The 115,343-nt window shown below is 63.0% G+C and carries 95 protein-coding genes and 4 pseudogenes (1 of these 99 running past the window's edge); 52 read left to right on the forward strand and 47 right to left on the reverse strand.

What is annotated here, in order from left to right; genetic code table 11:
- Positions 1–215 precede the first annotated feature (215 nt).
- From FJW06_RS16705 to FJW06_RS16745, 9 genes are all read right to left on the reverse strand, one after another.
- Entirely contained in the window at positions 216–2,402 is a 2,187-nt protein-coding gene (locus tag FJW06_RS16705) for a flotillin family protein (RefSeq protein WP_140753339.1), read from the reverse strand.
- Between the two features lie 81 nt (positions 2,403–2,483).
- On the reverse strand, positions 2,484–4,703 hold the full coding sequence (locus FJW06_RS16710; RefSeq protein WP_140753340.1) for an ABC transporter permease: 2,220 nt from the start codon (positions 4,701–4,703) through the stop codon (positions 2,484–2,486).
- Positions 4,696–5,481, reverse strand: a complete 786-nt coding sequence (locus FJW06_RS16715) for an ABC transporter ATP-binding protein (protein WP_140753341.1) — start codon at positions 5,479–5,481, stop codon at positions 4,696–4,698. The genes FJW06_RS16710 and FJW06_RS16715 overlap by 8 nt, the downstream gene beginning before the upstream one ends.
- Positions 5,482–5,505: 24 nt before the next feature.
- Positions 5,506–6,747: an ABC transporter substrate-binding protein gene (locus FJW06_RS16720; RefSeq protein WP_140753342.1), complete on the reverse strand. Its 1,242-nt coding sequence runs from the start codon at positions 6,745–6,747 to the stop codon at positions 5,506–5,508.
- A 56-nt stretch (positions 6,748–6,803) separates the two neighbouring features.
- Positions 6,804–7,832 (reverse strand): branched-chain amino acid ABC transporter permease, encoded by a 1,029-nt coding sequence (locus FJW06_RS16725; protein WP_140753343.1) that lies wholly within the window; start codon positions 7,830–7,832, stop codon positions 6,804–6,806.
- Positions 7,829–8,878, reverse strand: coding sequence for a branched-chain amino acid ABC transporter permease (locus FJW06_RS16730; RefSeq protein WP_140753344.1), 1,050 nt, complete (start codon positions 8,876–8,878; stop codon positions 7,829–7,831). The genes FJW06_RS16725 and FJW06_RS16730 overlap by 4 nt, the downstream gene beginning before the upstream one ends.
- A complete protein-coding gene (locus FJW06_RS16735) occupies positions 8,875–10,215 on the reverse strand; it encodes an amidohydrolase family protein (RefSeq protein ID WP_140753345.1) in 1,341 nt (446 codons plus the stop codon). The genes FJW06_RS16730 and FJW06_RS16735 overlap by 4 nt, the downstream gene beginning before the upstream one ends.
- Before the next feature lie 52 nt (positions 10,216–10,267).
- Positions 10,268–11,047, reverse strand: a complete 780-nt coding sequence (locus FJW06_RS16740) for an alpha/beta fold hydrolase (RefSeq protein ID WP_140753346.1) — start codon at positions 11,045–11,047, stop codon at positions 10,268–10,270.
- The gene (locus tag FJW06_RS16745; protein WP_140753347.1) at positions 11,044–11,922 is read right to left on the reverse strand and encodes a fumarylacetoacetate hydrolase family protein; all 879 of its coding nucleotides are present in this window, start codon (positions 11,920–11,922) and stop codon (positions 11,044–11,046) included. The genes FJW06_RS16740 and FJW06_RS16745 overlap by 4 nt, the downstream gene beginning before the upstream one ends.
- 221 nt (positions 11,923–12,143) lie before the next feature.
- On the opposite strand from FJW06_RS16745, the gene FJW06_RS16750 reads away from it, so the two are divergent.
- Both FJW06_RS16750 and FJW06_RS16755 read left to right on the forward strand, forming a co-directional pair.
- On the forward strand, positions 12,144–12,815 hold the full coding sequence (locus FJW06_RS16750; protein WP_140753348.1) for an FCD domain-containing protein: 672 nt from the start codon (positions 12,144–12,146) through the stop codon (positions 12,813–12,815).
- A gap of 369 nt (positions 12,816–13,184) precedes the next feature.
- A complete protein-coding gene (locus FJW06_RS16755; RefSeq protein WP_140753349.1) occupies positions 13,185–13,439 on the forward strand; it encodes a DUF768 domain-containing protein in 255 nt (84 codons plus the stop codon).
- A 111-nt stretch (positions 13,440–13,550) separates the two neighbouring features.
- Here FJW06_RS16755 and FJW06_RS16760 read toward each other — a convergent pair whose 3' ends face one another.
- The 3 genes from FJW06_RS16760 to FJW06_RS16770 form a co-directional block, all read right to left on the reverse strand.
- A complete protein-coding gene (locus FJW06_RS16760) occupies positions 13,551–14,669 on the reverse strand; it encodes a P1 family peptidase (RefSeq protein WP_140753350.1) in 1,119 nt (372 codons plus the stop codon).
- Positions 14,670–14,676: 7 nt separating this feature from the next.
- On the reverse strand, positions 14,677–16,242 hold the full coding sequence (xseA, locus tag FJW06_RS16765; RefSeq protein ID WP_140753351.1) for an exodeoxyribonuclease VII large subunit: 1,566 nt from the start codon (positions 16,240–16,242) through the stop codon (positions 14,677–14,679).
- A gap of 195 nt (positions 16,243–16,437) precedes the next feature.
- Entirely contained in the window at positions 16,438–17,394 is a 957-nt protein-coding gene (locus tag FJW06_RS16770; protein ID WP_140753352.1) for a LysR substrate-binding domain-containing protein, read from the reverse strand.
- 179 nt (positions 17,395–17,573) lie between these two features.
- On the opposite strand from FJW06_RS16770, the gene FJW06_RS16775 reads away from it, so the two are divergent.
- Positions 17,574–17,864: a DUF1127 domain-containing protein gene (locus FJW06_RS16775; protein WP_041010015.1), complete on the forward strand. Its 291-nt coding sequence runs from the start codon at positions 17,574–17,576 to the stop codon at positions 17,862–17,864.
- A gap of 349 nt (positions 17,865–18,213) precedes the next feature.
- On the opposite strand, the gene FJW06_RS16780 is transcribed toward FJW06_RS16775, so the two are convergent.
- The 4 genes from FJW06_RS16780 to FJW06_RS16795 form a co-directional block, all read right to left on the reverse strand.
- Entirely contained in the window at positions 18,214–19,242 is a 1,029-nt protein-coding gene (locus FJW06_RS16780; protein ID WP_140753353.1) for a DUF937 domain-containing protein, read from the reverse strand.
- Positions 19,243–19,341: 99 nt separating this feature from the next.
- Positions 19,342–20,715, reverse strand: coding sequence for a glutamate--cysteine ligase (locus FJW06_RS16785; RefSeq protein WP_140753354.1), 1,374 nt, complete (start codon positions 20,713–20,715; stop codon positions 19,342–19,344).
- Between the two features lie 207 nt (positions 20,716–20,922).
- A complete protein-coding gene (locus FJW06_RS16790; protein WP_140753355.1) occupies positions 20,923–21,657 on the reverse strand; it encodes a 16S rRNA (uracil(1498)-N(3))-methyltransferase in 735 nt (244 codons plus the stop codon).
- A 133-nt stretch (positions 21,658–21,790) separates the two neighbouring features.
- A complete protein-coding gene (locus tag FJW06_RS16795; protein ID WP_140753356.1) occupies positions 21,791–22,438 on the reverse strand; it encodes a hypothetical protein in 648 nt (215 codons plus the stop codon).
- 87 nt (positions 22,439–22,525) lie between these two features.
- On the opposite strand from FJW06_RS16795, the gene FJW06_RS16800 reads away from it, so the two are divergent.
- Together FJW06_RS16800 and FJW06_RS30840 are read left to right on the forward strand one after the other, a co-directional pair.
- Complete coding sequence (locus FJW06_RS16800) at positions 22,526–23,224, forward strand: type 1 glutamine amidotransferase (protein WP_140753357.1); 699 nt, start codon at positions 22,526–22,528, stop codon at positions 23,222–23,224.
- 290 nt (positions 23,225–23,514) lie between these two features.
- On the forward strand, positions 23,515–23,646 hold the full coding sequence (locus FJW06_RS30840; protein WP_263481599.1) for a hypothetical protein: 132 nt from the start codon (positions 23,515–23,517) through the stop codon (positions 23,644–23,646).
- 42 nt (positions 23,647–23,688) lie between these two features.
- Here the strand turns inward: FJW06_RS30840 and FJW06_RS16810 are convergent, their stop codons facing one another.
- The 3 genes from FJW06_RS16810 to FJW06_RS16820 all read right to left on the reverse strand — a co-directional run bounded on the left by FJW06_RS16810 (position 23,689) and on the right by FJW06_RS16820 (position 26,482).
- On the reverse strand, positions 23,689–24,459 hold the full coding sequence (locus tag FJW06_RS16810) for a metallophosphoesterase (protein ID WP_140753358.1): 771 nt from the start codon (positions 24,457–24,459) through the stop codon (positions 23,689–23,691).
- Positions 24,460–24,521: 62 nt separating this feature from the next.
- On the reverse strand, positions 24,522–25,658 hold the full coding sequence (locus FJW06_RS16815) for an alpha-hydroxy acid oxidase (protein ID WP_140753359.1): 1,137 nt from the start codon (positions 25,656–25,658) through the stop codon (positions 24,522–24,524).
- Positions 25,659–25,678: 20 nt separating this feature from the next.
- On the reverse strand, positions 25,679–26,482 hold the full coding sequence (locus FJW06_RS16820; protein WP_140753360.1) for an FCD domain-containing protein: 804 nt from the start codon (positions 26,480–26,482) through the stop codon (positions 25,679–25,681).
- Between the two features lie 206 nt (positions 26,483–26,688).
- Between FJW06_RS16820 and FJW06_RS16825 the strand changes: the two genes are divergently transcribed.
- From FJW06_RS16825 to glcF, 4 genes are all read left to right on the forward strand, one after another.
- Complete coding sequence (locus FJW06_RS16825) at positions 26,689–28,005, forward strand: DUF3422 family protein (RefSeq protein ID WP_140753361.1); 1,317 nt, start codon at positions 26,689–26,691, stop codon at positions 28,003–28,005.
- Positions 28,006–28,149: 144 nt separating this feature from the next.
- Positions 28,150–29,646: an FAD-linked oxidase C-terminal domain-containing protein gene (locus FJW06_RS16830; RefSeq protein ID WP_140753362.1), complete on the forward strand. Its 1,497-nt coding sequence runs from the start codon at positions 28,150–28,152 to the stop codon at positions 29,644–29,646.
- 273 nt (positions 29,647–29,919) lie between these two features.
- On the forward strand, positions 29,920–31,125 hold the full coding sequence (locus FJW06_RS16840; protein ID WP_140753363.1) for an FAD-binding protein: 1,206 nt from the start codon (positions 29,920–29,922) through the stop codon (positions 31,123–31,125).
- Between the two features lie 65 nt (positions 31,126–31,190).
- Positions 31,191–32,519: a glycolate oxidase subunit GlcF gene (gene glcF / locus FJW06_RS16845; RefSeq protein WP_140753364.1), complete on the forward strand. Its 1,329-nt coding sequence runs from the start codon at positions 31,191–31,193 to the stop codon at positions 32,517–32,519.
- Here the strand turns inward: glcF and FJW06_RS16850 are convergent, their stop codons facing one another.
- Complete coding sequence (locus FJW06_RS16850; RefSeq protein ID WP_140753365.1) at positions 32,520–33,440, reverse strand: bifunctional 5,10-methylenetetrahydrofolate dehydrogenase/5,10-methenyltetrahydrofolate cyclohydrolase; 921 nt, start codon at positions 33,438–33,440, stop codon at positions 32,520–32,522.
- Positions 33,441–33,807: 367 nt separating this feature from the next.
- Entirely contained in the window at positions 33,808–34,548 is a 741-nt protein-coding gene (locus tag FJW06_RS16855) for a L,D-transpeptidase (protein WP_140753366.1), read from the reverse strand.
- A 214-nt stretch (positions 34,549–34,762) separates the two neighbouring features.
- On the opposite strand from FJW06_RS16855, the gene FJW06_RS16860 reads away from it, so the two are divergent.
- Complete coding sequence (locus FJW06_RS16860) at positions 34,763–35,401, forward strand: DNA-3-methyladenine glycosylase I (RefSeq protein ID WP_140753367.1); 639 nt, start codon at positions 34,763–34,765, stop codon at positions 35,399–35,401.
- A gap of 44 nt (positions 35,402–35,445) precedes the next feature.
- On the opposite strand, the gene FJW06_RS16865 is transcribed toward FJW06_RS16860, so the two are convergent.
- The gene (locus FJW06_RS16865) at positions 35,446–35,829 is read right to left on the reverse strand and encodes a hypothetical protein (RefSeq protein ID WP_140753368.1); all 384 of its coding nucleotides are present in this window, start codon (positions 35,827–35,829) and stop codon (positions 35,446–35,448) included.
- Between the two features lie 27 nt (positions 35,830–35,856).
- On the reverse strand, positions 35,857–36,078 hold the full coding sequence (locus FJW06_RS16870; RefSeq protein ID WP_140753369.1) for a hypothetical protein: 222 nt from the start codon (positions 36,076–36,078) through the stop codon (positions 35,857–35,859).
- A 330-nt stretch (positions 36,079–36,408) separates the two neighbouring features.
- On the opposite strand from FJW06_RS16870, the gene hisS reads away from it, so the two are divergent.
- The 6 genes from hisS (at position 36,409) to FJW06_RS16900 (ending at position 43,509) form a co-directional block, all read left to right on the forward strand.
- Positions 36,409–37,905, forward strand: coding sequence for a histidine--tRNA ligase (gene hisS, locus FJW06_RS16875; RefSeq protein ID WP_140753449.1), 1,497 nt, complete (start codon positions 36,409–36,411; stop codon positions 37,903–37,905).
- A gap of 178 nt (positions 37,906–38,083) precedes the next feature.
- Positions 38,084–39,202, forward strand: a complete 1,119-nt coding sequence (locus tag FJW06_RS16880; RefSeq protein WP_140753370.1) for an ATP phosphoribosyltransferase regulatory subunit — start codon at positions 38,084–38,086, stop codon at positions 39,200–39,202.
- Positions 39,199–39,900 (forward strand): ATP phosphoribosyltransferase, encoded by a 702-nt coding sequence (gene hisG / locus FJW06_RS16885; RefSeq protein ID WP_140753371.1) that lies wholly within the window; start codon positions 39,199–39,201, stop codon positions 39,898–39,900. Before FJW06_RS16880 ends, hisG begins: the two co-directional genes overlap by 4 nt.
- A gap of 83 nt (positions 39,901–39,983) precedes the next feature.
- Positions 39,984–41,744 (forward strand): AMP-binding protein, encoded by a 1,761-nt coding sequence (locus FJW06_RS16890; protein ID WP_140753372.1) that lies wholly within the window; start codon positions 39,984–39,986, stop codon positions 41,742–41,744.
- A 10-nt stretch (positions 41,745–41,754) separates the two neighbouring features.
- On the forward strand, positions 41,755–42,378 hold the full coding sequence (locus FJW06_RS16895; RefSeq protein ID WP_140753373.1) for a poly-gamma-glutamate hydrolase family protein: 624 nt from the start codon (positions 41,755–41,757) through the stop codon (positions 42,376–42,378).
- Positions 42,379–42,447: 69 nt separating this feature from the next.
- Positions 42,448–43,509 carry an ionic transporter gene (locus tag FJW06_RS16900; protein WP_246674650.1) on the forward strand — a complete coding sequence of 354 codons (1,062 nt, stop codon included), beginning with the start codon at positions 42,448–42,450 and terminating at the stop codon, positions 43,507–43,509.
- A gap of 47 nt (positions 43,510–43,556) precedes the next feature.
- On the opposite strand, the gene FJW06_RS16905 is transcribed toward FJW06_RS16900, so the two are convergent.
- On the reverse strand, positions 43,557–44,465 hold the full coding sequence (locus FJW06_RS16905; protein WP_140753375.1) for a hydrogen peroxide-inducible genes activator: 909 nt from the start codon (positions 44,463–44,465) through the stop codon (positions 43,557–43,559).
- A gap of 174 nt (positions 44,466–44,639) precedes the next feature.
- Here FJW06_RS16905 and katG point away from each other — a divergent pair, with 174 nt between their 5' ends.
- Positions 44,640–46,847, forward strand: a complete 2,208-nt coding sequence (gene katG, locus FJW06_RS16910) for a catalase/peroxidase HPI (protein WP_140753376.1) — start codon at positions 44,640–44,642, stop codon at positions 46,845–46,847.
- A 67-nt stretch (positions 46,848–46,914) separates the two neighbouring features.
- Here the strand turns inward: katG and FJW06_RS16915 are convergent, their stop codons facing one another.
- On the reverse strand, positions 46,915–47,592 hold the full coding sequence (locus tag FJW06_RS16915; RefSeq protein ID WP_140753377.1) for an MIP family channel protein: 678 nt from the start codon (positions 47,590–47,592) through the stop codon (positions 46,915–46,917).
- Positions 47,593–47,923: 331 nt separating this feature from the next.
- Between FJW06_RS16915 and FJW06_RS16920 the strand changes: the two genes are divergently transcribed.
- From FJW06_RS16920 to guaA, 4 genes are all read left to right on the forward strand, one after another.
- Positions 47,924–49,213 (forward strand): RsmB/NOP family class I SAM-dependent RNA methyltransferase, encoded by a 1,290-nt coding sequence (locus tag FJW06_RS16920; protein ID WP_140753378.1) that lies wholly within the window; start codon positions 47,924–47,926, stop codon positions 49,211–49,213.
- A gap of 94 nt (positions 49,214–49,307) precedes the next feature.
- On the forward strand, positions 49,308–49,766 hold the full coding sequence (locus FJW06_RS16925; protein WP_040990706.1) for a PaaI family thioesterase: 459 nt from the start codon (positions 49,308–49,310) through the stop codon (positions 49,764–49,766).
- Between the two features lie 115 nt (positions 49,767–49,881).
- A complete protein-coding gene (locus FJW06_RS16930) occupies positions 49,882–50,523 on the forward strand; it encodes a 5'-methylthioadenosine/S-adenosylhomocysteine nucleosidase (RefSeq protein WP_140753379.1) in 642 nt (213 codons plus the stop codon).
- 70 nt (positions 50,524–50,593) lie between these two features.
- Positions 50,594–52,159, forward strand: coding sequence for a glutamine-hydrolyzing GMP synthase (guaA, locus tag FJW06_RS16935; protein WP_140753380.1), 1,566 nt, complete (start codon positions 50,594–50,596; stop codon positions 52,157–52,159).
- Between the two features lie 70 nt (positions 52,160–52,229).
- Here the strand turns inward: guaA and FJW06_RS30160 are convergent, their stop codons facing one another.
- Complete coding sequence (locus FJW06_RS30160) at positions 52,230–52,532, reverse strand: hypothetical protein (RefSeq protein WP_181178359.1); 303 nt, start codon at positions 52,530–52,532, stop codon at positions 52,230–52,232.
- A 1,284-nt stretch (positions 52,533–53,816) separates the two neighbouring features.
- Here FJW06_RS30160 and FJW06_RS16955 point away from each other — a divergent pair.
- The 3 genes from FJW06_RS16955 to FJW06_RS16965 all read left to right on the forward strand — a co-directional run bounded on the left by FJW06_RS16955 (position 53,817) and on the right by FJW06_RS16965 (position 65,988).
- Positions 53,817–60,638 carry an autotransporter-associated beta strand repeat-containing protein gene (locus FJW06_RS16955; RefSeq protein ID WP_181178361.1) on the forward strand — a complete coding sequence of 2,274 codons (6,822 nt, stop codon included), beginning with the start codon at positions 53,817–53,819 and terminating at the stop codon, positions 60,636–60,638.
- A 15-nt stretch (positions 60,639–60,653) separates the two neighbouring features.
- The gene (locus tag FJW06_RS16960) at positions 60,654–65,327 is read left to right on the forward strand and encodes an autotransporter outer membrane beta-barrel domain-containing protein (RefSeq protein ID WP_140753382.1); all 4,674 of its coding nucleotides are present in this window, start codon (positions 60,654–60,656) and stop codon (positions 65,325–65,327) included.
- A gap of 115 nt (positions 65,328–65,442) precedes the next feature.
- The gene (locus FJW06_RS16965; protein WP_140753383.1) at positions 65,443–65,988 is read left to right on the forward strand and encodes an invasion associated locus B family protein; all 546 of its coding nucleotides are present in this window, start codon (positions 65,443–65,445) and stop codon (positions 65,986–65,988) included.
- 6 nt (positions 65,989–65,994) lie between these two features.
- Here FJW06_RS16965 and FJW06_RS16970 read toward each other — a convergent pair whose 3' ends face one another.
- The 4 genes and pseudogenes from FJW06_RS16970 to FJW06_RS16985 all read right to left on the reverse strand — a co-directional run.
- Complete coding sequence (locus tag FJW06_RS16970) at positions 65,995–66,201, reverse strand: hypothetical protein (protein WP_140753384.1); 207 nt, start codon at positions 66,199–66,201, stop codon at positions 65,995–65,997.
- A 523-nt stretch (positions 66,202–66,724) separates the two neighbouring features.
- Positions 66,725–66,910: a hypothetical protein gene (locus FJW06_RS16975; RefSeq protein WP_140753385.1), complete on the reverse strand. Its 186-nt coding sequence runs from the start codon at positions 66,908–66,910 to the stop codon at positions 66,725–66,727.
- Between the two features lie 1,407 nt (positions 66,911–68,317).
- Positions 68,318–68,869: a phosphatase PAP2 family protein gene (locus tag FJW06_RS16980; protein ID WP_140753386.1), complete on the reverse strand. Its 552-nt coding sequence runs from the start codon at positions 68,867–68,869 to the stop codon at positions 68,318–68,320.
- A gap of 24 nt (positions 68,870–68,893) precedes the next feature.
- A pseudogene (locus FJW06_RS16985) lies at positions 68,894–69,222 on the reverse strand (ATP-binding protein); the annotation flags it as partial.
- 753 nt (positions 69,223–69,975) lie between these two features.
- Here FJW06_RS16985 and FJW06_RS16990 point away from each other — a divergent pair.
- The 4 genes from FJW06_RS16990 to FJW06_RS17005 all read left to right on the forward strand — a co-directional run bounded on the left by FJW06_RS16990 (position 69,976) and on the right by FJW06_RS17005 (position 74,920).
- Positions 69,976–72,057 (forward strand): acyltransferase family protein, encoded by a 2,082-nt coding sequence (locus FJW06_RS16990; RefSeq protein ID WP_348644052.1) that lies wholly within the window; start codon positions 69,976–69,978, stop codon positions 72,055–72,057.
- A gap of 250 nt (positions 72,058–72,307) precedes the next feature.
- Positions 72,308–72,961 carry a hypothetical protein gene (locus FJW06_RS16995; RefSeq protein WP_246674651.1) on the forward strand — a complete coding sequence of 218 codons (654 nt, stop codon included), beginning with the start codon at positions 72,308–72,310 and terminating at the stop codon, positions 72,959–72,961.
- Positions 72,958–73,671, forward strand: coding sequence for a hypothetical protein (locus tag FJW06_RS17000; RefSeq protein ID WP_140753388.1), 714 nt, complete (start codon positions 72,958–72,960; stop codon positions 73,669–73,671). The genes FJW06_RS16995 and FJW06_RS17000 overlap by 4 nt, the downstream gene beginning before the upstream one ends.
- A 148-nt stretch (positions 73,672–73,819) precedes the next feature.
- Positions 73,820–74,920, forward strand: coding sequence for a glycosyltransferase family 9 protein (locus FJW06_RS17005; RefSeq protein ID WP_140753389.1), 1,101 nt, complete (start codon positions 73,820–73,822; stop codon positions 74,918–74,920).
- Between the two features lie 61 nt (positions 74,921–74,981).
- Here the strand turns inward: FJW06_RS17005 and FJW06_RS17010 are convergent, their stop codons facing one another.
- Positions 74,982–75,470, reverse strand: coding sequence for a hypothetical protein (locus FJW06_RS17010; RefSeq protein ID WP_140753390.1), 489 nt, complete (start codon positions 75,468–75,470; stop codon positions 74,982–74,984).
- Positions 75,471–75,720: 250 nt separating this feature from the next.
- Between FJW06_RS17010 and FJW06_RS17015 the strand changes: the two are divergent.
- A pseudogene (locus FJW06_RS17015) lies at positions 75,721–75,896 on the forward strand (transposase); the annotation flags it as partial.
- A 378-nt stretch (positions 75,897–76,274) separates the two neighbouring features.
- On the opposite strand, the gene FJW06_RS17020 reads toward FJW06_RS17015, so the two are convergent.
- On the reverse strand, positions 76,275–77,336 hold the full coding sequence (locus FJW06_RS17020; protein WP_140753391.1) for an aromatic ring-hydroxylating dioxygenase subunit alpha: 1,062 nt from the start codon (positions 77,334–77,336) through the stop codon (positions 76,275–76,277).
- Between the two features lie 665 nt (positions 77,337–78,001).
- The gene (locus FJW06_RS17025; RefSeq protein WP_181178363.1) at positions 78,002–79,234 is read right to left on the reverse strand and encodes a pilus assembly protein TadG-related protein; all 1,233 of its coding nucleotides are present in this window, start codon (positions 79,232–79,234) and stop codon (positions 78,002–78,004) included.
- A 512-nt stretch (positions 79,235–79,746) separates the two neighbouring features.
- On the opposite strand from FJW06_RS17025, the gene FJW06_RS17030 reads away from it, so the two are divergent.
- Positions 79,747–80,085 carry a hypothetical protein gene (locus FJW06_RS17030; protein WP_140753392.1) on the forward strand — a complete coding sequence of 113 codons (339 nt, stop codon included), beginning with the start codon at positions 79,747–79,749 and terminating at the stop codon, positions 80,083–80,085.
- Between the two features lie 360 nt (positions 80,086–80,445).
- On the opposite strand, the pseudogene FJW06_RS17035 reads toward FJW06_RS17030, so the two are convergent.
- Positions 80,446–80,751 (reverse strand): annotated as a pseudogene (locus FJW06_RS17035) (SOS response-associated peptidase family protein); the annotation flags it as partial.
- Positions 80,752–80,918: 167 nt separating this feature from the next.
- Positions 80,919–83,006, reverse strand: a complete 2,088-nt coding sequence (locus FJW06_RS17040) for a N,N-dimethylformamidase beta subunit family domain-containing protein (RefSeq protein WP_140753394.1) — start codon at positions 83,004–83,006, stop codon at positions 80,919–80,921.
- Positions 83,007–83,482: 476 nt separating this feature from the next.
- Between FJW06_RS17040 and FJW06_RS17045 the strand changes: the two are divergent.
- A pseudogene (locus FJW06_RS17045) lies at positions 83,483–83,635 on the forward strand (2-deoxy-D-gluconate 3-dehydrogenase); the annotation flags it as partial.
- A gap of 27 nt (positions 83,636–83,662) precedes the next feature.
- Here FJW06_RS17045 and FJW06_RS17050 read toward each other — a convergent pair.
- From FJW06_RS17050 to FJW06_RS30165, 3 genes are all read right to left on the reverse strand, one after another.
- Positions 83,663–83,938 (reverse strand): hypothetical protein, encoded by a 276-nt coding sequence (locus FJW06_RS17050; RefSeq protein ID WP_140753452.1) that lies wholly within the window; start codon positions 83,936–83,938, stop codon positions 83,663–83,665.
- 165 nt (positions 83,939–84,103) lie between these two features.
- Positions 84,104–84,313 (reverse strand): cold-shock protein, encoded by a 210-nt coding sequence (locus tag FJW06_RS17055; protein WP_095769174.1) that lies wholly within the window; start codon positions 84,311–84,313, stop codon positions 84,104–84,106.
- Between the two features lie 344 nt (positions 84,314–84,657).
- Positions 84,658–84,831: a hypothetical protein gene (locus FJW06_RS30165; protein WP_181178365.1), complete on the reverse strand. Its 174-nt coding sequence runs from the start codon at positions 84,829–84,831 to the stop codon at positions 84,658–84,660.
- 287 nt (positions 84,832–85,118) lie between these two features.
- On the opposite strand from FJW06_RS30165, the gene FJW06_RS17060 reads away from it, so the two are divergent.
- Both FJW06_RS17060 and FJW06_RS17065 read left to right on the forward strand, forming a co-directional pair.
- Positions 85,119–86,366, forward strand: coding sequence for a diguanylate cyclase (locus FJW06_RS17060; RefSeq protein ID WP_181178367.1), 1,248 nt, complete (start codon positions 85,119–85,121; stop codon positions 86,364–86,366).
- Positions 86,367–86,572: 206 nt separating this feature from the next.
- Positions 86,573–86,986 carry a MucR family transcriptional regulator gene (locus FJW06_RS17065; protein ID WP_140753454.1) on the forward strand — a complete coding sequence of 138 codons (414 nt, stop codon included), beginning with the start codon at positions 86,573–86,575 and terminating at the stop codon, positions 86,984–86,986.
- 133 nt (positions 86,987–87,119) lie between these two features.
- Here the strand turns inward: FJW06_RS17065 and FJW06_RS17070 are convergent, their stop codons facing one another.
- The 7 genes from FJW06_RS17070 to FJW06_RS17100 form a co-directional block, all read right to left on the reverse strand.
- Positions 87,120–87,512, reverse strand: coding sequence for a hypothetical protein (locus FJW06_RS17070; RefSeq protein WP_140753395.1), 393 nt, complete (start codon positions 87,510–87,512; stop codon positions 87,120–87,122).
- A gap of 64 nt (positions 87,513–87,576) precedes the next feature.
- The gene (locus tag FJW06_RS17075; protein WP_140753396.1) at positions 87,577–88,515 is read right to left on the reverse strand and encodes a serine hydrolase; all 939 of its coding nucleotides are present in this window, start codon (positions 88,513–88,515) and stop codon (positions 87,577–87,579) included.
- The gene (locus FJW06_RS17080) at positions 88,515–89,543 is read right to left on the reverse strand and encodes an oligopeptide/dipeptide ABC transporter ATP-binding protein (protein WP_140753397.1); all 1,029 of its coding nucleotides are present in this window, start codon (positions 89,541–89,543) and stop codon (positions 88,515–88,517) included. Before FJW06_RS17080 ends, FJW06_RS17075 begins: the two co-directional genes overlap by 1 nt.
- A complete protein-coding gene (locus tag FJW06_RS17085; protein WP_140753398.1) occupies positions 89,540–90,523 on the reverse strand; it encodes an ABC transporter ATP-binding protein in 984 nt (327 codons plus the stop codon). Before FJW06_RS17085 ends, FJW06_RS17080 begins: the two co-directional genes overlap by 4 nt.
- Entirely contained in the window at positions 90,520–91,356 is an 837-nt protein-coding gene (locus FJW06_RS17090) for an ABC transporter permease (RefSeq protein WP_140753399.1), read from the reverse strand. The genes FJW06_RS17085 and FJW06_RS17090 overlap by 4 nt, the downstream gene beginning before the upstream one ends.
- A complete protein-coding gene (locus tag FJW06_RS17095; protein WP_140753400.1) occupies positions 91,353–92,294 on the reverse strand; it encodes an ABC transporter permease in 942 nt (313 codons plus the stop codon). Before FJW06_RS17095 ends, FJW06_RS17090 begins: the two co-directional genes overlap by 4 nt.
- A 58-nt stretch (positions 92,295–92,352) precedes the next feature.
- Complete coding sequence (locus FJW06_RS17100; protein WP_140753401.1) at positions 92,353–93,879, reverse strand: ABC transporter substrate-binding protein; 1,527 nt, start codon at positions 93,877–93,879, stop codon at positions 92,353–92,355.
- Positions 93,880–94,071: 192 nt separating this feature from the next.
- On the opposite strand from FJW06_RS17100, the gene FJW06_RS17105 reads away from it, so the two are divergent.
- Positions 94,072–94,956 (forward strand): LysR substrate-binding domain-containing protein, encoded by an 885-nt coding sequence (locus tag FJW06_RS17105; protein ID WP_181178369.1) that lies wholly within the window; start codon positions 94,072–94,074, stop codon positions 94,954–94,956.
- Between the two features lie 332 nt (positions 94,957–95,288).
- On the opposite strand, the gene FJW06_RS17115 is transcribed toward FJW06_RS17105, so the two are convergent.
- The gene (locus tag FJW06_RS17115; RefSeq protein WP_140753403.1) at positions 95,289–96,323 is read right to left on the reverse strand and encodes a LacI family DNA-binding transcriptional regulator; all 1,035 of its coding nucleotides are present in this window, start codon (positions 96,321–96,323) and stop codon (positions 95,289–95,291) included.
- Between the two features lie 182 nt (positions 96,324–96,505).
- Here FJW06_RS17115 and FJW06_RS17120 point away from each other — a divergent pair, with 182 nt between their 5' ends.
- The 11 genes from FJW06_RS17120 (at position 96,506) to FJW06_RS17170 (ending at position 106,077) form a co-directional block, all read left to right on the forward strand.
- Positions 96,506–97,552, forward strand: a complete 1,047-nt coding sequence (locus tag FJW06_RS17120; protein ID WP_140753404.1) for a sterol desaturase family protein — start codon at positions 96,506–96,508, stop codon at positions 97,550–97,552.
- A gap of 93 nt (positions 97,553–97,645) precedes the next feature.
- The gene (locus FJW06_RS17125; protein WP_140753405.1) at positions 97,646–98,611 is read left to right on the forward strand and encodes a sugar ABC transporter substrate-binding protein; all 966 of its coding nucleotides are present in this window, start codon (positions 97,646–97,648) and stop codon (positions 98,609–98,611) included.
- 100 nt (positions 98,612–98,711) lie between these two features.
- A complete protein-coding gene (locus tag FJW06_RS17130; RefSeq protein WP_140753406.1) occupies positions 98,712–99,764 on the forward strand; it encodes an ABC transporter permease in 1,053 nt (350 codons plus the stop codon).
- Positions 99,764–100,783, forward strand: a complete 1,020-nt coding sequence (locus FJW06_RS17135) for an ABC transporter permease (protein WP_140753455.1) — start codon at positions 99,764–99,766, stop codon at positions 100,781–100,783. Before FJW06_RS17130 ends, FJW06_RS17135 begins: the two co-directional genes overlap by 1 nt.
- A gap of 74 nt (positions 100,784–100,857) precedes the next feature.
- Positions 100,858–101,703, forward strand: coding sequence for an ATP-binding cassette domain-containing protein (locus tag FJW06_RS17140; protein WP_140753407.1), 846 nt, complete (start codon positions 100,858–100,860; stop codon positions 101,701–101,703).
- A 68-nt stretch (positions 101,704–101,771) separates the two neighbouring features.
- The gene (locus FJW06_RS17145; protein WP_140753408.1) at positions 101,772–102,776 is read left to right on the forward strand and encodes a Gfo/Idh/MocA family oxidoreductase; all 1,005 of its coding nucleotides are present in this window, start codon (positions 101,772–101,774) and stop codon (positions 102,774–102,776) included.
- Positions 102,773–103,732, forward strand: coding sequence for a sugar phosphate isomerase/epimerase (locus tag FJW06_RS17150; protein ID WP_140753409.1), 960 nt, complete (start codon positions 102,773–102,775; stop codon positions 103,730–103,732). Before FJW06_RS17145 ends, FJW06_RS17150 begins: the two co-directional genes overlap by 4 nt.
- A 12-nt stretch (positions 103,733–103,744) precedes the next feature.
- The gene (locus tag FJW06_RS17155) at positions 103,745–104,053 is read left to right on the forward strand and encodes a MocE family 2Fe-2S type ferredoxin (protein ID WP_140542670.1); all 309 of its coding nucleotides are present in this window, start codon (positions 103,745–103,747) and stop codon (positions 104,051–104,053) included.
- A gap of 6 nt (positions 104,054–104,059) precedes the next feature.
- Positions 104,060–104,839: a TIM barrel protein gene (locus tag FJW06_RS17160; protein WP_140753410.1), complete on the forward strand. Its 780-nt coding sequence runs from the start codon at positions 104,060–104,062 to the stop codon at positions 104,837–104,839.
- A gap of 71 nt (positions 104,840–104,910) precedes the next feature.
- Positions 104,911–105,690 (forward strand): 3-methyl-2-oxobutanoate hydroxymethyltransferase, encoded by a 780-nt coding sequence (locus FJW06_RS17165; RefSeq protein ID WP_246674652.1) that lies wholly within the window; start codon positions 104,911–104,913, stop codon positions 105,688–105,690.
- A gap of 93 nt (positions 105,691–105,783) precedes the next feature.
- Positions 105,784–106,077 carry a MurR/RpiR family transcriptional regulator gene (locus FJW06_RS17170; RefSeq protein WP_181178371.1) on the forward strand — a complete coding sequence of 98 codons (294 nt, stop codon included), beginning with the start codon at positions 105,784–105,786 and terminating at the stop codon, positions 106,075–106,077.
- Between the two features lie 378 nt (positions 106,078–106,455).
- Here FJW06_RS17170 and FJW06_RS17175 read toward each other — a convergent pair whose 3' ends face one another.
- Complete coding sequence (locus tag FJW06_RS17175; RefSeq protein WP_181178373.1) at positions 106,456–107,265, reverse strand: helix-turn-helix transcriptional regulator; 810 nt, start codon at positions 107,263–107,265, stop codon at positions 106,456–106,458.
- 105 nt (positions 107,266–107,370) lie between these two features.
- Here FJW06_RS17175 and FJW06_RS17180 point away from each other — a divergent pair, with 105 nt between their 5' ends.
- The 7 genes from FJW06_RS17180 to FJW06_RS17210 form a co-directional block, all read left to right on the forward strand.
- Positions 107,371–109,395, forward strand: a complete 2,025-nt coding sequence (locus FJW06_RS17180) for a CocE/NonD family hydrolase (RefSeq protein ID WP_140753414.1) — start codon at positions 107,371–107,373, stop codon at positions 109,393–109,395.
- A 177-nt stretch (positions 109,396–109,572) separates the two neighbouring features.
- Complete coding sequence (locus tag FJW06_RS17185) at positions 109,573–111,162, forward strand: ABC transporter substrate-binding protein (protein ID WP_140753415.1); 1,590 nt, start codon at positions 109,573–109,575, stop codon at positions 111,160–111,162.
- A gap of 18 nt (positions 111,163–111,180) precedes the next feature.
- Positions 111,181–112,119, forward strand: a complete 939-nt coding sequence (locus FJW06_RS17190; protein WP_140753416.1) for an ABC transporter permease — start codon at positions 111,181–111,183, stop codon at positions 112,117–112,119.
- Position 112,120: 1 nt separating this feature from the next.
- On the forward strand, positions 112,121–113,014 hold the full coding sequence (locus tag FJW06_RS17195; protein WP_140753417.1) for an ABC transporter permease: 894 nt from the start codon (positions 112,121–112,123) through the stop codon (positions 113,012–113,014).
- Positions 113,011–114,027, forward strand: a complete 1,017-nt coding sequence (locus tag FJW06_RS17200; RefSeq protein ID WP_140753418.1) for an ABC transporter ATP-binding protein — start codon at positions 113,011–113,013, stop codon at positions 114,025–114,027. The genes FJW06_RS17195 and FJW06_RS17200 overlap by 4 nt, the downstream gene beginning before the upstream one ends.
- Complete coding sequence (locus FJW06_RS17205) at positions 114,024–115,052, forward strand: ABC transporter ATP-binding protein (protein WP_140753419.1); 1,029 nt, start codon at positions 114,024–114,026, stop codon at positions 115,050–115,052. The genes FJW06_RS17200 and FJW06_RS17205 overlap by 4 nt, the downstream gene beginning before the upstream one ends.
- Positions 114,958–115,343: the beginning of a succinylglutamate desuccinylase/aspartoacylase family protein gene (locus FJW06_RS17210; protein ID WP_140753420.1), read on the forward strand. It continues 859 nt past the right edge of the window; the window shows 386 of its 1,245 coding nt (coding positions 1–386); it begins with the start codon at positions 114,958–114,960; its stop codon lies beyond the right edge, outside the window. Before FJW06_RS17205 ends, FJW06_RS17210 begins: the two co-directional genes overlap by 95 nt.

The following is a 115,343-nucleotide window of genomic DNA, read 5'->3' on the forward strand; positions in this document are numbered from 1 at the left end:
CTGCTTCGAGAAAGCCTCTCAAGAATCCTTCTTTTGCTGCCTGGCAATAGACATTCGACTTATCTGCGATTCCCCTACCCGATCGACGGAGGAGAGGAAAGGCGCGAACCGATTCCAACTGGCTCCTCTCCTCTCCCTCCGGAGGGGGGAGAGGTGGCGCTGCGAAGCAGCGACGGAGCGGGGGAACCACTTGGCAAGAAAACACCGCCGTTCCCTTAATGGTCGCGGTCGTCATCATCGTCCTTGGCGGCCTTGGTCTTGCTCTTCTTGTCGCGGGCGAGGTTTGAAATGTCCTTGGCGTCGCGCAGAACGTCGGTCATCCGTCCCAGCGAGCCGCCCTCGATGCCGATCTCCTTCATCAGATTGTCGATCATCGGCGCCTGCACCCGGTAGCGCAGCGCCGAATCGATCACCTCGTCGGTGACGTTGCGGTTGCCGCCCGGCCCGCCATTGATGCCGTCGACATGCAGGATCTTGATGCCGTCGATCTTCTCCATCGGCTTGACGCTCTCGCGGATGATGCCTTCCATGTGATCGAGCAACTTGCCGCGCAAGCGGCCGGCGCGCGCCTCACTGGAGAGCAGGTTCTCCGCTTCGTTGATCTGGCGATGGCCGTTCGCGTCGACCTCATAGCGCTGGGCGGCGGCAAGGGCGTGGATCTTTTCCGCTTCCGCGGCGGCGACGGCCGCGATCTTCTGCGCCTCCGCCAGGCTCTTCGCGGCTTTCATCTCGGCCTCGGCGGCGGCCGTCACGCGAAGGGCCTCGCGCTCCGCCTCGCGTTGAGCGCCGATCAGGTCGGTCAGCTTGCGGCGCTCGGCGATCTCGCGTTCGCGGGCGGTCAGTGCCTGTTCCTCGGCCTGGATGGCCTTGGCGCGAACGGCTTCCGAAGCGGCGATCGCCGAGGAACGTTCCTGCGTCTTCTTGGCGATGTCGATGGCCTTCTGGATTTCGGCGATCTCGACCTTCTGGTCGCGGTCGACGGCGAGCTGTCGCAGCTCGCGCTCCTTGACGAGCTTGGCTTCCTCGATGCCGCGCTCGGTGGTGATGCGCGCCCGCTCCACCTCCTCGGCCGCTGCGATCTCGGCTTCCTCGAAGGCCTGGCGCTTGGCGATCTGCAGCGCTTCGAGGTGGCGCTCCCTGTCGATCCGCACCTCGTCGATAGCGCGTTCCTGCTCGATGCGCGCGGTCTCGGTCGCCTGGTTCTCGACGATCTCCGCGCGGCGCTTCTCCGCCTCCGCCCTGGTCACTTCGAGCGCCTTTTCGGCGAGCGCGATCTGACGTTCGAGTTCGGCGATCTCGAGCGACTTCTTGCGTTCGATCTCAAGCCCGCTCTGCGCGCCCTCGCGCTCGATGCGCGCCTTCTCCAGCGCAAGTCCAAGCGCGATCTGCTCGCGCTCGGTCAATTCACGCATCTTCATCTCGGCTTCGTCGAGCGCGCGGCGGCGCGCGATTTCGCGGCGCTGCGTGTCCTCCTCGGTGCGGATGCGTTCCTCTGTGATGCTGCGCTCCTGGGCGAGGCGCGATTTCTCCACCGCTTCGCGCGCGGAAAGCTGCGCCTGCTCGGCCTCTTGGTCGCGCACGGCCCGTTCCCTTGCGAGCTCGGAGCGCTGCGCGGCGCGCCTTATCTCGACTTCGCGCTCCTGTTCGAGGCGCGCATATTCGGTGTCGCGCTCGATCTCAAGCACCTTGCGCTGGGTGTCGAGGTTCTGGTTGCGGATATCGACCAGGGTGCGCTGCTCGATCTCATTGCGCATGCGGCGCCTGGTCTCGATGGATTCCGTCAGCTGCGTCAGGCCTTCGGCATCGAAGGCGTTGGAGGGATCGAAATATTCGAGGCTGGTCTGGTCGAGATCGACGATGGCGACGCTTTCCAGCTCGAGCCCGTTGGCGGCCAGCGAATCCGAGGCAAGCGCCCGGACCTTGTCGGCATAGTCGCCACGCAGCTCATGCATCTCTTCCAGCGTCATCTGCGCGGCGACGGTGCGCATGGCGCCGGCGAATTTGCCCTCCAGCAATTCGCGCAGGCTGTCGGGCTGCAGCGTGCGGCGGCCGAGCGTCTGCGCCGCGGCGGCGACGAACTCGCGGCTCGCGCCGACGCGGACGAAGAACTCGGCGATGAGATCGACGCGCATGCGGTTCCTGGTGATCAGCGCCAGCGCATCCTCGCGGCGCACCTCGATGCGCAGCACGCTCATGTTGACCGGAGTGATCTCGTGCAGGACGGGGATGACGAAGGCGCCGCCGTTCACCACCACCTTCTCGCCCAGGAAGCCGGTGCGCACGAACGCCGTCTCCTTCGTCGAGCGGCGATAAAGCCATCGCAGGATATAGACGGCGATCACCACCACGACCGCGGCGACGATCAGCCACAGCAGGAAAGCGCCAAAGCTCTGCGCGTCCATGATTTATTCTCCCCTACACAATCCGGTCGGCGCCAGGCGCCAATTCAAAGATCCGTCCGCCGTCAGGTAAAGCCCAATTCGTCATGCCCGCCTCTGCAGCTTTGGGCCGATCGCGTGGAAAGAGCTGATCACCGCATCGACGAAAGCCGTGTCGTTGATGTTGGCGCGCACCCGTTCGACATGGCGCAGCGGCGTCCGGCGGACGGTCTTTTCGATCGCTTCGAACAGCGCGTTGTCGGCTTCCGGGTCGTGAAAGGGCTGGCCGGGCGCGTCGAGCATCGAGATGCCGCCTTCGGGCAGCAGGAAACGCACCGGGCCGTTCATGGCGTTGAGCCGGGCGCCGATCCATTCGCCGAAAGCGCGGTTCTCGTCGCGCGTCGTGCGCATCAGCGTGACGTTGGGATTGTGAATGACGAATTTGCGGCTGCGGAACTTCTCCGGCACGCTGTCGCGCGGACCGAAATTGACCATGTCCAGCGCTCCCGTCGATCCGACATAGGGAAGTCCGCTGCGGATCGCCGCGCCGAACCGATCCTCGGTCGCCGGGAACACGCCGCCGACGATCATGTCGGCCACTTCCGTCGTAGTCAGGTCGAGGAAGGCCGACAGCAGGCGCGAGTCGCCGAGATTTTCCATGGCGCGCCCGCCGATGCCGGTGGCGTGGAAGACGAGGCAGTCATAGTCGGCTTCAAGCCGCTTCGTCACTGCCTGCACGGCCGGCGTGGTGACGCCGAACATGGTGATGCCGACGGCCGGCCGCGCCAGCTTGCGTGTTGCTTCCCACGCTTCGGCATTGGGCAACTGCGCGACCATGCCGGCCATGGCATGCGCCGCGTTGGCAAGCACCCGCTCGGTGATGGAGTTCAGCCCCTGAACGTCGGCGACGGAATGGAACATCATGATGTCGGCGCCGCCGACATATTTGGCGACATCGCCTGCCGCCACCGTCGAGACCATCAGCTTGGGGATGCCGACCGGCAGGACCCGCATGCCGGCCGTGGCCAGCGTCGTGCCGCCGGAGCCGCCGGCCGAGATGACGCCGCCGATGCGCGGCTCCCGCTCGATCCAGCGCGCGAAGGCCTCCGCCATGGCGCTGACCGAACCGCCGCGATCGTCGGTGAACACCGCGGAGGACCCGCGGATATGCATTCCGGCCACCTGCATGGCGGGCACGTCCGCGCTCGCCGGTTTCCCTGATGTCGAGAGGTCGACCGTGCGGACCGGAACGCCGAGCGACTTCAGGCGCTCGGCGATGAAGCGCAGTTCCTTGCCCTTGGTGTCGAAGGTGCCCGCGACCAGCACCGTTCTGCCGATGCGTTCGGCGAACGGCATGGCAAAGACCTTCTTAGGGTCTTCCTGCGGCAGGTTCTTCGAGACGGCCGCCTGGCGCAGTTCGGTGACAGGGACGTTCCAGCGGTTGGGCAATTCGGTGACCGGGCGGTAGACGCCGTCACTTGCCAGCGGTTCGACCGATCCGATCGCCGCACGGTCGACGCGATAGACGGCCGCCAGTTGCTCCTTTGCCTGCGCCGCTTCCGCTGGCGTGACAGGCGCTTCCTCGGCATGACGTCCGACGCCGAGCAGCCGCTGCTGCAGATCGCGGTCGGCGGCAAGTGCTGCTGCTTCCATCAGCCGGTTGATGCGGCCGTTGACCATGATCGCGACCTGGCTGGAGACGGCGGTCGCCACGCCGATATTCTGCTCGATGACGAGCACGGCCATCTCGCCGTCCGCGGCAAGGTCGACCAGCATCTTTTCGACCTGGTCGACGATGATCGGCGCCAGGCCTTCGGTCGGTTCGTCCATCACCAGGAGCTTCGGGTCGCTGAGGAGCGCGCGCGAGATGGCGAGCATCTGCTGCTCGCCCCCCGAGAGCTGCGATCCGCCGTTGTGGCGGCGCTCCGCCAGACGCGGGAAGGTCTGGTAGACGCGCTCGACGGTCCAACTCGCATCGCGCCGATTGCCGGCAGCCAGCCGCAGATGCTCGTCGACGGTCAGGCTTGGCCAGACGCGGCGCCCTTGCGGGACATACCCGATGCCGAGGCGATGGATCTCGTGCGGTTCGAGCGCGGTGATCTCGCGGCCGTCGAAGCGGATCGAGCCTGAGCGCGCGCGCTTCAATCCGACGATGGTGTTGCACAACGTCGATTTGCCCATGCCGTTGCGGCCGACCACGGAGAGCACGCCGCTCTCCAGCGTCAGCGAAATCCCCTGCAGCGCATGGCTCTCGCCATAGAAGACCTGCAGGTCTTCTATCTTCAGCACCGCCCTGGGGCTTTTGCCGGCGGCGCGTTCAGCCATGCTTGCCTCCGAGATAGATCTGCTGGACCTCCGGATCGGCCTCGATTTCCTGCGGCGTGCCTTCCTTGAACAGATGCCCGTTATGCATCATCGACACATAGTCCGCCACGCGCAGCGCGACATCGAGATCGTGCTCGATGATGATGAAGCCGATATGCTTCGGCAGCGCGTTGAGGATGGCGACGAGATCGCGCCGCTCGGTCGGCGAAAGACCTGCCGCCGGCTCGTCGAACAGGATGAAGCGCGGCGCGCCGGCAAGCGCCAGCGCGATTTCCAGCTGACGTTGCTGGCCATGGCTCAGTGTCGCCACCAGGGCGTCGCGATGGGCTTCGAGATGGACCGCCTCGAGGATCGATTGCGCCTGCACCATGTTGACGTCGTCGGCGGCCGGCCTCAGCAGCGAGAACCGCCGGCGCGAGACGCCCCGGCAGGCGAGAAAGATGGAATCGAGGACCGACAGGCCCTTGAACAGTTGCGAGATCTGATAGGTGCGACGCAGGCCGCGCCGGATGCGCTCATGCGGCGGCAGGTCGGTGATGTCCTCGCCGAAGAAGCGGATGCGTCCGGCGGTCGGCAGGAAGTCGCCTGTCACGGCATTGAACAGCGTGGTCTTGCCCGCGCCGTTGGAGCCCAGGACCGCGCGCCGCTCGCCGGCCGCGATCCTCATGTCGATGCCCGAGAGCGCCACCAGCGCTCCGAAATGCCGTGCAACGCCATCGAGCTCCAGCGCGTAGGCGCCGGAGCTCTGCAGACGGTTCGCGGCCAGGTTTTCGGTCACCGACGATGCTCTTGGCACGTACCGTTACGGGCAGCTCGGATTGTCTCGGTTGACCGCCCCGAGCTTCATGAACTCGTCCTCGGGAATGCCGAGCGTCTGGTTGACCTGCGGCACGACCTTGACCAGCTTGTTCAGAAGGTTGCCGTCCGAACCTTCGGTGACCTCGGTCAGGAAGATGTCGGCGACGGCGTTGCGGTTCTTGTCGAGCGAGACTTTGCCGGTCGGCGTGTCGAAGGACAGTTTCGACAAGGCCTCGCGCAATTTCTTGCCGCCGTCGGAGACGTCGCCCCCGACCTGGTCGAGCGCCAGCAGCGTCGCCTTCATGTTCACATAATAGCCGTGCGCGAAGAGCGACGGCGAGGGGAAGGCGCCCGGCTGCTTGGCATAGGCCGCGACGAACGACTTCCAGGCCGGCGCGTCATTGGTGTCGGCGGTCGGGCCCGCCGAGGGCGTGCCCTTCAGCACGTCGCGCAGCTTGCCTTTCGAGGTCAGCACGGTCTGGTCGACGGTGATCGAGCCGCCGATCAGCGGAGCCGTGCCGCCGGCCTGCTGGTATTGGGTCAGGAAGTTGACGGCATCGGCGCCGCCGAGCGCCACATAGATGGCGTCGACATCCTCGGGGATCGCCGCGATGACGGAGGAGAAGTCCTTGTTGCCGATCGGCACCCAGGATTTCGAGGGCACGTGCCCGCCGGCCTTGCAGAACTCGGCCATGAAGCCGAAGACCTGCGTGTAGGGGAAGGAGTAATCCTCGGCGACGGTGGCGACCTTCTTGTAGCCCTTGTCTTTGAAGGCATAGGTGCCGAGGCCGGCCATCCACTGCGCGCCGTCGGTGGAGAAGCGGAAGAAGTTCTCGGCCGGATTGCGCAGCGTCGTGTCCTGCGCGGCGGAGGTGCCGTTGATGAACGTCACGTCGGGCTTGGTCTTGGCATAGTCCTTGACGGCGAGGCCCTCGTCGCCCGAAAGCGGGCCGACCAGCACCTTCACGCCGTCCTGCTCGACCAGCTTGCGCGCCGCGCGCACGGCGCTGTCGGGCGACGCGTCGGAGGAGCCCTTGACGATCTCGATCTTCTTGCCGGCGACGGTGCCGTTGGTCTCGGCGACCGCCGTCATGGCGCCGCGTTCGCCGTCCTCGCCAAGCACCGTGAACGGTCCTTCGAAGGTAGCGAGCAGGCCGATCTTGATCGTGTCGTCGGCGGCGAGCGCCATCGAAGGCGCGGTCAGCCCGGTGAACAGCGCCAGGGCCAGCAATGTACGTCTATGCATCCTCGGTTCCTCCCTTTGAATTGCATTGATCTGCGGTGCTTCATCCGCGTCGGCCGCTAGGGACCGGCGCGCAAGGACTCCTGGGCAAGATGTGGCTTGATCCTCCCCCACAACCCAAGAATTCCATCCGGCGAGACGAAGACGATCACCAAAAACACCAGGCCGATCAGCGTGTTGAAACGCTCGGCGCCGACGATGTCGATGGCGAAGGTCTGCATCAATATGACGACGATCGCGCCCACGAACGGCCCGATCGGATGGCGCAGGCCGCCGATAACGGCGATGATCAGGATGTCGATCGCCACGTCGACGCCGATCGTGCCGGGCGAGACGCGTCCGTTGAACCAGACCAGCAGCACGCCCGCCAGCCCGGCGAGGATGCCGGCAAGGAACCAGGCGAAGACCTTGTGAGCGGTGACGTGGTAGCCGAGCGCCCGCATCCTGCGCGGATTGTCGCGGATCGCCTGCATGGTCATGCCGAAGGTGGAGCGGGAGCCGTAGAGCACCGCCGCGTAGGAAAGCATCGCAAGGCCGAGGCAGAGGTAATAGAACGGCTTCGGGTCCCGCCAGTTGATGCCCCAGAAGACCGGCGCGTGGATGCCGGCATAGCCGGAATGGCCGTTGAAGATCGCGTAATTCTGCTGGGCGAAGTAGAAGGTCGCCGTCGCGATCGCCAGCGTGATCATGAGCGTGTAGATGCCTTCCGTGCGCACCGAGATCCAGCCGATCAGCGCCGACGACACCGCCGCCGCGGCGACCGCGAAGGGAACGACGATCCACCAGGGCCAACCGAAGCCCAGCACGTTGGAATTGTTGCTGCCGAGGATGGCGACGGCATAGGCGGCGATGCCGGCGACCGTGATCTGAGCCAGGCTCAGCATTCCGCCATAGCCGGCCAGCAGCATCAGCGACAGCGAAAGCACGCCGAAGATCATCGAATAGCCGGCGATCTGCGTCAGGAAGAAATCCGACGCCACCAGCGGATAGAGAAGCAGCGCGACGGCAAGGATGACGTGACCGGCGCCGATCTTGTCCAGCCAGTTCTGCTGCGGCGCCGCGCCCTCGGCGGCTGTGGCCAGGCTCATCGCGCCTTCCCCATGATGCCTTGCGGCCGGACCGCCAGCGTTACCACCATGATGACGAAGGTGAGCACCACGCCATAGGTCGGGAAGTAGACGAGACCGATCTGCTCGGCCAGCCCGATGAGCAGGGCGCCGATCGCAGCGCCGGTGATGGAGCCCATGCCGCCGACGATGACCACGACCAGCGAAGCAAGCAGATAGCGCACGTCCTCGCCCGGCGCGACCGAGAGCGCCGACCCGCCGACCACGCCGGCGAAGCCCGCCAGTCCGGCGCCGACCGCAAAGACGATGGCGAACACCGCATGCACGTTGACGCCCGACGCCGACAGCATGGCGCGGTCGTCGACGCCGGCGCGGATCATCATGCCGACGCGTGTCTTGTTGAGCATCAGCCAGAGCCCGACCCCGATGACGATCGCCGCCGCCAGCACCACCACCCGGTAAAGCGGATAGGTGAGGAACACCGAGGCGCCGTTCGAGCGCACCGCCGTGATGACGGGCAGGGTCAAGGCGCCGTCGAGCCATTCCGGCGTGGCGATCTGATAGGTGCCTCCGGCCCAGACCGCCAGCATCAGGTCGGCGGCGACGATCGAGATGCCGATGGTCACCAGGGTCTGTCTGAGGTCGTCGCCCTCCAGGCGGCGGAAGACGAAAACCTGCATGACGACGCCGATGATGGCGAGCACCGCGAAGCCGGCGGCGACGCCGAGCAGCCAATAGCCGGTGCGGCTGGTGACCTCGTAGCCGATATAGGCGCCGAGCAGGTAGAGCGAGCCGTGCGCCAGGTTGATGTTGCGCATCAGGCCGAAGATCAGCGTGAACCCGCTGGCGACCAGGAAATAGAGCCCGGCGAGCGTCAGGCCGTTGAGGACGGCGCTCACGAAGGCCTTCTTGGAGATCAGGATCGCGTTCAGCCAGGCGGGCCAGACTGCGAAGACCAGCCAGGCGACGATCGCCGCGGCGAGCAGGCCGACAAGGCCCCAGGCCTGGCGGCGCGTCACTCCGCCGCCCGACAGCGACGAGGACGATGGCTGGTCGAGTATGCTCATGCCTTCAGCCGCCGGCGCTGCTCGTTCATGCGCGGCGCCTTGTGGAACTTGCCGTCCTTCATGATGGCGAGGATGCGGTTCTTGTCCTGCAGTATGCGCACGTCGGAAATCGGATCGCCGTCGATCAGAAGGATGTCGGCGAGATAGCCTTCCTTTATCAGGCCGAGCTCGTCGCCCATGCCCATGATCTGGCCGCCATATTTGGTCGCGGCCTGGATCGCTTCCATCGGCGAGAAGCCGAGCATCTCGACGAAGGTCTGGATGTCCTTGGCGTTGGTGCCCTGCGGCGTCCAGGCGAAGCCGTAGTCACCGCCGATCAGGACGCGGATGCCGCGCCGGTGCATCTTCTTCATCGTGTCGATGCACATTTCCAGCTCGCGCTCATATTCGAGCGACAGCGGCGAGCCGGGCTTGATGCCCCATTGCTCTGCGTAACGCGCGGTATTGATCAGCCAGGCGATGCCGGGCGCGACGAAGTGCTTGTCCTTGACCGCCTCCAGCATGTCGAGCGCTTCCTCGTCGGCGAAGGAGGCGTGGTAGATGTTCTGGATGCCGTGGCGGACGCATTGCTTGACCGAGCCGGAGGAGCGCGCATGCGCCGACAGCACCTTGTTGCGGCAGCGCGCCTCGGAAGCGGCCATGGCGACCTCTTCCTCTGACATCGGGGTTTCCTCCGCGCCCATCCCGGTGATGCTCTCGCCGGAAAGGTTGAGCTTGATGGAATCGACGCCGTATTTGATCAGCTGGCGCACCGTGCGGCGGATTTCCTCCGGGCCGGAGACGACGATGCCGAGATTGAGGCCCTCATGCGGAATATGCGAGGGCGCGGAATCGCCGAGGCCGCCGACCGTGGTGATCTCAGGCCCGGCCGCGAGGTAACGCGGGCCTGGAAACCGGCCCTGGTTTATGAATTTCTTGGCGACGACGTCGAGCCGCGGCTTGGCGGCGGCCGCGCCCCGTCCAGCGGTGAAGCCGGCATCGAGCACCAGCTTGGCCATCTCCATGGTGACCAGCATGTGCTCCTCGACCTCCATCATCTGGATGGGATCGATGCCCGGCGCGTTGTTCCAGGACAGATGCAGATGCGCGTCGATCATGCCGGGCATCAGCGTCGCGCCCATGCCGTCGATCACGGTTGCGCCCCCTGGCGCGCCGGCGCTGTAGGAAGACGACGAGGAGGCGCCGAAGCGCGACGAGCCCTTGGTGATCTGCTTGATGCGGTTGCCCTGCACCAGCACCTCGCCGGTGTAGGGGTATTCACCCGTGGCGTCGAGCACGCGCACATTGGTGAAGAGCGTGCTTCCCGATCCGTTTCCGGCCCAGCTTTCGTCTGCCATAACAAGCCTCCCAACTTGCCGAGCGCGTAATTCTACGCCCGATGCGAAATCCTCACCTATCAACCCGTCTCAAAAAATCGGCGAGCTTCGAGCTGCTCTCGCGCGGACTTTCCACCGTGGCCCAGTGTCCGCACCGATCGAGCGAGGAGAATACGGCTCCCTTGATCCTGTCGGCAAGCGCCTGGGCGACGCCTGGCGGATTGACCGTGTCGGCATCGCCGGTGACGAGCAGGGTCGGCGCCGAAATCCGGCGCGCATCGACCGCTGTGGCTTTCGCCAGGGCCTCACAGGTGCGGGCATAGGATTCAGGGTCCTGGCGGGTGATCGATTCCCGCACGAAGGCCACTGCCGCGGGCGACGTCTCCCTGGTATGCGCCGAGATCGCGTTAGCGACGATCTGATCGGCGATGTCGGCAATGCCGCCGGAGCGCGCCAGGCGCGCCCGGTTGCCGAGCCCTTGCCGGGTTGCCTCGCCCGGTTCGGCCAGGGCCCCGAACAGCGTCAGCGATGTTACCAGCGCAGGCTGCGTCGCGGCGATCTGCTGGCACACGATGGTGCCCATCGAATGGCCGACGAAATGCGCCGACGCGACACCCATGCCGCCCATGGCGCGGATCACGGCTTCGCTCATCCCCTCGATGGTGAGCGGCTCGATCGGCCGTGGCGAGCGGCCCGAGCCGGGCAGGTCGAGCCGGATGACGCGGTAGCCGGAGAGCGCGCCCATTTGCGGCTGGAACATGTTCGAGGTTCCGCCGAGGCCGTGGATCATCACCACGGCCGCGCCTTCGCCGGTCACTTCCGCAACGACTTGGCCGACAGTCACGGTCGTCATTGCGGCCTCTCCACGAAACGGTTCTCCAGTGTGCCGATGCCGTCGATCTCGATGCGTACGACATCGCCGGGCTTGAGATATCTCGGCGGATCAAAACCGATGCCGACCCCGACGGGCGTGCCGGTGGCGATGATGTCGCCGGGCTTCAGCGTGATGCCTTGCGAGAGCGTGGCGATTATCGTCGGTATATCGAAGATGAGCAGCGATATGCGGGAGTCCTGGCGCAGGTCCTCATTGACGAAACAGCGGATGCCGGCGCTGGCAAGATCGAACTCATCCTTGCTGACGGCCCATGGGCCCATCGGACAGAATGTGTCCTGCGATTTGCCGATCAGCCACTGGCTGTATTTGCCTTGCAGGTCGCGCGCCGTGACGTCGTTGACGATCGTATAGCCCCAGACGTGGTCGAGGGCGTCCTCCTTCGAGATGCCGCGCCCGCCCTTGCCGATGATGACGGCAAGCTCCGCCTCATAATCGATCGCCGTCGAGACAGTGGAATCGATCAACACGCTGGCGTGGTTGGGGACGACCGATTCCGGCACCTTCGAGAAGATGATCGGATGCTTCGGCACTGCCCCGGCGCCGGCGCTGGAATCGAAGCCGCTGCGCGCAAACTCGTGCGCGTGCTCGTGATAGTTCTTGCCGACGCAGAAGATATTGCGGCGCGGCTGTGGAATCGGAGCTTCGATCTCCACTCCCGCCAGCGGGATCGGGGAAAGGGTGCGCGGCAGCCCGGCTCCGTTGCGCTCGATCAGCGCGAGCAACCCGGCCTCGGCGCGCTCGACGGGAAATTCGAAGGGGGCGACGGTCTGGGCGGCAAGATCGACCAGGCCGACCCGCCGTTCGCCGGCGAGCGAGAAAGTCGCGACCCGCATGAAGTTCCTCCCGTGAACCAATTTTGAGCCAATTTTACGCTCTTTCGAAACACGCTAGCGGCAATTGGCTTAGGCCGCAAGCCGAATTCTGATTGGTTTCATCAAATAATCCGACATTTACAGGGTGCAAACGCTGTGATGCTTGCGACCAGCACGATGGACGGGAGCAGGAAAAGCTGCTATAAATGGTTCACTATTGGATCAGGTAACTGCCGCCAATTATGCCCAAACTGGTTGCCAACGATATCGCCATTGCCTTGAAGAAGCGCATTTCTCTGGGCGAGTGGCTGGAGAACGGCCGCATGCCGCCGGAGCGCGACCTCGCCAGCGAGTTCGGCGTGGCGCGCAATACGGTGCGGCGCGCCGTCAGCATGCTCGAGGATGATGGCACGGTCGTTCGCCACGTGGGCCGCGGGACATTTTTGACGGCGGGCAATCCCGATTCCATGGCCGCGACCGTCGCGCGCATGGAAGGAACCAGCCCCGCAGACATGATGGAGATCAGGCAGTTGCTGGAGCCGGCGGCAGCGTCCTTCGCCGCGACCAATGCAAGCGCCGGTGAATTGAACGCAGTGCGCGAGGCGCACAAGATCGCCTGCGCGTCCCAGGACATGCCGACGTTCGAGCACTGGGACGCGGAATTCCACCACCGCATCTTCGCATGCTCGCGCAACGACTTCCTCAAGGAGATCCACAATCTCATGCGCATCCTGCGCAATCAGCGGCCATGGTTCGAGATGAAGAAGCGTTCCTTCTCCGAGGAACGCCGCGCCACCTATTGCAGCGAGCACCAGCTCGTCCTGGATGCGTTGCTGGCGCGCGACTCCGAAGGCGCCAGCGCTGCCATGCTGACGCATCTGAGGACGGTCGAGCGCAATCTTCTGGGGAGGTAGCCGCCCGGATGTCGAAGCCCGAGTCGACATCGCATGAGGATGCCACTATATAGCGCCTGCTCCGGCTGAGGCCGGGGCAGCATCGACCGGGAAGCCGCGATACGGTTTGTGATACAAATGCGCTGTCAAAGTTAGAAAAAAGCAAGCAAAAACAACAATAGCGGCCTTCTATCGATCCCGGCCAGCGATCCCATCATTCTCAATGATCTGAACGTGCACCTCGACCCCCTCCATTTCTTCGGCTTTGCGTCCCACGGGCAAGATGTCTTGCCGGCGGAGGCCGACTCGGCTCGAATGGGGCATGCCTTCTGTGCGGGCGTGCGGACGTTCATGGCTACCAACCGGCTTTGCCGCTAGGGAAAAAGCGATATGAGTGAACATGCGATCGAGTTTTTGCGCGGATGGATTGGCGAGAAAGTCCAATGCCAGCATTCGCCGATCAAGATCGACAAGCAGGCAGAGACGCTCGCCAAGGAATGCTGCGCCAAGGCCGCCGAGGCAGGCATTCTGCTCGAGGACATTCAGGAAGAGGTCGGCGACATCCAGGAATTGATCGCGTCGCGCCTCGAGGAGGCCGCCGAAGAGGGCAGCAGCGAAGCACGACCCGACAAGGCTGCGGAATAAGTACCCGCCTGGGCACAGGCCGGCGGCGGTGTTTCCAAGCAATTCCAAGTGTAACGGTTTTCCGTCCCGGATTGCGCAAAACAAAGGAGATAGAGTGTTTCAACGAACGCTCTATCCGAATTTTTCCTTCAGCCAGTCCTTCGGCAGCGCCGGCACGAAATTGCCGTCGCGTCCCGTCATATCCTCATTGGCGACCAGCGCATTGAGGATCGCTTCCTCGACGCCTTGCACGACCGCGTCGAAGAACGGGTCGATATCGACGTCCGGGATGAACTCCGCGCGTCCGATGCGCCCGGAAGCGCCAAGCGCCGCCTCCGGATTGGCGGTCGAGAACGCCAGAAAGATATCGCCCGAACTGTGATAGCCATAGCCGCCGGTCAAGGCGGTGCCGAGCGGCACCCGCCGGGCGAGCCGCTTCATCTGATGTGGCAGGAACGGCGCGTCGGTGGCGACGATGGCGATGATCGAACCCTTTTCGGCGCGGGGCGTGCCCTCGCGGATGGCCGGCTGGGCCAATTCTGGGCCAACACGCCGGCCGCGAATGGTGAAATTGTGCCTCTTGCCGAAATTCGCCTGCACGAACACGCCGAGAATGTAGCACCTGTCCTGCCATGCGACGACGCGCGAGGCGGTGCCGGATCCGGCCTTGAAGCCGAAGGTGATCATGCCGGTGCCGCCGCCGACGCTGCCCTCCTCGATGGCTCCGCCGGCAGCATTGTCGAGCGCCGCTGCAACATGCTCGACGCTCACATGATGGCCGTTGATGTCGTTGAGGAAGCCGTCATAGGTCTCGGCCGCCACCGGCAGGCCCCAGCCTGTGTCGAGAGCGACCGGCAGCATCTTGTGCATCCAGCGCAGCGTGGCGTCGCGGGTGACGCCGCAGGAATGCGTGTTGGTGATGGTGACCGGGAAGTTGAAGGCGCCGGTTTCCTCGATGATGTGCGTGCCCGTCAGCTCGCCATTGCCGTTCTGGCTGAACACACCGGCAAAGACCGGTGTCGCGAGCTGTTGAACCGGCCTTGGCAGGATGGCGGTCACACCGGTGCGCACTGGGCCGTTGCCGACCTGCAGCGGACCGTCGCCGGAAATCAGTGTCGTGTAGCCCACCGACACACCCGGCACATCGGTGATGGCGTTGAAAGGGCCCGGCGTGCCGTCGAGCGTAATGCCGAAGGCGCGCAGGCGCGGCTTGCCCAACGGGGTGCGAAGATGCGGGTCGTGGTTGCTCATGCTGACCTCAGAACAACGAGCCCTGGTTGCCCGGCTCCTTGGCCTTGGCGGGCGACTTCGTAGCCAGCTTAGGTCGCGCGCCGCCGGAGGTTGCGATGGCCTCGGCAGTGCCGTCGGCGAATTCCAGCTGCAGCGCTGCGCCCGGCGCCAGTTCCGCTACCCCTTTGACGACGGCGCCGTCGGCATCCTTGACCAGCGCGAAGCCGCGCGCCAGCACGGCCTTGTGCGACAGAGTCGACAAGAGGCGGTTGGCCTGGGTCAGCGCCGCGCGCAGCCGGTCGAGACGCCGCGCCAATGCCTGGTCTTGTCTGCGGCCCAGCCCGGTCAGCCTATCGGCCTGCAGCTTCTGCCGCCGGACGATCGGTGCCGGCGACAGGCGCGTCGAATTGCGCTGGAAGCGCGCGCGCCGCTCACGCACGATGGCGAAGAACGCCGCGCGGGCACGCGCGATGTCGCGGCCGGTCAGGGTGCGTGCTTCATTCAAGCGCCGCGACAGGGTCGCCGGCGTCAGCCTTTGCCGCTCCAGCGTCGCCCGCTTGCGCTCGATATTAACCGTCAGTCCGCGGCCGAGGCGGCTGGTTGCATCGTCGAAACGGCGGCGCGGCAGCGCCAGCAACTGGTCAGGCGAGGGGAGCGCGCGTGCCGCCGCGCGCACTGCTTGGCGCTTGCGCTCCAGGTGCCGCGAGGCGCAAGCGTTGAGCCGCGCGCCAAGGCTGGCCAAGGTGGCCTCCAGGTCCGCCCTGACCGGCACGGCGATCTCGGCCGCGCCCGTCGGTGTCGGTGCGCGCATGTCGGCGACGAAGTCGATCAGGGTCGTATCGGTCTCGTGCCCGACGGCTGAGATCACCGGGATGGCGGACGCCGCCACCGCTCGCGCCAGCCCTTCGTCGTTGAAGCCCCAGAGGTCCTCGAGGCTGCCGCCGCCGCGTGCGACGATCAGAAGATCGGGCTGGCGGATGGGTCCGTCCCATGCCAACGCGTTGAAGCCGTTGACGGCCGCGGTGACTTCCTTGGCCGTCGTCTCGCCCTGGACCCGCACCGGCCAGACCAGCACATGGAGCGGGAACCGGTCCTTGATGCGATGGATGATGTCGCGGATCACCGAGCCCGTCGGCGAGGTGACGACGCCGATGACTTTGGGCATGAATGGCAGCCGCCGCTTGCGGCCTGCATCGAACAAGCCTTCGCCCTGAAGGCGGCGCTTGCGCTCCTCCAAGAGTGCCATCAGCGCGCCGGCGCCCGCCGGCTCCAGATTGTCGATGACGATCTGGTAATTGGATTTGCCAGGATAGGTCGTCAGCCTGCCGCTGGCGATCACCTCCATGCCTTCCTCGGGGCGGAATTTCAGCCGCGCCATGGTGGTCTTCCAGACCACGGCGTCGATCCGCGCGCGGTCGTCCTTCAAGGCGAAGTAAGCGTGGCCGGAGGAATGCGGCCCGCGATAGCCGGAAATCTCGCCACGCACCCGCACATTGCCGAAAGCATCCTCGACAGTGCGCTTCAGCGCGCCGGAAATCTCGCTCACTGTGTATTCGGTGGCGTTGCTGCGTGATTCGGTTGCTGTTTCACTCATTTGGCGATTGGGGAGCGCTTATCGGCCGGCGTCAAGCTGCGACAAACATCGCTAATATTATACAGCAGCCCGTTGACGCGTCAGGTCACGCTGACGCTCGCCGCTTTGCTGTCGCCGCCGCTGGAGCGGCCAGTTGCTTGCGCTGCCGGGTGTCTCGTCGCTCGATCAGGAGCGCGCCGCCGCTCGGGCCTGACTTTACCATCCAGGCATGATCTGGTTTGCCTTGACCCGCTTCATCTTGGCGAAGGCGAGCGCGGCGAAGTCGAAGCTTCCCGCCTCCTCGCTGACCGGCACGGAAATATTGTCGAGGCTCTCGGCGATGTGGCGGGCCAAAGCGTCGACGATCTCCGGCTGCGAGGTCTGGCCGCGCATGATGCCGATGCGGCAATCCGGCAACTGCCCGAATCCGTCGGCCTCGCCGAGCACGCGCATGCCGGGCCTGAGCGCGCATTCCGGCAGCACCGAGACCGCCAGGCCGGAAAGCACGGCCGCGGTGATCACGGTGGCCGAGAAGCTGGAGAACAGCACGCGATAGTCGCGGTTCTGCCGGTCGAGCACGTCGACCGCGGCGCGCCGCCAGATGCAGTTCGGCCGTCCGAACGCCATCGGCAGGATTTCCTGCTCATGTGTGGCGTGGTTGGCCGAGGTCACCCACAAAAGCGGCTCGCGCCGCACCACTTCCGACTGGCCGCGCGTGTCGTTATGCGTCACCAGCGCCAAGTCGAGATTGCCGCGTTTGATGTGCTCGACCAGGCCCGGCGTCGGCTCGCAGACGACGGTCAGCTCGACCCGCGGGTTGGAGCGCGAGAAGCGCGCCATGATTTCGGGCAGGAAGCGGTCGGCATAGTCGTCCGGCGTGCCGATGCGGATCGTGCCTTCGAGCCGCTGGTCGTCGAAGGCGGCCAAGGTCTCGCGGTTGAGATAGATCAGTCGCCGCGCATAGGAAAGCAGCCGGTCGCCCTCTTCGGTCAGCTTGTTGGTGCGCCCGTCCTTTTCGAACAGCGGCTTGCCGATCCGCTCCTCCAGCCGCCGCATCTGCATCGACACGGCCGACTGTGTCCGGTGCACCTCCTCGGCCGCGCGTGTGAAGCTTCCTGTGTCGGCGATCGAGATGAAGGTTTGCAACTGATCGAGGTCGAGCGGCGCTTTCATCGGTCCAACCTATCATTGATGTTGATGCTACAGATTAAAAACATTCGTTGGATTAATCAATCGCGCGATGGCAAATTGGCATCGTCCACATGAAAGCATGTGAATGGAAACTGCAGCGGCGCTTCTCCCGGGACGCCGCTTGCCTAGTTCGTCCGCTCTGTCCCGTAAGAGAGACTGACATGACCACGATTGAATTCGCTTCCGAGACCCCGCGCATCACCACGCGGCCAGCCGTTGCGACACGCGTGCTCAATGCTCTCGCCAACGCCTACGTCGCCTGGAAAAACCGCCGCGCCTTCTATCGCCTGGGCGAGATGTCGGACGCCGAGCTTGCCGATATCGGCCTGACGCGCGCCGACCTCCATGTCGCCGTCGCCGTGCCCTTCGGTCGCGATCCAACGGTGAAGCTGCGCGCCATTGCCAGCGAGCGCGCCGACACGATCGAGGACCTTGCTCGTCAGGTGGCCTGAACGGCCGCGTTGCCCGGATTTCCGGTCGCGTTGAACCTTTTCACGGCTCGGCGCGACCAAGCTTCATGCAGGCTCCCACACTCCCTGCCGGTTCCCCGCCGGCCAGCCTGCACATTGCCCGGTTCTCCTCCAGGACCGGGCATTTTTCTTTTAGTTCGTCATTCTAGGGCGGAGCAAGGAGCGAAGCGACGCGCGCAGACCCTAGGATCCGTGACGTTGATGTGCTGCAACTGTGCAGAGTTCTGCTCCGCTGCACCCTTCGGCGAAGGTAGCGGCATGGATCCTCGGGTCTGCGCTCCGCTTTGCGTCGCTGCGCCCGTGGCTGACGACCTCGCCGTCGGCGCGAGACCTAACGCCGGTCCATGTCGCGCTTGAACTGGTCGAAGATCGTCTCCATGCCCTTTTGATACTCGTCGCGCTGCTGCGCGCCGGTCTCGAACATCTTGCCGAAGATGTCGTCGAACGGGTTTCGCGGCCGTCCGCTCGGGTTGGTCTGCGGCTGTTGCGGCGCGCTCTGCTGCGGCTGGCCCTGCTGCGGCGCCGGCTGTCCGCCGGGCAGGCCGAAACCGCCGCCGCCCTGGCGCAGCATCTCCTCGAAGATCTTCCCGAGCGGATTGTCGCCATAGGGGCTTTGCGTCTGCTGTGGCTGCGGCCGGCTTTGCGGCTGCTGCGCCGCGCCGCCACCGAACATGTCCTGCAGCACCTTGCCGAGTGGGTTCTCGCCGTAAGGATTGGGCGATTGCTGCGGCTGGCTCTGCGGTTGGGACTGGGACGCACCGCCGCCGAACATGTCCTGCAGCACCTTGCCGAGCGGGTTCTCGCCATAGGGATTGGGCGCAGGCTGCGGCGCCTGGCGTTGCTGCGGCGCCGGCGCCACGCCGCTTTGCCGCATCATCTCCTCGATGATCTCGCCGAGCGGATTGCCGCCGCCGCCGAAACCGCCGGCGGTCTGCATTTGGTTGTTGGTCTGCTTGAACAGGCCGCCCATCATCATCGAGGCCAAAGCCGGCAGCATCTGTTGCAGCACCTGCTGGCTCAATCCCGTTGCCTGCGCGGCCTGGGCTGCCACGGCGCGTGACAGGTCCTTCGAGCCGAACAGATGACCGAGAATGCCGTTGCCCTCATCGATGCCTTGCGGCGAAAAGGCCCGCGTGGCGTCCTCGAAATATTTGGCATGCTGGCCGCTCGCCATTGCGGTCATGAACGCGCCCAACCCGTAAGGATCGGCGGTGTTGCGCTGCAACCCTTGCGAGAAGGCCGGCAGCAGCGCCTGCACCGCGGCCTGGGTCTGCTGCATCGAAAGCCCGTATTGCTGTGCCAGTGCCTGCATGCCGGCACCGTTCTGGGCCTGGGTGAAAATGTCGAACAGGGAAGGCATCGGGTTCTCCTCCGAGAATGTCCTCCTGAGGAGCCTAGTTCCTTTCCATCACCGATTGAAGCGGCTTTTGCTGCCCAACCGCTCGACGCATCCCGGACGTTAGTAGGCATATTCCATGAACACCGGCTCGATCGAGCCGCCCCAGCGCGTGTGATAGGCCGACAGCATCTCCTCGGCGCTGGTGGTGCCGCGCGCAACCACTTCGTCGAGCGTGTTGAGGAACGACGTCTCGTCATAGCCGTCGCGGTTCTTCTTGGCCCGGTTCTTCAGGCCCATGCGCGAGATGGCGAGCACATCGCGGGCGACGTCGCGCAAGGTGGCGTTGCGGAACGGCGCGGCAATGCCGAGCTCCGGCACGGCGTTGCGCATCGCCAGCGCCTCCTCGTAGCTCCAGCTCGACGTCAGTGCCTCGGCGGCGTCCAGCGCCTGCTCGTCATAGAGCAGCCCGACCCAGAAGGCGGGCAGGGCGCAGATGCGCCGCCACGGCCCGCCATCGGCGCCGCGCATTTCCAGGAAGCGCTTCAGCCGCACGTCGGGGAACAAGGTGGAGAGATGGTTCGCCCAGTCGCCCATCGTCGGCAGGCCATCGGGAACTTCGTTGCGCGCCGCACCCGCCATGAACTGGCGGAAGGTGTAGCGCGTCATGTCGTGATAATGCCCGTCGCGGATGACGAAATACATCGGCACGTCGAGCGCCCATTCGACATAGTCGGCAAAGCCGAAATCCGGCGCGAAGCAGAATTCGAGCATGCCGGAGCGCTGGTTGTCGGTATCGCGCCAGATGTCGCCGCGCCAGCTTTGCAGCCCATTCGGCCGGCTCTCGGTAAAGGGCGAGTTGGCAAACAGCGCCGTCGACAGCGGCTGCAGCTTCAGCGACACCTGCATCTTGCGGCGCATGTCGGTCTCGCTCTCGAAGTCGAGATTCACCTGGATCGTGCAGGTGCGGTACATCATGTCGAGGCCCTTGGTGCCGACCTTCGGCATGTAGCGCGTCATGATCTCGTAGCGCGACTTCGGCATTTTGGGCGTATCGGCCAGCGACCATTTCGGGCTGCCGCCGAGGCCGAGAAAGCGGATGCCGAGCGGCTCGGCGATCTCGCGCACCTGCGCCAGATGCGCGTTGCCCTCGCGGCAGGTCTGGTGGATCGATTCCAGCGGGGCGCCGGAAAGCTCGAACTGGCCGCCCGGCTCCAGCGAGATCGCGCCCTGTCCCGTCGGCTCGACAAGGCCGATGATGCGGCCGGCATCCATGATCGGGTCCCAACCGAGCTTTTCCTGCATGCCTTCCAGGATGGCGCGGATGCCGCGCTCGCCGCCATAGGGAACAGGCGCGTTGCCGTCGACATAGAAGGGGAATTTTTCGTGCTCGGTGCCGATGCGCCATTTGTCGCGCGGCTTGTTGCCGGCGGCCAGGTAGTCGACCAGTTCGTCGATGCCTTCGATGGGCTGGGTATCGGTTGTGTCGCGCGCCATCTCGCCCCTCCGTGCGCATGAGATCCGAAAACCGGCACCGATTTCCGCTGGACGTCCTGCGCAAGTCTTTTAAGTGTTACAGCGCCCTTTGCTCCACGAAAAGGAGGCGCGGTGCTGCAGTGGCCGGACGGCCGCCGGCGCTAGATGGACGAAATGCCGGCAGCCGATCAAGCAAAAAATCCTGAGCCAGGCCTCAACAGGATTTGATCACCAGTCGCCGATCGTCGCCTGGATCACGGCCAATGCCGCCACCGCCGCGGTGTCGGCGCGCAGGATCCGCGGCCCGAGCGGGATGGCGGTGACGAAAGGCAAGGCCCTCAGCATCTTGCGCTCGTCCTCGGAAAATCCGCCTTCTGGACCGACCAGCAGCGCAAGTTTCTTCTCCTTTACCGCTTGCAGGGCCGGCAGCGGATTGTTGGTGGAGGCATCCTCGTCGCAGAAGATCAGCCGCCGCTCCTTGTCCCAATCGTCAAGAAGCCGTTCCAGCTTCTCCGCCTCGCGCATCTCCGGCACCGCCAGTATGCCGCATTGCTCGGCTGCTTCCACCACATTGGCGCGCAGCCGATCGATGCCGGGCTTTACCACCTGCGTATGCTGGGTGATGACCGGCTGCAGGGTGCCCGCCCCCATCTCGACGGCCTTTTGCACAAGGTAATCGAGCCGGCCCTGCTTGAGCGGCGCGAAGCAGTAGACGAGATCGGGCAGCGGCGGCTGCGGCCGCTGCAACTCCAGCACCTTCAGCCGGACCGCCTTCTTGGATTTCGCGGCGATCGCAGCCGACCATTCGCCGTCGCGGCCGTTGAAAAGCAGCACCTCGGCGTCTTCGCCGAGCCGCAGCACATGGGCGAGATAATGGCTCTGCTGCTGACCGGCGTCGAATTCGAGGCCCGGCCTGAGATCGTCCGGCACGAACAGGCGTTGCATTTTGTAATTGGCGCGCATGGCCCAAGCAGGTTCCGCAAAAGTGTCCTGCGGTTTTGCGATTAGAACCTGCGAAAAACAAGGGAATCCAAGCAGGTATTTGTGGGACATCCCACGAATATCTGCTTAGTGATGGGCGAGGCGTTGACTGTCGTCAAGTATCGCCGCTGGGATGCCAGACCGGGGTGAAACCATCCTTCAATACGGAAACACTGGTCGCCGGTGTCAGCATCCGCAGCTTCTGTCCCGCCAGGCGTTCGAAGGGGAGGGGAGCGGCATAGCCCGCGAACGACCATTCGAGTGCCTTGCCGGCGCGGATCGCATAGGCAGTATCGCCGCTGGCAATCATCGAGCCGTCAGGGAAGCCGTTGAGGTCTTCCAGGAGCACACCAGGCGGCTGCCCGCCTGAGGCCAGCCGCTCCTTGTGCAGCCGTTTGTCGACCATCGGGGCGCGCGGCTCATCGACGCCGAAAGCCTCGCCGAAGCGGCCGACGAAATCGGCCGCCCGCTCGCGCCGGCAGAAGAAGCAGGGCCGGTGGCCGGCGGCCAATGCCGTCACCTCGTCGAGGAAGAACAGTTCCGTCCAGCCGGCCTTGCCGCCGGGTCGATTGGGGCCCATCGGCTCGCGCCGCACGTTGCGGAACCGGCAAACGCAGATGATCCAGGCAGGCAGGGCCCAGCGTTTCTTTAAGAGCGTCTTCGTTTCTGGATCATGGATGATGCCGCGATTGCCCGTGAACAGGCCGCGTTCCGGCACGGCATGGATGGCGCCGAACGGATCGACCCGGTTCTGCAGTGGCATAGCTTTCTCTCTCCATCCGTATCTTGGCTGAAATACGGGCCCCATGATATCGCTCGCCCCTGCGTTTTCATGTCAGCAGGATTCTCGATGCGCGTGCTGGTGGTCCAGAACTACGACAATACCGGCCTCGGTCAGGTCGGTGCCGCTCTGGCCGAAGCGGGCGCGGATGTCGACCTGCGGCGTCCATACCGAGGCGATCCGTTGCCGCAGGATGCAGGCGGGCATGATGCGATGGTCTTGCTGGGCGGCGGGCAGAATGCGCTGGCCGACGAGGACTATCCCTATTTCCCGGCGCTCCTCGAGCTGACGCGCGATTTCGCCGACAGGGACCGCTCGGTGCTCGGCATCTGCCTCGGCAGCCAGCTCCTTGCCCGCGCGTTCGGCGGCGACAACCACATCGGCGGCGCCACCGAGTTCGGCTGGCATAAGGTCTCGCTGACGCCGGCCGCGAAGTCGGATCCGGTGCTGGCGGCGCTGCCCGAGAAATTCCCTATTTTCGAATGGCATGACGACACCTTCGGCCTGCCAGAAAATGCCGTGCGGCTCGCCGGCAGCCCGGTCGCGGAAAACCAGGCCTTCCGCCTCGGCCGCGCCGTCTATGGCTTCCAGTTCCACTTCGAGGCGGATACGCCGATGGTGCGCGACTGGAGCACGTCCTTCGCGGCGACGATCGCCGAGCGCCATCCCGACTGGGACGAGCGGCTCGACGATGAGATGGCCCGCAACGGCCCGGGCGCCGACGCCGCGGGGCTGGCGATTGCCCGCGCCTGGGTGGCCACCATCTGATTGTCTGGCCGGTCGAGCGCAGCGTGGCATATTTGGCACGCCGTTCCGGTTCCGTCTGGGGAAAACTCCCTTCTTTCTTGGTTTGTGTCCGGCCGCTCGCCTAAGAGGGCGCGCCTTGTATCGTCGGTGCAACCGGCATGAACCTTTGTGTGATCCAGCCGACACACCGGCGATACAGAATCTGCTTAGAAGCGCGAAATCGTCGAAACATTGAGACGCATTTTATCGTTTCAACGCATTGGTAACCGCCTCGTGCCCAGATGCAGAAAGCTTAACCAGAGATGACGTCCGTGAAAGCAGCTCTCCTGTCTTTTGTCATGCTGTCTGCCATCGTGCTCTGCGGCCTGGGCATTTATGCCGCCGACGCAGCGACCAATCACCGTGCCGTCGACGGCTACGGCGTCACCGCCTCGCTGAATTAAGCCCAATCAAAAATCGGAAGCTCGCCCGCGCTGGGACCGCGCCTAAAGCGCTTTGCCCTGGACGGTCAGGATGCGTTTGTCGCCGCCATTGACGGCGAGCGCGCTCAGCGTTCCCGCTTTCCAAGCGAGCGTGTCGACATTGACGCGGTTGGCCATCACCTCGGCTTTCGGGACGGGCGTGTGCCCGTGCACGATCACCTTGGAAAAAAGCCCTGGATGGTCGTGGAAGGCGTCGCGGATCCAGATCAGGTCCTGCTGGTTCTGACGGTCAAGCGGCACGCCCGGCCTTATCCCGGCATGGCAGAAGAAGAAGTCGCCGAAGGTCGCCGAAAACGTCAGCGAGCGCAGGAAGTCGACATGTGCTTGCGGCACAGCTTCGACCAATGCCGCGTGTCCGCGCGCCAGCGCCTCGTCCGGCCTGCCGAACCAGCTGCTGCCGGTCGAGAGCTTCACCCCGTATGACGCCGCGGTCTGGATCCCGCCATAGCTCATGAACAGCCCGTCCGGGTCCGGACTGTCGAGAAAATCGAGGAAGCCGATATCGTGGTTGCCGGCAAGCATCAGGTTGCGCGGATCGCGCGCTCGCGCCGCGATCAGGAAGTCGATGACGCTTCTGGAGTCAGGACCGCGATCCACATAGTCGCCGAGATGGATGATGCGCCAGTCGGAGGCGGGCACATATTCCAGTTCGCTCGCGATGCACCGGTGCATGGCGGCGAGCAGGTCGTGGCGGCCATGCACGTCGCCGATCGCATAGAGACGCATGCCGTCCGGACCGCACGCGTCGAGGTAATGGATGCCGGTCTCAGTCAAGCGCGTACGTCTTTCCCGTGTGGTTCACCACGGGAAAGCTAGGGCGGATCAGTGAATAAGACCTAGCGCCGCAACTGGTCCTTGCCCATGTCGGTTACCAAACGCTTACCGCACAGCGCCAGCGTGATGTCCATCTCCTTGCGGATGATCTCGAGCGCCTTGGTGACGCCGTCCTTACCCATCGCGCCGAGCCCATAGAGGAACGGCCTGCCGATATAGGTGCCCTTGGCGCCGAGGCAGAGCGCCTTGAGCACGTCCTGGCCGGAGCGGATGCCGCCATCCATATGGACTTCAATCCTGTCGCCGACCGCATCGGCGATCTCTTCCAGCACTGAGATCGACGAGGCGGCGCCGTCGAGCTGGCGCCCGCCGTGATTGGAGACCACGATCGCATCGGCGCCGGTCTCGGCCGCCATCAACGCGTCCTCCTTGTCGAGGATGCCCTTCAGGATCAGCTTGCCGCCCCAACGCTCCTTGATCCAGGCGACATCCTTCCACGACAGCTGCGGATCGAACTGCTCCGCCGTCCAGGACGACAGTGAGGAGACGTCCCCCACCCCCTTGGCGTGGCCGACGATGTTGCGGAAGGTGCGGCGCGGCGTGCCGGCGATGCCCAGGCACCAGCGCGGCTTCAGCGCCAGGTCCATGATGTTGGCAAGCGTCATCTTGGGCGGCGCCGAAAGCCCGTTGCGCACGTCTTTGTGGCGCTGTCCCAGGATCTGCAGATCGAGCGTCAGCACCAGCGCCGAGCACTTTGCCGCCTTGGCGCGATCGATCAGGTTGAGCACGAAATCCTTGTCGCGCAGCACATAGAGCTGGAACCAGAACGGCTTCTTGGTCACGGAGGCGACATCCTCGATCGAGCAGATGCTCATGGTGGAAAGCGTGAACGGCACGCCGAACTCTTCCGCGGCCTGCGCCGCCAGCATCTCGCCGTCGGCATGCTGCATGCCGGTCAGCCCGGTCGGCGCGAGCGCCACCGGCATCGCCACCTTCTCGCCGATCATGGTCGATTCCAATGAGCGGTTGCTCATGTCGACCAGCACGCGCTGGCGGAATTTTATCTTGCCGAAGTCTTCTTCGTTGGCCCGGTAGGTGCTTTCCGTCCAGGCGCCGGAATCGGCATAGTCGAAGAACATCTTCGGCACCCTGCGGCGTGCCAGGTCCTTGAGGTCGGCGATGGTGAGGATTTCGCTCATGGTGGTCCCTGCTAGATTGCTTAGGAGCGTTTTCGTGTGGCTTCGATGTCACCGGCGTCCAAGCGTTGTCTGAGGCGCAACCTGGATACACGCTGCCAGTCGCCGCTGCGCTCGGCTTCCGCCATGGAGCGTTCGACATAGGTGATGTGGTCCATCGCCGCCTTGCGCGCCGCGATCGGGTCGCCGGCCTTGATCGCGGTATGGATCGACCGGTGCTGTTCGAGCAGCGCCTCGCGCGCGCCCGGCACGTCGAACACCAGAAGCCGGTTCTGGAACACGCCCTCCGACAGCAGGCGGTAGCAGGAGCGCAGCGTGTGCAAGAGGATGATGTTATGCGCGCATTCGCACACCGCATGGTGGAACTCGACGTCGATCTCCGCCTCGTCGTCGAAGTCTCCGGTCCGGTGCGCCTCGTCCATGCGCGCCATGATGCGGTCGAGCAGGGCCAGGTCCTCCGGCATCGCGCGGCGCGCCGCATATTCGGCCGCCACCGCCTCGACCTCGCGCCGGTATTCCAGATAATCGGTCACCGCCTTGCGGTTCGTGGAGATGAGGTCCGTCACCGGCTTGGTGAAGAGCTGGCCGATGACGTCGGCGACATGCGTGCCGCCACCGGCCTTGGTCGTCAGCAGCCCGCGCCCTTCCAACGCCTTTAGCGCGTCGCGCAGGATCGGTCGCGACACGTCGAACTGGCGTGCCAGCTCGCGCTCCCCGGGCAGCCGGTCGCCCGTGCGCAGCACGCCTTCGAGGATCAGGCTCTCGATCTGCTGCACCACCTCGTCGGCGGTGCGCGAATGCTCGATCCGGGAGAAAATGTCGCTCAAAGGGGCGCCTGGGGAACGTAACGGAAGTAGCCAGATTAAAGCGTCCGTCGCCAACTGGTCAAATTATTTATCCAATTCGTCCACGCCGGCGGCATCGCCTGCCGCGCGTCAACGTCCTTGGGTGGCGATATTTGCTGTTTACGGGTCCCGCCGATTGCCGCAAGACGACCGGATTGCACGATGGGTCGAAACCAGGGGGACCAGCCGTGTCGGACGAGAAGCTCGAATTCCAGCCGCGCGCGCAAGGCAGCGTGATGGGCTTCCCGGCGCATGAGGGGCGACCTGGCGCGCTGGGCGAGGTCCATGCGCGCCCGCACCCGCTGATCGAAAAGCCGCGCGTGCTCATCCAGCTTTCCTTCATGACCGAGGGCGGCGCCGCCGTCGACCATGCCGTGCTGTCCGAACTGTCGCGGCGGCTGGGCATCGCCGCGCCCGAGCGCAATGCCCGCCACCATGCGATGAAATGGGGCAAGGGCACGCTGCGCTGGGAGCGGCATACGGAATTCTCAACCTATCTTTGGGAAGGGCCGCTGGCTGAGAACGGCCGGGCCCAGGAGGATTCGCCCTTCGGCAATGGCTTCTCGCCGCCCGGCACGGTGATTTCCGGCATCCGCCTCGAAATTCGCAAATGGACTCAGGCCAGCGAAAAGCTGATCGCCGGCTTCGATCCGACCAGCCTGTGCTATTCGCTGGTCGAGCGGGGCGCTGCCGCCATCATCACCGATTTCCGCCAGGATGGCGACGGCCTGACCCGCATGCTGGTGCTCGACCGCGGCCTGACGCCGGCCAGCACCGGCGCCTTGTCGCAGCGCCTGATCGATATCGAGACTTACCGGACACTGGCCATGCTTGGCCTGCCGATGGCATTGACGCTGTCCGGCCGCGCCCGCCGCATCGAGGACCGCCTGGCGCAGACCACGCTGGAGATGAAGGCGGTCGAGACCCGTGACAGCCAGACCTTGCTCGCCGACCTCACCGAGCTTGCCGCCGAGCTCGAGGCCGACGCCGCATCCAGCCTCTATCGCTTCGGCGCCAGCCGCGCCTACGACGGCATCGTCACCGAAAGGCTCGGGGCGTTGGATGAGGAGCCGGTGCAAGGCTATGACACCTGGGCTGGATTCCTGCAGCGCCGCATGGCGCCGGCCATGCGCACCTGCCGTTCGGTCGAGGAGCGCCAGGCAAACCTGTCGCGCAAACTCACCCGCGCCACCACGCTTCTGCGAACCTGGGTCGATGTCGAGGTCGAGAAGCAGAACCGCGACCTGCTCGCCTCGATGAACAACCGCGCCCGGCTGCAGTTGCGCCTGCAGCAGACCGTCGAAGGCCTGTCGGTGGCCGCCGTCTCCTACTACGTCGTCGGCCTCATCGGCTATGTCGCCAAGGGCGCCTCGATCTTCGGTCACGCTTTCGCGCCCGAGATCGTCACCGCGGCTTCCGTCCCGGTCGCCATCCTGCTCGTCTGGTGGGGCGTGCGCCGGGTGCGCAAAATGCATTCCGAGCCGGCGAAGCATCCGGGGGAGTAATCTTCTCTCGATGGCGTAAAGCCAGCGGCAGATTGCCGCTGCGGAAGCTTGGCGTTACGTCCGTCGCCCGATGCGATCAAAGCAGCGTTTGCAACAAAATCGTCAGGCTGGTAAAAGATTTTGACCAGCAAAGCGAGATGACCGATGTCCGGCCTAGCCATGCCCAAGCCAGATGCCGAGACCATGCGCCGGCGCGCCGAGATCGTTGCCGACATGCGCATCATCGTGCCGGGCGAGGGGGTCGTCGACGCGGCCAATGAGATGCGCGCCTTCGAAAGCGACGGCCTCACCGCCTACCGGCAGTTGCCGCTGGTCGTGGTGCTGCCGGAAACGGTGGCGCAGGTTTCCCGCGTGCTGAAATATTGCAACGAGCGCAATATCCGCGTCGTGCCGCGCGGCTCCGGCACCTCGCTGTCTGGCGGCGCGCTGCCGCTCGAAGATGCCGTGCTTCTGGTGATGAGCCGCTTCAACCGCATCCTGGCGATCGACTACCCGAACCGCATCGTCGTCGCCCAGCCGGGCGTCACCAATCTCGGCATCACCACCGCCGTCGAGCAGGAGGGCTTCTACTACGCCCCCGATCCATCCTCCCAGATCGCCTGCTCGATCGGCGGCAATGTCGCGGAGAATTCCGGCGGCGTGCACTGCCTGAAATACGGGCTTACCGCCAACAATGTGCTGGGCATCGAGATGGTGCTGATGAACGGCGAGGTGGTGCGGCTCGGCGGCAGCCATCTCGACCAGGAAGGCTACGACCTGCTCGGCGTGATGACCGGCTCGGAAGGCCTGCTCGGCGTCGTTACCGAGGTGACCGTCCGCATCCTGAAAAAGCCGGAGACCGCGCGCGCATTGCTGATCGGCTTTCCGACCAGCGAAGAGGGCGGCCAATGCGTCGCCGACATCATCGGCGCCGGCATCATCCCGGGCGGCATGGAGATGATGGATCGCCCAGCGATCCACGCGGCGGAGGATTTCGTCCATGCCGGCTATCCGCTCGATGTCGAGGCGCTCTTGATCGTCGAGCTCGACGGCCCGAGCGTCGAGGTCGACCATTTGATCGGCCTCGTCGAGGCGATCGCCTACCGCAATGGCTCGAGCACCTGCCGCATCTCTCAGTCCGAGCAGGAGCGGCTGAGCTTCTGGGCCGGCCGCAAGGCGGCTTTTCCGGCCGTCGGGCGCATCTCGCCCGATTATTACTGCATGGACGGCACCATCCCGCGCAAGGAACTGCCCCGCGTGCTCGCCGGCATGCGTGATCTCTCCGAGAAATACGGCCTCGGCGTCGCCAATGTCTTCCACGCCGGCGACGGCAATCTGCACCCGCTTATCCTCTACGACGCCAACGTGCCGGGCGAACTCGACAAGGCCGAAAGCTTCGGCGCCGACATCCTGCGCCTCTGCGTCGAGGTCGGCGGCGTCCTGACCGGCGAGCACGGCGTCGGCGTCGAGAAGCGCGACCTGATGCCGGAGATGTTCAACCAGATCGACCTCGACCAGCAAATGCGCGTCAAATGCGCCTTCGATCCCAACCATCTGCTCAACCCGGGAAAAGTGTTCCCGCAGCTGCGGCGCTGCGCGGAGCTGGGGAGGATGCATGTGCATCGAGGACAGGTGGCGTTTCCGGATATTCCGAGGTTTTGATGGGGACTAATTTCGCATGACGGCGTTCCTTCGCCCCCCTCTCTGTCCTGCCGGACATCTCCCTCTCAAGGGGGGAGATCAGCTGTCATCGCGGCCTTCGCCAACCTTCGACGTCGCAAGTGAGGCGCGGCCCCAGAAGCTGCCAATCTCCCCCCTAGAGGGGGAGATGTCCGGCAGGACAGAGGGGGGCGCGAAGGAACTCGGCCTGTCTCGGGCTGCGCCGGAGCCACCTCTTCCCCGCGTTGCGGAGGCGAGGAACCAGGTCCACGCACCATGACCACCTTCACCCCTTCCACTCCCGCCGAAACCCTCTCCACCATCCAATGGGCAGCCGCCGAGGAAACGCCGCTCGAGATCCTCGGCCATGGCTCGAAGCGCGGCATCGGCCGCCCATTGCAGACCGAACACACACTCGACCTCTCGCGCCTCACCGGCGTAACCCTCTACGAGCCGGCCGAGCTGGTGCTGTCGACCCGCGCCGGTACGCCGCTCGCCGAGATCGAAAAACTGCTCGCCGAAAACGGCCAGCAATTCGCCTTCGAGCCGATGGATTACGGCCCGCTGCTCGGCAGTGAGCCGGGCAAAGGCACAATCGGCGGCGTATTGGCTTCGAACCTGTCCGGTCCGCGTCGCCTCAAGGCCGGCGCCGCCCGCGACCACATCCTTGGCGTCGCCGCCGTCTCCGGCCGTGGCGAGGCCTTCAAATCGGGCGGTCGCGTGGTGAAGAACGTCACCGGCTACGACCTCTCCAAGCTGATGGCCAACAGCTGGGGCACGCTCGCCGTCTTGACCGACGTCACCTTCAAGGTCTTGCCTGCTGCGGAAACCGAAGTGACCTTGGCTATTCGTGGCCTGCTCGATGATGCCGCCGTGGCCGCCATGGCGCTGGCGCTTGGTTCCAGCGCCGAAGTGTCTAGCGCCGCACACCTGCCGGAGCGCATCGCCGCTAAGGTCGCCGGCGGCAAGCACGGCAGCGATGCCGCCACGCTGCTGCGCGTCGAGGGATTTGGCCCTTCGGTCGTCTATCGTATCGAGGCGCTGCGAAAGCTGCTCGACAAGGCCGGACCGTTGGAAGAGATCGCCGGCGAGGCGTCGAAGGCGATCTGGCGCGACATCCGCGATTGCGTTCCGTTTGCCGATGGCGGCGCGCGGCCTATCTGGCGTGTCTCGATGGCGCCGTCTCAGGCGCATCACATGGTGATGGCGCTGCGCATGCAGGCGGCGGTCGATGCCTTCTATGACTGGCAAGGCGGTCTGGTGTGGCTGTCGATGCGCGAGGACGATCCGGAGGCTGATTTGCTGCGCGGCTTGATCCGCAAATATGGCGGCGGCCATGGCACGCTGGTGCGCGCCTCCGCCCCGCACCGCGCGGCGCTGCCTGTGTTCGAGCCGCAGCCGCCGCATCTGGCGGCGCTGTCGGCGCACCTCAAGGCCGAGTTCGATCCGAAGCAGATTCTCAACCCCGGCCGCATGGCCTAGAGCAATTCCAGGAAAAGTGTGAAACGGTTTTCCGTCCGGAATGGCGTCTAAACAAAGACTGATATATGCAGACCAATTTCTCAGCCGCGCAGCTTGCCGACCCGCATGTCGCGGAATCGGAAAAGATCCTGCGCAAATGCGTGCATTGCGGCTTCTGCACCGCCACTTGCCCGACCTATGTGACTTTGGGCAATGAGCTCGATTCGCCGCGCGGCCGGATCTACCTCATCAAGGATATGCTGGAGAACGGCCGGCCCGCCGACAAGGAAATCGTCACCCATATCGACCGTTGTCTCTCCTGCCTCGCCTGCATGACGACATGCCCGTCGGGCGTGAACTACATGCATCTGGTCGACCATGCCCGCGCCCATATCCAGGAGACCTATAAGCGTCCGCTGCTCGACCGGCTGACGCGTGCCGTGTTGGCTGCCGTGCTGCCCTATCCTGGCCGCTTCCGCGCAGCGCTGAAGCTTGCAGGCCTGGGCCGGCCGTTCATAGGCTTGTTTGACAAGCTGCCGGCGCTGAAGCCGATCGCCGCCATGCTCAAGCTTGCGCCGTCCTCGATCCCGCCGGTATCGCCGATGGCGAAACCGGGCACGCATGCCGGGAAGGGGACCAAGAAGCGAGGCCGCGTCGCCATCCTCACCGGCTGCGCGCAGTCGGTGCTCGATCCCGCCATCAACGACACGACAATCTCGCTACTGACGCGCCTCGGCGCCGAGGTCGTGGTGCCGGAAGGCGAGGGCTGCTGCGGCGCGCTTGTTCACCACATGGGCCGCGAGGATCAGGCCCTCGCCTCGGCCAGGCGGAATGTCGACGCCTGGACGCGCGCCATCGACCAGGGTGGGCTCGACGCCATCATCATCACCGCGTCCGGCTGCGGCACAACCATCAAGGATTACGGCTTCATGCTGCGCCTCGATCCGGTCTACGCCGAAAAGGCCGCGCGGGTATCATCACTGGCCAAGGACATCACCGAATACCTCGCCGCGCTCGACCTTCCCGAGCCGGTGCGCAAGCCGGGCACGGTCGTCGCCTATCATTCCGCTTGCTCCATGCAGCATGGCCAGAAGATCACGCGTCAGCCGAAGGAGCTTCTCGCCAAGGCCGGCTTCGTGGTGCGTGAGCCGCGCGAGGGGCATCTGTGCTGCGGCTCGGCCGGCACCTACAACATCCTGCAGCCCGAAATCTCCGTCAAGTTGCGCGACCGCAAGGTGAAGAACATCGAGGCGACGGGTGCTTCAGTGGTCGCCACCGGCAATATCGGCTGCATCACGCAGATCGCGTCCGCCGCCAGGCTGCCGGTTGTGCACACGATAAAACTGCTCGATTGGGCCTATGGCGGCCCGAGACCGGAAGGCGTTTCCGACAGCGGTTTGATCGCTGCCGAATAGCTATTCCGCCGCCAGTTGGTCCGGTACGCCATAGGTCGCGCGGTAGAGCGCGCGTTGGCGGTTGAGCGCCACCATGGTGTTGCGCAGCAGGATCGCGACCGTGAGCGGGCCGACGCCACCCGGCACCGGCGTGATCCAGGACGCCACTTCCTTGACGCTGTCCGTGTCGACGTCGCCGACAATGCGGGTTTCGCCGTCGGGCCCGACCTCGGAATTGATGCCGATGTCGATGACGGCAGCGCCCGGCTTCACCATGTTGGCCTTGATCAGCCTGGGCTTGCCGACGGCGACGAACAGCGCGTCCGCGCGCCGCGCATGCGCTGCCACCGAGCGCGTCATGTGGTGGCAGACCGTCACCGTCGCGCCTTCGCTCATGAGCAGGAAGGCGATCGGTTTGCCGACGATCTCGGAATGGCCGACGACGACCACTTCGAGCCCCTGGAGCTCGAGGCCGGTTTCCTTGAGCAGCTCGACCGAGGCCGCCGCCGTGCAGGGCGCCAGGTCGAGCTGGTTGTAGACGATATTGCCGATCGAAGCCGGATGCATGCCCTCGACGTCCTTCAGCGGATGCACCGCCGCCTGCAGCGTCTTGATCGGGATATGCGCCGGCACCGGCCGCTGGATGATGATGCCGGTGACGCGCGGGTCGGCGTTGAGGCCGTGGATCGCTGCTTCCAGCTCGCCGGCGGTGATGTCGGCGGCGAAACGCCGCTCCTCGAAGCCGATGCCCGCAAGCCCTGCCTTGGCGCGCTGGTTGCGCACATAGACATCGACCGCTTCGGTATCGCCGACGGTGATCGAAACCAGCTTCGGCGGAAAACCTTCGGCTGTGGCGATCGCCGCGTCTTCGCGCACCGAAGCGATGATGCGCTGGGCGACCGGGCCACCTTTCAGGTAGCGGCTGTCGTCGGTCCGGGTCATTGTTGGCACCTCTGCCTTCTGAGGCAATTCAAGGACAAGCGCATAAGTGGCGTTGCGTCCAGAATTGCGTGGCTATCAAGATTTGTGCACTGCAATAGCAGAGGCACGCCGGGAAATCAGCCCCGAAAGCGAATACGCCTGCGTTCGGAGCGACTTGCCGCGCCCTGCGCCAAAGGAAAACGCAAAAACGAAAAGGGCAGCGCGGCTACCCGCGCTGCCCTTTCGTGACCGGCCGTATCCCCACACGGCCCGTCCCCCGTAAACTCTATCACCGGTTTAAGCACATCCCGCAGGATCGCACTATGACTTGGCGGCAACAGCAGGGGAAGAAAACTGCTGCGCCGTCTAACCGGCTGATTCGCCGCGACTATATCACCTCGACCGTGGTTCCGACATTCACGCGCTCGTAAAGGTCGACAACGTCCTCGTTGCGCATGCGGATGCAGCCGGAAGACACCGCACCGCCGATCGTCCAGGGCTGGTTGGTGCCGTGGATGCGGTATTCGGTGGTGCCGAGATAGAGAGCGCGCGCCCCGAGCGGATTCTCGATGCCGCCGGCGAGATAGGTCGGCAGGTAACGGCCCTTGGCCGCCTCGCGCTTGATCATCTCCGTCGGCGGGCGCCAGTCCGGCCACACCTTCTTGTCGGTGATCTTGTGCGTGCCCGACCATTCGAAACCGGGCTTGCCGGTGCCAACGCCATAGCGCCGCGCCTTGCCGTTCTTCTCGACCAGGTAGAGGAAATTCTGGTGCGTATCGATGACGATGGTGCCAGGCTTCGCCGGCCCGTCATAGCCGACTTCCTGCGGCAGGTATATCGGGTTGATCTGCGGCCGCATCACCATGCGCTTGGCCGGCTGCTGCACGGCTGCCGTCTTCTGCCGGTCGGGCTGCGCCTGGAACAGGCGCTGCAGCGGCTGCTGCGTTGCCTGCCGGCTCGGGCGCACGATGCCCGGCGCGTGGCCAAGCTGCAGCACCCACGGCGCCGAAAGGTCGGGGCTCACCATGACCGGCGGCATGTCGGCATAGCGGTCATTGGCAAGCGAGGTCGTGGCGCTGGCGGCTAGGATCGCCGCTGCACCGAGCAGGGAACAAAACGCTGTCTTCATCGGAACGCACCTTGATCGAACTCATCCGGGGCGGAGAGGGTGCCCTCGGTTTCGCGATCCTTGGCGCTGAGCGGCAAGCAAAACATGAATCGGAATGCGTAAAATGCCGCTTTGTCAGTAAACCTTTTGGTGTGGTTACCGGCCGGTTCAGGAATCTGGTAAAGCCACGGTAAAAGCTGGGCTGAAGCACATTAACGAATGGATTTTGCAAGCGATGGCGACTGAAAATGCCGGTATTCTCGACGGCCCCGACGGCAAGGCGCGCTGCTTCTGGCATGGCAACCTGCCGGACTATCTCCATTACCACGATCATGAATGGGGCCGGCCGGTAACGGACGATCGCCGGCTGTTCGAGAAGATCTGCCTGGAAGGGTTCCAATCCGGGCTGTCGTGGCTGACCATCCTGCGCAAGCGCGAGAACTTCCGCGAGGCCTTCGCCGGCTTCGACTTCGACAAGGTGGCACTTTTCACCGAGGAAGATGTCGAGCGCATGCTCGGCAATGCCGACATCATCCGCCATCGCGGCAAGATCGTTTCGACCATCAACAACGCCAAACGCGCCCGCGAGATGATCGATGAGTTCGGCTCGCTGGCCGCCTGGTTCTGGAAGTTCGAGCCGGGTCCGGACGAGAGGCCCGAAATCGTCGACCTGGCGCATCTGCGCGCCAATCCGACGACGGCAGTGTCGGTGAGGATCTCGAAGGAATTGAAGAAGCGGGGCTGGAGCTTTGTCGGCCCGACGACGGTCTATGCCTTCATGCAGGCGATGGGCCTGGTCAACGACCATCTCGAAGGCTGCTACTGCCGCGCCGAGGTGGAGAAGGAACGCGAGAGACTGAAGCGGCCGAAGTAGGGCGCTCTTTCCTTCTCCCACATGGGGACAAGGGAAGAAGCGCGCTACTTCTCGAACCTGCCCTTATGGCCGCTAACATTGATGTCCCAGACCAGGCTGGAGCCGGACACCGTGAGCACCAGTCCGCTGAAACCGCGATCGTCGGGCGTATGATGCGTGGATGCGGAGCCGCGGCCGGCCGGGATGACCTCGACAGTCGAGCCTTTCCTCACCCAGCAGCCCTTGCCGTACTGGTCGTTGGCGCCATAGGCGAGCGCGAATTCAAAGCTGCCATCTTTCTTCAACAGCAGTTCGGAACCGACTTCCATGACGCCGTTGAGGCAATAGTGGCCGACCAGGCGGGCATCGCCCGGCTGGCATGCGTTGGCGGCAACGGGCATGCTACAGAAAAGCGCGCCGGCAAGCGCGCCCGCAAATCGCAACCGCATGATGATCCCCCGATCGTTGGATGAAAGTCACACGCTGCCGGCGCCGGTCAGGAACAGCCCGGCAATGATCGCCGCCATGGCTGCGAAGGCCGGATAGATCACCAGCAGCCCGGTCAGCAGCGCGTCGCGCATGGTCGGCTTGCGCGCCTCGGCTGCAACCTCGAACGGCCCGGCCGGCTGCGCAAAGCCGCCGGCAGTCCTCAGCCTGGCGGGCTTGCCGCTCTCAATGATATCTTCAGCCGTCACCATGGCCCCGAACCCCTTGTTTCGGCGCGCTTTATGGTCGCCGATTGTGTCGGCAGCGTGCCGCGCCGACGGCGGAATTGTTTCGTTTTTTGGCGTTGTTTGTTTCAGTTTTTCCTTCTCCCCTTGTGGGAGAAGGTGGCCGCGAAGCGGCCGGATGAGGGGTGCTCCAGGGAATGCCGAGGCCTCACTCCGCTGGAACACCCCTCATCCGTCTCGGCGCTAGCGCGCCGATCCACCTTCTCCCACAAGGGGAGAAGGCGAGGCGCTAACCCTTGCCGCTCCAAGCGGCATCGTTTAGGAAACGCGCGCCCATTGACCAGAAAGACCGATCCCATGGCCGACAAATCCGAAAAGACGAAGGCGCGGCTGCCGCGCGGTTTTGTCGACCGCAGCGCCGAAGACATTCGCGCTGTCGAGAAGATGATGGCGACCATCCGCTCGGTCTACGAGCTTTACGGCTTCGAGCCGGTCGACCAGCCGATGATCGAATACACCGATGCTTTGGGCAAATTTTTGCCCGATCAGGACCGGCCGAACGAAGGCGTGTTCTCCTTCCAGGACGATGACGACCAGTGGCTGTCGCTGCGCTATGATCTCACGGCGCCGACGGCCCGTTTCGTCGCCGAGAACTTCGACAAGCTGCCGAAACCCTATCGCAGCTATCGCTCCGGCTGGGTGTTCCGCAACGAAAAGCCCGGCCCCGGCCGCTTCCGTCAGTTCATGCAGTTCGATGCCGACACGATCGGCACGCCGGGCGTCGCCGCCGACGCCGAGATGGCGATGATGATGGCCGATGTCATGGAGGCGCTCGGCATCAAGCGCGGCGATTACGTCATCCGCGTCAACAACCGCAAGGTGCTCGACGGCGTGCTGGAGGCCATCGGCCTCGGCGGCGAGGAAAATGCCGGCCGCCGGCTAACGGTTCTGCGCGCCATCGACAAGCTCGACAAGCTCGGGCCGGAAGGCGTCAGGCTCCTGCTTGGTCCCGGGCGCTGGGACGGCGGCAAGGAAGGCGAGGGCGACTTCGCCAAGGGCGCCGGGTTGAATGACACACAGGCTGAGGCGGTTCTGCTCGCAACGGCCAGAAATGGACGGGCTGGCCAGGATGCCAGCGTCAGCGGCAATGCTGTGTACCAAGAAGGCGTGGGTGAACTGGCGACGATCGAGGCTCTGGTCAGGGCGGCAGGCTATGGCGACGACCGCGTCGTGATGGATCGCTCAGTCGTGCGTGGCCTCGAATATTATACCGGCCCCGTCTTCGAGGCCGAGCTGCTGGCCGAGATCCCCAACGATGAAGGCCAGATCGTTCGCTTCGGGTCGGTCGGCGGGGGCGGTCGCTATGACGGGCTGGTTTCGCGCTTCCGCGGCGAGCCGGTGCCGGCGACCGGCTTCTCCATCGGCGTCTCCCGGCTGATGACGGCGCTAAAGAACCTCGGCAAGCTCGATACCTCCGATGTCGTCGCGCCGGTCGTGGTGTTGGTCATGGACAAGGATACGGAAAGCCTTGGCCGCTACCAGAAGATGGTCGCCGAGCTCCGCGCCGCCGGCATCCGCTCCGAAATGTATCTCGGCGGCGCCGGCATGAAGGCGCAGCTGAAATATGCCGACCGCCGCGGCAGCCCGGTCGCCGTCATCCAAGGTGGCGACGAGCGCGCCAAGGGCGAGGTGCAGATCAAAGACCTGATCGAAGGCGCCCGCATGTCGGCCGAGATCACCGACAATGCCGAATGGCGCGCCGCGCGGCCGGCGCAGGTGACGGTGGCCGAGGGTGAGCTGGTCGGCGAGGTCAAGAAGATCCTCGCGGCGCAGGCCGAGGAGCGGGCGAAGTGACGGGCACCGCGCTGTCCTTTCCTTCTCCCCTTGTGGGAGAAGGTGGATCGGCGCGTAGCGCCGAGACGGATGAGGGGTGTTCCAGGGTACGCCAACGTCTCACTCCGCTGGAGCACCCCTCATCCGTCGCCTTCGGCGACACCTTCCCCCACAGGGGGGGAAGGGGAGGTGGCGCTTTATGACCTCCCGTCCCGCCATCGCCACCGACATCGCAAAACTCTTCGCCGCCCGCGACACTCACGCGGTCGAGGTCGCTGTCCTGCAGCCGGCCGATCCGTTTCTCGATATGGCGGGTGAGGACCTGCGCCGGCGCATTTTCCTGACCGAAAGCGAGACGGGCAAGACGCTGTGCCTCAGGCCCGAATTCACCATTCCCGTCTGCCTCGACCACATCGCCAGCCAGGCCGGCACGCCGCGCCGCTATTCCTATCTGGGCGAAGTGTTCCGCCAGCGCCGCGACGGCGGCAACGAGTTCTTCCAGGCCGGCATCGAGGATCTCGGCGACCGCGACACGGCCGCCGCCGATGCCCGCTCGCTGGCCGACGCCCATGCGCTGCTCTCGCGGGTGCTGCCCGGAAGGAAGCTCGCCATCACGCTCGGCGACCAGACCCTGTTCGAGGCGGTGCTGGCGGCGCTCGGCCTGCCGCGCGGCTGGCGCATGCGCCTTGCCCGCGCCTTCGGCTCGGCGCCGATGCTGGAGGCCGCCCTTGCCGATCTCGCCAATCCGCCACGCAACAGCCAGCTCTCCGGTCCCGTCGCCTTGCTGGTGCTCGACGGCGATGCGGAAGGCCTCGCCGCGCACATTGCCGAAGGCATGGAGGAGGCGGGGCTGTCGGCTTCCGGCGGCCGCGCGCCGGCCGACATCGCGCGCCGGCTGATCGAGAAAGCGCAGCTGCGCAGCGTGCGCCTGTCCGACGAGGCCTTCTCGGCGCTCAAGGGTTTTCTCGAGATCGACGTCGCGCTCAGCGACGCGACCGCGGCGCTGGAAAAATTCGCCGCCGATGCCGGCCTGTCGCTGGGGCCGGCGCTGGAGAATTTCGCCGCCCGCGCCAAGGCGATCGAGGCGCATGGTCTGCCGATGGCGCAAATCCGTTACGATGCCGCCTTCGGCCGCCCGCTGGATTACTACACCGGCCTTGTCTTCGAGATCGCGGTGGCGGATGGCGATCGGCCGCTGGTCGGCGGCGGCCGCTACGACCGGCTGCTGACGTTGCTGGGGGCAAAGAAGCCGATTCCCGGCGTCGGCTTCTCGGTCTGGCTCGACCGTATCGAAGCCTTGCGGGAGAGCGCCAAATGATCACGCTGGCTATCCCGTCCAAGGGACGACTCAAGGAGCAGTCCCTCGAGGTGCTGGCCAAGGCCGGCCTGGCCGTCACCTTGCCCGAGGACGACCGCAAATACCGTGCCCGCATCGACGGCCTCGACAACCTCGAGGTGGCCTTCCTGTCCGCATCCGAGATCGCCGGCGAGATCGGCCAGGGCGCGGTCGATCTCGGCATCACCGGCGAGGACCTTTTGCGCGAGAACCTCGCCGACTGGGAAGCGCGCGCCGAGATCGTCGCCCGCCTCGGCTTCGGCCATGCCGATGTCGTGGTCGCGGTGCCCGACATCTGGCTCGATGTCGACAGCATGGCCGACCTCGACGATGTCGCGGCCGATTTCCGCCAGCGCCATGGCCGGCGCTTGCGCATCGCCACCAAATACTGGAGGCTGACGCAGCAGTTCTTTTCGCTCAAGCACGGCATCCAGGTCTATCGCATCGTCGAAAGCCTCGGCGCCACCGAAGGCGCGCCGGCCGCTGGCCTTGCGGACGTCATCGTCGACATCACCACCACCGGTTCGACGCTGCGCGCCAACCACCTCAAGGTGTTGGGCGACGGCACGATTCTGAAGTCGCAGGCCTGTCTGGTAGCGTCGAAGAAGCGGCGCGATGCGGCTGATGAAGCGGTCTTGCGCGACATCGCCGTGAAGATGAGCGTCCTCCCTCCTCCCTGAGGGCCCTCAAGAGGGGGACCTTTGACGGATTTCCACCATCCCCATCGGCTGATAGGCTGACCTATCCCGGGAGGAGAACGGCGATGGCGATCAAACTCGACGAGCTCATGAACGCCACCAATCTGCGCAAAGCACGCAACAGCTTCATTGCTCCGGTTGGCGGCAAGTCGCATGTGTCGGGCGACCGCTCGGTGCCTCTGCTCGACAAGACCATTCCGGAGCTGTTTTCCGATACGGTGAGCAGATACGCCACGCTCGACGCGGCTGTCTTCGTCGGCCAGGATAAGCGCTTCACCTGGAGCGAGCTGTCGGATGCGGTGGACGCCTTGGCCGCCGGTTTTCTGGCGCTGGGGCTGGAAAAAGGCGACCGGGTCGGCATCTGGTCGCCGAACCGCTGGGAATGGCTGGTGACGCAGTTCGCCACCGCGCGCATCGGCCTGATCCTCGTCAACATCAACCCGGCCTATCGGCTGACCGAGCTGGAATACGCGCTGAACAAAGTGGGTTGCAACGCGCTGGTCACGGCCGCCCAGTTCAAAACCTCCGACTATCTCGGCATGATCGAAACGCTGGCGCCGGAGATCGCCAAGGCGGAGCCCGGCAAGCTCAAGGCCAAGAAACTGCCGGCGCTGAAGATCGTCATTCGCATGGGCGACGACAACTCGCCCGGCATGTTCAATTTCGGCGACGTGCTGGCCATGGCCGGCCGCGACGAGCATGACAGCCTCGATCGCATCTCCGAAAGCCTGAAGCCGGGCGAGGCCATCAACATCCAGTTCACCAGCGGCACGACTGGCGCGCCGAAGGGCGCGACGCTGACGCATTCCAACATCGTCAACAACGGCAATTTCGTCACTTCGGCCATAAAGCTCACCGTCGACGACCGGCTCTGCATCCCGGTGCCGCTCTACCATTGCTTCGGCATGTCGATGGGCACGATGGGTTGCGTGTCGAAAGGCGCGACCATGGTTTTCCCGGGCGAAGGTTTTGACGCCGGCGCGACGCTCAAGGCGGTTGCGCAGGAGCGCTGCACCGGGCTCTATGGCGTGCCGACGATGTTCGTCGCCATGCTCGATCATGCGGATTTTGCGAGCTTCGATCTCTCCAGCCTGCGCACCGGCATCATGGCCGGCTCACCTTGCCCGATCGAGGTGATGAAGAAGGTGGTGTCCCTGATGCATATGTCTGAGGTGACCATCGCCTACGGCATGACCGAGACCAGCCCGGTCTCCTTCCAGAGCAGCGTCGACGATCCGCTGGAAAAACGCGTCTCCACCGTCGGCCGCATCCATCCGCATGTCGAGGTCAAGGCGATCGCCGCCGACGGCGTCACCGTCGCGGTCGGCGAGCCGGGCGAGCTCTGCACGCGCGGCTATTCGGTGATGAAGGGCTATTGGGACGACGCCGAAAAGACCCGCGAGGCGATCGATGCCGACAGTTGGATGCACACCGGCGACCTCGCGACGATCGATGCCGAGGGCTATTGCAACATTGTCGGCCGGGTGAAGGACATGGTCATCCGCGGCGGCGAGAACGTCTATCCGCGCGAGGTCGAGGAATTCCTGTATCGCCATCCCAAGGTCAAGGAAGTTCAGGTTTTCGGCATTCCCGACGACAAATATGGCGAGGAGCTCTGCGCCTGGATCGTGCTCAAGCCCGACCAGATCGCCACCGAGCATGAGATCAAGGCCTTCTGCGCCGGTCAGATCGCGCACTACAAGGTGCCGCGCCACATCCGCTTCCGCACCGAACTGCCGATGACGGTGACCGGCAAGCCGCAGAAATTCCTGATGCGCGAGGCGATGGTGGAGGAACTGGGGCTGGTGGCGCAGAAGACGGCGTGAAACGGCATTTATGGACAACGAGTTTCCCAATTTCGCGGCGCTGAGAGCCGCCAAGATCGAAGACGTGGACTACCGCATCGTCATCCGGCGTGGCGCGCGAACCGGCGGTTCGATCGTCATCGCCCCGCATGGCGGCAAGATCGAACCCCGCACCTCCCTGATCACCGAAACGATAGCAGGAGGCGATCTCGATATGTATTGCTTTGAAGGGCTCATGCCGGAAAGCAACCGGGAGCTGCACATAACGTCCAGGAACTTTGACGAGGCAACCGCGCTGGACCTGTTGCGGACGAAGTCCACCGTCGTCGCCATCCACGGCCGTCAGGATCGCGACGATCCCGCTACGGTCTACCTGGGCGGCAAGGACGCCGCGTTGGTTTCAGAGATAGCCTGGCGTCTTCAGGAGGCGGGATTTCAGACGAAAAAGGATAACCATCCGTTTCCAGGCATCCAGGATTCGAACATCGTCAACCGAGGAGCGACGGGGAAGGGAGCACAGCTGGAAGTGCCTTTCTCGCTGCGCCGCCGGCTGGGCAACGAGCCGGAACTTCTGGAAAGATTCTGTGGGGCGGTTCGCAAGGCTATCGACATAGTCGACGCCAGAAATGGTGCCGGGTCCTCGGTCGTGTTTTGAGCGGTGCGCCTGGTCTAGGGGGCTTGGATGACTGGTTACGGGCGGTCGGTGACTTCCTACGCGATCCCGTTGGCCGCGCTGGCGATGGCCTTCGCGGTCAGGGCCAGCGGCCTTTCGGTTGATGAAGGGGCGCTGAACGCCAGGATAGTCGTTGGGGCGCTGTCGAGCGCCATCATGTTCATCACCATTTTCGTGGTGCTCGACCATGCCGAGGCAGTGGCCGTGCGCGTGGGCGAGCCCTATGGAACTTTGGTGCTGACTTTTGCGGTGACGGCAATCGAAGTGTCGATCATCGTCTCCATGATGCTGCATGGAGAAAACAATCCGACGCTGGCGCGCGAATCCGTTTTCTCGACAGTGATGATTACGTCCACCGGCGTCGTCGGCATCTGTCTCACGCTTGGCGGCTGGCGCTACCGCAAGCAGGCGATCCTGCGGCAAGGCACCAACGCATACCTGTCGGTTCTGATCGCGTTGACCGTGATGACGCTTATTCTTCCGACCTACACCCAGGCTACGGATCCCGGCACGTTTTCGGCGGCTCAGCTTGGTTTCGTCAGCGTTCTTTCGGTGTTGCTCCATACGAGCTTCGTGTTCGCCCAGACCATCCGGCACCGGGAGGACTTCGTCCAGGGGCAGGCGCACGACGTTCCGGTGCGGACCGCCTCCCACAGAAGTATTTTCGTCAGCGCCCTGCTGCTGTTGAGCGGGCTCATCGGCATTGTCCTGCTCGCCGAGCAGGTCGCCGCGAGCGTGGAGGATGCGCTCGCTGCCTATAAGGTGACCCAGGCCGACAGCATCGTGGGAGCAATGATCGCGGCACTGGTTTTGATGCCGGAGGCCATCTCGGCTATCCGCGCCTCGTTCAAGAACGAGCTGCAGCGCAGGCTGAACGTCGCGATGGGCTCGGCCTGCGCCACGATAGGCTTGACGATACCGGCGGTTGCGGCGGCCAGCCTGCTGACGGGCAGGGGATTGACCCTGGGATTGCCGGCGTCCGATGCCGTGCTTCTGGTGCTGGCGCTTTTCATCTGCAGCGTGAGCTTCAGCACCGAAAGAACGACCTTCCTGACCGGCATGGTCCATGTCGTGGTGTTTTTCACCTATGTGTTTCTGATCTTCGTGCCCTGAACTTGTCGCGGGCCGGCCATTCGGCGCAGAGACGCCTCGAAAGGCGCTCACGCCGCCAGCACCGCCCGATCCAGCCCGCGTATGATCCGCGCCAGTTCCACGCACTCGTCCCGGCGCACCTTGTTCTTCCGCCAGGCCATGCAGATCATGCGCTGCGGCATTGGCTCCTGGAACGGCACGATCCTCAGGTCCGGCATGACGCCGGCGGCACTTGCCGCCATTTCCGGCACTAGCGTGACGCCGAGCCCATGCGCCACCATCTGCAAGAGCGTCGTCAGGCTGGTCGCGCCGTAGCTCGCCATCGCCACCGGCCGCACATTGCCGCAGACGGCTAAGGCCTGCTCGCGCAGGCAGTGGCCTTCCTCCAGGAGCATCAGCCGCTCCAGCGCCGGGCTTTCCGGCGGCACCGGCGGCGAAGCGAAGGCCGGGTCGCCGGCGGGAACGGCGAGGAAGAAGCGGTCGGGAAAAAGCCCTTCGGTGACGATCGCCGGCTGGTCGAGCGGCAAGGCCGCGATGAAGGCGTCGAGCCGGCCGGACGTCGCGTCCTCGACCAGGGATGCGGTTACCGCTTCGCGCAGTTCGAGCTGGAGGGAAGGGTAGTGCTTCTTCAACTCCGGCAGCACATGCGGCAGGAGATAGGGCGCGACGGTCGGGATGATGCCCAGCCGGAAGCGCCCTTCCATGCTCGGGCGGCCGCGCCGGGCCGTCGTCTCGACGTCACGTATGTCGGCCAGAATGCGCTCGATACGCGGCTGCAGGGCAAGTGCCTCATCGGTCATGCGCACCGTCTTGCCGCCGCGCTCGAAAAGCAGGCACTTCAGCCGCTCTTCCATCTCGGCGATCTGCGCGGAAAGGGCCGGCTGGCTGACGCCGGCAAGCTTCGCCGCGCGGCCGAAATGCAGCGTCTGCGCCAACGCATCGAAATATTGCATTTGCCGGACGGTCAGGCCAATCATAAGGAAATCCTATCAAATGAAACAGCAAAGGCAATTTGTCTTTATCGGCAGGCCGGCCTAGTCTGGAATCATTCCAGGTTGGCGCGGCCAGTGGCTGCCCCCGGAAATTTTCGGGAAAATCAACTCGGCAAAATTCAACCTCGGCAAAACCTCTGCAGAATCGGGAGACCCAAGATGGACGCGAAAACCGACGACAACAGCGCTGGCAAATGCCCGGTGGCGCATGGATCCAGACGGAGCAACCGCGACTGGTGGCCGAACCAGCTCGACCTTGCTGTCCTGCATCAGCAATCGAACCTCTCGGACCCGATGGACGAAGACTTCGACTACGCCAAGGAGTTCGCAAGCCTCGACCTCGATGCGGTGATCGCAGACCTGCACAAGGTCATGACGGATTCGCAGGACTGGTGGCCGGCCGACTTCGGCCATTACGGGCCGCTCTTCATCCGCATGGCCTGGCACAGCGCCGGCACTTATCGCATCGGCGACGGCCGCGGCGGCGCCGGCGCCGGTCAGCAGCGTTTCGCGCCTCTGAATAGCTGGCCGGACAACGCCAATCTCGACAAGGCGCGCCGGCTGCTGTGGCCGGTCAAGCAGAAATACGGCCGCAAGATCTCCTGGGCCGACCTTCTGATCCTCACCGGCAACGTTGCGCTGGAATCGATGGGCTTCAAGACCTTTGGCTTTGCCGGCGGCCGCGCCGATGTGTGGGAGCCGGAGCAGGACGTGGACTGGGGCTCCGAGACCAAGTGGCTCGGCGACGAGCGCTATTCTGGCGACCGTGAGCTTCGCGGCCATCTCGGCGCCGTCCAGATGGGTCTCATCTACGTCAACCCCGAAGGCCCGAACGGCAAGCCGGATCCGGTCGCCGCGGCGCGCGACATCCGCGAGACCTTCGGCCGCATGGCGATGAACGACGAGGAAACCGTGGCACTGATCGCCGGCGGCCACACCTTCGGCAAGACGCATGGCGCCGGCGACGCCTCGCTGGTGGGCGCCGAGCCGGAAGGCGCCGGCATCGAGGCGCAGGGCCTCGGCTGGTCGAGCAAATATGCCTCCGGCATTGCCGGCGACGCCATCACCTCGGGCCTCGAGGTGACCTGGACGACGACGCCGACCAAATGGAGCAACAACTTCTTCGACAATCTCTTCAACTATGAATGGGAGCTGACGAAGAGCCCGGCCGGCGCTCATCAGTGGACGCCGAAGGGCGGCGCCGGCGCCGGTACCGTTCCGGACGCGCACAATCCCTCCAAGCGTCACGCGCCGGCCATGCTCACCACCGATCTCGCGCTGCGTTTCGATCCGGCCTACGAGAAGATCTCGCGCCGGTTTCATCAGAACCCGGACCAGTTCGCCGACGCCTTCGCCCGCGCCTGGTTCAAGCTCACCCACCGCGACATGGGTCCGGTCGTGCGCTATCTCGGCCCGCTCGTGCCGAAGGAAGAGCTGATCTGGCAGGATCCGATCCCGGCCATCGACCACGAACTGGTGAGCGAAGCCGACATCGCTGCGCTCAAGGCGAAGATCCTGGCCTCCGGCCTGTCGGTGTCGGAGCTGGTCTCGACCGCCTGGGCCTCGGCCTCGACCTTCCGCGGCTCGGACAAGCGCGGCGGCGCCAATGGCGGCCGCATCCGTCTGGCGCCCCAGAAGGACTGGGAGGTCAACGAGCCGGCTCAGCTCGCCAAGGTGCTGGCCAAGCTGGAAGCCATCCAGAAGGAGTTCAACGCAACCCAGACCGGCGACAAGAAGGTCTCGCTCGCCGATCTCATCGTGCTTGGCGGCGTCGCCGCGGTCGAGAAGGCGGCGAAGGACGGCGGCAACGAGGTCAAGGTGCCCTTCACGCCAGGCCGTATGGATGCTTCGCAGGAGCAGACGGATGTCGCCTCCTTCGCGGCGTTGGAACCGAAAGTCGACGGCTTCCGCAATTACGCCCGCGGCACGTTGCCGATGTCGGTCGAAGCGATGCTGGTGGATCGGGCCCAGTTGCTGACGCTGACGGCGCCGGAGATGACGGTGCTGGTCGGCGGCCTGCGCGTGCTCGGTGCCAATACCGGCGGCTCGAAGCACGGCGTCTTCACCGACAGGCCGGGCCAGCTCACCAACGACTTCTTCGTCAACCTGCTCTCGATGGCGACCGTCTGGGATCCGGCGGCCGGCTCCGAGCCCGGTTCGGACGAGGTCTATGAAGCGCGCGACCGCAAGACCAGAGAAGTGAAGTGGACCGGCACCCGCGCCGACCTGATCTTCGGCTCGCACGCGCAGCTGCGCGCGCTTTCCGAGGTCTATGGTTCAAGCGACGCCAAGGCGAAATTCGTCAAGGATTTCGTCAAGGCCTGGACGAAGGTGATGAACGCCGACCGCTTCGACATCGCGAAGTAAGGTCGGACCTCCCAAGAAAAAGGCGCGGGTCATCATGCCCGCGCCTTTTTGCGTTTCTACGGAGCTGTCAGTCCTTTTCGAAGATACCGGCCTTGGCGACCACGCCGGCGATCGCTCCGCCGATCAGCGGCGCGACGATGAACAGCCAGAGCTGGCTGAGCGCAGCACCGCCCGAAAACAGCGCCGGGCCGATCGAGCGGGCCGGATTGACCGAGGTGCCGGTCACCGGGATCATGGCGAAGTGGATGCCTGCCAGCGTCAGGCCGATTGCCAGGCCGGCGAAGGCGGTCGTGTGCTTGGCGTTGGTGACGCCGAGGATCACCGTGACGAAGGTGAAGGTGCCGATCAGCTCCCACAGGAAGGCCGAGCTCATGCCCCATTTCGTCTCGTCCCAGCCATTGGCGCCGAAGCCGCCGGTGTGCCCGCCGGCCTGGCCCGAAACGATGATCCACAGCGCCAGCGAGGCGATTATGGCGCCGATGATCTGCGCGATCCAGTAGGGGACGACGTCCTTGGCCGGCATCCGCCCCGCCAGGAACACGCCGAGCGTCACCGCCGGATTGAGATGCGCGCCCGAGATCGGGCCGATCGCATAGGCCGCGGCGATCAGGCCGATGCCGAACGCCAGGCCGATGCCTTCCTGTCCGAGCGGCAGCGCGCCGCCGAAACCGCCCGTGACCACGGAGGCCGTGCCGATGAACACCAACAAAAACGTGCCGAGAACTTCTGCCAGATAAGTCTTCATTGCCCTCTCCTCATAGGATCCGTCGAACCGCATTTCCCGCGTCGCGAATCACTGCTGGAAGAGTATTCCCGCGGACAACACTTGGAAAGCTGGGAGGTTAAGCCGATGGTCTTTCTTGCAGACGTCAATCAAAAACATTAGAAGTCTTTCATGTTCTGATCGATTGTTGTTGTTTCGTGCCTCGGGCCCCCATCATGGAAAAATCATTCGGCCAAATCGCCCGGTCTTGAAACGTCATTTCATCGGCAAACCGAACGGAACTGTTTCAATCCTGGCCGGAAAGGCTTTATGAGCGGGCTGGAACCGATTTGTAACAGCTACGGAAAACGGAATGCGACTAGGCGGAAGGCTGGCGGCGGCCATAGAGGTTCTTGAAGACATCGGGCGGCGCCACCGGCCGGTGGCCGACGCCCTGCGCGACTGGGGCCTGTCGCATCGCTTCGCCGGCGGCGGCGATCGCGCCGCGATCGGCAACATCGTCTATGACGCGCTACGCCGCAAACGCTCGGCCGGCTGGCTGTTCGGCGACGACACGCCGCGCGCCATCGGCTTCGGCGCGCTTTTGCTGGAGTGGGGGCAGACGGCGCAGTCGCTCAACGATGCACTGGACGGCGACAAATTCGCGCCGCCGTTGCTCAGCGCGTCCGAGTTGAAGGCGGCGGCCGAGCGCAAGCTTGACGACGCGCCCGATGCTGTGCGCGCCGATATCCCGGACTGGTGCGCGCCCTTGCTCGATCAAGCCTATGGCGACGCCTGGGTCGAGGAAGGCGCGGCGCTCGCCCAGCGCCCGCCGCTGGATCTCAGGGTCAACACGCTCCAGGCCGATCGCGCCAAGGTGCTGGCCGAGCTCCAGGGCACGGGTGCCGCGCCCGCGGCGATCGCGCCGAACGGCATCCGCATCCCGCCGATCGACGGCGACGGCAGGCATCCGAACGTGCAGGCCGAGCCCGCCTTCCAGAAAGGCTGGTTCGAAGTGCAGGACGAGGGCTCGCAGCTTGCCGCGGCGCTTGCCGGCGCCGCGCCCGGCATGCAGGTGCTCGACTATTGCGCCGGCGCCGGCGGCAAGACGCTGGCGCTGTCGGCCGAGATGGACAATCGCGGCCAGCTCTTTGCCCACGACGCGGAGAAGGTGCGGCTGGCGCCGATCTTCGAGCGGATCCGCCGTTCGCACAACCGCAACGTCCAGATCGTCAGCAAGCCCGCGGAGCTTGCGCCGCTCACCGGGCATATGGACCTCGTGCTGATCGACGCGCCTTGCACCGGCAGCGGCACCTGGCGGCGGCGGCCCGACGCCAAATGGCGGTTGACGGAAAGGCAGCTCGATGCCCGAAAGGGAGAGCAGCAGGCAATCCTCGATACCGCGCAGGCGTTCGTCAGGCCGGGCGGCCTGCTGGTCTACATCACCTGTTCGGTGTTCGACGCCGAGAACGGCGAGCAGGTCGCGGCGTTCCGCGAACGCCATCAAGGCTTCGCGCCGGTCGATCACCGCCAGCTCTGGGACAGCCGCTTTCCCGGCCATGAAGGGGCCGCGCGCATTGCCGGTACCGGCGGCATCTCGCTGTCGCCTGCGCTGAGCGGTACGGACGGCTTCTATTTCCACGCGCTGCGCAGGGCTGATTGAGGACGCGGGGCTTTTGCTGCGCTGCAACATAAGAGATTGCCTGTCTTGCCTGCCTCTGCAATAAGCTTCGCCAGCAAATAGGAGGCGAAGCTCCATGGCAGCCAAGATCGTACCCGCTCCCGATTTCGAGGAACGCGTCAGGGCCTCCTTCGCCCGGCAGAAGGCGATGGCGACGATCGGCGCCGAGCTGACGGTGGTGACGCCCGGCATCATCGAGATCGAGATGCCTTACTCGGCCGCGCTCACCCAGCAGCACGGTTTCCTGCATGCCGGCGTCATCTCGACTGCGCTGGACTCCGCCTGCGGCTATGCCGCATTCTCGTTGATGCCGGAAAATTCCGGCGTGCTGACCATCGAGTTCAAGGTGAACCTGCTCGCGCCGGGCAGGGGCGAGCGCTTCCTGTTCCGCGGTTCCGTGACGAAGCCCGGACGCACCATCATCGTCGCCGACGGGCAGGCCTACGCCTTCGCCGCCGACGGCGAGGCCAAGCTGATCGCCACCATGACCGGCACCATGATGACGGTGGTCGGCCGCGACGGGATTGAAGGGTGAGAAAGCCCTAATGGGCTTTTCGAGCGACGAACGCCGGAGCCATGGCGAAGGGGCGGGAGGCGACAAGGGCACGTTGTCCCTTGCTCTTCGTCGTAGCAAATAGGGGTAAAGCTTCATGACTGTCGAAGTGCCGAGCCTGTCGGGAAAATCCGTTCTCTTCGTGATGGCGGTGGAGGCCGAATACGGCCAGCACCTGAAAAACCTGTTCACGCCGCTGATGACCGGTGTCGGTCCGGTCGAGGCAGGGGTGCGGCTGGGCGCCGAGTTGGCCGCATTGAAGGCCGAGGGAGCGCTGCCGGACCTGGTCGTCTCGCTGGGTTCGGCCGGCAGCCGCAAGCTGGAGCAGGCCGAAATCTACCAGGCCGTGTCGGTGGGTTATCGCGACATGGACGCTTCGCCGCTCGGCTTCGAGAAGGGGGCGACGCCTTTCCTCGACCTGCCGGTGACGGTGCCGCTGCCTTTCGTCATCCCGGGCATCAAGACCGCTTCGCTCTCGACCGGCGGCGCGATCGTTTCCGGCGCCGCCTACGACGCCATCGATGCCGACATGGTCGACATGGAGACCTTCGCCTGCCTGCGCGCCTGTCAGCTCTTCGGCGTGCCGCTGATTGGGCTGCGCGGCATTTCCGACGGCGCGGCCGATCTCAGGCACGTCAACGACTGGACGGAGTATCTGCATGTGATCGACGAGAAGCTGGCTGCGGCCGTCGGCTTGCTGGAGCAGGCGATCGAATCCGGTGCGGTCCGCCTGGGCTAGGCCCGAAGGGACGGAAAGCCGCAGCGCGGAGCCCATTGCGCGGACTCGTTTCTTTCTCTAAAGGCTCGCCATGACGACGACAGCCAATCATCCCGACACCGTCCTGATTGTCGATTTCGGCAGCCAGTTCACGCAGCTCATCGCCCGCCGCATCCGCGAGGCCGGCGTCTTTTCCGAGATCGTGCCGTTCCAATCGGCGGAAGCTGCCTTCAAGCGCATCAAGCCGAAAGCTGTGATCCTGTCGGGCGGACCGGCCTCGACCACCGACATCGGCAGCCCGCGCGCGCCGCAGATCGTCTTCGATGCCGGCGTGCCGGTGCTCGGCATCTGCTACGGCCAGATGGCGCTCTGCGTGCAGATGGGCGGCGTCGCCGAAAGCTCCAACCACCGCGAGTTCGGCCGCGCCTTCGTCGAGATCGAGAAGGAAAGCCCGCTGTTCGAAGGCCTGTGGGCACCCGGCCAGCGTCACCAGGTATGGATGAGCCATGGCGACCGAGTCATCGAATTGCCGCCGGGCTTCAAGGTGCTCGGCAAGTCGGAAAGCTCGCCCTTCGCCATCTTCGGCGATATCGAGCGCAAGATGTACGGCATCATGTTCCATCCGGAAGTGGTGCATACGCCGGACGGCGCCAGGCTGCTGAGGAACTTCGTCCACAACATCGCCGGCATCGAGGGCGACTGGACGATGCGCGCCTATCGCGAGCACGCGGTGGAGACGATCCGCAAGCAGGTCGGCAAGGGCAAGGTCATCTGCGCGCTCTCGGGCGGCGTCGACTCCTCCGTCGCGGCGCTTCTCATCCATGAGGCGGTCGGCGATCAGTTGACCTGCATCCTCGTCGACCATGGCCTGATGCGCAAGGACGAGGCCAAGGGCGTGGTGGAGATGTTCCGCCAGCACTACAACCTGCCGCTGATCCTGGTCGACGCCTCCGACCGCTTCATCTCGGCGCTGGAAGGCGAGGCCGATCCGGAGAAGAAGCGCAAGACCATCGGCCGGCTGTTCATCGAGGTGTTCGAGGAGGAAGCAAAGAAGCTCGGCGGCGCCGATTTCCTGGCCCAGGGCACGCTCTATCCCGACGTCATCGAAAGCGTCTCCTTCTCCGGCGGCCCGTCGGTGACGATCAAGTCGCACCACAATGTCGGCGGCCTGCCCGAGCGCATGAACATGAAGCTGGTCGAGCCGCTGCGCGAATTGTTCAAGGACGAGGTGCGGGCGCTGGGCAAGGAGCTCGGCCTGCCTGAAAGCTTCATCGGCCGCCATCCCTTCCCGGGGCCTGGCCTGGCCATTCGCTGCCCGGGCGGCATCACCCGCGAGAAGCTGGAGATCCTGCGCGAGGCCGATGCCATCTATCTCGACGAGATCCGCAAGGCCGGCCTCTACGACGCCATCTGGCAGGCGTTCGCCGTGCTGCTTCCGGTGCAGACCGTCGGCGTGATGGGCGACGGCCGCACCTACGAGTTCGTCTGCGCGCTGCGCGCCGTGACCTCCGTCGACGGCATGACGGCCGACTTCTACCACTACGACATGAACTTCCTCGGCGCCGCTGCCACCCGCATCATCAACGAGGTGAAGGGCATCAACCGCGTCGTCTACGACGTGACGTCGAAGCCGCCCGGCACGATCGAGTGGGAGTGATTCAGGCCCATCCGAACGCCGCCGAAATTGCGCCAGAGCTCGAACTAAGTCACTGAAATTTAAGATACATTTAGCCGGCAACTTTCGCCGGCTGTCGGCGCAGGTCATTCGGTGTTGCCGTACTATCTGCCGGACCTCCACCGTATTCCCACGATGACAGTACCGTCACGTCATAGAGGGCTTCTGACGGTACCTTTTTTGAGCTAAATACCTGAAATAACTCCAAATTCTGAATTCGGCCCTCAAAAAGCCGCTGACGGTACTTCAGAAGGAGCTGCACCAGCATCGGCGTGCCGCGAACGACATAGGTGTAGGCCGGCGCCGCGCCCGAGGAGCCCGGACGCCCGAAGGCGCGCACGAAGGCCAGCGGCACCGACAGAGCGGATCGCGATCGCCGCCCCTTCGGTCTTCGGTTTCGTCACCCTGCCGAAGGTGGTTGCCGTCATCCATGCCAGGATCGCCTCGAATGTGCGTTCCATCTCGGGGAGCTACGACTTTGGTTCCTTGCGTACCCTGCTTGACAAACAACGAAGCCAGGCGCCAACTCGACATCGTTTGAGGGATCAACAGGGGGATTTCCCATGAAGAAGACTTACGAGAAGCCGGTTTGGACGAAACGCGAGCGGCTGAGCAGCGTCATTGCCGTCGTCCTGTCGAAGGGGGGCGCCCTATGAAAAAGACTTACGAGAAGCCTGTCCTGCGGAAGCGTGAGCGCCTTGGCACGGTTGCAGCCCAGGTCGTCGTGATCTCCGGGCCGATTGGGCCAGCCTGATCTGGCGTTTTCAGAAGATCAAAAGCCCGTCGGCTCCGGTCGGCGGGCTTTTTTGTTGCCGATCAATTCAGCCTAGCCGGCGCCTCGCCCAAAGTACCGATGCAGGAATGAAGCAGTGGTCTGGATGGCCTCAAGATCGGGACATACCGCGAGCGCTTCTGTCACATTGTCGCCCGCCGGCCGAGCACCGGGATCAGCATGCATCTCTCCGGCTAAGTTACCGCTGGCTTACTAAAGGCACCTCTAAAGTAATAAGGTGTTAACCGCTGCCAAGCCTTGCCGACTTTTTTGAACAACACAGCACAATCTTGAAATACTCAAGTCTTGGAATCATGTCTTCTTGAGGCAATTGAAACTATGCCGGGTTTCATGCGGCTGACGTGTGGGCAGGCGATCGTCGCCGAGCACCCTGCGCATGCCGGAAGTGCCGAGGAGGACGGGGGACATGCCGAGCTTTGCCCGAACTTGCGGGTTGCAGCACGCGCCAATCGCCGCGGATTTCCGAAGAGCAGCAGACACACACGATGCGCGGGCGCCAGTCTTTCGGATGGCTGCTTGCGATCTCGATCATTGACGCGATGCAACGGCGTTCCGCGGATCACTGGATTTCCAATGTTGTCCCGCTGGGTGTCCGGCAGACCCCCTCGCCCACAGGGCGGCTTAACGGGCGCCGGAACTACGCAATTTTCTCTTACTCCGGTTGCCTAGAGCAGCATCGCGCTGCATTTTTCAGAGCAGGCTGTCCCGGACAGCCACAGCTGCTTGATCCCAGCGCTTTCATCCGCCGCAGCCGGCTTCGTCCGAATTTTCAATTGCAATCGCATGCGTGCGCCAGATCCCGACGGCCAGTCGCGAGACCCGCCAGGCTGGCGCAAAGGGGGCAGAATGAGCCGAATCCAGGATAGTTCAGCAGAGACCCGCAAGCGCCGGAAGGATCTGTCGGCAACCGCGTCCCGCGCCCCTGCCTACGGCGCGCGGCTGATGCGCGGTGGTCGGATGACCAAATGGAAAGGCCACGTGGCGAGCCGTGCGCCGCATTTGGCTCAAATCGTGACCGCGACCTCAAAAGCCTGGGCGGTGACGCTGGTGCCGGCGGCGCTGGTGCTGGCGGTGGCCACGGGGCAGGCGGGCGCCGCGAGCCGATACTGGGACCCCAACGGCACCACGGCCGGCCGCGGCGGCAGCGGCACATGGGACACGACGTCCAATTTCTGGAGCCCCAATGGCGACGGCCTCAGCGGCCCCTACACGACCTGGAACAATGGCGCCCTTGATGACGCGTTCTTCGGCGGCACGGCCGGCATAATCAACCTCGCAGCGCCGATTACTGTCCACAGTCTGACCTTCGACGATCTCAATTCTCCCGATGGAGTCTATACGTTCACGGGCGGCGTATTGACGCTTGGCGGCGTCACGCCGACAATCACCGTAAACGGCAATGCCAATGACAGCGCCACCTTCGGCAACGTGATTGCCGGCGCGTCTGGCCTGACGAAGGCCGGCGGCGGCGTCCTGGTTCTCAACGGCGCCAACACCTTCTCGGGTGGGATCACGCTCAGCGGCGGCACGCTGACCTTCAACGGCGACGCGGCGCTCGGAGCCGGCTCCAACAACATCAGCGTTACCGGAAATTCGACGCTGACGAACAGTGGCACGACTTCACTGGCCTCCGGCCGTACGGTCACGATCGGCAGCGGCAGCACTCTGACAATAGCCAAGACGGGTGCGGGAGATCTTGGCTCCGCGTTTTACACGGGCGCCGGCGCGCTCAATGTGGCCAACGCAGGTGGTACTACGATCACGCTAAACAATGACAACAACGACTACACAGGTCAGACGAGCTTCAATTCCAGCGGTAGCACAGTCAACTTTACGTCGATCCGCAATGTCGGTGGGGGGCCGAGCGCTCTCGGCGCGCCGACAACCGCAGCCAATGGCACGATCATCGCCGGCATCTACCTGGGCAACCTTGTCTATACCGGCACAGGCGACACCTCCGACCGCAACTGGACCTTGAATGGCGCATATTATAGCGGGCAAACCATAACCAACGGCGGTACGGGCACGCTCACACTGAGCGGAAACTTTACCGAAAACTATCTCACGCCCGGGTATCCTGGCGTCCCGACCTATACCTTCACCGCCCAGTCGGCCGACATGGTCCTGAGCGGGGTTATCAGTAGCACCGTAGCCGTTGACCACAGAACCACCTTTAACGGCGGAGGCGCTGGTCGAACCATCACGCTCGGGGGCGCAAATACCTACACCAGCAATACGACCATCGGCAACGTGACCGTCCGCGCCAGCACGCTCGCGGATATCGGCACGAGCAGCTCCATCGGTATGGCGACGAACCTCGGCAGCGCCACCACTGCCGTGAGCATCACCAACAATGGCACGCTCAGCTATGTCGGCGGCGGTGCCAGCACCAATCGAACGATGTCGCTCGATGGGGCGGCCGCGATCAGCAATGACGGCACCGGCGCGCTCAATCTCACCGGTGGGTTATCGTTCCTTGCCGGCGGCGCTTCCCCCGACGTGCTCACCCTCGGCGGCACTTATGCCGGGGTCAACACGCTTTCGGGAACGTTGTCGGGCGTTGGCAACCTCGTGATGAACGGCGGAGCGTCCGATGTCTGGTTGCTCACCGCCGCCAATACGTTCACCGGCCCCAACAGCACGACTCCGCAAAGCATTACTGTCCAAGGCGGCACGCTCAGGGCCGGCAATGCTCAGGCTTTCGGCCTTGGGGTGCCTGCCGCAATCGTGAACGGCGGTACGCTCGATCTCGGGGGCTTCGACACCACCTTTGTGTCGCTCGCCGGAACCGGCGGCTCGGTGGCGATGGGTGGGAACAACCTCACCATCAACGGCACGACAAGCGCGAGCTATGGCGGCAACATTGCCGGCAGCGGCGGCCTTATTAAAGGAGGCACCGGCACCCTCACGCTCGCCGGCGCGAACACGTATACGGGCGCCACCACCGTCCAGGGCGGCACGCTCGTGCTCAATTTCGCCGCGGGCGGAGCGCCGGCGAGCAACATCATCTCGAACCTGTCGACGCTCGACATGAGTGGCGGCTCGCTAACGGTAACCGGCGGCAGCGTCGCCAACGCGCAGAGCTTTGCCCAGACAAACATTACGGCCGGCAGCAACACGATCAGCGCGACCTCCGGATCGGGTGGCCTCACGCTCAATCTCGGCAATATCAATCACACCGGCGGACTCGTCAATTTCGTGCTGCCGGCCAGCGGCAACATCAAGACAACCAGCGCGGCCCTGGGCGGCTGGGCCACCGTCAGCAGCGGTGCCACTACCGACTATGCTCAGGTGGTGGGGGGCAACATCACCGCGTTGACGTCCTATGCGACCAAGGACGATGCGTCGACCTGGGTGGATGGCGATATCGTGAGCGACACCGGTGGTGCCGCCAACACGCAGTATTTCGGCACAGTGAGCGATGCGGTCGACAACCAGGTACAGCTCGGCGGCCTGAAATATACCGTGGCGAAAGCCAGCACGGTAACGATAGCTGGCGGCAACACACTCGGCGTCGACGGCACGATCATTGTCGGATCGTCGGTGGGAAACAATACCCAAACCATCACCGGCGGGCAACTGACCGGACCCATCGGTGGCGGCACGTTGGGTATCCTGCAAAACAACACCGGTACATTCGTGATCCAGTCCACGGTCGTCGACAATAGCGGCCCGATCGGTGTCACCGTGGCTGGCACGGGCACGGTGAATCTGACCGCCAACAATACCTACACCGGGGCGACGACCGTTAGCGGGGGCACTCTATGGGTCGGCACCATCGGCAACGGCGGCACGGCCAGCGCTGTTGGCGCATCGTCCAACGCGTCCTCGAACCTGGTGCTCGAAAACGGCAGGCTCCTTTACACCGGGGGCACTTCCGCCACCGACCGCGGTTTCACCCTTGTCAACGGCGGTTCGTCGCGGACGATCGACGTAGCCAATGCTGCCGCCAACCTGACCTTCACAGGCCTTGTCACCAGTCCTGACGATGCGGGGCTGACGAAGGCCGGCGCCGGCACGCTGACGCTGGCCAACGCAGCCAATGACTATGTCGGGCCCACCTCCATCACCGGCGGTATTCTCTCGGTCGGCACGCTGGCCAATGGCGGTGTGGCGAGCGGCATCGGCAGGTCTAGCAGTGCCTCGAGCAATCTGCTGCTTTCGGGTGGCGGTACCCTGCAGTACACGGGCGCCACAACCAGCACCGATCGGGCCTTCACACTCGGCGCGGGCGGTGGCGGTTTCGATGTGGCGAACGCCGGCACCAGGCTGACGGTCAGCGGCACCGGGGTCGGCCCGGCCGGCACCGGCGCACTGATCAAGAACGGCGCCGGCACGCTGATACTTTCGGGCACCAACACCTATGTGGGCGGCACCGTCGTCAATGCCGGTACGTTGCAGGCCGGTTCCACCCAGGCATTCGGCGGCGCCGCGGCAGGTGTCGGCGTTGGTGGCATGACCGTGAACAGCGGCGCCACGCTTGCCCTCGCAGGATTCGATAATACCGTCGGCGGATTGAACGGCAACGGGACAGTCGCCCTGGGCTCGGCGACGTTGAAAACCAACAACAATGGCACGTTCTCCGGGAGCATAACCGGCAGCGGCGGGTTCACCAGCGCCGGCAACACGCAAATTATGACCGGCTGCAATAATACCTATTCCGGAGCGACCACTCTCGCGGGCGGAAACATAACCACCGATTGTATCCAGAATGGCGGCGCGGCAAGTGGCATCGGCGCGTCGGCCAGTGCTTCGTCGAACCTGATCTTCAACAGCGGCAATCTGGCCTATACCGGCGGCACCGTTACTACTGACCGCGGGTTCACCTTGACCGGCAACGGAGGCATCAATGTAACCGATGCCGCCACAACGCTCACGTTTACCGGCACGGTGGTGGGCCCGGCTGGTCTGATCAAGAACGGCGCCGGCACCCTGGTGCTTAGCGGCACCAACACCTATAGCGGCGGTACAACCGTTAATGCCGGCATCCTGCGGGCCGGCTCGGCGCAGGCTTTCGGCGGCTCCGGCGGCATGAATGTCGTGGGCGGTGCGACGCTTGATCTCAACGGGTTTGATAATACGGTCTATTCACTCGACGGTGCCGGCAACGTTTCGATGGGCGCTGGCACGCTCACCATCATGGGCTACTACGGGGGCACTTTCACGGGCGCCATCAGTGGCACTGGCGGGATCACGCGGACTGGCGGTGGCTATGCGCAAGTGCTGTCTGGCTGCAACAACAGCTATACCGGCGTGACCACCGTTAATGGCGGCGGCGCCGGGCTCAGCGTCGATTGCCTAGCCAACGGCAACAGCAACAGCTCGATCGGCGCGGCCAGCGCCGGCGCGGCCAATCTGGTGCTCGACAACGGCGTGCTGACCTATACGGGCGCCGGCGGCGCGACCGGCACAACGGACCGCCTGTTCACTCTCGGAACGGGTGGCGGCACGCTCGGCGCCTCCGGGACCGGCCCGGTCAGCTTCACCAACACCGGCGCGATCGCGCTGGCCGGCACAAACACTGCCCGCACCCTGACACTGCAGGGCACCAACACCGGCAACAACACCCTGTCAGCACTGCTTGCCGACAACGGCACCGGCAAGACATCGCTGACCAAGAGCGGCGCCGGCACCTGGATCCTCAACAATCCCACCAGCACCTATACCGGCGTTACGACGATTTCGGGCGGTGTGCTCGGCGTCAGCAAGCTCTCGAACGGCCTTCAGGCGAGCAGCCTCGGCGCTTCGTCCAGCGCGGCCTCCAACCTGGTGATCGGCAACGGCGCAACCTTGCGCTACACCGGCGCCGGCGACAACACCGACCGTCTGTTCACGCTAGCCGCCGGCTCGACGTCGATTGAATCCTCGGGCACGGGTGTAATCAACTTCACCAACACTGCGGCCGTGACCTATTCGGGCAGCGGGCCGCGCACGATCGGGCTCGGCGGCACCAATACCGGCCTCAACACCATGGGCGGCCAGATCACCGACGGCCCCGGCGGCGCGACCACGCTCGGCAAAAGTGGTCCCGGCACCTGGGTGCTCACCGGCAACAACACCTTTACCGGCAACACGGTCATCAACGACGGCAATCTGATGATCGGCAATGGCGGCACCAGTGGCAATGCCGGCGCCGGCAACGTGATCATTGCGAGCGCAACTTCGACGCTGTCATTCAATCGCAGCGATACGTTCAACTTCACTGGCACGATCACGCCGGACAGCGGCGCCGGCAAAGGCACGATCGCGCAGATCGGCACCGGCACCACGGTGCTGACCGCGGCCGGCAACAACGTGGCCGCCACCAGTGTCGACGCCGGCACGCTGCAGGTGAATGGCGGCCTGACCACCGCAACCGTGGCGATGAATGGCGCCGGGACACTCACCGTCAACGGCACGGTCGGAGCCGCGGCAGGCGGCACCTCGACCTTCACCGGCGATGCGGGCGCGAGCACCATCAACATCGCTACGACCGGCACGCTCAGGGCCAATGGCGATCTCGGCGGCGGCAACGACACCGTCAATGTCAGCGGCACGCTCGCCACCGGCGCCGCGGCGCTGAACCTCGGCGCCGGCAACGACACGCTGGTGTTGAACGACACTGCCGTATTCACTGGCGCGGGGGTCGACGCCGGCACCGGCGGCGAGACCGGCGCAGGCGATACGCTGCAGGTCAACACGACTGCGGGGCGTACGCTGGATGGCGCCAATGTCAGCAATTTCGAGACCCTCGACAAGCAAGGCGCGGGCACGCTGATACTGACCGGCAATCACAACTACAGCGCCGGCACGACGATCGAGACGGGCACGCTGCAGGTCGGCACCGGCGCCGTCGCCGGGGCGCTGACGACGCCAAGCGTGACCGACAACGGCACGCTCGCCTTCAACCTGAACAATAACTACACCTTCGGCGGCGCCATCTCCGGCACCGGCGCGGTCAACAAGCTCGGCACCGGCGTCACGACGCTCACCGGAACCAACACATATACCGGCGCGACGAACGTCAGTGCCGGCACGCTCATCGTCGACGGCAATCAATCCGGCGCCACGGGGACGACGACGGTCGCGAGCGGGGCGACGCTGGGCGGCACCGGCACGATCGGCGGCAGCGTCACTGTCGCCGACGGCGGCACGCTGGCGCCCGGCGAAGCCGGAAATGCTCCGGGAGCGCTCACCATCGATGGCGGGCTGACCCTCAACAACACGTCGGCGGTCAACTTCAATTTCGGCCAAGCGAACGTGCCGGGCGGCCCGCTCAACGACCTCGTCAATGTCGGCGGCAACCTGACGCTCGACGGCACGCTCAACGTCACGCAGACGACGGGCGGCGCCTTCGGCCCCGGCGTCTATCGCATCTTCAACTACGGCGGCTCGCTGACAAATAACGGACTCGATGTCACCGACCCCAACTATTCCGTGCAGACCTCGGTCGCCAACCAGGTCAACCTCGTCAATTCGGCCGGGCTGCAGCTCAGCTACTGGGACGGGGATGCCGGCCCGCATTCCAACAGCATCGTCAACGGCGGCAACGGCACCTGGCAAGTGGCGGGCGCCAGCAATAACTGGACCGACATCACAGGCACCTTCGCGGCGCCGTTCGCCAATGCCAGCTTCGCCATCTTCGAGGGCGCTGCGGGAACGGTCACGGTCGACAACACGAACGGCTAGGTGCAGGCCTCGGGCATGCAGTTCGCAAGCGACGGCTACGTGGTGCAGGGCGGCGACATCGAGCTGGTGGGCGGCTCGAGCATCATCCGCGTCGGCGACGGCACTGCGGCCAGCGCCGGCTATACGACCACCATCGCCTCCAATCTCACCGGCGCCAGCGAGTTGGTGAAGACCGACCTCGGCACTCTGGTGCTGTCGGGCACCAACAGCTACAGCGGCGGCACGGCCATCAATGGCGGCACGCTGCAGGTCGGCAGCAATGGCAGTCTTGGTGCGGCGTCCGGCGGTCTTTCTCTGAACGGCGGCACGCTGCACACCACCGACACCTTCACTTCTGCCCGCGCCGTAACCCTCGATGCCGGCGGCGGCACCTTCGACACCGACAGCGCGACCAAGCTGACGCTGACCAACACCGTGAGCGGTGCGGGTGCACTGACCAAGGATGGTGGCGGCACCCTGGTGCTGGCGAGCGATGCCACGCATTCGGGCGGCACGACCATTGCCGCGGGCACGCTGCAGGTCGGCGATGGCGGCACTGCCGGCAGCCTCGCCGGCAATGTCACCGACAACGCCACACTGGCCTTCTACCGCTCCGATAGCTTGTCGTTCGGCGGCGTGATTTCCGGTACCGGCTCCGTGAACCAGATCGGTAGCGGCACCACGATCCTGACCGCCGCCAACACCTACAGCGGCGGCACCACGATCTCCGCCGGCACGCTGCAGCTCGGCAATGGCGGCGCCTCCGGCTCGATCCTCGGCGACGTCGTCGACGACGGCACCCTGGCCTTCGACCGGTCCGACGCGGTCACCTTCGGCGGCACGATCAGCGGCAGCGGCGGCATCAGGCAGTTCGGCAGCGGCTCGACGACGCTCACCGCGAACAACAGCTATGCGGGCCCGACGGTCGTCGATGGCGGAACGCTGTTCGTCAATGGCGACCAGTCGGCGGCCATCGGCCCAACCTCGGTCAATGCCGGCGGCACGCTCGGCGGCACCGGCACGATCGGCGGCGACGTCAGCGTGGCGGATGGCGGGTTGATGAACCCGGGCGCTGCCGGGGCAGCCGGCACGCTCACCATCAACGGCGCGCTTGGGCTCAGCGGCGGATCCACCCTCAATTACGATTTCGGGCAGGCCAATGTCGCCGGGGGCGCCCTCAACGACTTGACTGTGGTCGCAGGTAACCTGACGCTCGACGGCACCATCAATGTGAGCGTGGCGCCCGGCGGCACGTTCAGCCCCGGCATCTACCGGGTCATCAGCTATGGCGGCACGCTGACCGACAACGGTCTTAACGTCGGCACGATCCCGTCGCCGGACTTCTTCGTCCAGACCTCCATCGACAAGCAAGTCAACCTGGTCAACACCGCCGGCCTGCTGCTCAACTTCTGGGACGGCAATGCCGGTCCAAAGAACGATAGCACTGTCAATGGCGGCAACGGCACCTGGCAGAACTCGGCCGGCAACGACAACTGGACGCAAGCCACCGGTGCGATCAACGCGCCTTATCAGGACAATGCCTTCGCGATCTTCGCCGGCACGGCCGGCACCGTCACCGTCGACAACGCCCCGGGGCAGGTCAGCGCCGCGGGCATGCAGTTCGCCACCGACGGCTACCTGATCCAGGGCGGCGACATCGCCCTGGTTGGGCCGCAGTCGACTATCCGCGTCGGCGACGGCACCGCGGCCAGCGCAAGCTTTGTGGCGACCATCGCCTCCAACCTCACCGGCGACACCCAACTGGTCAAGGACGATCTCGGCACGCTGGTGCTGTCCGGCACCAACAGCTACACCGGCGGCACCGCGATCAACGGCGGCACGGTGCGGATCGCGTCGGACACGAATCTCGGCGTCGAGGCGGGCGGGCTGAGCTTCGATGGCGGCACGCTTGACACGACCGCGGATGTCACGAGCGCTCGCGCCGTCACGCTCGCCGGCGCCGGCACGTTCCTGACCGATGCCGGCACGACGACCACATTGAGCGGCGGCATCACCGGCGCCGGCGCCCTGACCAAGGACGGCACCGGCACGCTGGTGCTGGCGAGCGACGCCGCCCATACCGGCGGCACGACGATCGCGGCGGGCACGCTGCAGGTCGGCAATGGCGGCGCTCTCGGCAGTCTGGCTGGCAATGTCGTCGACAACGGCACGCTGGCCTTCGACCGCTCGGACGCCATCACCTTCGGCGGCGTCATCTCCGGCACCGGCGGCCTGAACCAGATCGGCGCCGGCACCACGATCCTGACCGGCGCCAACAGCTATGGCGGGCCGACCAACGTCAATAGCGGAACCTTGCTCGTCAACGGCGACCAGACCGGCGCCACTGGCCTGACCTCGGTGGCAGGCGGCGCAACGCTTGGGGGCACCGGCATCATCGGCGGCAATGTCACCATGGCGGATGGCAGCACGCTGAGCCCCGGCGGCAGCGGCAACGCCGCCGGCGCGCTGACCATCAACGGCAACCTGACCCTCAGCGGCGGCACCAGCCTTGCGTATAATTTCGGCCAGGCCAACGCGCCCGGCGGCGCGCTGAACGACGTCGTCAATGTCGGCGGCAACCTGACGCTCGACGGCACGCTCAACATCACGCCGACCGCCGGCGGCAGCTTCGGCCCCGGTGTCTACCGCGTGTTCAACTACAACGGCTCGCTGACCGACAACGGGCTCGCCCTGACATCGCCCGATTACTCGGTGCAGACGTCGATCGCCAACCAAGTCAACCTCATCAACACGGCCGGGCAATTGCTGACCTTCTGGGACGGCGATGCCGGCCCCAAGAACAACAACGTCGTCGATGGCGGCAACGGCACTTGGCAGGTGGCCGGCACCGGCGACAACTGGACGACGCCCGGCGGGGAGGTCAATGCGCCGTGGAGCAATGGCCAGTTCGCCGTGTTCCAGGGCACGCCCGGCACCGTGACGGTGGACAACGGCAACGGCGCGGTCACCGTCAACGGCATGCAGTTCGCCGCCGACGGCTATCGCATCGAGGGCGATGCCATCACCTTGACCGGCGGACCGGCCATCATCAATGTCGGCGACGGCACCAGCGGCAGCGCCGGCTACAAGGCGACTATCGCATCGGATCTGGTTGGAAACTCCGGGCTGACCAAGGTCGACTACGGCACGCTGATCCTTGCCGGCAACAGCTCCTATATCGGAGCGACGACCGTGCAGGACGGAACCCTGGCGGCGGGCAAGGCCGGCGCCTTCAACGCGACGTCCGCCTTCACCGTCGCTTCCGGCGGCACGCTTGACCTTGCCGGCTTCGACCAGACGGTCGCCTCGCTCAACAACAGCGGCGCGGTACGGCTCGGCGCTGCGGTACCGGGAACAGTGCTCACCTTGAGTGGCGACTATGTCGGCAATGGCGGCAAGGTCCTCATCAATGCTGCGCTCGACGGCGATGCTTCTGCGACCGACAGGCTGGTCGTGCATGGCAACACCTCGGGCACCGGCATCCTGGCGGTCACCAATGTCGGCGGCGCGGGGGCGCAGACCAGCGAGGGCATCAAGATCGTCGACATCGACGGCAGCTCGGCCGGCACCTTCACGCTTGCCGGCGACTATGTCTTTGAGGGCGACCAGGCGGTGGTCGGCGGCGCTTATGCCTACCGGCTCTACAAGAACGGCGTCAGCACTCCGGCCGACGGCGACTGGTATCTGCGCTCCACCCTGATCAACCAGACCGGTCCGCTCTATGCGCCCAGCACGCCGCTCTACGAGGCTTATGCGGGCGTGCTGCAGAGCTTCAATGAACTCGGCACCCTGCAGCAGCGCATCGGCAACCGGACATGGGGTGAGGGCGCGACGCCGCAGGGCGCGGACGTGCCCGGCCAGGGTCCGGTCGACGGCCACGCCATCTGGGCGCGCATCGATGCCGCGCATGGCAAGTTCGAGCCGAAGACCTCGACCACCGGCACCGACTACGACACGACGACCTGGAAGCTCAACGCCGGCGTCGACGGCCTGCTGCATGAGAGCGAGGCCGGCATCCTGCTGGGCGGCATCACGGTTCACTACGGCACCGTTTCGTCGGACGTGTCATCGACCTTCGGCACGGGCTCGATCTCGGCCACCGGCTACGGCGTCGGCGGCACGCTGACCTGGTTCGGCAACAGCGGCTTCTATGTCGACACGCAGGCGCAGGCGACCTGGTATGACAGCGACATCAACTCGGCCGTGCTGGGCAAGCTTGCCGACGGCAACAAGGGCTTCGGCTATGCGCTCAGCATCGAGAGCGGCCAAAAGATCGCGTTGCGCTCCAACTGGTCGCTGACCCCGCAGGCGCAGCTTTCCTACTCGGCGGTGGACTTCGACAAGTTCACCGATCGGTTCGGCGCGATCGTGTCGCCCGGCAACGGCGATAACCTGATCGGCCGCCTCGGCATCTCCGCCGACTATGAGGACCAGTGGGCCGACAGCGCCGGGCAGGTGAGCCGGGCGCATGTCTACGGCATTGCCAACCTCTACTATGACTTCCTCGACGGAACCGATGTCGATGTCTCGGGCGTCAAGCTTTCCAGCCAGAACCAGAAGTTCTGGGGCGGCGTCGGCCTCGGCGGCTCACTCGACTTTGCCGACGGCAAGTACTCGGTCTATGGCGAGGCGCTCGCCAAGACCAGCCTTGCGAACTTCGGCGACAGCAATGTCATCAGCGGCAAGCTCGGCTTGAGCGTGCACTGGTAGCCGCATCGAAGAGCATCGGGCGTAGCCCGGCTGGACAATCGGAATGCGCGCGGCGTGCGCATTCTCCATTGTAGACATTCCCGGGGAGCCTGATTTTTTGAAAGATGGAAACGAGATGAAACGAAACAGACGAATTGGATATGCCACGCTGATCGCCGCAAGCCTGCTCTCATTGGCAGCCGCATTCGCGCAGGAAACCGCGGCTCTCCCCGGAGGGGCGACCTCACTCAGGGAAGGACATGGCGACTGGACTGTGTCCTGCAATCTCGCCACCCAGAACGGCGCCGCCGTCAAGGTCTGCGCGCTGTCGCAGGAGCAGACCGACAGCCAGTCGCGCCAGCGTGTGCTGGCGATGGAACTGCGCCCGGCCGGCGAGGCCGTGCAGGGAACGCTCGTGCTGCCGTTCGGCCTTGCGCTGGACCAGGGCGTGACGCTCCAGGTGGATGACGGCCCCGCCCTGCCGGCGCTGCGCTTCCGCACCTGCCTCCCCGGCGGCTGCCTCGTGGACCTGAACTTCGACGCCGAGACATTGGCGACCCTGCGTGAAGGCAAAAGCCTCAAGGTCAAGGTGGTTGCCGACGGCGGCAAGGAGACCAACCTGGCGCTCTCGCTGAACGGCTTCCCTAGTGCAGTGGACAGGACCACGGCGCTGCTGAAGTAGAGGACTCTACTTCCCGTACCGCTGCTCGAGCGCTTCGGCAATGTGCTCGCAAAGCAGTTCCCCGGTTGCGATGCTGACGTGGAGACGGATCCGTGCGCCCTGCGGATCGACCACCGTGACGACCGCGCCGCGGTCGGAGTACTCGAACGTGTCCAGAACCTTGTGAACGACGAAGTCAGCTATGTTGGGCGCCGAGCCGGCGTGATCTTCCACGGCCTTCCTCCATCCCGAAATCAGCGGGCCGATGCCCCTTGTCCGCAGTCGTGCGCCCCTGCGGTTTCCTTGAGCAACTGCCCAATGATCAGATATGTAGCGGATAGCACCACCGTCCAGAAGAAGCGCGCATCGCGCAACCCTCTTGAGCGGGCAGCATCTCCTCGTTCCCAGAGAAAGAGGCAAGTCAAGTTCTTGAGGAATCGGCAAGCTGGCACCTTGGGTGATGGATGCCCACCATCATCGCAGGCAATGATGGGCATCCATGAGATGGCGACGAAGGGACTATTCTCGCCATCATTCCCCAAATGGCCGACTCTAGAAAATGTTTCATACTGAAGGACTTATGAGCTCACGGATACGACGTTCGTCTCACGCGCGTTGCGACTGACGGGCCAGCTACAGCTATCGGAGGAACAACCGGGGCTCCCCGCTGTTCCCGGAGTAGCCTGCCGCGCTCGTTGCCAGTTTGCGCACCCAGGCTCCTCCAGCGTTGCCCGCCGACTCCGGTCGGCGGGCCCTTTTATGGTTTTAAGAGTGCCGCCTTGATCTCATTCAGCGTCTCGATGCCGTTCTCAAACAGCGTCATGATCTCAGCCGCCAGCGTCTCGCGCTCGGGACTGGCCAGGGGCAGATCGGCTCCAAGCTCTTTGAGGGCGGCTGCAAGTATCGCAAGCTGTTCCGGTGTGGCATAGCCGTTGTGCCGCATAGTGATCGCCCCGGAAGCCCCTCGTTAATTGTCTCCCGTATTGGCTCGTCTACCCAGAAACAATCGGCATTAACATTTGTTATATGCCCCATGGATCATGCGGTTTCACCGATTCCTGTGGCAATTTTGCTCTTGGCGATAAAATTACAGGTGACCCTCAACCGGCGAGCAGGCAAGCCCACTGGGAAACTCTGAAGGTAAGCGACCGCAGGCGGACTGGGGGACCGTGGCGTTGTTGTCGTCGTACCGAGCCAGAACGGCCTGAAGCGCTTCGATTCGCTTCATCCGAAACCTTGCCATCCGGCTCGATGTTCATGGCTCTGCCTGCCGATGTAATCCGGGTACGATCTGAAACGGCAGCCGGGCAGCGCTGCACGAGACACTCGCGCAGATCGCCAACCTTGGGCGTGACCACGCACGTGCGCGCGGCACGGCGATTATGCCGGTGGTGGGCCTCGATGTCATAGCGCCGTCGAAAAGACCAGCGGCCGACGCATACTGTTGGAGTGGGGTACTTGAAAGCGTCGGCCGCCGTGCTTGGGGGGCGGAGTTGGCACTCGTCGGGTTTGGGAAACGGGTGCACAGCCACGCTATGCCGATCTATGCTGCGTTCAATCTAGATGCCCTGATACAGTGAACCGGCGGTTACTTTCCACAGGCGTCGGTCGCTGTATGTCGTGACATGGCAGAAGAGCGCTACCATGTCGACCTCGATCCCGACGGGACTTGGTCGGTCATCGGGCTCACCTGGCAAGTCGGGGGTCTTGTGCTGGAAGGCCGGCTTCGAGATGGCAGACGAATTGCCTTGGTTCTCAAGCGACGTGGACCGCCAGAGAGAAAAGCGCCCCGATTAGCATTTCCCTATGCTTCGCGCTGATGCGCCATCACGCTCCTCCGGTACCGGGTTGGGGGCTCTGAATTCCCGTGAGATCAATTCATCCCGGTGAAGTAGATGGATATGCCAGCACCTATGGCGGCAAGGCCGATCATAAAGACTATGAACCCCTCGAAACCATTCCCGCGCTTGCCGATTCTGTCCATCGCATACTCCCCGTCTAAAACAATCAGCCGGGTTCCAACGTGCGTCGTGACAGATGGTTGCGAGGTGGCGCAGGATTGCCGTCAGCTGCAACCGTTCGTGATTTTATTGCGACATTGCGGTCGATGAATGTCGACCCGTTTATCGAGATCAGGGACGGAGCATTGCTGAATGGATGTGTGGGGAGGGCGGGCCTTTCCGGTCATTTTTCGCCGAGACTGTCGTCGAGATCGAGGCCAAGGAGCAGTTGATCTTCGGGCAGGCTCTCGGCCCGGCGGCCGAAGCGGTCTCCCGCTGAGTCGCACGGAGTCTGTAGTACCAGCGCCGCCGGGTTTGCCAGTGTCGGGGCAGGGCGGCATGGGGGGCTCTTAAAAGATTCTGTTGAGCCAGTGGTCTAGCCGGTTGCCCACCGGGTAAAACCCTCCCGCCAAAATGGCGGCTACGAGTGCCGTCAGCGCGCCGCCGGCGACGTCACTGACATAGTGCGTGCCAATGTAGATCCGAGACAGCGCAATGACGAATGCCACCACCGCGAAACCCAACCCATATTTGGGAAAACCGCTAAGATAGAAGGCGAACGCGATCGCGGCAGATGCCGTTGCATGGTCGGATGGAAAGGAAAAATCCGCAGTCGGCGTGATCAAAAGATGCGTCAAGCCGGCTTGATAGGGACGTGGTCTATGGATGAACAGCAAAATAAGCTGGTTGAAAGTCAACCCGAGGCAGAACGCCAGACCGGACACGATCGCTACATGACGCGTCATGAAGCGCTCGGTGCGGCGCCACCAGAGGCCCACGACCATCAATACCATCACTGGCACGCCGAGAGCGGAGAGGGCGATGGCAACATCATCTAAAAGGGGTAATGACCCGGCGAAATGATTAATCCATTGGGTCAGTGCAGAATCGAAATGTTCCATTGATTGCCATCCAGACGAGAGGGGCTAAGGGGCGGGAAAGCGCGTCGTGACACGCAGGCCGGGGTGGTTGTCGTCAAGTAGAACTTCAGCGCCGTGGAGATCGGCGATGGCCTTGACGAGGCTAAGCCCAAGGCCGGTGCCCGGCGTCGATCGACTCTTGTCCATGCGGTAGAGGCGGCCGAAGACTTTTCCCGTTCACCTATTGGAATGCCGGGGCCGTTGTCTGCTACCGTGACAAGAGCTGTTGTGCCCTCGTTTCGTACCGCGATCTCGATGGCTGTGCCGGTGTGTCGGATTGCATTCTCCACGAGGTTGGCAAACAGCTGTGTGAGCAGTTCCCTGTCGCCCAGGACTGGGCTGTACCCGGTGATTAGCGCGAGGGTCAGCACTGGACACGACATCGATATCGTTGCCCTTCCCGGTCAGGGGAATGCGGCTCTCCTACCTGCCGTGAGACGGATTCCATCGTCGCGGCGATGGTATCAAGATGCTGCACGCGAGCTGCCAACAGGGTTCCACTGACTACGGCAAGCCCGAGGACAATCACAGTGGCCCCCAAGCCCCTGAGAACGATTGCCTGCAGCTCGTCGGTCTCGGCGTGGCTGAAGGCGACTGCGAGCGTATTTCCCCGACACGCTCGGAGAAGGCGCGATAGCTTGAGTGAGCCCAGAGCCCTTGGGCCAGGAGTTTATCAGTCAAAACTCACCGTGGCCTGTCGCGGGCCTTACCGTTTCGTAAGTTGCAAAATGGTCTGCCGGGAACGATGAAGAGTGTTCGGCCGGGCGTCTGCGCATGAGGGGCAGAAAGCTAGACTAAGGCCCGCGCGCGCCCTCCCAGAATCAACCCATGGGCTGGTTGGCGTTGCGCGAACGCAAAGGGCGGCGAATGCCGGTAGCCCCAGGTCGTTTCCAGAGCGTGCGGTACTCGTTGGTTGGGTCGCGGCAGATGTCATCGATGTCCTCCAAAGATCACCCGTCTTTTGTCCCGCCCCATCCGGCGTCTTTGACTTCGACGTGGAGTGCTGCGATTGAGTCACGCTCCCGCCCCACCGCGGTCACATTCTCACGACAGGAGCATTGCGCCGGCAACTCCTCGGGAGAATCGCGTTGAACGTTGTATTGCCGAGTCAGATCGCGCAAGCACCAACGCTGCAACGTTCGCGGGGCCGGGTGCCCTATCGTGCCGACATTGACGGGCTTCGCGCGATCGCCGTGCTACCGGTGATCCTGTACCACGCAGGCATTCCCGGCTTCCAAGGCGGCTTCGTCGGCGTCGACGTGTTCTTCGTCATTTCCGGATATTTGATCGCATCGCTGATTGCAGGCGAGATCGCCGAAGGCGACTTCAGCCTGCTGCGTTTCTATGAACGCCGCATCCGGCGAATCTTCCCGGCACTGTTCGCCATGGTTGCAGCTTGTGCCGTTTGCGCCTGGATGTTCTTCATGCCGGAGGAGTTCAAATATTTCGGGCGCAGCATGTGGACGACCGCCCTTTTCACTTCGAACATCCAGTTCGTGAAGGAAAGCGGATACTTCGACATAGGGACCCAGATGAAGCCGCTGCTTCATACGTGGTCACTTGCTGTCGAAGAACAGTTCTACATCGTGTTTCCCGTACTGCTGATGACAGTCGGCAGATATGGTCGCAGCCCAACCGTCGCCGTGCTTTCAATACTGTTTATCGCATCGCTCGCAGCGAGCGCCTGGAGCGTGTTTCAGTGGCCGGCGGGCGCTTTCTTCCTCTCGCATTTTCGCGCCTGGGAGTTGCTGCTTGGCGTTCTGCTGGCCTTCCAGGTCGCGCCGCCGCCATCACGGCCTCTTACACGGCAAGCGTTGGCTGCGCTGGGTATAGGCCTCATTGCCGTTGCAGTTTTCACTTTCGGCCAAGGAATGCCGTTCCCCGGGCTTGCTGCGTTGCTCCCCTGCCTCGGCGCCGGACTGGTTATCCACGCTCATGCCGCAGACGGTGCGATCGGTCGAGCGCTGCAGATGCCGGTCGTGGTGTCTGTCGGCCTGATCTCCTATTCCCTGTATCTCTGGCACTGGCCCCTCATCGTCTTCACGCCTTACATTCTCGGTCACAAGCCGTCGGTGGCCCAAGGCGGCGTGATCGTCGGCTGCTCAATCATTCTTGGCGCTCTCTCATGGCGCTTTATCGAAAAGCCCTTCCGCGGCGGCGCCAGCCGCGTCGGCCGCAGGCCCTTGTTCGTAGCCGCTGCCACTGCGATGGCCGCAGCGATCGGATTCGGATATTACGTCGCCAGGGAGGGCGGTCTGCCGTCGAGGCTGCCGGAGGTTGTGCGCAAAGTCTATGCTGCGCACGACGACGTCAGCCGCTTCAGTCAATCCGGTTGCATTGAGCACTCCGAGGGCAACAGCCGCCCGACGCTAGCGGACATCGGTTCCGGAAGGCTCTGCGCACTTGGAGCGAAAATCCAGGCAGAACCGGCTTTTCTGGTTTGGGGCGACTCTCATTCCGGCGCAATGGCCCCCGCGATCGATGTTGCCGCGGCCAAGCGAGGAGTATCCGGCCTTTTCGCGGGCCGTGAGGGCTGTCCGCCGCTTCCCGACCTGCAGCCTTCCAACCCAAGTGGTGAGCAGTCCTGCCTGGAATTCAACACGGCGGTACGCGGGCTTATCGCTGCCCGCCAGATTCCGCTTGTATTCCTCGTGGCCTACTGGCCCAAATACGTGCACGACAGCGAGCTTCCTCAGGAGGGGATATTCTTCGACGCCTCGATTCCCCCGCCGCTCGAGGACAAATCCAGGCAGATCGGCGAAGCCCTCGACCGGCTGGTGGCCGACCTTACGCGGCAAGGCACAAAGGTCGTGCTGGTCATGGATGTGCCTGAGATGGGCCGCTACGTCCCCGAGGCTGCCGCGAGGGCGATGCTCACGGGCGGCTCGACCGATATCGCTCCGCCCTGGGCCTATATCGCGAAGCGGCAGGCTCTCTCGCGCGCGATTCTGGCCGACCTGGCGGCAAAGTACGGCGCTCGGATTGTCGATCCGCTTCCCGCATTCTGCAGCAAAGGCCATTGTGAGGCTGTCCGCGACGGCATGCCGCTCTACAAGGATGCCGACCATCTTACGGCCAGTGCGGCACGAAGCCTCGCCTATCTGTATGATCCCGTATTCGCCTCACTCGTCGCCCGAGGCGCAAGCGAAGGAGATCCGGTCCAAAGATAGGCTGCCGAGGGCCAGCCCGAGATCTTTCCCTGTAGCGCATTTAATCGATCACCGTGCAGGGTCGCGATCACGCCGACGTGATCCGCTGTACATCGGGCTTCCGCTTGCTGAGATTCCCTGCTTAGGTCGAGTAAACCCGCACCAAAGATAGAGTTGCCACGTGATACCAATCTATATTGGGTATGACCCACGCGAATCCCGAGTTCTAGACGTGGCGCGATGGAGCGCCTATCGGAGGACGAGCAGGCCGTTGCAGATACAGCCGCTCGTGCTCAAAGAGCTTGAAGCCCAAGGTATCATGAAGCGACCGATGGTGGTTCGTGATGGGAAGCTCTGGTGCCCGATTTCCGAGGCACCGATGGCGACCGAGTTTGCCATATCGCGCTTTGCCGTTCCGTTCATGAGGCAAAGCGGCTGGGCCATGTTCTGCGACTGTGATGTCCTGTTCCTGAAAGATCCGGCCAAGCTGCTCGATCTAATCGATCCTTCCTACGCGATTATGGCGGTCAAGCACCAGCAACGCGAATCCGAAGCGGTCAAGATGGACGGACAAACGCAGACGTTCTATCGCCGCAAAAACTGGTCGTCGGTGGTTTTGTGGAATCTAGATCACCCCTCCAACAAACGGCTGACCAACGAGATGCTCAATACCTGGCCTGGACGTGACCTTCACGCCTTCAAATGGCTTGAGGACCATGAGATCGGGGAATTACCTTTGGCATGGAACTACCTCATAGGGGCTTCGGCTTCGGAACTCGACCCCGCCGAGGTCTCGCTGGCGCACTACACACTTGGCGGTCCTTGGTTTGCGGGCTGGTCTGGCGCCACGCAATGGGACGAATTGTGGAGCCGAGAAGAGAGCATTCTGCGCGCGTTTGAGGACGCGGTTCAGACTCCCACATGAAAACTTCGCTTCTGAAGCACTTGCCAACCTTCTCAAAGCCCGTTCTTCGTTTGCCCAGAGTCACGGGGCCGGCTTTGGTGATGGGGTCGGCGCCGAATTTTCGCCTCCCTGAGGGATACGATGCCGATTGGGCACTTGTGACCGTCAATGCTTCCCAGCTTTTGGCGGAAACCTTCGGCCTCCCCGTTCCTGACGTCGCCGTGATACGCCGCGGCATTTTGGTCGGCGGGGGCGAGCAGGATTGTTACAAGCGTGATTTGTTAAAAGGGCGGCAGGCAAAGCATCTGATCATTCCAGTTTGGGCGGACGTTGAGGACAAGCTGAAAGTGGGTTGTCGCAGCTTCAACTATCAATATGACACCTTGCAAGCACTTACCAAATGGCAGCTTGCCAACATCGTCTGGCGGCTTAGCGGCAAATATCATTTGTCCCGCCGCTGGCACCGGAAAATCTCCACCGGAGCCTTCGCAATCCTGCTGGCGCGTTTCGCCGGCTTCGCTCCTGTTGTAGTCAGCGGGTTTTCCCTGTCCCAGGCCGGGCATGGATACGACACCCGAAATGCCTTTCGATATCACGCCGACGAGGATGCGGCTTTGCTTCGACTGGTCGTGAGAAGAGGAGAGCCAATCTACGCGGAGGATAGAGACTTCGCTGCAGAAACTGGATTGCCCTGGTGGGCAGGGACAGATGGCATCATGAGTGTTTCTTAGACAAGCCGCAATATGAGCCAATTCCGAACTTTATAGCAGAGATGAGCCGGCTCCGACGTTGAAAAATAGGATAAAGATTTCTCGGAGTGCGAGCCGGCCAACGACCAGCATCCCCCACCGTCGGGAATTCGGTGCGCTGAATACGTCGATGGTTGATCGGCAGAACATTAGGTCCATTCTTGTTATTCAGACGAAGTACATCGGGGACGTCATTTTGACCTCGGTGCTCGTGCGAAATCTGCGCCTCGCTTACCCAAACGCTGCGATAGCCATGCTTTGCGCTGCCGGTCTGCGAGACTTCGTAACCAGCCAGAATATTGCGGACGAGGCCATCGGATTTGACCGTCGAAGTGCTGGTAGAAGTCTGCTCCGGCGCGTGAAGGAATATTCAAGCTTGCTCGCTGACCTCCGCCGCCGAAAATTCGATCTCACCATTGATGTGACTGACTCGAAGACATCAAGGGTCGTGCAGAGGGCAATCGGTGCCCCGCTGCGCATCGGATACAATCCCCCGGACAGGCCTCTGAAGTTTTGGGAAGTTCAGCCTGCTAACGTATTTGCTGAAGCACGCGGCCATGGAGGCGCGCACTATTTGTACCGATATCTGTCCCCGCTTAAGGCGCTTGGGATAGAACCCCGCGAACTAATACCGAGGCTTGAGCCCACACCAGTCGGGCGAAGCGCGGCTGCCCAGGTTCTGGCGCAAAGCAATCTGGCTACAAAAGCTTTTGTGGCAGTACACGCTGGCGCAGGGTTCGAAGGGCGGCGTTGGCAACCTGAACGGTTTGCTGCAGTAATCGACGAAATTTATACAGCGACGGGCCTGCGGTCACTGCTAGTCGGTGGACCTGATGAACGCGCAACCGAGCAAGCAATACTGAATTTGGCAATGTCCCCTTTGGTGAGCGTTGTTGGCAAGGTTTCGCTTGAGACACTCACTGCTTTGCTTGCGGACGCGTTTATCTTTCTGGGAAACGAGAGCGGCCCAATGCACCTGGCCGCGTCGGTCGGAACCCCAGTTGTGGGCCTGTATGGCCTCACGTCGCCCAACATCTGGGGACCTTTGGGGGTGCTTCACCGCACCGTTGAGCCGCCGCTGCCTTGCCAGTGTGTTGCGCCCGGTTTGTGCAAACCCGGCAATCCGAGCCGCGTCTACTGCGTTCATCGCCTGCCAGTTGCCAATGTCGCTCAAGCGACACGAGACCTGATAGATGCAGTGAGACAGCAGGCGAATGAGGCCGCCAATTGAACGTACTTGCTCCGGTAGGCGACAGCGATCATCGGCCCGCGTGACCATACCATGCAACGAGTTACTGCGATGCTTGGACCAGGCGTCGGAGCAACCGGTAATCCTTCAGATCCTTGTAAGGCGTGAGATCTAAATCCCCCGGCACGCAGCGAAGCTGTTCATCATCGATCGCTTTCTCATGGCTCTTGATGATGCTTTGGTAGTGCCGCCAGGTCAGGCCAGCCCCTCTGACGGCTTCTCTTTCGATGCGCGAGGCGATTTGATGGGCGTGCAGATAATGAAGGCGCAACTCGTCCAAGAGAACTTTCTCAACAATTTCGTGGCACACTAGAAAGGGTTCGAGGTGCACGTCCTTGCCTCTCCATCTGATGGTGCGAGGCAGATGTCGGTCGATGTAAATCTTCGTTGCATCCCTGCTGTACCCAGCAATGTAGGGAATATCGAACTCGTGGCTGACCTTAACCCGTCGGTGAAGTGCAGACACGACATCGGACAGGACTTGGTCGCTGATATCTTCAGAGCTATGGCGGACCTCGTCGGCTAGTTTCAAGTCCTCTCCTGCTATTTGGCGACCGAAGCGCCCGCCCCAAGGCGAACGCCTGAAATAACGAGCCGAACCGCAGCGATATGATTGATAAGCGCGGTCTTGACGGACTTACGATTTTGCATGGCTTTATGGCCCTTGGCCCCAACCAAGACGATCCAACTTGGTCCGAGGGGAAAAGTTCCTCGGCAAGCAAAATGTAAAGCGCAGGTCTAAATGCTGAGAAGCAGAGCGCCTCTGCGTGCCCTGACTTAACGATGATCCCTCGCGCTTCCGCCGCTCGCGCGACGTCGCGACACACTTCGGGCTGACCTCGCGCCGCTGGCAAATCCGGCTCCATGTTCGACATCACGCGACGCGTGTCGCAGCCTGGCGACGCAGACGTACGGCGCGCTTTACGAGGCGGTGTCAGGCCTGATGACGCGCTTCAAGGAGTGCCGTGAGACCGGCTGGCATTTTTTACTGTCCACGGGTTGACGGGCAGCCTGACATAGACAGCGCCATGACTCGCGCATACTAGCTCGTTTTTCGCCGACGCTGTTGTCGGCAATGATGTGCAGATCGTGGCGAACCAGTCCCCTCGTCAGTCGCAACTGCATATCTAGGTATTGAGCATCGCTGAACGCTATGGTGAGCAGCACACGGCGACCTCGAGCGGCGGCGCGGATAGTTTGGATGTCGCCTTTCCTTGTTCGTTGCCGCAGAAAACTTGTCTTACCGTGCCTGCCCTATACCCTCGATTGGCCGGGGGCTCTCGTGCCGGCGGCAAGCCGGCGCACTATCATCCGGCGGACAAGGACGCCAGGACGGTCACAGCCCCAGTGCCGCAGCGACCCGTTCTTGGAAATACTGCACTCCCCGCTCATGCCGCCCCGAAAGCGGGCCGGAGCTATAGGCCCCTGCGGCATAGTTGCGATGCGTATCGGCGCAGATGGCATAGTCCTCGCGTACCACGGCCAGGGTGCCTTGCACAGACTTCGCCCGGCTCTCGGATGCTTCTGCAGAGGTGTCGGCAAAGAAGAAATGGTAGTGCTGGTCTGTGTGATGCGGTGAGGTCGGGTTGATCCGGCTAACGTTCATGCCGCCATCGAAAAGCGACAGCGTCCAGTTCGGCCACATCCAAAGCCATTTGCCGCGATAGAACAGACCGTCTTTCGGCGGTGCGGTCATCCGGACATAACCGGGATGGGCGGTGGTCTGGAAAGCTTCGAAGTCGATGGCAGCGTAGAACGAGGGATGTGTGCCAGGGATGTGGTAGCCTTCGACGAAATTGTCGGTGTAGATCTTCCAGTTCGCCGCAAAGCTGACAGTGGCCTGATCGGTGGCGGCATAGGTCTCCAACGGCTCGTCCGCCATTTCGGCGGGCAGAGAGCCAAGTTGATCCAGAAGACTTTCCTTCGGGTCGAGTGCCGCAAAGAGCAGCCCGCGCCATTCGGACAACTGCACCGTCTCCAGCGGCCAGTCTTCGGCGATGATCGCGGGATCCTTGCCATACCACGGGGCTTGCACCAGCCGTCCGGTGTCGGCGAAGGACCATTTGTGATAGGGACAAACGATCAGCCCACATTTGCCCGCGCCATCGGCCAGCAGTTTCGCCCCGCGATGGCGGCAGACGTTCTTAAATCCGCGCAAGGTCCCGTCCCGGCCCCGGACGGCGAAGATCGGCGTGCCGGCGATGTCGATGGCAAGGTATTGACCGGACGTCGCAACCGAGGCGACAGGCCCCATGAACTGCCAGGTGTGCGCGAAGATGTTGCCCCGTTCCTGCTGCCAGATATCATCGCGGACGTAAAGCGAAGGGTCCAGGTTCAGGTATTGCACGGGCGGAGTGTCTAGTGGCAGGTGGTCCGGCCGCAAGGTGTCTGGCGTCATAGGCTAACCTCCAGTTGCGGCAATCCTGTCGTAAGCGGGGCGACATCGCAAGGGACTTGGCGCTGCTGCGCACAGCCTGTAAGCCGGCGTGCAATTTTGGCTCCAACGCAGATTTGGAGTTGCGGTTCATTTCCAGCTCTTGACGGCCAATCACGGCACCACCTGTTCGAAGAATCGGTCGGGCAAATGTCCGGGGCGATGCTGCCATGGAGAACTTCTAGGAGCCTCGATGGCTTCCCGGCGGTTTGTTTAATTCGCCGACCTAATTGTCGACAGCGATCATCACGTCGGATGCCTAAACCGCAGCACAGGTTCCAGGCCGACGTCGCGCCCAGTTCGTCGTCCTCCTGGTAAAAGGCGGGTATCAGAATGATGCGCTTGCGAATGACGGGATGGCGTCGATGGCTGGCTAGGCAGACCTTTCCAGGTCAGACAGATCCGAAGCGGCAGCTTTCTGTGTAGCGAGGACCAGAAGCGGACTGTCTAGTTCCGGCTCGAACCAGCCCCGCTCATGCGCTCACCGGAACCCCTTGAAAGGGAAAGGCCCGCTTGGACTGAAACCAGCCGTCCTCCTGGTCCTTGGGTTCGCCAGACCATACGAGATCATACGAGGAAGTGGGTTGCTAACCATCGACAGCCATTGATTTCTTGCAGAATCCTACACGCTACTCGACCACGGCAACCGACTGGGCAGCCGGGATGTCCTTCATCCCCAAGCTTGAGCAGTCTTGGTTGATGGTCGAATTGCCCGACCATTGGATAGTATCGGCGACGACCTGCGTGCAGCCGTTCACGCCAGAGAAATTGCCGAGATAGTTGACCTGCTGCTTGGGAAAGTAGATAGCGCCGGTCAACAGCGAAGTCGCGGTGCCGTTGAAGGTGCTGGAGGCGCTGCTGCCTGATCGGTCGCCGTAGAACAGCACTCCCGAATACGTGCCCGAGGTCGGCGCGCTCAGCGTCACGGCGGCGTTTCCGTTAATGAATACCGTGTTGCTGCCGGCCATGAAGATGGTCACGCCGCTGCCCGAAACAACCGCGTTGCCATTAATCTTCATATTGCCTTGGACGACGTACACCCCGGGAGAAAGCGTTACGGTGCCACTCAGACTCATGCCGCTGCAATAAGTCCCGGGCTGGAGCGTTTGCGCCTGCTTGCCTTTGCTGATGTTCTGGCAGGGGTTGCTGGCAGCGGGTGCCGGCAGGCTGGCGAACGGGTCGGAGGCGGGCAGCGCGTTGGTGACCGGTGACTTGCAGACCGTGGTTACCGGGTTGTTCAGCGAAATACCGCCCGCAGAGATGAGGCAGTCGGCCTGCAGCCCTGCCGAGCCCTGTACCTTGAGGGCGTCGCTGGCGATCGAATCCGCCATGACCGAGCAGCCCGTGAGCTTGACGCTCGTGTTGCCGGAAAACAGCGCCGCCTTCGAGGCTGAGGGATTGAGCGCCAGCACACAGGCCTTTGAAGCGTCCGTGATCAGCGCGACTGACCTCGCCTGTTCGGGCACCTTCGTCTGGGTGAAAATGGAGGTGAAAAGCCGGTCGAGGTTCTGGTTGAGGATCACCTCCACCGCCTTCTTGCCAGTGTTCGGCCCCGAGGTGGGCGGCGTGTTAACGACGATGGTGCCGCTGCCCAGTCCGTTCGAGGCCGCCGACGAGCTGGCAGCCGCGGTGATGGTCGTCATGTCGGACCCCTGGATCTTTTCCAGCGCGCCGGCATAGGCGGCCGCGTCCGCAATCGCCTGCAGCTTTAGGCTCGAATAATACCAATAGGAGGTCTCGACACCCAGCCCTGCGCCGCCGACGACGACGGGCAGGGTCAGCGCGAAGATAGTCGCGACGTTTCCGCCGGCTTCATGGCGGATTTCCCGCATTAAGGCCCAAATGCGTGTTTTCACTGCCATCAAGTATTAGTAAGCGCGCATACGTGAACGAATAGTGAAATTGCTGGGTGCAAATGTGTGTGGCGCCGCCTCGCTAAGGGCGGGCTTCCGCGGTGGGATATTCAGCCGGCAACACGTGCACCAACAAAGCGCCGGATGGGCGCGGAGCCGATGGGACCGGAAACCTTTATGGCCGAGGCATGCCCCCGCACTCGTTCAACTCCAGTCAAGCCCAATGCCATCCTCCCCGGCGGCGGCCTTTTTTCGCTGCGACAGATCTAAGCAACCTTTGTCGGCGGAACATCAAGGACAATCCGGAGTTCGGTAGTCGCGGCGCCTGCCCCTCCCAATCCCTTACATGGCGCCCGCGTCGGATGTGGCATTTCCTCCGACAAGAGCCCGCATCGTTCCCCTCGGTGCGGGCTCTCCTATGTGACAAACCGGCCGAGGTAGGGCCCCTCAAGGCAGAACGGTCTCCGACGCAACAAAGCGGCTCGCCGAGAGTTGGGTTCTGTTCAACGGGCCAGTGCAGCATGACCAGATTTTATTTCCACGTCGACAACGGCACCTTCACTCCCGATCCCGATGGGGTCGACCTCCCGGATTTGGATGCGGCGCGGGTGGAAGCGGTGCGTGCTGCTGGCGAGATGATAAACGACAACAAGCAGTCGTTCTGGCAGCATATGACCCCTTGGATCATGAATGTGACGGACGATGCAAACCGCCTCCTGTTCACTCTTCAATTCGCTGCAAAAATACCGTCTGGAGATGCGCTGTACATTCCTCGAACTCAGGATAATCCAGGGTCGGCTCGAGAATCAAAATCGCAAGAAACCCGCTCCGGGCCTCATATCCCAGGCGGGCCATCATAGTAGGAACGCGAGTGCGCCGTAGAGGATGGCCTGCGCGAGGAACTCGCCAGCCTCATCGGGTTCGTGCCGTCCGAGTCCGTCTGGCAGCGGGTGTCCCGCAGGCGGGAGGCTGATCTGTCGGTACCGGAGCGCTGGCACGCAGGGCGCAGGCCACGCGGCGGTCGGCGATCTGCCGCTATTTCACCGAGGCCGATCATCGTCCGCGCCGCAATCAGTGTCCCCAGACCTTGGCTGTCAGCGGCCTAAGTTCGGCGATTGCTGCAGCGAACTCGAAGATGTCGGCTGCGAACGCATCCTCGGCGCCGATCGATTTGCGCGGCCGATCCGGCTCGACCGCGTGCTCGTCGATGGCTCGCGCGATCTGATAATACCAGAACCCCGATCATGGTAGGGCGCGATGTCTGCATTGGCCCGGATCGTGAGGATTGCGTAGGCTTCCGGCCAATCGCGCGCCGCCGGCCGCCAGGTGCCGGCGAAATAGAACCAGTCACCGTTGGCGATGCGAAAGCTGTAGTTCTTCCCCTGGCTTCGGTGCCGAAATTCGGACGCCGGCACGAGGCAGCGATGGCTCGGGAATGACCGGTCCTTTGCGCGCACCACCGGCCGAGGCCGGCGACGACATCGAAGGTGCCGCTGGTCAGCGCCCCCGCCAAATTCTAATCCCATCCGGACATGGTCGGGGCCATCGACGTTGTTCTTCTAAAACGCTCTTCGTTGGCCGCCCTAGCAGGCCCGTAGCTCAGCCAATGGCTGCAGTGCCTGATGGTATCCGGACAGGCGGCGCTCATGGCTGTTGCGACAATGGTGATTTCCGTCCCAGTTTCTTCACCATTTCAGTCCTCCTCGTGAGGTTGATCGCCCCGCTTCGGAGTTGGCCTCCCGTTTTGTCGTGCCGAGAGATGGTTGAGTAGGTTGAGGGTCATCCTCCCCACGTCATTCATGGTTCTGCCGGCTGGCAGCGCGCCGCACCAGGCGACCGAGCTTGCTGAAAAGATCAGGCCACCCGCAGCAAGGTTTCGTAAGGTCATTTCAGCGCAGCGACGGCAGGCGCGTTCTTCATCACCGCCTCCATACCAGCGCGAGGAATCCTGAAAGAAGCTGGCTGGAAAGTCTGTCGCGCGGGCGATCACGATGGTATCGGCCGACGTGCCCAAGGCCGGATCCGTCGCATCCACCTCGTAGCCCGCGGCAGCACCCAACACGATGCCTTCCGATCCGAAGGTTTCGTTGTCGATGCCTTCGAACAGCCATGCGCATTCCGGCGCGTGGCTCTCGGGCGTTCGCGTGAACGGGCGCGCTCCGTCGAAACCCATCAGCGAAATCGCCCCGCCGACCAGCGAAAATTCGCCGCGACCGCGAGAGCGAAGGTGGCCCCCAGGCTCATTGGTTATCGACAGATGTTGTTCGCTGATCGGACCGTCCCATGTGCGGCCCGATTCCAGGGGCGAGCGGCGCAATTCCATTAGGTCGTCCTTGAAAGCGACCGTTCCGGCAAAGCCGTTTCCGCCGAGATAGGCGATGCTGCCGCCCTCGGCCGCAAATTGCCGCAGTGCGCCTTCCATTTGGGTCGACATGTATTCCGGGTGGCTTCCGGTCACGACTGCCCGATGCCCGCGAAGGTCTTCGATCCCATGCTGATGCAGATCGTGATCGGTGACGATGTCGAGCGCGATACCGTTCTCGTTGCAGAATCTGAGGAAATGCAGATCGACCGGCAAGTTGTGAGGGCAGCCGCACAGGGGATAGTTGTAGTCGTCCCGCAATGTCGCCTTGGGTTTGCGATAAGAGCAGATCGACACGCCGCTGAGGTCGGAGTGGTAGTCGTAGAGCGACTTGAGATTGTTGGCGACGGCAAAGCGGTGCCCGCGGTCATCGCATTTCCATTCATAGAGATGGTCGGGGAGATACTCGTCCGCGTAGGCGAGATAGGTCGCGGTCGGCAGCAGATAGAGCAGAGGCGAGGATACACGCGCGGAGGTGACGAAGAAGACGATGCGCTCGTAGCCGCCGTCCCATTCCACCTGGAATGCGTATACACCCGGCTTTGCATCCGCCGGCACGACGGCGCGATGGGAAGCGGGCCATTGGAGCGGTCCCATGTCATCGTCATGGCAATGGATGGCATCGTAGTGCGAAGGGACGAGCCGGGGATCAAAGCTCGATCCGTTCCAGCGCGCCGATGTCACGCAGAAGGTAGGCTGATTGATCACATCGAGCGCCAGCGGAACCGGGCCGCCGCACGACAGGATCTGCCCCGTCGGCAGCAGAGACGGAAAATCCCACGCGATTTGCCCTTGAGAAGTCTTCAGCCGAATAGCCGCGTATCTCGCATTGAGCGTTAACTCGCTTCGAGAGCCGCTCGCTCCGAGGAGGATGTCCGTCTGTTGCCGATGCCATCCGGCGTCGCGCAAGGGCTGCTTGAATTCATAAGGGGCGAGGAGGTCGTGAGATTTCAGCTTGAAGAACGGCTCGTCCTCATGCAGGCCAAGCTCGACGGTCAGCCAAACGCCTAGCGGAGGCCGCGCAGTGAACAGACGATGATTCCGCATCTCCAAGCTGATCGCCCCATCGCGAAAGCTCAGCAGCAAGGACCCTGCTTGCAGGATCGTGCGCGGCCCAGTATTGCGGGTGAGAAGCAGCTCAAAGCGGATGCCCTTGATAGCCGGCGCCTTTGCAAGCTCCTCGGCACGCAGGCGAATGTACGATCCTTGATCGAAGCCGCGATGTGCGTCCGGCTCGGATGTCGCCTCGATTGGCCAATTCACAAAGTCCGCGGCTTGCGTGTCCAGCCGGCATATCCGCACGCTCTCCACCGATCGGCTGCAGGAGAGGCAAAATTCCACCCACTGGCCGGGCCTCACGCTCCAGGGCGTGGCATAGCCGACCGCGCCCATCGCGCCGTGGTCAACCAAGCGGCGCATCAATCGTGCCTCTGAAATCCATGAAGGACGGAGCGACTTCGCAGTCGTGGTGCCAGATCGGCCGGTTATCGCGCATAGCCCTCAATCTCCATGACCCTAGCTTCAGCTATATATCCGGTTCGGGTAGCGTGCCGATAGCTTCGGATCGTTCCGAGTGGACGGGCTAGCGAAGCGGCGCATCCGGCTGGCGATCGTGACTACATCGAGGAGCGGCGGCGCGTGGCCCGCTGGCATGGAGTTGCTTCCATCCCGTCGCGTCGCCAATTCGATTGGAACGCCTCTTCCGGCCGGCGAAGACACTACCGCTGCACCAGCCCGATCGATTTGTATGTGCTTGTATAGGTAAGTTACGCCGGCTAGGCTCGTGAGAGGTCGCAACGCTGCCCGTGCCAAGGAGGACTTATATGCGCAACGCTCCGCTCTTTGACCTGTCGGGCCGGAAAGCGCTTGTCACCGGCGCAAGCCGCGGCATCGGCAAGTCGGGCCTGCTCGGCATGACGCGCGCGCTGGCAGCCGAGTGGGCGGATCTGGGTCAAGGCCATCGCCCGGGCTATTTCAGGACCGCAATGACGGAAGTCTTCTACGGCAACGAGGCATGTCGGCAATCAATGCTCGCCAAGATCCCACAGCACGCCCGGGTCCGAACACCGTTTGGTTCAGATGCGATCAAAGGTGAAGGATGTTAGAAGGCTGGTGACGAAATTGCTTGCCTTCTCTTTGACGAGAACCTCGGTCCATTCGTCGTTCCCTCGCAGCCTCAGGTCCGTGGAGATGCTGTCTATCGCATCCTCCTCGAGGCGCTTAATATGGGACAAGAATAAAGCCTCGTCGCCTGTCTTATAGATGTCCCGCACGACTAATCGGAGAATTTCCTGGATTGCGATTTGCCAGGCGGTATTAATTTTCTGAAGCTCGTCCATTTCGCTGGTCATCGAGATTTCCTCGATCATCATGGCTTTGGGGCGCAGCCAATGTTCCATCATTCGAAGCGCACATTCCGCCGAAAATTAAAAAGGTCAGGCAGATTTGCCTGACCCCATTAGGTCTCGTGCTTTCACAGTGCCAGTACATCCGTGGTCAAAGGAAAGCTGACCCGATCAAACGGCCTGCAGCTTACCGGCAGACATCTTTCCTGACTTGCTGTCCCGCTCAAGTTCGTAGCCAATCTTCTGGCCCTCAACGATCTCACGCATACCGGCGCGCTCGACGGCAGAGATGTGAACGAAAGCGTCGGCGCCGCCGTTGTCAGGCTGGATGAAGCCGAATCCTTTGGTGGAATTGAACCATTTAACTGTGCCAGTGGTCATCATGAACCCTTTCATAGCAAATATTGAACTATGGCAGCGCGAACGCGCTGCCGACCGAAGATGACGATTTTGAAAGAAAGTTCGTTCAGGGCGCGTTGCCAAGCGCGCGATAACCAAAGCTCAGCCAGCAATATCGACGACCAGCTTCTATGCTGCCTTTCCAACAATGTCAACTTTTGGTTTTTTTGGTCGCCGAATACAACTTATTGATGTTCGGGCGAACACGTGCACGATCTGATGAGAGCTGAGGAGGTGGCGGATGCCGAGCCTCCAGGGAGGAACCCACCACTTGTCGGGGATAGACGGCCCCAGCGGACCCTTGGCAGTTCGATGCCACGCAATGTTCAATCGGCCTGCTGGGCTCGCTCCAGCTCCTCAAGCAGCGAGACCTCTTGGTTGGTTAGCGATTGGTCGATCAGTTCCAGCCCCAGCAATTTCCGAAGGGCACGCCGATTCGCTTCGGTCCTGATAAGCCTGCGCACGGCTTTTGCGACCACCGCCTGCGGTTCCGGCCCCATCGATTTCGTACTTTCCTGGACGCCCCCGCCGGGAACGCAAACTTGGCCGCATAGGTTCCAGGTATCTTTAGCTGGGCAAAAGAAACGGCGTCTCCTATCGGTCGCGCCGCCAGCTCCGCGCAAAACCAATCAGCACCAATATTCCCGCGTCCTTGGCCGCAGCCTAGGTTCTTGGAATACACCGTGCCTGGCAATGAAATCTTCAGGAAAGTTTGCCAGGCTCGCGGCTTGCGACACCCCGGATCGGGTTCGAATGGATGATCAGGAGAAAGCGCAAGGCTTCGGCTATGACAGATCTCATGCACCTCGATGTGCAGGATGACCCTGGGTTAGCTGCCGAAGTTGACCGGCTTCTGGCGCACCGAACGCGCGATATCCGCCTCAAAGGTGAGGTCAAGCGTCGGTTTCGCGCACGAGTCTGGTCGCAAACGGCGAAGATCATCCGCGCCTGGATGATCTGGGTGGCTGTGTTGGATATTCTGACGCTGGCGCTCAACATGCTGGTGCTCCCAACCGCAATCGCGCGATCTATGCTCCTGCCTGGAGCCATTATTCCGCCTGCCGTCATCGCAGTGGTTCTCGTATGGCGAAAGCCGAGCCCCTCCTGGCTCGAAGGAGCTTCGCTGATTACAGGTATGTTCCTGATCTTGTTGTCGATTGCCCTGGTTGGCGTAGCGGCTGGCGGCGAGTTCTATGAACGGCAATTGAACGTCATGCTGTTCGTGGCCATTACAGCCATCATCATCTTCGGTATCCCGCTGGTCTGGACGGTCACGATTGCGGCGCTGGCGCTCGGACTGTATCTCGTGTTTCAGGTGCAGAATCCGGCCATCGAGCATGGGAGCGCGATTGATGGAACGCTGTTCTTCGCTAGCGGCATCTTCGCGACCGTTGCAGCCCGGCGCATCATGACAATTCTCGCTCAGAAGACTTTCCTGTTTGAGTTGCGCGATCGGCGCAGGGTCGCCGAATTGGCTAGGGCGAATGATCGGCTGGAACTGCTGGCGAACACCGATCCGCTCACGGGCATCGCCAACCGCCGCTGGATGACGGAAACGCTCGACCACCTGTGGGGAACTGACAAACGTTGCCTCAACGGTGCTGCGATGCTTATGTGCGACATTGATCACTTCAAAAAGCTGAACGATCAGCTCGGCCACGCGGAGGGCGATCGCTGTCTGGTGGAGGTCGCCAATATCATCCAGGAAAACGTCAGGCGCGATCGAGATCATGTTGCCCGCTACGGTGGCGAAGAGTTCCTCGTGCTCCTGCCTGGGGTGACGGACGAAGAGGCTGTCTCTGTGGCTGAGCGGATTCGTAAGAGCGTTGAGGCCGCTGCTTTGCCCAACCCAGGATCCCGCGTCTCGCGCAGCGTCACGCTCAGCATTGGAGTTGCAGTTCAGACTGCTGACGAGGCCAGTTCACCGGAGCAGTTACAGGGCCAAGCGGACGCCGCACTTTACCTGGCTAAGCAAACCGGCCGGAACCGGGTCCTGCTCCACGGCGCGATGGACCAAGTTAGCCGCTCTTCGTGATCATAGGCCAGAGCCCAAGCTAAACCGCAAATGGATTGCTCACCCGATGGCTGTCTATCGAATGCTCATCGAGACGGCGTAACATAACAGAGAAGTGCATCTCCGCTCGGCTGGTAATTCCCTGAGAACCCGCTAGAGATTTCGTGTCTCAATCATCGAGGAGTTGTTGCGTGTCCGAGCAAGCATTGAATTCGCAGAGCGCATTGATGGCCCTGACAGCCGATATCGTGTCGGCTTACGTCAGCAATAATGCAGTGCCGCCCGCGTCCCTGCCTGAGCTGATTCAAAGTGTGAATTCGTCCCTCTCCAAAGTCGGGCAGCAGGTTGAACCCGCAAAGCCGGCTCAGCAGCCTGCCGTCAATCCGAAGCGATCGGTGTTTCCTGACTACATCATCTCGCTTGAAGACGGGAAGAAGTTCAAGTCGCTCAAGCGCCATCTCAGCGTGCATTACGGCCTCACTCCTGATGAGTACCGCGAGAAATGGGGCTTGGCGCGCGACTATCCGATGGTCGCGCCGAACTATGCGGCTCAGCGATCCGCTCTGGCAAAGTCAAGCGGACTCGGTCGAAAGGCATCGAAGCCGACGAGGAAAGCTCCGGCCAGGCGCGCGACGAAATAAAGGCCCGCATCTTGAGCCGGTAGGCGCCATCTTCTCGCTCCAACTTGCTTCATTGAGCTGCTCACGAGCGCCATCCCGTCAATCCGTTTACACGGGGATCATTTTCGCGCGCCAGCCAAATTATCGCAGCTGTTCAGTTGGATCCCGGTCTGCCTCCTTCGCACCGACGATGGTGTTGGCCGGTTTGCACGCCGTCCCGAAGGTGAGGACAACTCGAGCGATTGAGCTGTCGCTCAGGTCTCTCGAAGAGGCGCACGAGGATATCGGGCACCCCGCTCCAGGCGAGTATCTCGGCTTCGCCAACCTTCTGCACGCATGGCCAAATGGCGCCTCGCTGGATCTGAAGATCGGCGATGACTGGCGATTTATCGGTCTTGGCGTGCGGGCGGACGCGCAGGCCCGCGGCAGTGACGAGCCCCTTCATATGATCGAGATTTGCCTCGGAGGCATTGAGGTCGATGAGGAGAGCGGGCGTGTCGATCTCCTGGATCGACATGCCGGGCAGGGTAGGCGGGCGTTGCAGCATGACGCATCGTTCCGATCACATCGGCTTTTTTGGGCGGTGTCCGTTATCGGACGCGCCGACCTCGTTAGAGGGCCGCAACGAGCTCGGCTGTGTGCTTTCCTATGGAAGGCAGGATCGTAAGGTTTGCCGAGATCTGCTCGCCTTGGGTGAAGACGACGCTGGTGAAGCGCTTGCCGCCAGCCAGCTCGACATGAACGGCGTCGTGGCGACGGTAGCTCGCGCGCGGATCGCCTGTCCAGCCCGTCCAGCCCGCTTTCGACCACAGCTTGGCGCCTTCCGGCAGGTCAGCGCCCATATAGTTGAGCACCTGCGACAATGGACGCTGCACGAAGCCGGGGTCGCGCGGCCGATGCAGGAAGTCGGCCATGATGCGCGAGCGTTCCGGCGAAATCATCGCGCCATCCATGATGCGGGAGAAAATGGATGTGGAGGCATCGGCGGTGAGCCGGTTGTGGTTGTTGCCGCCAACCTCGACGAATATCTTCTCGCGACCATAGCGGTCATCGTCCATCAGTTTCTGGCAGACATTGATGCCTTCGAATTCCGGCAAGGCGAGCTGCTTGAAATAGGCGTTGATGCTGTTTCGGGCCGCCATCCAGCGCTGCATCTCTTCTTCGCTAAGCTCGGTGTCGCCGGTAGTCCCGGTCAAGTTATCGATGATGTAGTTGGTGGCATTGTTGCTCGACCACTTGATCATGTCGTGCATGGCCCGCTCCAGTTCGGGAGTCGCCTGGACTTTTCCGGCGTGAAGGGCAGCCTGCATGGCGACAAGATAGAAGACCTTGATCACGCTGCAGGGATAGAAGGAGGCGTCGCCGTTGTAGGAGTAACCTGTCGGCAGCGTCCCACCCTCGCCATAGGCCTTCACTCCCTTCGGGGGATGGAGCAACAGCGTGAAAGCGAATTTGTCTTCTGCGAGCCCGCAGGAGGCGAAGCGGTCCAGCGCTGTCCGCACGATTTGCCTGCCCACCGCTTCAATCTGCTTCGACTTCTGAAAGAACATCACTGATTTCCTGTAGCTGGATATACCGATCCGGGATCGGCAAAGGGACGGGTCGCGGCCGGATTGAGGCAGCGCACCCCATGCTCGCCGGTTTGGTGAAGATCGGGGTGCCGGACCCGGCAAGGGTGGATCACATGTGAGCAGCGCGTCGAAAATCCGCAGCCTATCGGTGGACTGAGGGGATCCGGTATTTCGCCCTCGACGCTCGGTACACTGGTGCGCCTTTTCGGATCGGGGATCGGGATCGCCGCGAGCAGGCCGCGCGTATAGGGATGCAGCGGCCGAGTGAACAGCGCTTCGGCGGCCGCAGTCTCGACGATCTCGCCCAGATACATCACGGCAACACGATCGCTTATGTGGCGCACCACATTGAGGTCATGGGCGATGAAGATCAGGGCGATATTCAGCTTCGCCCTGAGGTCCTCCAGGAGATTGATGATCTGCGCCTGCACCGAGGCGTCCAGGGCAGAGACAGGTTCATCCGCGACGATCAGTTGCGGTTCGGCGGCTAGGGCCCGGGCGATGCAGATGCGCTGGCGCTGGCCACCGCTGATGGTATGTGGCAATCGCTCCTTGAGCGCAGGCGCAAGGCCGACCATCAGCATCAACTCGTCGACGCGCTCGCGCCGCCGCGCCGCATCGCCTGCGAGCCCATGCACACGGAGAACCTCCTCAAGCGTCTGACCGAGCGTCATGCGCGGATTGAGCGAGGCGTAGGGATCCTGGAACACCATCTGGATATGGCGAGCGCGGGTCCTGCGGTTTTCGCCGGCCGAGATTGGAGCACCCTGCCAGAGCATGTCGCCATGCTCGGGCGTTTCGAGGCCGGCGATGCAGCGTCCGAGCGTGCTCTTGCCGCACCCCGACTCCCCGACCACGCCGACCACTTCGCCGGGCCGCACGGTCAGCGACACATCGCGCAGGGCCCGCAGAGTCTGCCTGGGCGAGCGCGTGACGACGTCGCGGAAATTTCGGGCCATCGGAAAGGTCTTCGAAATATGGTGGATCGAGAGGAGCGGTTCGGTCATGCCGGCTCGCCGATCCTGATGCACGCGGCTGAATGGCCTTCCTGGATGGCGGCAAGGGGCGGCTGCTGCAACTCGCAAGCCGGAATCGCCAGCGAACAACGCGGATGGAAGCGACATCCAGGCGGCGGTGCGGCCAAGCTCGGCGGCGAACCGCCGATCGGCTGCAGTCGCCCGCCCCGGCCGCCATGGGCCGGCAAGGCATTGAGCAAGGCACGCGTATACGGGTGGGAGGGCTTGGCAAAGAGCTGTTCGGTCGTGGCGAGTTCCACGATGCGGCCGGCATACATCACCGCGACCCGATCGCAGGTCTGCGCCACGACGCCGAGGTCATGCGTGACCAGAAGCACCGCCATGCCGATCTCCGCCCGCAGTTTTAGGATCAATTTGAGGATCTGGTCCTGCACGGTGACGTCGAGCGCGGTGGTCGGCTCGTCGGCAATCAGCAGCTTGGGGCGGCAGGCAAGCGCGATGGCGATGAGGACACGCTGGCGCATGCCGCCGCTGAAGGCATGGGGATAGCTGTCGAGCCGACGCTCAGGCGCCATCACGCCCACTGATTTCAGCAGCGTGATCGCCTTTTCCCTAGCCTGCCTCGCGCTGAGTTTCTCATGTTGGCGCAGACCTTCCTCGATCTGGCGGCCGACCTTCATGGTCGGGTTGAGGGCCGTCATCGGATCCTGGAAGATCATCGCGATCTCGCTGCCCCTGACTTTCACCAGATCCTTGGGCTGGAGAGCCGCGAGGTTGCGCCCTTCGAAGGAAATCGAGCCCGTCATCGCCGAGGGCCTCGAGCCGCCGAAGAGCTGGATCAGCGAGCGGCAGGTCACGCTCTTGCCGCAGCCGGATTCCCCCACGAGGCCGAAGACTTCGCCTTGCCGGATCTCGAAACTCACATCGTCGACCGCCGTCGCCGCATTCGGGGCCTTGCCGAAGGTGACCCGCAAGTGCTCGACCGCGAGGGTATTGTGCGCGGCGCTCATGCCTTCGGCCTTAACAGATCATCGAGGCCGTCGCCAATCAGCGTGAAGGTCAGGCCAACCAACACGATGGCGAGGCCCGGGAACAGGGAGATCCACCAGCCGTCCTGGATGAAGTTGCGCCCATCGGCGATCATCACGCCCCATTCCGGCGTCGGCGGCTGGATGCCGAGACCGAGGAAGCCGAGCGATGTGACGCCGAGGATCGTGAGGACAACGTCAGCCATCATGAACACGATGGCAGGAGTAATCACATTGGGCAGGATATGGCGCAGCATGATGCGGGCATGGCTGTAGCCCAGCACCGATGCGGCTAGCGTATACTCGAGCCGGCGCGCCAGGAGGACCTCGCCGCGCACGATCCGGGCGAAGGAAATCCAGACCACCAGTGAAAAGGCGAGATAGATGTTGGTGGTGCTCGGCCCCAGCGCGCCGACGATGCTGATGACCAGCACGTAGAAGGGAAAGGCCCAGAGGATGTCGACGAAGCGCATGATCACACGATCGATCCAGCCGCCGAAATAGCCGGAGACCAGACCGATCGTGCTGCCGATCAGGAAAGGCAGGAGGACGCAGACCGCCACCACCTGCATGTCGACCTGCCCCGCCGCCACCACCCGGGCGAGGACGTCGCGACCGAGGTCGTCGGTGCCAAACGGATGCTGCAGGGTCGGTGCCAGCAGCGGATTGCCGAAATCGAGCTCCTCGGGATCGTAGGGCACAAGTGAGGGCCCGAAGAGGCTTGTCAGCACGATCACGGCGAGCAGGAAAAGGCCGACCTGCAGATTGCGGTTTTGCTTGAAGCGCCGCACCGTCTCCTGGCTGAGCAATTTCATGACAGGCTCACCCTGGGGTCGACAATCGAATAGGCAATGTCTGCGAGAAGGTTGATGACGACGACCAGCACCGCGAAAGTAACGGTCAGCCCCTGGACCATCGGATAATCACGAGCGCTGATGGAGGCGACCAGCAACGAGCCAAGGCCTGGAATACCGAACACCGTTTCGATCACCACAGTGCCGCCGATGACCCAGCTCGTGTGAACGGCCAGCACAGAGATCGTCGAGGTCAACGAGTTGCGGAACACGTGGCGCCGGAGCACAGACCTTTCTGGCAGGCCCTTGGCGCGCGCCGTGTCGACATAGTCGGCTCCCAGCACGGCGATGATGGAGCTGCGCAGCGAACGGATCGTCAGGGCAGCTGTGCCGAGAGCGATGATGAAGGCCGGCAAGGCGAGATGATGCAGTTTGTCGAGCCAGTCCTGGCCGTAGCCGGACACGGGAAAGATCGGCACGGCAATCGCCAGAGGCAGCACGAGCAGCACGCCAAGCCAGAAAGGCGGCATCGCCATCGCCGTGACGAAGAAGAACTTGACCGCATGGTCGACCGCGCCATTGCGGCGCACGGCGGTGTACATGGCGAGCGGGATCGTCATGAGGACGGCGATTACCGTGCTGAGGCCGACCAGCGCCAGTGTCGGCCACAGCCTCGCGATCAGCAGCGGGCCGATCTCGGCCTTGTAGGCAATCGAACGGCCAAAGCTGCCCCTGGCGATATCACCGAGAAAGGAGAGATATTGCTGCCAAAGCGGCCGGTCGAGGCCGAGCTGGCTCGTCAGCGCCGCGATATCCTCGGGCGTGCCTCGGCTTCCGAGCATCAGCGTTGCCGGATCACCCGGCATCACGCGCAGCAGCAGGAACGCCACGATGGTGATGCCGAGAAGGACCGGAACGAGCTGCAACAGCCGCGAGATGCAGAAGAACAGGAGGTTCATTTAAAAAATATTGCCTGCCAGCCCACCGGTCATGGCGCGCCGTAGCGCTTCGCGACGACTATTTCACCACCACATCCTTGAGCACATAGTTCGCTGTCGGCACCACCTCGAAGCCGCTCACATTCTTGCGGTTCGCATAGGCTGAATTGGGCGTGTAGAGAAAAATGAACGGGGCCTGCTCATGCACGACCGCCTCGATCTCCTGGAACTGCTTGGCCCGTTCCGGGCCATCCGGGGTCTGGCGCTCGTCGGCATACAGTTGGTTGACCCTGTCGCTCTTCCATTGAGTATGGAAGGCGTTGGCGCGCTCGGGATTTACCGCGGTGAAGCCCACAAGCTGGTCGGGATCGATGGTGTCGCTTGTGGCGTAACTCAGCGACATTTCGTAATTGCCGCTCTTGGTGGTGCTGAACTGCGAACTGTCCTCGATGGTCTGCAGGGCGACCTCAACGCCAACTTTCCTGAGCGAGGCCTGAATGGCGCTGGCGACCTGGCGTGCGGTGACGTCACCGGCCGCGACCAGCATGCTGGTCTTGAACCCGTCCGGAACGCCGCCTTTGGCGAGAAGCTCCTTTGCTTTGGCAAGATCGACGGGATAGGGCTTCAGCTTTTCATTGTGGTAAGCCATGACGGGTATCGAGGACGTCGTCGGCTTGGCGTTGCCGCGCAGGATGCCCTTGACGATTGCTTCCTTGTCGAGGGCGTAATTCAGCGCCTGGCGGACCGATTCATTGTCGAAGGGCTTCTTGGTGGTGTTCAACTGCACCAGGTCGACGCGAAACACCGGCGCGGCGTGAACATCGATATCGGCGTCCGTCTTGAGGTTTGCTGCCTGGTTGTAGGGAACGTCGGTGATGGCATCGAGTTCACCGGCCTTGAGCTTCAACACCCTGGAATTGTCTTCGGGCACGACCTCGATCGAGACGGCGTCGATGCTCGGCTTGTTCTTTTCCCAATAGTTGGGATTTTTCGTCAGCTCCTCCCCCTGGCCGCGGGTCCAGCTCTTCAGCACGAAAGGACCGGAACCGATCGGATGTTCGAAGAACTTGTCCCCTTGTTGCTGGACCAGCTTGGCCGGCAGGATCGAGGCGCTGAACAGAGCGAGATTGTTGAGGATCGGCGTGAACGGCTTGTCGAGCTTCATCACGATGGTGTGGTCGTCGACCACCTGATAGCTGGTGATCGGCTTGAAGAAGCGGGCCCATTCCGATTTTTCGCCGGCGGCGCGCTGCAGCGAAAAGGCGACATCGGCGGCGGTGACCGGCTGGCCGTCCGAGAATTTGGCTTCGGGACGCAGCTTGAAGGTGAATTCCTTGCCATCGGGCGAAATCGTCCAGGATTCGGCAATCGCCGGCTCCAGCTTGCTGCCATCCTTGCTGGGACGCACGAGCTGGTCATAGACCTGCAACTCCAGCCAGATGGAAGAATTGTCGCTTGAGGCGATCGGATCGATGGTCAGCGCATCGGCCCGGACCCCGAGCCGGAAATCGGCGGCGTGGGCCGTCGCCAGGATCGCGGTTGACGACAGGAGGGTGGCGGCTATCGCGCTTTTGAGGAAGGACGCAGGAGCAAAGATCGTAGACATGGGCTGGTTCTCCTCTGGTGTCGCGGTCAGGGCGACGATGGTGCCCGGAATTATGGTGGCCCGCTCGAGCGGACCGCCAGTTCCCAGGTCATGTCCTCCGATTTCAACGCAAACGCCATGGCCGGTCAAAATGTATTATCGACGGCATACATAACTTTGGGTTATGTGCTGCCGCCATCAGGAGGGTTCGGCATGCGGCTTCGTCATATCGAGGTATTCCATGCGATTAAGCAGACGGGCTCGATCAGCAAGGCAGCAGCCCTGCTCGGCGTGTCCCAACCAGCAGCGAGCAAGGTGCTGCAGCACGCGGAAAGTTCTCTGGGCTTCAAGCTGTTCGAGCGGGTGAAGGGGCGGCTTCTCCCGACGATCGAGGCCGAAGCGCTCCATGTCGAGGTCGCCAAGCTTCACACCGGGATAGAGCAGCTAAAGATGCTTGCAGCCAACCTGCGTCGTTTTCCCGAGGGCCGGCTCCATATCGGTTGCCTGCCAAGCCTCGGTCTTTCGATCATGCCGCAGGCGGTCAGCGGCTTTCGCCGAAGCTATCCCTCGGTGACCTGCGAGGTGGAGACCGATCATATCGAAGCACTCGTCACCGCCTTGAGGGCCCGTCGGCTGGATTTTGCAGTGACGCTATGTCCCGGCGAGCATCCTGGGTTGCGCACGGAAGTTCTGGGAGAGGTCGAACTCGTCTATTTCGGTCCAAGGCCGGGCCCCGACATCGCCTTGGCAGAAATAGACGGGCTAGATTTGGTCGGAGTTTCATCGAAGGATAAGATCGGGGCGCTCATCGCAATGCATCTCGAGGCGGTCGGCCGGCATTTCAGCCCTTCGATAGAAGTACAGACCTATTTCCTTGCTTGCGCGATCGCGACGGCAGGGAATGGGGCTACAATCGTCGATGAACTCACCGCTCGCAGCATGCTGCGCGAAGGTTTCCACATCCGACGAATTGTGCCGCGGCTTTCAGTCGAAGTCGGTTTTCTGACACACGAAACGCATATCAGTCGAGGTTTTTATGCTGATTTCATCCGAGCATTGAAGACAGCACTGAATTCCTACCGTCGGAACGACAGCTGATCTCGGCGAGTAACCTCGATTACTCTGTGCACATGGGCGTCGCGGCCCCTCCCTCAAGGCGTACCAGCCGAGGTGGAAGCAACCATTGAAATCGCAGAACAGGAGACCTGATCCACGACGGCCCAAACAATTAATCCCAAAGACCTTCCGGTTCCGCAGACATATAGCCAGGTGGTCTTTGCGACAGGCACAAAGTTGGTTTTCATCTCCGGCCAGGAGCCCGAGGGTTTGGATGGCAAGCTTGTTGCGCCCCAGATGTCGGCCCCTGCGGCAGCCCTTGCTAGCCCTGAAAGCAGACATTCGGACGTGCAACCGGATCAGTTTCTGGGACCTCAGATATTTTCCGGCGTAACTATTTCGAATGGTATCGACCGCTGCAGGGTGGCCAGCTGTGCCTGTGGGTGGATGACGTCGATCATTGTCTGCACGAGAAGGGCCGATGTGGCTTCGAGAGGATGACAGAGAGCTGCAGTGATCAATCCTTCCGAAAGGCCCCTGCGTGTCTCGGGCCCAATGTCGCGGCATACCACCTTGATAGCTGCGCGCCGTTCCGGTGTGACCTCTTTTAGTGCTCGAAGCACGCCTGTGATGCCGCCGCCAACGATCAGAATCCCCACGAGGTCTTCGGCCGTTTTCAGCAACTCGGCCACCATGCGATAGGCTTCGCTTGGTTCCTCATGAGTGGGGCGGCTTTCCTCGACCGTTAGGCGAGGCGCGTGCTCGCGCAGATAGGAGCGGAAGCTGGCGTCGGAGACATCCTGGCATTGGTACCGGTGGTTGCCGATGAAAACCGCAATGCGGCCTGGACCTTGGGTGGTTTGCGCCATCAGGAAGGCCGCGGTCCGCCCCAGCTTCCAATTGTCGGTACCCACATAAGCTGCCCTTTCGGGTGCGGACTGATCCGTGATGTATGAGACGACCGGCTTTCCCACCTCCTTCAGGGCGCGGATGGCCTGACCAACGATTGGGTGATCGGCCGCGACGACCGCGACAGCGTCGCATTCCTCGCCGAGCGCGATAAGACGGTTCGAAATGGTCTCCGGCGTCAAAATATCCACGAAGTCGACAACAGGATCGATGACGTCGTCCCGACGCTCGCGACAGGCGGCAACAATCTTCTTGCCGAACAACTGATAGAGGTCACGAGTCGACTGCTGCAGCAGGAAACCCAACCGGTAATGCGGTGATATCTTGCGGGCCCGATCGTCGATCGCCCCGATGGCGTAAAATCCGATTTCCTCCGCTGCGCTCTGCACGCGTTGGATCGTTTTCGGCCGCACCGAAACGGTGCCGCCTAAAATTCTGTTCACAGTCGCCACCGATACGCCTGCTGCGGTGGCCAGATCCTGGATTGTCGGCCGCTTCATGAACGTCCGCCCTTATCGTATCATCATGATTGTTACTAAATGATACAAATGCAACTTTGATACTATTTCTGCCTTCTCCGAATATCAACCCTCCGATATGAATTGCGCCAAGTCAGGGCTCAGCTAGGGCAAGGTCCGAACCCGCGAATGCCAGACCGATCCGGCCAGGAGGCGCTGCAGCGATGGATGACCTTCAGTATGGAACGCGCGACAAGCGCGGCAATTGGGCGCCGCACCGCCGCGCCGAGCCGGCGCCAATCTGGCACCGCCCCTTCAATGCAAAAAAAGTGGTGGCCTGGATCCCGGAGTTTTTCTGGCCGTGGAACACGTTCCATCTCGCCACGGCGCTCATTTGGGTAAATCTGCTCATCCCGAGCTGGCAGAGTCTAGCGAGCTTCTCGTTGCTCAACTACCTTTGGCTGTACGGCCTCAACGCCGCAGGGATTTTTCTGTTCTACGGCTTCTTTGAGTTGCGCTACTACATCCAGCGCAAGCAGCAGAACCGCTTCAAGTACAATCCGAAATTTCCGTCGGACGCGCCGTCCGACGTGTTCTGGTTCCAAAGCCAGAACATCGATAATTTCGCCCGCTCGTTTTTCGTCACGATACCGCTGTGGACGGTGGTCGAGATCGTGATGCTGTGGGTCTATGCAAACAGCTGGGCGGTCTGGCTGCCATGGACGACGAACTGGCTATACCTGTCGTTCCTGGTGCTTGTCGCGCCGGCGGTGCACGAGATCTATTTCTTCTTCTTGCACAGGGCGATCCATTGGCCGCCGCTCTACAAGTGGGTGCATTCGGTCCATCACAATTCGATCAACCCGAGCCCGTGGTCGTCGTTATCGATGCATCCGGTCGAAGGCTTCCTCTATCACGCTGAGGCCTGGCTGCACCTGGTGATCCCATCCAACCCGGTCTGCGCCTACTTCACGCTGCACGGCGCGGGTTTCGGCGCAGTGAACGGTCATCTCGGTTTCGAGATCTTCGAAATCACTGACAAGGTCAATCTCGATAGTCACTCCTATGTGCATTACCTGCACCACAAATATTTCGAGGTGAACTACGGCGGCGACGGACTGGTGCCCCTCGATAAGCTGTTCGGCACCTGGCACGACGGCAGCAAGGAAGCCGACGAGGCCATGAAGGCGCGCTTCCGCAAGAAAAAAGAAAAGATGCGGGGCCGCCAGGAAGGCCGCAGTGATCCGGCGTCTGGAATGCCGGCGGAATAACGAAGCAAACCTGTTTCGGCTGAGCCCGTGAGGAGCGGGCCTGGAACAGGAAGACTTTTGTCGAACCCTGCGGGGCAATCTGGGAGGAAGACCATGAAGCTTTTCAAGACACTCGTCTCGACAGCGGTGCTGATCGGGTTCAGCGCCGGCGCGACGCTCGCCGCCAACATCTTCGTCGTCGGCGGCAAGCCGGACGATCCGTTCTGGTCGATCGTCAAGCGCGGTGCTGAAGACGCCGGCAAGGTGGTCGAGGCACAGGGCGGCAAGGTCACCTGGCTCGGACCGCAGAACTACGACAATCTGGGGGTGGACGCCGCAGAGCTGATCCGGCAGGCGATCGATCAGAAGGCCGACGCCATTGTTGGGCCGGACTGGGTGCCGGAAGCCATGGACCCCGCGTTCAAAGCGGTGAGGGATGCAGGCATTCCGCTGATCATCTACAATGCCGGCGGGCTGAAAGCGGCCGATCGTCTCGGCGCCATGAACTATGTCGGTTCTGATGACTACAAGGGCGGCGTTGCGGCCGGCGAGTATCTCACCAAGGCCGGCAACAAGAAAGGCGTCTGCATCAACACGCTGCCAGGCGCCGCCAACATCGAGGCCTTTTGCGGTGGCTTCAAGGAGGGGATGAAGAACGGCGGCGGCGAAGCCGACGTGCTGCCGTTGCCGGCCACCTCCTTCGGCTCGGCCACGGCCGTCGCGCAGGCGGTCAAGGCCTATCTGCTGCAGCATCAGGACGTGAACGCCGTCTTCACCATCGGCAATGTCGATGCGAACTCCGCCATGAACGGTATTACCCAGGCAGGCAAGGTCGGAAAAGTCCACCTGTGCGGCATGAATTTCGACGAGACCATCCTGAACAACATCAAGGGCGGCCAGCAGGACTGCGCAATCGACCAGCAGGGTTATCTGCAGGGCTATCTCGCGGTTGCGATCCTGAACGGCCATGTCAACTATGGCTTGTCGGTGCCCACCCGTGAGATCCTGACCGGGCCGGGCATCATCGACAAGGCAAATGTCGAGGCTACCATCGCTGGCGTGAAAGCAGGGACGCGATAATCCTCCCGGCTGGGTCGCCCTCGCTGCTGCTGCGGGCGGCCCCTTTTCCCTCTGTCGGTGTCGGCCACATCGTTGCCGGCTGCATGTTCGCGGATACCCCATGGCACATCCCGTGACGTCCACATCAATTCCAGCCCCGGGCCGAAGGCAGTCCGCACTGGCCCTCGGCCGGCTGGCGCGGCGGCCGGAGTCGGGCTCGTTCCTCGGCATGGTCGCAGTGCTTCTGTTCTTCGGCGTGTTCGGCGGCAGCAGCTTTCTATCGGCAGCGGGTACGGCCAGCTGGCTGAACATCGCTTCCGAGATCGGGATCATCGCGCTGCCGATAGGGCTGCTGATGATCGCGGGGGAACTGGACATCTCGGTCGGCGCGGTGATCCCGGCAGCGTCGCTCACCGCTGCCATCGTCTCCGGGCATTATGGCCTGCCTGATTGGCTCGGCATTACGGCAGCGCTTGGGCTCGGTCTCGCGGTCGGCTTCCTCAACGGCCTGCTCGTGACGAAGACGACAATCCCGTCGCTCATCATCACCATCGGCACCATGTTCGGCACGATGGGATTGACGCTGGGCCTCACCGTCAAGATCGCCGGCAGCACCGGCGTCTCGCTCGTGCCGAATCCTTTCCCCAAGGCGATTCTCGGCGACTATCTCGGCGGCATGTTCCAGGTCACGATCCTGTGGTGGGTGGTGTTTGTCATTGGACTGTTCTGGCTGCTGCACGTCTCGCCGATCGGCAACTGGATCTATGCGCTGGGCGGCGACAAGGAGAGCGCGCGCAATGTCGGCATCCCGACCAAGCGGCTCACCATCGGCCTGTTCATGCTGTCCGGCTTCAGCGCCGCTTTCGTCGGGGTCAGCGAAGTGATGGTCTACCAGAGTGCGCAGGTGCTGGCGGGCCAGTCCTTCATCTTCAATTCCATCATGTGCGTCGTCATAGGCGGTGTCCTGCTCACGGGTGGCTTCGGCTCGATCGTCGGCATCGTGTTCGGCACGCTGACCTTTTCGATCGTGAACCAGGGCATCTATTTCACCAGCCTCGACCCCAATGTCGGCAGCGTCATCATCGGCGCGCTTCTTCTCGTCGCAGTGCTGACCAACGACACGTTCCGCCAGCTGGCGCTGAACTATTCGTCGAAGAGGGGAGGTCGGTCATGATGGACGCAATCAAGTCCGTGCTGCGCCGCCCCGAAGCGGGCTCGGTCCTCAGCCTTATTGGCGTGGTGCTGTTCTTCGTTCTGTTCGGCGGCGCCAATCTGGTCACGCTGGTCGGGGCGGCGAGCTGGGTCAACTTCGCGGCTAATCTCGGTATTGTAGCCATTCCGGTCGGGTTGCTGATGATCGCGGGCGAACTCGACATTTCCATCGGCGCCTTGATCCCGGCGGGTTCGATGACCACGGCCATCCTGACCGGCTATTATGGCCTGCCTATAGCGGTTGGGATCGCCGGCGCGCTTGCGGTCGGCGCGGCGGTCGGTCTCGTCAACGGTCTGCTGACCATCCGCACCTCGGTACCCTCGCTGATCGTCACGCTCGCCACACTCGTCGCCATGCAGGGCGTGGTGCTCAGCGCCTCGGTGCTTCTGACCGGCAATGCCAGCGTGGCGCTCACCGCACCGGACTGGGCAAAATTCCTGTTCGGACAGCTGATCGGCGGCAGCCACCAGGTCATCATCGTCTGGTGGGTCGTATTCGCCGCCATCATGGGTTTCGTCCTGCACAAGACGCGTTACGGCAATTGGCTCTTTGCAATGGGTGGCGACAAGGTCAGCGCCCGCAATGCCGGCATCCCGACGGAGCGCATGACCATTGCCCTGTTCGTGCTGTCCGCGGTCAGCGCAACGTTCGTCGGTATCTGCCAGGCGATCCTGTTCAATTCCGCCCAGGTCTCGGGCGGCATGAACTTCATCTTCAACGCCATCGTGTCCGTGGTGGTGGGCGGTGTGCTGCTGACCGGCGGTTTCGGCTCGGTTGTCGGGATCTTCGTCGGCACCATCACCTTCGCCATCGTCAGCCAGGGCATCTATTTCACCCAGATCGACCGGAACTGGTCGAACCTGATCATCGGCGTGATGCTTTTGCTCGCGGTGCTGATGAACCAGTCGTTCCGCGACCTGGCGCTCTATTTCCGACCGCGGCGCAAACAAGGCCTGCCGCGGGAGCCGGCGAACCCATGAGAAACGAATTTTCAGATCAGCCCCGCTTGGCCGAGCACCTCGGCGCAGCCGGATGCAGATGATGAGATGATGCCATGAACGACAAACCTGCCATTCTCGAACTGAGGAACGTCAATAAGTCCTTCGGACCGATAGACGTCCTGCACGATATTTCGCTGAGGGTGCGCGCTGGCGAAGTGCTTTGCCTGCTCGGCGACAACGGCGCCGGCAAGTCCACGCTGATCAAGACCCTGGCCGGCGTCCACAAGCCCACCAGCGGTCAGATCCTGATGGATGGTCATCCAGTGACCTTTACCGGACCGAGCGACGCGCAGGGGCGCGGAATCGCGACGGTGCACCAGTTCGGCGGAACGTTTCCGCTGATGAGCATCGGACGCTCCTTCTTCGTCGGCGTCGAGCCGACCAAAGGTTGGGGTCCGTTTAAGATCTACGACCGCAAGCGAGCCAATGAGATCGCGGTGAAAGCGGTCCGGGACTTCGGCATCACCCGCATCGATGACGGTGACCGCCTAGTAGGAGGCCTATCGGGTGGCGAGCGCCAGTCGCTCGCTATTGCCCGCGCCGTGTATTTTGGGGCGCGCGTGCTGATCCTGGACGAGCCTACCGCGGCGCTCGGCGTCAAACAGGCCTCGCATGTGCTGCGCATCGTCAACGAGGCCAAGAAGCGTGGTCTGGCGGTGATCTTCATCACGCACCAGGTCATGCACGCCATGGCCGTCGGCGACCATTTCGCAGTGCTGATCCGCGGCGCCATCGCGGCCGATTTCCGCAGAGGCGAAAAATCCCGCGAGGAGATCACGGATCTGATGGCCGGCGGCGAGACCATGGCTGACCTCGAAGCCCAAGTCGAAGGCTACTTGGAAACACATGAGGGGCATCCGCCGTCGCTCCAGGTTCTGGAGGGTCCAACCGCGCACTAGACTTTACGAAGGTATTCCCAGTCTGGCGCCGCTCCGTGCCGCCCATAATTCGAAGAAACAGGACAGAAATGACAATCCGCATTTCAGTGATCGGCGCCGGCCTGATGGGCGCGGATCATGCCAGGATCGTTGCCGAGGAGCTTCCCGGCGCAACCCTTCAATTGGTCTGCGACATGGACGAGCAGCGCGCCCGTCGCGTTGCCGACGCTTGCGGCGCCTTTGACGTTGCCACGGACCCCAAGGCCAGCATCGCGCGGCAAGACGTGGACGCCGTGATCATCGCCAGCCCCGATTTCACGCATGCGCCGCTTTCGATGGCCTGCATTGCCGCCGGCAAGCGAGTTCTGTGCGAAAAGCCGCTTTCGCAAGCATCGGCCGAGTGCGTTGCGGTGATGGAAGCCGAACAGAAGGCTGGGGCGAAATTCGTCCAGCTCGGCTTCATGCGGCGCTACGACCGTTCCTACCAGGAGATGAAACGGGCGCTTGAAGAAGGCCGTCTCGGCCGGGCGCTGATGATGCACAATTTCCACCGCAATGTCGAAACGCCGGCTGCCGATTTCACAGGTGCGATGGCCATCACCAATTCCGCCCCGCATGAATTCGATGTGGTGCGCTACGTGCTCGGAACCGAGTATGCGGCGATCTCTGCATTCCAGCCGAGCCGCTCCGATGCGCGCGTGGCTCCCGTCGTCATGGTGCTGGAAACAGTGGACGGCCAGCTCGTCAACATCGAGATCAACAACAACGCCGCCTATGGCTATGACGTTCGCGCCGAGCTGGTCGGCGAGCGCGGCACCGTTGCGACCAACAATGTCGCCTATACCCGCACGGAGTCGGCGCTTACCCAAAGCACAAGCTACGACGCCGACTGGCGGACCCGCTACTATGATGCCTACCGCCGCCAGAACCGCGATTTCCTGCGCTTTGCCACGACCGGCGAGTTCCCGGCGATCGCCTCGGATTGCTGGGACGGATACTGCGCGGCCGTCGTAGCCGAGGCCGGCGTGCAGGCGCTGAGGGAAGGCCGCCGCGCACCCGTCCAGATGATTGCAAAGCCGGAGTTCTACGCGTGAAGCTGGGTTTCGTTTCAGACAGTCTCGGCAACCTGCCGTTCGAGGCGGTGCTCGATCATGCCCAGCGCATGGGCGTATCCGGCATTGAGGTGAACACTTGCGGCTGGTCGACCGCGCCGCATTTCCGGCTGTCGTCCATGTTGGGCAACAGGGACGCCCAGAAGCGGTTTGCCGGAGCGTTCGAGGAACGCGGGTTAGAGATCATCAGCCTGAACGCCAACGGCAATCCGCTGCATCCGACCGATCATTCCCAAGGCGAAGGATTGAGAGATACCATCCGCATCGCCGGCGAGATGGGCATCCGCACCGTCTGCACCATGAGCGGCCTACCGGCCGGCAGCGCCGGAGACAGCATGCCGAACTGGGTTGTGTCCTCCTGGCCGCCGGAAACACAGACCATCCTCAAATATCAATGGGAAGAAAAGCTGATCCCGTTCTGGACCGAGATCGCTGCGCTGGCGAAGGCAAACGGCGTCGAGCGCATCGCGCTCGAGCTGCACGGCAATCAATGCGTCTATAACGTGCCTTCGCTTCTGAAACTTCGAGCGGCGGTCGGACCTGTCATTGGCGCCAATCTGGACCCCTCGCATCTGTTCTGGATGGGCGCTGACCCGCTCGCTGCCGCTGAAGCGCTGGGCGCGGCGGTTTATCATGTCCATGCCAAGGACACGCTGCTCAACGGACCCGTTCAGGCCACGACCTCGCTGCTCGAGAATGGCAGCCTGATGGACATCCCGGCCCGCTCCTGGAGCTACATCACGCTCGGCTTCGGCCATGGCGAGGAGTGGCGGCGGCAGTTCTGCTACCGGCTCAAGATGGCCGGCTATGACGGCTGGCTCTCGATCGAGCACGAGGACGTGCTCCTGAATTCGCTGGAGGGGCTGGAAAAGTCCGTCGCGCTGCTCCAGGGCGTGATGCCGTCGGCTCCTGCAGACTTCAAACCACAAGACATCTGAGGAGAAACGGGTATGCCCTGGGTGGACGCTTGTGCCGCTGACGACATTGAAGCCGAGGAGGCCAAACGCTTCGACAATGGCGGCCGGACCTTCGCGATCTTCCGCAACGACGCCGATGAATATTACTGCACGGACGGGCTGTGCACGCACGAGAGGATCCACTTGGCCGATGGCCTGGTCATGGGGAATACGGTGGAATGTCCGAAGCACGCATCGATCTTCAACTTCACGACCGGCGAGGTGGAGACGCCGCCGGCTTGCGAGAACCTCAGGACGTATAAGACGAAGGTCGAGAACGGCCGCGTCATGGTCGAGGTTTGAGCCACTATGGCCCAGCCCTTCCAACTGGCTGCCTGCGCCGAGATGCTTTGGCGCGATCGTCCGATGGCGTGGCGCGTCGCGCGGCTGCATGAAATGGGTTTCGGCGTCGGATTGTGGAATTGGCCGAACCATGACCTCGCGGCGCTCGAGAAGACTGGCGCGAGCTTCACGATCATGAACGGCTATCTCGTAGGGCGGCTCGCCGACGATGAAGGCGCCGACATGCTCTTGAAGTCAGCTTCCGAGACCGCGAAGGTCGGAAAACGCCTCGGCGTTGCCCGGTTGAACCTGCACGGCACCGGGCTCGGCGCGGGCGGTATTCCCATCGTAAAGGCCGAGGTCGAGACCGGCCCCATGTGGCTGAAGGCGCAGGACACGTTGAACCGCATCTGCGACATGGCCGAGGCCGAAGATGTCGTCTTCACGCTTGAAAACTTGAACCTGCTGGATCACCCAGGCTGCCCCTTCGGCTCGACGGCGGCGGTGCTGGCTTTGGTGTCGTCGATCGACAGGCCGCAATTGCGGATCAATCTCGACCTCTACCACACCCAAATAGGCGAGGGCGACATTGTGCGCTGGTGCGAAAAATGCCTGCCCTTCATCGGTGAGGTGCAGGTCGCCGACAATCCGGGTCGCTGCGAGCCGGGGACGGGCGAGATGAACTGGCCCTACATCGCGAGGGCCCTGTCCGACATGGGATATCGCGGGCCGGTCGGTCTGGAGGCCTTTGCCCGAAACGATGCGGAAGCGGCGCTGGACGCTTTCCGGCGGGCTTTCACGATCTGAGAAACGAACTGCGGCGGAGGCTGACCATGGGCATGTATCACAATCGTCCTCATGTCGAGGACATCCGAAAGATGAAGCGGAATGGACAGAAGATATCGATGCTCTTCGTCAGCACGCCCGACGAAGCCGCCGCCGCAGCGGCGGCGGGCATTCACATGCTTTCGATCGAAGGCCGGTATTTCGACCCGGAAATGCGGGATGCAGCCGGCAACTGTTTCGTGCAGGTCGGTCTGCCCTATGGCGGCTGGGGCAGTTTTGCCGGCCGGCCTCTTGCCACGGCGGAAGATTATCTGCGGGCGGCCTTCCATTTCGCCGGCATTGGCGGCGACGCCTTCTACTGCGCCGCCTCCTACGACATCCAGAAGGCGCTCTGCGACAATCACCTGCCTGTCGTCGGACATATCGGCCTGATCCCTTCCTACATAACCTGGACGGGCTGGCGCGCGGTCGGCAAGACGGCGGATGAAGCGATGCGCTTGTGGCGGCATACAAAGAAGCTTGAGGAGATCGGAGTCTTCGGGGCGGAATTGGAAGTCGTGCCCGACCGGGTGGCGAAATTCCTGACCGAGAACTCGTCATTGGTGATGCTTGGCATGGGCGCCGGCAAACATGCGGATGCGCAATATCTCTTCACCGAAGATGTCTGCGGCTACGGCAAAAACCACAAGCCACGACATGGAAAGGTCTACCGAAATCTTGGTCCTGAGCTGCAGAAGATTCAGGACGAGCGCATCGCGGCGTTCAGAGAATACAGGGCCGATGTCGAGTCTGGCCGATACCCAGGTTATGAGCATACCGTTCCGATCGGAGATGCCGAGTTCGACAGCTTCATGCAAGCGGCCAAACGGTGAACGATGCCTCTGGAGCAATCCACCTCATTGCGGGGGACCGCCAAGCAACTGGCAGAGCGACGCACCAAAGCGCCAACCCTCGCTGAGCTCAAGATGCTGATTGCAAAGAAGGAGCTGATACTTCCGGCGAAATTGGAGACAGCGGCTCGTCTGATGTTCTCGAACCCGGACTACATCGCCTTCGGGAACTCGGTCTCGATCGCACGCCGGTGCCAGGTATCAACGTCGACCTTGTCTCGCCTCGCTCCGCGCCTCGGCTTCAGATCCTTCAAAGAAATGCAGAACTGCTTTCGCAAGGATATTCTTGATCGAAAGGGCAGCGGAAACGGGCTAACAAAGCAACGCCTCGATTGCCAGAGCCTGAAGCTCCGTTTTACTAGCCCGTGACATTAGGTCAGCTTTCTAGTCTGGCTCCCCGGAAGCCGACTTCCGCTTTCGGCCCGTGCGTCCGTTCCGGAAATTGGGCGGGCTCACACGGAGCGATACGGGAGGTTTCGGAGTCATGAAAAACACCTTTCCGCCGGCAACTGCAGAACAGATCAATCACCGCCGCTTCCGGCGCCTCGTCCTTCATGGACGTGCGCGATAAGGAAGAGGGGTGCCCCACGCGCTGCGGCAAACAGCCGTCTCAGGCTCAGCAATGGTTTCCTGGTCGACCGAAAGTCCGATTGAACACTCAAGCATGATAAGATTCTCGTCAGGAGGTGGGTTCGCTATTGAGGAAACAGAGGACATCGACATCGACCCGACGGATGGAAGGGCGCCCTAGATTTCCTCGGTTTCGAGCACGAATGTCCCCTCCGGGATTCGATTGGTGATGAGGGATCGAATGCTCGGATCGATGGCAGAATCGTCCTCATTGAAGAGGCCGCAGGCCCTCAAGGCCTTTTTTTGGTCGACCGACTTGCCGAGATACTCAAGAAGCACCAGGGACGCGGCCGGGCGGCGGCCGCGCAGGAGCGGCATTCCGGTCTGAACGCCGATCAGGTAGGCGACGCTGGGGTGATAGCTCTTGTACAGGATCACCTCGGTGACGCTGCTCTTCAGAAAAGTCTCATATTCCAGCGCAAAGATGCGATCGCCCAGCAACAGAAGCGCGGCCGCATATTTGGTCGTCTTCACACCTTGCTTACCGACTGTTGCCAGCCGCTCAAGGCAGCGCCAGAAATAGCGGCCGTCTTTTTCATAGATGATGACCAGGCATTTGATGATCTTGCCGGCGTAGCCGAAGGAGTAGAAATATCGGAAATAATAGCCGACATACCGGCCAAGGTCCCCCGAGTGCTGATAGAGCTGCTCGACATGCGCCATCACGTCGGTCGGCTGGATCGGCAAAGGCCTTCGTCTGAGGCCAACGATCTCGGCGAAGCGCTGATGCTCCATCAGCAGCTCGCCTTCGCTTACACCGAAGAAATCGCAGATCTTGCGCATGTTGCGGCGGGATGGCCAGGTCTGGCCACTCAGATACTTATTGAACTGCTGGCGGTTGATCTGCAGCCGCCGGCAGACGGCGGCGATCGAGGGATAGTAGCTGCAGAGAAAAGCGAGGTTCTGCGAAAGCGGCTCGGAATTCATGGTTCTATGCATCCTGAAGTGCAACTGGTGTCAAGTCGCGAAGGGATGCGAAATTGTTTTAGATAGAGGGTTGCTGCAGCTTGCTCTGCAAAACAGGGCCGAGCGATGCGCGTTGAAACGAATTTTCCCCACCCTATCCGCGAGGTAGATCATTTCGAGATATTGATGCCCGATGGGTGCCGGCTCGCCGCGCGAATGTGGCTCCCGCTCGATGCCGAAGCGAAGCCGGTACCGGCCATCCTGGAGTATATCCCCTATCGCAAGAACGATCTGACCGCCCAGCGTGACGCCGTTATGCATCCCTATGTGGCTGGGCATGGCTATGCTGTCGTTCGCGTCGATTTGCGGGGGACAGGCGATTCCGACGGATTGATGCTTGACGAATATCTGCAACGGGAGCTCGACGACGGTTGCCGGGTGATCGAATGGCTCGCAGCTCAGCCCTGGTGCGACGGCAACGTCGGCATGATCGGCATCTCCTGGGGTGGCTTCAACGGATTGCAGATCGCTGCGTTGCGGCCGCCGGCTCTGAAGGCCATCATCACCTGTGCTTCCACGGACGACCGCTACGCGGACGACGTCCACTACATGGGCGGAACGCTTCTCATCGACAATCTCTCATGGGCCTCGATTATGTTCGCGCGCAACACGCTGCCGCCGGACCCAAGGAACAGACCGGACAAATGGCGCGAATTGTGGTTGCGCCGGCTGAAGGAAAGCGGGCTGTGGCTGGAAAACTGGCTCGAACACCAGCATCGCGACGAATTTTGGAAGCACGGGTCGGTTTGTGAGGACCTTTCTGCGATTGTCTGTCCGGTCTACGCGGTGAGCGGCTGGGCGGATGGCTATTGCCGCTCCGTCTTCCGCCTGATGGAGAATCTCACCGTGCCCCGCAAAGGCCTCGTCGGACCTTGGGCGCATACCTATCCCCATATCGCCAAGCCGGGACCGGCGATCGGCTTCCTGCAGGAATGCCTGCGCTGGTGGGATCACTGGCTGAAGGGACGCGACACCGGGATAATGGCTGAGCCGATGCTGCGGCTCTTCATGCAGGATGGAGTCGAACCTCGAACCGCTTATGAAACGCGGTCCGGGCGTTGGGTGACCGAACCCGCCTGGCCTTCGCCGAATGTGCAGACGTGGTCATTATTTCTGGGCGGGGACGGGCGTCTGTCCACCAGTCACGCGGATGTTCGGCCCGAATACCAATCTATCCGCTCGCCGCTTTCAGTCGGGCTCCACGGCGGCAAGTGGTGCTCATACGCTGTACCTGGGGATCAGCCGGCCGATCAGAGGGCCGACGACGCCGGCAGCCTCGTTTATGAAACCGGAGTCCTGCAGAGCGATGTCGAGATTGCGGGCGCAGCCGCTCTCGATCTCGTTTTCGAAAGCGACAAGGCGGTCGCGCAGGTAGCGATTCGCCTTTCCGATGTGGCGCTTGACGGGGCAGTAACTCGCGTCAGCTACGGCCTTCTCAATCTGACGCACCGCGACAGCCACGAGCAGCCGGAACCGCTCCAACCTGGTCGCCGATATCACGCGACGGTGCCCTTCAAACATGTGGCGCAACGCTTCGCCGCCGGCCATCGCATTCGCCTGGCCATTTCGACCAGCTATTTTCCGGTCGCGTGGCCCGCACCAGAACCGGTCAGGCTCATCATCCAACTCGATGAATGCAGGTTGCGGCTTCCGGTCCGTACTCAGGATCCGGACGAGCCACGACCTGCGGCCTTTGCCGAGGCAGAGGGTGCCGAACCGCTGCACATCGAGCCGATCGCGAAACCGCAAAAGGATTGGAAAGTCACGGAGAATCTCTCCGAAGGCACCGTTGCGGTCGAGATCGGCGACGGTTCGGGTACCTACCGGATCGTGGAGAACGACCTCACGATTACGTCGCTCGGCACCGAGCGCTATTCCTTTCGTGGCGACGATTTTGCCAGCGTGAAGGGGGAGGCGGTGTGGACCTTCGAGATGTCGCGCGGTGATTGGCGCGTGGGCAGCCTCACCGAAACTGTTCTTACCGCGACACCATCGCACTTCCACATCGAGGCCCATCTCAGGGCTTGGGAAGGGAATGCACCCGTGCACGAGCAGAGGTGGGCGACGACTATACCGCGACAGCTCGTCTGACTTCGCCAGATGACGCTTCAGAGACGGCGAAGCGCGTCGGGAGCGAAAATTGACCTCGCTGCAGGGCGTGTCAAAAAATGAGCTCGCAGAACCAGAAACCAAGCAACGACGCCGAAAGCGAGCCGCCGCCAAGGGAACTCGCGCAACAAACTCGCGCATCAAGGGGAAAATGAATCAATGAACCGCATTCGAAGCAATCTCGACCGCAGGACATTCCTCAAGGCCGGCGCAACGCTGGGCGGAGCCATCATCGCCGCCGGCATGCCGCTCTCGCAGGCCATCTGGGCCGCGGAAGGCAAGGTGCTCAAGGCGCGCTCCTATTCCGACATCGACAAGCTCGATCCCGGCTTCTACCAGAATGCCTACAATGTCGACGTGATGAACTGCATCTATTCGAAGCTCACGCGCTACAAGCCAGGCTCCGAATGGGGTTGGGAACTGGAGGCGGCGGAGACGGTCGAGCAGGTCGATCCCACCCATATTCGCTTCCGCCTTAAGAAGGGCCTCGCCTTTACCGGCAATCATGGCGAGCTGACCGCAAAGGATGTCAAGTTCTCCTTCGAGCGCGTCATCAAGCACAACTCGCCTGTCAAGGGCGACTGGGGCCCGCTCGACCACGTCGAACTGGAGGACGACTATACGGGCGTGATCGTGCTGAAGACGCCCTTCGTGCCGCTGTGGAACATCACCCTGCCTTATGGTTGCGGACACATCGTCTCTGAAAAGGCGGTCATGCAGGCGACCAAGGATGGCGGCGACTTCGGCATGAAGCCGCCCGCCTTCTCCGGGCCCTATGTGCTGGCGGACTGGAAGCCGAACCAGTATGTGCAGCTCGCCCGCAATCCGGAATGGTCGGGCCCTAAGCCTGGCTTCGACGAGATCCGCATTCTGCCGATCGGCGACGTCAAGACCGCCGAGCGCGCCTATCAGTCGGGTGATATCGACTTCACTGATTTCAGCCTGGATTCGCTTGCGACGTTCAAGAAGAGCCCGCCGGAGAACACCAAAGTCGAGGAGAAGCCCTCACTTTATTATGTTTACATCGGCATGAACACTGAGCATCCCAACCTCAAGGACATCAATGTCCGCAAAGCAATCCAGTGGGCGATCAACGTTCCACAGATACTGGATGCGGCCTATTCCGGACAGGCAGAGGTCGCCACGGGTATGGTCGCGCCCGGCCTTGTTGGCCATCGCGAAAAGGCGCTTGTCCCACCCGAAGGTGATATCGAAAAAGCCAAGGAGTTCCTGGCCAAGGCAGGAGTCAGCGACCTCACGCTCACGATCGATTGCCTCAACGAGAACACCTTCTCAACGATCGCGGAGGTCGTTCAGGCGCAGCTTGCCCAGATCGGCATCACGCTGCAGGTCAACGTGCAGGACTCCGGTTCCTTCTGGACCATCGGCATGGAATCGGAGGGCAGTCGCTGGAAGGACATGCAGCTCATTGTCCAGCGCTTCTCGATGGTGCCGGATCCGTACTACGCAACATGCTTCTTCGTGCGCGATCAGGTCGGGGTCTGGAATTGGGAGCGTTTCCGCAGCGAGCGCTTCGACGAGCTGAATGCGAAAGCCGTCACCATTGATGATCCTGCCGAGCGCACAAAGCTCTATACCGAGATGCAGGATCTGCTGGAGGAGTCGGGCGCCTACCGCTTTCTGACGCATGAAGGCTCTCCGGTCATGTACCGGACCACGAAGGTCGACGCCGCGGTCCGTCCCGACGGACGGCCGCTCTATCTGAACTTCAAGCCGGTCTCGGCCTGATCAGGGAGCGGCGGGAGCATGTGGCTTTATCTGCTCAGGCGCGTCGTGCTGGCGGTTGCGATCATCGTGGCCGCCGTCATGCTCCTGTTTTTCATGATCCACGCCGTTCCCGGAGATCCGGCCGCAGTTCTGCTCGGTCCGCGGGCCACACCTGAGATGAAGGCGCAGCTTCACCAGCAGATGGGGCTTGACCGGCCCCTGCTCATCCAGATTGCCGGCTTCTTTGCCGGGCTCCTGCATGGCGACCTTGGATTTGACGTCTTCACCCAGCGGCCTGTTGCCGACATCGTCTTCGAGCAGTTGCCCTACACCATCGAGCTGATCCTGGTCTCGATCGCCTGGGCAGTGATCGTTGCGGTGCCGCTGGGATGCTATTCCGCGGTACGGCGAAATTCGGTAATCGACAAGCTCATCGGCATCATGGCCGTCGGCACCATCGCCATTCCTTCCTTCGTCATGGCGATCTACGCGCTTTTGATCTTCTCGGTCGGTCTTGGCTGGCTGCCGGCCATCGGGGTGGGCAACGGCTTCTCGGACCGACTCGTCCATCTCGTCCTTCCAGCCTTGGTCGTCGGCATCGGCTGGGTCGGCTATGTTTCGCGTCTCGTGCGCGCCTCCATGCTGGAGATCCTCGGCGAAAACCACATTCGCATGGCGCGCTCCTTCGGCCTCTCCGAAAAGCGCATCGTGGCGCGCTATGCGTTGCCGCTCGCAATCCTGCCCACAGTGACGATCCTGGGCGTCGGCATGGCGCATCTTCTTTCGGCCGCGGTGTTCGTCGAGGTGGTCTTTGCACGGCCCGGCATCGGAGCGCTGACCGTGAAGGCCGTCGATTCGCGCAACTATCCGATCGTCATGGGGACCGTGCTGGTCACGACCTTCCTGTTCGTCATCTCGACGACGCTCGCCGATCTGATCAATGCCGCGCTCGACCCTCGCATCAGGGAGAAGCTTTAGCATGGAGGACGTCGAGGCTATTCGGACAGCCGCGCAGGACAGGCACGACACGGGCCGTCTTGCCTCTTTCCTGCGTCAGTTGGGCAAAGACCCACTCGGCATTCTGGGGGCGATCCTGGTCGTGGCGATGGTTGCCACCGCCCTGTTGGCCCCGCTTATCATAACGCATGATCCGACGCGCATCATGGTGGGGCCGCGCCTTGCTCCGCCTTCCCTCGATTTCCTGATGGGAACCGACCAGCTTGGTCGCGATACCTTTTCCCGCGTCATCATGGGCGGCAGGATAGCGCTGCTCGTTGCTTTCGCATCGCTCGGCAGTTCGCTCACCGTCGGTCTGCTGCTTGGTCTGATCGCAGGGTTCGGGCCGCGCTGGCTGGACAGCTTCCTGCTCCTCGTCTTCGACACAGTTCGTTCTTTCCCGGTCATCATCTTCGCGCTCGCCATCGTGGCGCTGCTTGGCCCCAGTCTTACCAGCGTTATCTTCGTCGTCGCGGTGACCTCGGTCCCGATCTACGCTCGTGTCGTGCGCACCCAGGCGCATGCGCTCCGCAACAGCGAGTTTGTCGAGGCCGAGCGCTGCATGGGGGCAAGCACCCTGCGTATCCTTGCCGTGCATGTGTTGCCGAATGTCATTGGACCTCTGCTCATCCTCGTCAGCATGGACGTGCCGCTCGTCATCACGCTCGAGGCGGGCCTGAGCTTCCTCGGCATGGGCGTGCGGCCGCCCACCCCCGACTGGGGCGCCATCCTGAGCGACGGCTACGGCTATATTCACAAGACGGCCTGGCTGGTCATTGCCGGCGGCATCCCGATTGTGGTGACGACGCTGGGCTTCACCTTCCTTGGTGAAGCGCTGCGCGACATCTTCGACCCTAAGCTGCGGAAAGACCTATGATGCCCGGCGTGATCAACCAGCACTCGTCCGGCGCGCCGCTGCTGCGGGTTCGTGGTCTTGACCTAGACTTCGGCTCACCGCGCGGCAGGGTGCACGCTTTGCGCGGCGTCTCGCTCGATGTTTCTGCCGGCGAGGTCGTCGGCATTGTCGGCGAAAGCGGCTCGGGCAAATCGACGCTCGCCTATACCCTGATGGGACTGCTCGCCGAGAACGCCGAAGTGACAGGCGGCGAAATCCTTTTCGAGGGACGCGATCTTCTGCGGATGGCGCCGGCGGCGCGGCGCGACCTGCTCGGCAATCGGCTTTCCATGATCTTCCAGGACCCGATGACCGGGCTCAATCCGGTGCGGACGATCGAGCGTCAGATGATCGATGCCCAGCACCACCAGCCGGGCAGCCGGCGCGAAAAGCGAGACCGCGCGGTGGCGATGCTTGCGCGTGTCGGCATACCCGATCCGCAAAGCCGGATTGGCGGTTACCCCCACGAATTCTCGGGCGGCATGCGACAGCGTATCTGCATTGCCATGGCGCTTCTGGTGAGGCCGGCGCTGCTCATCGCCGACGAACCGACGACAGCCCTCGACGCAACGCTTGAAGTGCAGATTATCCACCTGCTCAAGGATCTTCAGAAGGAGATCGGCTGCTCGATCCTCTTTGTCTCGCACCATCTGGGAACAGTGGCCGAACTCTGCGACCAGGTTGCGGTGATGTATGCGGGCGAAGTCATCGAACATGGGCCCGTGCGCGACATTTTCCGCAACCCCGCCCATCCCTACACGCGTGCGCTGCTCGAATGCGATCCCGGGCGGATCCGGCAGAAGACCAGACTGCTGCCGACCATCCCAGGCGAGGTGCCCGGCCTTGTCGGCAGTCAGCGCGGTTGCATCTTTCGCCAGCGCTGCGGTTACGCGTTTGCGCCCTGCGCCGACGAGCGGCCTGCCGAATATTCGGTCGGTGCGGCCCAAGGGGCTCGTTGTCATCTGTTGGCTCCCACGTCGGGGGTTCCCGCATGAGCCCGCTGCTTTCCGTCAGGGACCTTCGCGTCCGCTTCCGGACCATGGGGCCGCTGAAGGCGCTGGCAACGGGCGTTCGCCAGCCATTCATCGATGCGGTCTGCGGCGTATCCTTCGAGCTGCGCAAGGGCGAAACGCTGGGACTGGTCGGTGAAAGCGGCTCAGGCAAGTCGACCGTCGCGCGCGCGATCATGGGACTTCGGCCACCGACGAGCGGCAGCATCGCTTTCGAAGGGCAAGAGATCACCGGGCTCAGTCCAGCCGAACGCAAGCTCTACCTGCGCCGCATGGCAATGATGTTCCAAGACCCGATCGGATCGCTCTCGCCGCGCCTCACGGTTCGCTCGCTGCTGATGGAGCCCTTCCATATTCACGGCATGAAGGACCGCGACGCTGCCACCGAAGCGGATCGCCTTCTCGGGCTGGTCGGTCTGCCGGCCGATTTCGGCCGCCGCTATCCGCACCAACTCTCCGGCGGCCAGGCAAGGCGCGTGGGTGTGGCACGGGCGCTGGCGCTGGATCCAAATCTGATCGTGGCCGATGAGCCCACAGCCGGCCTCGATGTCTCAGTTCAGGGCGAAGTCCTGAACCTTTTGGCCCGCCTGCAGGATCAACTCGGCATCGCCATCCTGATCATCACGCACAACCTCAACGTCGTGCGTCACATCACCGACCGCATGGCGATCATGTATCTGGGCCGTTTCGTGGAAGTGGGTCCGACGGAGCATATCTTCCGCCAGCCGCGCCATCCCTATACGGAAGCGCTGCTGTCAGCCAATCCGGAGCCGGATCCCGACGCCGTGATCGATAGGATCGAGATCAAAGGCGAAGTGCCCAGCCTCTTGAAACGTCCCTCCGGCTGCGAATTCCACACACGCTGCCGCTACGCCCGCGAAATGTGCGCAAAGGTCTTTCCCGAGCCGTCGCAAAGTGGGAGCGACCCTGCGCACAGCTTCAAATGCCACTTCCCGCTCGAGGGCAGATGGCAACGGGCCGAGCGGTCGCTGGTCAGCCCCACTGTTTGAAACGGACGACACAATGCCCTGCCAAATCCTCGACATACCACTCGCCCACAGTGCGCCGGGCAGTCAGAGCAGCGTCCGTATGCTGCGCTATGGGCCGGCCGCGGCAAGACCCAAGGCCCATATCCAGGCGGCCGTCCATGCCGACGAGGCGCCGGGCCTGCTGGTGGCGCACCATCTCATCGAGTTCCTGGACGCCGCGGATGCGCGCGGCGAGATCACGGGCCAAATCGTCATCGTACCCTACGCCAATCCGCTGGGTCTTGCCCAATTCGTCAATGGTGACCATCTCGG

Origin of the sequence: Mesorhizobium sp. B4-1-3, assembly GCF_006439355.1 — a bacterium.
GTDB lineage: Bacteria > Pseudomonadota > Alphaproteobacteria > Rhizobiales > Rhizobiaceae > Mesorhizobium.

Coding starts and splice junctions, on each gene's coding strand:
- FJW06_RS16705 (WP_140753339.1), bottom strand. CDS start 2,402: ATGGACGCGCAGAGCTTTGGCGCTTTCCTGCTGTGGCTGATCGTCGCC.
- FJW06_RS16710 (WP_140753340.1), bottom strand. CDS start 4,703: ATGGCTGAACGCGCCGCCGGCAAAAGCCCCAGGGCGGTGCTGAAGATA.
- FJW06_RS16720 (WP_140753342.1), bottom strand. CDS start 6,747: ATGCATAGACGTACATTGCTGGCCCTGGCGCTGTTCACCGGGCTGACC.
- FJW06_RS16725 (WP_140753343.1), bottom strand. CDS start 7,832: ATGAGCCTGGCCACAGCCGCCGAGGGCGCGGCGCCGCAGCAGAACTGG.
- FJW06_RS16730 (WP_140753344.1), bottom strand. CDS start 8,878: ATGAGCATACTCGACCAGCCATCGTCCTCGTCGCTGTCGGGCGGCGGA.
- FJW06_RS16735 (WP_140753345.1), bottom strand. CDS start 10,215: ATGGCAGACGAAAGCTGGGCCGGAAACGGATCGGGAAGCACGCTCTTC.
- FJW06_RS16740 (WP_140753346.1), bottom strand. CDS start 11,047: ATGACGACCGTGACTGTCGGCCAAGTCGTTGCGGAAGTGACCGGCGAA.
- FJW06_RS16745 (WP_140753347.1), bottom strand. CDS start 11,922: ATGCGGGTCGCGACTTTCTCGCTCGCCGGCGAACGGCGGGTCGGCCTG.
- FJW06_RS16750 (WP_140753348.1), top strand. CDS start 12,144: ATGCCCAAACTGGTTGCCAACGATATCGCCATTGCCTTGAAGAAGCGC.
- FJW06_RS16755 (WP_140753349.1), top strand. CDS start 13,185: ATGAGTGAACATGCGATCGAGTTTTTGCGCGGATGGATTGGCGAGAAA.
- FJW06_RS16760 (WP_140753350.1), bottom strand. CDS start 14,669: ATGAGCAACCACGACCCGCATCTTCGCACCCCGTTGGGCAAGCCGCGC.
- xseA (WP_140753351.1), bottom strand. CDS start 16,242: ATGAGTGAAACAGCAACCGAATCACGCAGCAACGCCACCGAATACACA.
- FJW06_RS16770 (WP_140753352.1), bottom strand. CDS start 17,394: ATGAAAGCGCCGCTCGACCTCGATCAGTTGCAAACCTTCATCTCGATC.
- FJW06_RS16775 (WP_041010015.1), top strand. CDS start 17,574: ATGACCACGATTGAATTCGCTTCCGAGACCCCGCGCATCACCACGCGG.
- FJW06_RS16780 (WP_140753353.1), bottom strand. CDS start 19,242: ATGCCTTCCCTGTTCGACATTTTCACCCAGGCCCAGAACGGTGCCGGC.
- FJW06_RS16785 (WP_140753354.1), bottom strand. CDS start 20,715: ATGGCGCGCGACACAACCGATACCCAGCCCATCGAAGGCATCGACGAA.
- FJW06_RS16790 (WP_140753355.1), bottom strand. CDS start 21,657: ATGCGCGCCAATTACAAAATGCAACGCCTGTTCGTGCCGGACGATCTC.
- FJW06_RS16795 (WP_140753356.1), bottom strand. CDS start 22,438: ATGCCACTGCAGAACCGGGTCGATCCGTTCGGCGCCATCCATGCCGTG.
- FJW06_RS16800 (WP_140753357.1), top strand. CDS start 22,526: ATGCGCGTGCTGGTGGTCCAGAACTACGACAATACCGGCCTCGGTCAG.
- FJW06_RS16815 (WP_140753359.1), bottom strand. CDS start 25,658: ATGAGCGAAATCCTCACCATCGCCGACCTCAAGGACCTGGCACGCCGC.
- FJW06_RS16830 (WP_140753362.1), top strand. CDS start 28,150: ATGTCCGGCCTAGCCATGCCCAAGCCAGATGCCGAGACCATGCGCCGG.
- FJW06_RS16840 (WP_140753363.1), top strand. CDS start 29,920: ATGACCACCTTCACCCCTTCCACTCCCGCCGAAACCCTCTCCACCATC.
- glcF (WP_140753364.1), top strand. CDS start 31,191: ATGCAGACCAATTTCTCAGCCGCGCAGCTTGCCGACCCGCATGTCGCG.
- FJW06_RS16850 (WP_140753365.1), bottom strand. CDS start 33,440: ATGACCCGGACCGACGACAGCCGCTACCTGAAAGGTGGCCCGGTCGCC.
- FJW06_RS16855 (WP_140753366.1), bottom strand. CDS start 34,548: ATGAAGACAGCGTTTTGTTCCCTGCTCGGTGCAGCGGCGATCCTAGCC.
- FJW06_RS16860 (WP_140753367.1), top strand. CDS start 34,763: ATGGCGACTGAAAATGCCGGTATTCTCGACGGCCCCGACGGCAAGGCG.
- FJW06_RS16865 (WP_140753368.1), bottom strand. CDS start 35,829: ATGCGGTTGCGATTTGCGGGCGCGCTTGCCGGCGCGCTTTTCTGTAGC.
- FJW06_RS16870 (WP_140753369.1), bottom strand. CDS start 36,078: ATGGTGACGGCTGAAGATATCATTGAGAGCGGCAAGCCCGCCAGGCTG.
- hisS (WP_140753449.1), top strand. CDS start 36,409: ATGGCCGACAAATCCGAAAAGACGAAGGCGCGGCTGCCGCGCGGTTTT.
- FJW06_RS16880 (WP_140753370.1), top strand. CDS start 38,084: ATGACCTCCCGTCCCGCCATCGCCACCGACATCGCAAAACTCTTCGCC.
- hisG (WP_140753371.1), top strand. CDS start 39,199: ATGATCACGCTGGCTATCCCGTCCAAGGGACGACTCAAGGAGCAGTCC.
- FJW06_RS16890 (WP_140753372.1), top strand. CDS start 39,984: ATGGCGATCAAACTCGACGAGCTCATGAACGCCACCAATCTGCGCAAA.
- FJW06_RS16895 (WP_140753373.1), top strand. CDS start 41,755: ATGGACAACGAGTTTCCCAATTTCGCGGCGCTGAGAGCCGCCAAGATC.
- FJW06_RS16905 (WP_140753375.1), bottom strand. CDS start 44,465: ATGATTGGCCTGACCGTCCGGCAAATGCAATATTTCGATGCGTTGGCG.
- katG (WP_140753376.1), top strand. CDS start 44,640: ATGGACGCGAAAACCGACGACAACAGCGCTGGCAAATGCCCGGTGGCG.
- FJW06_RS16915 (WP_140753377.1), bottom strand. CDS start 47,592: ATGAAGACTTATCTGGCAGAAGTTCTCGGCACGTTTTTGTTGGTGTTC.
- FJW06_RS16920 (WP_140753378.1), top strand. CDS start 47,924: ATGCGACTAGGCGGAAGGCTGGCGGCGGCCATAGAGGTTCTTGAAGAC.
- FJW06_RS16925 (WP_040990706.1), top strand. CDS start 49,308: ATGGCAGCCAAGATCGTACCCGCTCCCGATTTCGAGGAACGCGTCAGG.
- FJW06_RS16930 (WP_140753379.1), top strand. CDS start 49,882: ATGACTGTCGAAGTGCCGAGCCTGTCGGGAAAATCCGTTCTCTTCGTG.
- guaA (WP_140753380.1), top strand. CDS start 50,594: ATGACGACGACAGCCAATCATCCCGACACCGTCCTGATTGTCGATTTC.
- FJW06_RS16955 (WP_181178361.1), top strand. CDS start 53,817: ATGAGCCGAATCCAGGATAGTTCAGCAGAGACCCGCAAGCGCCGGAAG.
- FJW06_RS16960 (WP_140753382.1), top strand. CDS start 60,654: ATGCAGTTCGCAAGCGACGGCTACGTGGTGCAGGGCGGCGACATCGAG.
- FJW06_RS16965 (WP_140753383.1), top strand. CDS start 65,443: ATGAAACGAAACAGACGAATTGGATATGCCACGCTGATCGCCGCAAGC.
- FJW06_RS16975 (WP_140753385.1), bottom strand. CDS start 66,910: ATGCGGCACAACGGCTATGCCACACCGGAACAGCTTGCGATACTTGCA.
- FJW06_RS16980 (WP_140753386.1), bottom strand. CDS start 68,869: ATGGAACATTTCGATTCTGCACTGACCCAATGGATTAATCATTTCGCC.
- FJW06_RS17000 (WP_140753388.1), top strand. CDS start 72,958: ATGAAAACTTCGCTTCTGAAGCACTTGCCAACCTTCTCAAAGCCCGTT.
- FJW06_RS17005 (WP_140753389.1), top strand. CDS start 73,820: ATGGTTGATCGGCAGAACATTAGGTCCATTCTTGTTATTCAGACGAAG.
- FJW06_RS17020 (WP_140753391.1), bottom strand. CDS start 77,336: ATGACGCCAGACACCTTGCGGCCGGACCACCTGCCACTAGACACTCCG.
- FJW06_RS17025 (WP_181178363.1), bottom strand. CDS start 79,234: ATGGCAGTGAAAACACGCATTTGGGCCTTAATGCGGGAAATCCGCCAT.
- FJW06_RS17030 (WP_140753392.1), top strand. CDS start 79,747: ATGACCAGATTTTATTTCCACGTCGACAACGGCACCTTCACTCCCGAT.
- FJW06_RS17040 (WP_140753394.1), bottom strand. CDS start 83,006: ATGCGCCGCTTGGTTGACCACGGCGCGATGGGCGCGGTCGGCTATGCC.
- FJW06_RS17050 (WP_140753452.1), bottom strand. CDS start 83,938: ATGACCAGCGAAATGGACGAGCTTCAGAAAATTAATACCGCCTGGCAA.
- FJW06_RS17055 (WP_095769174.1), bottom strand. CDS start 84,313: ATGACCACTGGCACAGTTAAATGGTTCAATTCCACCAAAGGATTCGGC.
- FJW06_RS30165 (WP_181178365.1), bottom strand. CDS start 84,831: ATGGGGCCGGAACCGCAGGCGGTGGTCGCAAAAGCCGTGCGCAGGCTT.
- FJW06_RS17060 (WP_181178367.1), top strand. CDS start 85,119: ATGACAGATCTCATGCACCTCGATGTGCAGGATGACCCTGGGTTAGCT.
- FJW06_RS17065 (WP_140753454.1), top strand. CDS start 86,573: ATGGCCCTGACAGCCGATATCGTGTCGGCTTACGTCAGCAATAATGCA.
- FJW06_RS17070 (WP_140753395.1), bottom strand. CDS start 87,512: ATGCTGCAACGCCCGCCTACCCTGCCCGGCATGTCGATCCAGGAGATC.
- FJW06_RS17075 (WP_140753396.1), bottom strand. CDS start 88,515: ATGTTCTTTCAGAAGTCGAAGCAGATTGAAGCGGTGGGCAGGCAAATC.
- FJW06_RS17080 (WP_140753397.1), bottom strand. CDS start 89,543: ATGACCGAACCGCTCCTCTCGATCCACCATATTTCGAAGACCTTTCCG.
- FJW06_RS17085 (WP_140753398.1), bottom strand. CDS start 90,523: ATGAGCGCCGCGCACAATACCCTCGCGGTCGAGCACTTGCGGGTCACC.
- FJW06_RS17090 (WP_140753399.1), bottom strand. CDS start 91,356: ATGAAATTGCTCAGCCAGGAGACGGTGCGGCGCTTCAAGCAAAACCGC.
- FJW06_RS17095 (WP_140753400.1), bottom strand. CDS start 92,294: ATGAACCTCCTGTTCTTCTGCATCTCGCGGCTGTTGCAGCTCGTTCCG.
- FJW06_RS17100 (WP_140753401.1), bottom strand. CDS start 93,879: ATGTCTACGATCTTTGCTCCTGCGTCCTTCCTCAAAAGCGCGATAGCC.
- FJW06_RS17105 (WP_181178369.1), top strand. CDS start 94,072: ATGCGGCTTCGTCATATCGAGGTATTCCATGCGATTAAGCAGACGGGC.
- FJW06_RS17115 (WP_140753403.1), bottom strand. CDS start 96,323: ATGAAGCGGCCGACAATCCAGGATCTGGCCACCGCAGCAGGCGTATCG.
- FJW06_RS17120 (WP_140753404.1), top strand. CDS start 96,506: ATGGATGACCTTCAGTATGGAACGCGCGACAAGCGCGGCAATTGGGCG.
- FJW06_RS17125 (WP_140753405.1), top strand. CDS start 97,646: ATGAAGCTTTTCAAGACACTCGTCTCGACAGCGGTGCTGATCGGGTTC.
- FJW06_RS17130 (WP_140753406.1), top strand. CDS start 98,712: ATGGCACATCCCGTGACGTCCACATCAATTCCAGCCCCGGGCCGAAGG.
- FJW06_RS17135 (WP_140753455.1), top strand. CDS start 99,764: ATGGACGCAATCAAGTCCGTGCTGCGCCGCCCCGAAGCGGGCTCGGTC.
- FJW06_RS17140 (WP_140753407.1), top strand. CDS start 100,858: ATGAACGACAAACCTGCCATTCTCGAACTGAGGAACGTCAATAAGTCC.
- FJW06_RS17145 (WP_140753408.1), top strand. CDS start 101,772: ATGACAATCCGCATTTCAGTGATCGGCGCCGGCCTGATGGGCGCGGAT.
- FJW06_RS17155 (WP_140542670.1), top strand. CDS start 103,745: ATGCCCTGGGTGGACGCTTGTGCCGCTGACGACATTGAAGCCGAGGAG.
- FJW06_RS17160 (WP_140753410.1), top strand. CDS start 104,060: ATGGCCCAGCCCTTCCAACTGGCTGCCTGCGCCGAGATGCTTTGGCGC.
- FJW06_RS17165 (WP_246674652.1), top strand. CDS start 104,911: ATGAAGCGGAATGGACAGAAGATATCGATGCTCTTCGTCAGCACGCCC.
- FJW06_RS17170 (WP_181178371.1), top strand. CDS start 105,784: ATGCTGATTGCAAAGAAGGAGCTGATACTTCCGGCGAAATTGGAGACA.
- FJW06_RS17175 (WP_181178373.1), bottom strand. CDS start 107,265: ATGAATTCCGAGCCGCTTTCGCAGAACCTCGCTTTTCTCTGCAGCTAC.
- FJW06_RS17180 (WP_140753414.1), top strand. CDS start 107,371: ATGCGCGTTGAAACGAATTTTCCCCACCCTATCCGCGAGGTAGATCAT.
- FJW06_RS17185 (WP_140753415.1), top strand. CDS start 109,573: ATGAACCGCATTCGAAGCAATCTCGACCGCAGGACATTCCTCAAGGCC.
- FJW06_RS17190 (WP_140753416.1), top strand. CDS start 111,181: ATGTGGCTTTATCTGCTCAGGCGCGTCGTGCTGGCGGTTGCGATCATC.
- FJW06_RS17195 (WP_140753417.1), top strand. CDS start 112,121: ATGGAGGACGTCGAGGCTATTCGGACAGCCGCGCAGGACAGGCACGAC.
- FJW06_RS17200 (WP_140753418.1), top strand. CDS start 113,011: ATGATGCCCGGCGTGATCAACCAGCACTCGTCCGGCGCGCCGCTGCTG.
- FJW06_RS17205 (WP_140753419.1), top strand. CDS start 114,024: ATGAGCCCGCTGCTTTCCGTCAGGGACCTTCGCGTCCGCTTCCGGACC.